The following is a 114439-nucleotide window of genomic DNA, read 5'->3' as shown; positions in this document are numbered from 1 at the left end:
TTAGTGCTTGGCGACCGCCGTGTTGAGTTTCAAGTAATCCAGCAGAATCCGCCCGGTCTCGCTCAGGTAGGCATCGTCTTCCGGTTTGGTCTTGTCCGGCTCGGCGGCGATCGCGTCTTCGTCTTCTTTCTTCAGCTCTTTGAGCGGCTCTTCGCCCTTGGCCTTGCGACGGATGTTTTCCATCGCCAGTTGCTTGGCTTCGATATCGGCGTGTTGAGCACGGCGATCGGCTTCATTGAGGCTGACGGTTTTTTCGGCCATCAGCTTCTGGGCCAGGGCCAGCTTGTCGCGGATGAACACGAACTCCGCGTCCTTGGCCGTGCGCACGTCATGCTCGGACTTGAGCTGCGTGATGTACGGTTTGAACGGGTCGACCGCTGGCTTGATCGCGGCTTTGATGGTGTCCCACGGCATGGCTTCCGGCAGGGCACTTTCACCGATTTCCTTGGTGTCGATGATCGACGGGTAATCGATGTCCGGCAGGACGCCCTGATGCTGGGTGCTCTGGCCGGAAACCCGGTAGAACTTGGCCAGGGTCAGTTTCAGTTCGCCATGGTTCAGCGGCTGAATGGTCTGCACGGTGCCTTTGCCGAAGGTCTGGCCGCCGATGATCAGTGCGCGGTGGTAGTCCTGCATGGCGCCAGCAAAAATCTCCGAAGCCGAGGCGGACAAACGGTTGACCAGCAACGCCATCGGGCCTTTGTAGAAGGCGCCCGGGTTTTCATCTTCCAGCACATCGACCCGGCCATCGGCGTTACGCACCAGTACGGTCGGACCTTTGTCGATGAACAGGCTGGTCAGCTCGGTGGCTTCCTGCAAGGAACCGCCGCCGTTGTTGCGCAGGTCGATGACCACGCCGTCGACTTTGTCTTTTTGCAACTCGGTCAGCAGTTTCTTGACGTCGCGGGTGGTGCTCTTGTAATCCGGATCGCCAGCACGGAACGCCTTGAAGTCGAGGTAGAAGGCCGGAATCTCGATGATGCCGAGCTTGTAGTCCTTGCCATCCTGTTTCAGGTTGAGGACCGATTTCTTCACAGCCTGGTCTTCAAGCTTCACCGCTTCGCGGGTGATCGGCACGATCTTGCTGGTCTGGTCGTTTGGCGCATTGCTGGCCGGAATGACTTCCAGGCGCACCACGGTGCCTTTCGGACCACGGATCAGCTTGACCACTTCGTCCAGACGCCAGCCGACCACATCGACCATCTCTTTGTTGCCTTGGGCAACGCCGATGATCTTGTCAGCCGGTGCGACTTGCTTGGTCTTGTCCGCCGGGCCTGCAGGCACCAGGCGCACGACCTTCACTTGATCGTTATCGCTCTGCAACACGGCACCGATGCCCTCGAGGGACAGGCTCATGTTGATGTCGAAGTTTTCCGCGTTATCCGGCGACAGATAGTTGGTGTGCGGGTCGTAGGACATGGCGAAGGTGTTGATGTACGCCTGGAAGATGTCTTCCGCGCGGGTCTGGTCCAGGCGCGTCAACTGATTCTTGTAGCGCTTGGTCAGGGTCTCCTGGATCTGCTTGGAGTCCTTGCCCGCGATCTTCTGCCGCAAGACTTCGTCCTTGACGCGTTTGCGCCACAGGTCGTCAAGTTCTGCGGTGGACTTGAGCCAAGGGGCGTCCTTGCGATCGATCAGCAAGGTCTCCTTGGTGGTGAAGTCCATCTTGTCGACGCCTTTGTCCAGCTCGGCAAGGGCAAAGTCCAGACGCGCCTTGACGCGGTCCAGATAGCGCTTGTAGATGGTGAACCCGGCGTTCAGGTCGCCGCTTTTGAGGAAGTCGTCGAACTGGGTTTTCCACTTGTCGAATTCGGCAATGTCGCTGGCCATGAAGTAGCTGCGCGACGGATCCAGCAGCTTGAGGTAGCTGTCATAGATAATCGCGGAGCGCGCGTCATCGAGCGGCGGCTTGCTGTAATGGTGACGCTTGAGCAACTCGACGACGTTCAGACTGGCGATTACTTCGTCACGATCAGGCTGAAGCTTGTCCCAGCTATTGGCGGCAAACGAATTGCTCGACATCGGCAACAGACCGATACCAATGAACAGGGCTAGGGCGGTGCTTGGGAAAAAGTGCTTCATGCTGATTCGACGCGGGGACAATTGATCACGCATATTAGGCCGTCTTTGAAGTCGCCGGTTCTACGAGAGCCGGTCGCATAATGCAAGAAAGCCCGGCGCTACAGCTACGGGCTCAGTCCAGACTCACTATGGAGGCACTGTGAAAGCATTGCAAGGCGTGGAAGATCAAGTGGTGTGGGTTGAAGAGCCCAGTCCTACATGTGATGTAGGACAAGTTCGGATTCGAGTGGCGGCTGCGGGACTCAATCGAGCCGATTTGTTACAGAAAGCCGGTCTTTATCCGCCACCGCCGGGAGCCAGTCAGGCACTGGGTCTTGAGTGTTCGGGCGTGATCAGCGAGGTCGGTGCGGGCTCGTCCTGGCAGGTCGGTGATCGGGTCTGCGCCTTGCTGGCCGGGGGCGGGATGGCTGAAGAGGTAGTTGTCGACGGACGGCATGTGCTGCCGGTTCCCGACGGAATGACCTTGGCCGAGGCCGCTGCGTTGCCAGAAGTGTACGCGACCGTATGGCTGAATTTGTTTCAACTGGCTGCGCTCAAACCGGGTGAGAAAGTTCTCCTGCATGCCGGAGCAAGTGGAATCGGTTCAGCCGCCATTCAGCTGTGCAAGGCATTTGGCAACCCGTGCTGGGTCAGCGTCGGTTCCGCCGAACGCTTGGTCTATTGCGAAGCATTGGGTGCGCAGGGCGGGGCAGTGCGTACCACGGATCTGGACAGCTTGAGGGATTTGGGACCGTTCAATGTGATCCTCGACCCGGTCGGCGGTGACTACGCAGCGCTTAATCTGAAAATGCTGGCCCTGGATGGCCGTTGGGTGCTGATCGGCCTGATGGGCGGCCGTGAGGCGAAGCTGGATCTGGCGCAGGTGCTGGCCAAGCGGGTGCAACTGCTGGGTTCGACGTTGCGCAGTCGCGATGATCAGTTCAAGGCGGATTTGTTCAGTGACCTCCGTCAGCATGTCTGGCCGCTGTTTGCCGAAGGGCGGTTGAGTGCGCAGTTGGCGAAGACGTATGCGATCAAGGATGCCGAGGCGGCGTTTGCGGAGTTGGCGAGCAACAAGGTGGCGGGGAAGTTGGTGCTGATAATCGACGCAAGCCTGACCTGACTATACAAAACCTGTGGGAGCTTGCCTGCTAGCGATGAACGATGACGCGGTTTTCCAGCTAAACCGCGTCGCTTCACTCGCGAGCAGGCTCGCTCCCACAGGGTTTTTGGGTTATTTCCAGAGATGGATCGGCCAACCGGCCTTTTCGGCGTGCTCAAGCAACACCGGATCCGGGTTCACCACGTGTGGGAAATCGACCTTTAGCAGCAGCGGTAAATCATTGCGCGAGTCGGAATAGAAGCTCGCGCCTTCAAGGTTTTCCTCTTCCGCATCCAGCCACTCCAGCAACCGAGTGATCTTGCCTTCGCGGTAGGTCAGGGTGCCGACGGTGTGGCCGCTATAAACCCCGTGCGCGACTTCCAGCTCGATGCCGAGAATCTCGTCGATGCCCAAGCGGTCGGCAATCGGCCGGACCAAGTGCGTACCCGACGCAGAAATCACCAGAATCCGGTCGCCAGCCTTACGGTGGGCGGCGATGGCCCTGGTGGCGTCGCTGAAGATGATCGGTTCGATGAAATCTTCCACCCAAGGCCCGACCAAATGGTCCACTTCTTCCGGTGTACGCCCGATCATCGGCTCCAGGCTGAAGGTCATGTAGTCCTCCATCCGCAGCTTGCCGTGGCTGTAGGCGTCCATCAGTTCGTTGTTCTGCCGCATGAACGACTCCGGGTCGACCCAGCCCAGGCGGCCCATTTGCTCGCTCCAGAGGGTGGCGCAGTCGCCGTGGATCAGGGTTTCGTCCAGATCAAAAATTGCCAAGGCCATTAGTGCGGTTCTCTCCGAGAACAGCTTCAAGCGGCAAGTTTCAAGCCGCAAGAAGTGATTAAGGTGGTCAGCAGTTTACAACTTGTAGCCAGCAGCTTGCAGCTTGCCGCTGCTTTCAAGCTACTTCACACAGGGCCGTCGGATCGATGGAAAGTGCCAGGCGTTGACCATCGGGATGCAAATCGGCCGCCGAGCGGTTCAGTACGTCCACCACCAATTCCACGCCCCGGGCTTCAATCCGGTAGCGAATCACGTTGCCCAGCAGGCTGTGGCTGCGCACTTGCGCATCAAGCTCGCCATTGAGGCTCAGTTCGATGGCTTCCGGGCGGATAGCAATGCGATGGCTGATCGGCCGCTGCAGCAGTTTCGAAGCGCTGGCAGGGTCCAGCAGGTTGTAGTTGCCGATGAAGCCGGCGGCAAAAACATCCACCGGGGCGGTGTATAGGGTTTCGGCGTCGCCGCTCTGTACGATTTTTCCCTGATTCATCAGGAAAATCCGGTCAGACATGGTCAGCGCTTCTTCCTGATCGTGTGTAACGAAGATCGTGGTCAGGCCCAGTTCGCGCTGAATCTGACGGATCTGTTCTCTCAAGTGTTTGCGAATCCGTGCATCCAGGGCTGACAACGGTTCATCCAGCAACAACAACCGAGGCCGCGTGACCAACGAGCGGGCGAGGGCCACACGTTGGCACTGGCCGCCTGACAGTTGGTGCGGATAGCGGGCGGCGAAGTCGTTGAGCTCCACGAGGCTCAGCACTTCGGTCACGCGTTTCTGGCTGTCGTCGGCGTTGACCTTTTGCATGCGCAAACCGAAGGCGACGTTCTGTTCCACGGTCATGTTGGGGAACAGCGCATAACTCTGGAACACCATGCCGATTCCGCGTTTTTGCGGACTCATTGGCACCAGATCGACCCCCTCCAGCAGAATCTTGCCGCCGTCCACCGAGGTCAGGCCGGCGATGCAACGCAGCAATGTGGATTTGCCGCAACCGGACGGGCCGAGCAGGGTGACGAATTCACCTTTCTGGATTTCGCAGTTGATGTCGCTGAACACCGTGGTGCCCGCATAGCTTTTCTGTAGGTGTTGGACGCTGACATAGCTCATTCGCTTTTGTCCTTGTTCAAGATATTGGCCGCCCAGGTCAGAACCAGCACGAAGAAGAAGTAGGAAATCACCAGCGCACTGGTGAAGTGGCCGCTGCTGTTACGCATGTTGTTGAGGTAGACCTGCAGGGTTTCGTAGCGGGTGCCGACCAGGATGTTGGCGAACACGAATTCACCGAACAGGAACGAGAACGACAGCAGCAACGCCACCATCAAACCCTTGCGCAGATTGGGCAGCACCACCAGGAACGCGGCTTGCCAGGTGCTGGCGCCGAGCAGTTGGGCGGCGTCCATCAGGTCGCGCAGGTTGATCGCTTGCAGGTTGTTGGTGATTGCCCGGTACATGAACGGCAGTGCGATGGTGAAGTAGCAACCGATCAGAATCCACGGCGTACCCACCATCGCAAACGGCCCGGAACCATAGAGCTGCAACAGCCCCACCGACGACACCACCGGCGGCACCGCGAAGGGCAGCAGGATCAGGATGTTCATCAGCGCGTCGAGTTTGGGGAAGTGGTAATGCACCACGAACAGCAGCGGCAGAATCAGCACCACCGACAGGATCAGCGCGCCGACGCACACCAGCAATGACTGCCCGAACGCATGCAGAAAACGTGGATCGCTCCACAGCTGGATGTACCACTTGAAGGTAAAGCCGCTGGGCAGAATCGTCGCCGACCAACTGCTGGCGATCGAGTAGATCAGCGTCCCGAGCAGCGGCAGCAACAAAATCGCAAACAGCAGATACACCACGACGCGGTGATAGACACCGGCAGGGCCCAGTTCAACGCGAGACATGGTAGCTCCTCTTCAACAGCAGCTGATGCACGATGGTTACCAGGGTCATCAACGCCACGAGCACCACAGCCAGGGCACTGGCCAGGTTCGGGTCCAGAGAAATGTCGCCGGAGACCATCGCCGCGATGCGGATTGGCATCACGTTGAAGTTGCCAGTGGTCAGCGCGTAGACCGTGGCGTAGGCGCCGAGGGCGTTGGCCAGCAGGATGACGAAAGTGCCAAGCAATGCCGGCGTCAGCACGGGCAAGCCGATATGCCGCCAGAACTGCCAGCTGTTGGCCCCGAGCAGTTCGGCGGACTCACGCCAGTCTTCGCGCAAGGCGTCGAAGGCCGGGTAGAGCAGCAATACGCCCAATGGAATCTGGAAGTAGGTGTAGAGAATGATCACCCCGGTTTTCGAGTACAGGTTGAAATCCTGAATGATCCCGGCCTGTTTGAGCATGATGGTGAAGCTGCCGTTGAAGCCCAGCAGAATGATGAACGCAAAGGCCAAAGGCACGCCGGCGAAGTTGCTGGTCATGTTGGCGAACGCATTCACGAAATTGCGCAGTTTAGAGTCGACCCGGCGCAGGGAATAAGCGCCCAGCACCGAGATGATGATGCCGAATACGCTGGACCAGAAACTGATCTCGAGGCTGTACTGGATCGCCTGCATATAGAACTTCGAATTGAAGATCTTGGTGAAGTTGGCGATTCCCCAGCCGAACTCTTCCGATTGCAGGCTGTTGATCATCACCCAGACCAGGGGCGCGATCTCGAACACGATAAAGAACAATACGAAGGGCACCAGGCATAACGCTGCCAGCCATTTGCCGCGAGTCATGGCATTCACTTGAGCAGCTCCCGGCACACAGGTTTGTCATGGGGCGCACCCAGCAGTTCACAGACGGTGCCGCATATTTCAGTCTGTTTCGGTGTGGCGCCGGCGTTGAAGCTGAAGGCGTCGCCGAGGACGAACAGCGGCACTTCGCGCTCTTCCGGCAACAGGCCGTTGTGGGAGCGGTCGTTGTTCATGCCGTGGTCGGCGGTCACCAGCACCTGATAGCCGCTGTCGAGCCAGCCTTGCAGGTAGTCGGCGAGGATGATGTCGGCCGAGCGGGCGCTGTTGCGGTATTGCGGGGTGTCGAGGCCGTGCTTGTGCCCGGCGTCGTCGATGTTCATGGGGTGAATCAATAAAAACGCCGGGTCATGACGCAGGCGCAGGTTTTCGGCGTCGGCGAACAGGTGTGAATCGGGGTAGTGATCGGTCCAGTAGAAGTGACCGTGTTGGATCGGCAGGTCCGGGTCGTCGGTGTGGCGATCCCGTGCAGCCACGAATGGCGAACGGTTATACAGCTCGCTGACCCAGTGATAGGCCGCGGCGGCTGTCTTCAGGCCGGCATCGCGGGCGTAGTGATAAATGCTGCGCTGGTTGGACAAGCGCGAGACGTTGTTATGGACAATGCCGCTCTCGATGGGCGCAACGCCGGTGAGGATGCATTCGTACAGGGGGCGGGACAGGGCCGGCAGTTCGCACTCCAGTTTGTAGAGCGCCGCGCGTCCTGCGCCGACATAAGCCTGCAGGTGCCCCATGGCGTGGCGCGCGACCTCGTAGTTGAGGCCGTCGAGCACGACAAGGATGACGTTGTGCTTCATAGGGGCGATGACTCCGTAAAACAGATATTCGGAATTCACTCGGTCCACTGTGGGAGCGAGCCTGCTCGCGATGGCGGCTGAACATTCGACATAGATGCTGAATGACACACCGCAATCGCGAGCAGGCTCGCTCCCACAGGGATCTCCATTAGTCCGTCAGATGGCGGGCTGCAGGATTACTTCATTTCGACGATGACTTCTTCGTTCCACTTTTGCGGCAGAGCCTTGGAGGTCTTCTCCCATGCATCCGCGTCCTTGATCGGCGTAACATTTTTATACTGCTCGTTAGGCAGCAGCTTGGCCTTGACGTCTTCCGGCAGAGTGATGTGCTCGGCGCGGATCGGACGGGCGTTGCCTTTCGCCAGGTTGATCTGACCGGCATCGCTGAAGATGAATTCGCGGGTCAGCTTGGCGGCGTTCGGGTTTTTCGCGTATTTGTTGATGATGGTGGTGTAGCCGGAAATCACCGAGCCATCGGAAGGGATCACCACCACGTAGTCATCCGGGTTGACCATCTTGGCCTTGTAGCTCAGGCCGTTGAAGTCCCAGACCACGCCGACTTCGATTTCACCCTTTTCCATGGTTGCAATCACTGGGTCGGTCATCGACAGGCGGCCCTGTTTGGCAATGTCTGCAAAGAACAGCAGCGCAGGTTGCAGGTTCTTCTCATCGCCACCATTGGCCAGTGCTGCGGACAGTACACCGTTGGCGGCCTGGGCGGAGGTGCTCACGTCACCAATGGACACCTTGTATTTACCGGTTTTCAGATCAGCCCATTTGGTCGGCGCGTCGGATTCGTGCAGCAGCTTTTTGTTGATGATGAAGGCGATGCTGCCGGTGTAGGCCAGTGCCCAGTTGCCGTCCTTGTCTTTAGCCCAGGTCGGAATCTGATCCCAAGTGCTTGGCTTGTAAGGTTGCACCACGCCCTGTTTGACCGCGATCGGGCCGAAAGCCGCGCCAACGTCACCGATGTCGGCACTGGCGTTGTCTTTTTCAGCGGCGAACTTGGCAATTTCCTGCGCCGAGCTCATGTCGGTGTCGATGTGTTTCAGGCCGTAATTCTTGGCCAGGTCTTCCCAGGTGCCTTTCCAGTTGGCCCAGTCATCGGGCATGCCGACGCTATTGACCGCGCCTTCCGCTTTCGCAGCGGCTTCCAGGGTTTTCAAATCATCAGCGGCCATTGCGGCGGTGCACAAGGCAATGGTCGAGCCTAACAGTGATGCCAGGAAAAGCTTTTTCATCCGAAGCTCCTTTGGGCGTTTTCAACGCTGCGATTGCGGTTGTGTTGGTCTAGGTCAGCAATACCTGAGCCAATTTAGGCGCCGCTGATGACATTTTGATGTCGACGATCGGTCTGCCACTTTTTTTCAAACAGTAGGACTCAGGCTTCGGACTAAGCGTAGACCATGGCTAAAGGGCTGATACAAAAGGACTTGGCTGTAATTTTGCAGGTGTCTGACTCAACCGTTCGGCGGCTTTGTCATCTGCCAGTCACAAGCAGTGCCTAGGCTTGCAGGGAGTTGATGGAGCCGGTTTGAGCGACGGTTCCGCCCCGAAACAGTGCTGGTCTAGTCCAGATAGGTAACGTTGATGCGCATCGAGACCACCAAAGCGGTGACAGCCATCGGTCAGGTTTTGCAGGAACAGCTCGACCACGGCCTGTTGGCGTCCGGTAGCAAGCTGCCGTCCGAGCGCAAACTAAGTGAGTTGTTCGGTACCACGCGAATCACCGTGCGTGAAGCATTGTTGCAACTGGAGGCCCAAGGTCAGATTTATCGCGAGGAGCGCCGCGGCTGGTTTGTGTCGCCGCCGCGCCTGGCTTACAACCTGATGCAGCGCAGTCACTTCCACGCGATGGTCAGCGCCCAGGGGCGTGTGCCGTCCACCGAGGTGATTTCGGCGCGCTTGCAGCCGGCGTCGGCGGCGGTGTGTGCGTGGTTGCAGTTGCCGGCGTTGTCGAGCGTGATCCAGATCTGCCGGGCGCGGCGTATCGATGAGCGGCTGGTGTTGTACGTGGAGCACTACCTCAATCCGCAGTATTTTCCGGGGATTCTGGAGTTTGATTTGAATCAGTCGATTACCGAGCTGTACGCCAGGCACTACGACTTGCACTACGGGCGAGTACGTTTCGAGATCGTGCCAACGGCGTTGTCGGTGGATGCGGCGGCGGCCTTACGGGTTTCGGTGGGAAGTCCGGGCTTGCGGATTGCCCGGGTCAATTATGACCAGCATGAGCGGTTGATCGACTGTGACCTGGAGTTCTGGCGGCATGACGCGATTCATGTCGGCGTTGATGTGGTTTGACTGGCGGGTTGTCTGGAAGACGGAGGCGCCCCCTATCGCGAGCAAGCCCGCTCCCACATTTGAAATGCATTCCAATGTGGGAGCGGGCTTGCTCGCGAAGGGGTCATGACAGCCACCCTATCAATCAAGTAGCGGGCACATCCTTCTGCGGCCCACCGCCCGCGGTGATCACCTGCACACTCATCCGCGGTGTCGCCAGATCCATCCCCGCTTCATCCAGATGCCGCTTCAGCGACAAATTGAACGCCCGTGAAACTTCCCACTGCTTGATCGGCGCGGTCTTGAACCGGGCGCGAAGAATCGCGTTGCCGGACTCGAAACTCTCGACACCCTGGATCTCCAGTGGCGACCAGATGTTGCGGCGTTGCAGCGGGTCGGTGCGCATTTTCTGACCGACTTCGCGCATCAGCTTGATCGCCTCGTCGATGTCCATGCTGGAAGGCACCGCTACCCGGAAGATCGCGTAGCCGAATTCCCGCGAGTAGTTCTGGATGCTTTTGATTTCGCTGAACGGAATGGTATGGACGATGCCGTCGATGTCCCGCAGCCGCACGGTGCGGATGGTCAGGCCTTCGACGGTGCCCAGGTGACCGCCGACGTCCACGTAGTCGTCGATGGCCAGGGAGTCTTCGATGATGATGAACAGGCCAGTGATCAAGTCCGCGACCAGCGACTGCGCACCGAAACCGATGGCCAGGCCGATCACACCGGCACCGGCCAGCAGCGGCGTGACGTTCATACCCATGTTCGCCAGCGCGACAATCAGCGCGATGATAAAAATCGCCACGAACAGCACGTTGCGGATCAGCGGCATCATCGTCTGCGCGCGCGCGTTTGCCAGGCCTTTGCGTGAGCGGGTCAGGGCGTGGTGCACGGCGGTGTCGCTGAGGATCCAGACCAGGTAGGCAAAAATCAGCGTGCCCGCGAGGCTGAACAGTTTGACGCTGATTTCATGGCCTTCACCCTCGGTGAAGCCGATCAGCGACATGCCCCAGACACGCAGGCCCAACTCGATGAACGCCAGCCACACCAAGAGATGGGCGAGGTTGTAGAAGAAGCTTTTCAGACGCTCCGAATACAGCGCATGACGTTTCACCCCGCGTTGCGGTTTCAGCGAATGGCGCCGCACCAGGCCGTTGATGACCATGCACAGCACCAGCAGCACGGTGCAGATCAGCGACTGACGCAATGCGGTGCTGGTGTCGCCGGCCGACACGAATGTGGCGAACAGCGAGATGGCCACCAACACCAGGGCCGGCACGTACCAGAAGGTCCCCAGAATATCGATGGTGTCGCTGAGCGCGCGGCGGGTCAGGCGGCGGGACAAAGGTTGGTTGCGGATCAGGTGCGCGATGGGGCGGCGGAAACGCAGGATGAACAGCCCCGTGGACAGCGCCGCCAGGACGTTGGCCACGGTGGCTGCGGTATGCGCCAAATGAGTGCCGAGGCTGGTGACCAGGCGCGGATCGCTCAGCGCTTCACCGAAGGCCGCGAAACTGCCGATCAGCCACAACGGCCGGAACGCTTGATGCCGCAGGATGTACAAGGCGCGATGGCGGTGCGGGCCGTCGAGCACGGAAAAGGCGATGACACAGATGGCCGAGAAACAGGTGCCGACCACCAGCGCATACGCCAGCACCATGGCCAGGCTTTTGCCCAGTGACGACGGCAGGGCGTAACTCATGTAGACCGTGATGACCAAGGCAATCAGCCACGGCCCGAGTTTGCGCAGGGCAAAACGCAACATGTCCAGGGCCTTGGGGTGTTGCGGCAGCTCTTCGGTCAGGCCAAAGCGCATGCGCACCCGGTGACCGACCCAGATCAGCGCAGCAGCCAGCAGACTCCAGACCATCAGGATCATGGCGAACGCGAAGATGATCGGCAGCCATTCATTGGCCGGCAGCATCAAGGCCATCAGCTCGTCCTCGGCCAGGGAAAACTCCTCGGACCAGCGCGTGAGCGGGCTATCGGCCCCGGAAAACTGCTTTTCGAAAGAGGCCAGCGTGCCGCCGATCAGGCCGAGAACGCCTTCCTCGGCAGCCGGCTGGGCTTTCTTGGTGACATCGCGCAGTTTCTTCAGGTCGGCCAGCAACTTTGCCCGTTGCTGATCGTTCTCCAGCGACTTGATGACTTCGTCCAGCGATTGTCCCAGCGGGGCCTGTGCCTCTGGCTGGGCCTTGGTTGAGCCGCTGAGCAGGCTCGGCAAACCAACCGCCTGCGCAGGCGCCATCGGCAGCAGCGTCATCAGGCAGACAAGGAAAAGATATGGCAGGGCGAAAAGACGAGCGAGCACTAGGCAGTCAACCTCGGATGAACGGATCGACCGAGTGTACGAGCCCGTCAAAATCAATGCGAGTCAGGGGGAGGATTTATTCGTTGAGTTTGGCGAGGATCTTGAACACCACCGTCGCGAGGATCGTCAGCATGCCGATCCACATGGCGAAGACACCGGCGTTTTTATCGCGAAAGTTGAAGCCGATTGCCAACAGGATCATCCCGGCAAGGATGGGGATCAGCATGGCGTGGAACGAGGACAACGTGATCATGGGTGACTGCCTTGTCGGACGGGTATTTAAAGTCTAGGTGGCTTTTGGGCGGCCGTTGGTGAGGTGTGCTGGATCTTTAAATCAGCGGGGTCTGAGCCGGCGCCATCGCGGGCAAGCCCGCTCCCACATTTGAAATGCATTCCAATGTGGGAGCGGGCTTGCCCGCGATGGCGTCAGTGATTACGGCAGCTCTTGGCAGGCGTAGAACGCGCTCAGCACTTTGACCAGGTGTGCCAGGTCGTGGCTGCCGCACAGTTCGCGGATCGAGTGCATGGCGAACGTCGGCAGGCCGATGTCCACGGTGCGCACGCCCAGGTGGCTGGCGGTGATCGGGCCGATGGTCGAGCCGCAGCCCATGTCGCTGCGCACCACGAAGCTCTGCACCGGCACTTCTTCGGCCATGCACAGATGGCGGAAGAACCCGGCGGTTTCGCTGTTGGTGGCATAGCGCTGGTTGCTGTTGACCTTGATCACCGGGCCGGCGTTGAGTTTCGGGCCGTGGTTGGCGTCGTGTTTGTCGGCGTAGTTGGGGTGTACGCCGTGGGCATTGTCGGCCGAGACCAGCAGGGATTTCTGAATGGTGCGTACGAACTCGTCACCTTCGGGCAGCAGGCGACGCAGGGTTTGCTCAAGCATCGGGCCATCGGCGCCGCACGCCGAGCAGGAGCCGACTTCTTCGTGATCGTTGCACACCAGCACGCAGGTTTCATCGGTTTCGGCGGTCAGCAAGGCTTGCAGGCCGGCATAGCACGACAGCAGGTTGTCCAGGCGCGCGCCGGCGATAAAGTCGCCATGCAGGCCGATGACGGCCGCGCTTTGGGTGTCGTAGAAGCTCAGCTCGTAGTCGAGCACCACGTCGGCATTCAAACCGTGCTCCAGCGCCAGCTGATTGGTCAGCACGGCGCGGAAGTCCACGCGCTCGTCGCCGGCAAATTGCGCGAGGATCGGCGGCAGTTCGTTCTGTGCGTTGATCGCCCAGCCCATGTTGGCTTCACGGTTGAGGTGGATCGCCAGGTTGGGGATCGTGGCGATCGGCGCCTTGAAATCGATCAGCTGGCTTTCGACCTTGCCATCGCGGCGGAACGTCACGCGGCCGGCCAGAGACAGGTCGCGGTCAAACCACGGCGCCAGCAGCGCACCGCCGTAGACTTCGACACCCAGCTGCCAGAAACCCTGGCGCTGCAGCTCCGGCTGGGGTTTGACCCGCAGGCACGGACTGTCGGTGTGGGCGCCGACCAGGCGAATCCCGCCATGCAGCGGCGAATGGCGTCCCCTCTTGAACGCGACGATCGAGGAATCATTGCGGGTGACGTAGTAACGGCCGTTGGCTTCGGTGGTCCACGGCTCACGCTCGTCCAGACGCACAAAACCCGCCGCTTCCAGGCGCTGGGCAAGGCTGGCGGTGGCGTGGAATGGGGTAGGGGAGGCCTTGAGGAAGTCGATCAGGCCTTGGTTCAACTCTTCGCGCATAAGAAGCTCCAGACAGCAATGGCGCAAGTTTACCGTATTGAAAGCGCAAAGTGCGGCGGCGCAGAACTTGTGGGAGTGGGCGAGCCCGCTCCCACAGGCTTTTTGCTAGCGCTTAAAACGGTGCCGGGCACTCGAAGCGCAAGCGTTCGCCGGTCTGGGGATGGGTGAAGCTGAGCATGCTGGCGTGCAGGCACAATCGTGGCCAGGCAGCCAGGGCTTGCTCATGGGCATAGAGGCCGTCGCCCAGCAGCGGGTGACCGATGGAGAGCATGTGCACGCGCAACTGGTGCGACCGGCCGGTGATCGGCGTTAACTCGACCCGGCACCAGTCACCACAACGCTCCAGCACGCGCCAGAACGTCAGGGCGTGTTTGCCGAATTCGTGGTCGACCACGTGGCGCGGCTTGGTCGGCGGATCGTAGCGCAAGGGCAGGTCGATGCTGCCGCTGTCCAGTTCCGGCTGGCCCCAGCACAGAGCGGTGTAGGCCTTTTCGGTTTCGCGGTCGTGAAATTGTCGAGACAGCTCGCGATGAGTGTCCGGGTCACGGGCTAGCAGAATGATGCCCGACGTTTCCCAGTCCAGACGATGGACGATTCGTGCTTCCGGGTAGCCGTTTTCTTGCAGGCGGGTAATCAGGCAATCCTTGTTGTCATCGGCCCGGCCAGGCACGGAGAGCAACAGGGTCGGTTTATCCACCACCAGCACGGCGGCGTCCTGATGGATGATGCGGATGTTGGACAACGGCATTAAAACAGCCTCGTAACAAACGCCAACGGCGACTCAGGCCCCTTCCTGTCACAGAAGGGCCCTGAGCCGCCGTGGCTCCCGCTGGATCGACTAGCGATCAGGCAGGGTGATATTGAGTTCCAGGATCGAGCAGCTGCCCTGGTTTTCCAGAGCGACGTGCACGTCATCGGACCCGATATTGACGTACTTGCGGATCACTTCCACCAGTTCCTTCTGCAAGGCTGGAAGATAGTCCGGCGTACTGCGTTGGCCGCGTTCATGCGCCACGATGATCTGTAGACGCTCTTTCGCTACCGACGCGGTGCTGACCTTTTTGCTGGCACGAAAGAAGTCAAAAAGATTCATTATCTACCTCCAAACAGGCGCTCGAAGAAGCCCTTCTTCGTCACATCGAGGAAACGATGCTCCACGGTTTTGCCCAGCAGACGATCGACCGCATCGCTGTACGCCTGACCGGCGTCGCTCTGGTCGTCGAGAATCACGGGCACGCCCGAGTTGGAAGCCTTGAGTACCGCCTGGGACTCCGGAATGACACCCAGCAGGGCAACCGCCAGGATTTCCTTGACGTCTTCCACGCCCAGCATTTCGCCATCGCTGACGCGTTGCGGGTTGTAGCGAGTCAGCAGCAAGTGTTCCTTGATCGGCTCTTCGCCTTTTTCGGCGCGACGGGACTTGCTGGCCAGCAGGCCCAGCATGCGGTCCGAGTCACGTACCGAGGACACTTCCGGGTTGGTCACGATAATCGCTTCATCAGCGAAGTACATGGCCAGGTGGGCGCCTTTCTCGATACCTGCCGGGGAGTCGCAGACCACGTATTCGAAGTCTTCCTTGAGCGCCATCAGGACTTTTTCCACGCCTTCGACGGTCAGTGCGTCTTTGTCGCGGGTCTGGCTGGCGGCCAGCACGTAGAGGTTTTCGAGGCGTTTGTCTTTGATCAGCGCTTGCTGCAGGTTGGCTTCGCCGTTGACCACGTTGACGAAGTCATACACCACGCGACGCTCGCAACCCATGATCAGGTCGAGGTTACGCAGACCAACGTCGAAGTCGACGATAACTGTTTTGTGACCGCGCAGAGCGAGGCCGGTACCGATAGCGGCGCTGGTGGTGGTCTTACCCACACCACCCTTGCCGGATGTAACCACTAGAATCTTGGCCAAGGTGTTTCACCCCTAAGGAAAAAGGACATTTAGCCCCTGAAAAACATCTCTTGAAAAACTACTGCAGTCGGACAGCCTTGGCTGGAATCCGGTCCGGAACAGCGATAAACACTGCTTTTGGCCTTTTTCCTACTTCGTTTGAGCCGTTTTCGCTACGTTTTAGAGATGCTTGGAAAATGCGGCAGTATCCGTTAAAGCCGAATGATGTTCAACACGTCGCCTGACAGGCTGACTTGCACACCCGAACCCCATAAAGGGTCGCGGCGCAAATCTTCGGACACCTTGTAATGGCCGGCGATGGAGACCAGTTCAGCGCTCATTTGCTGACAGAAAATCCTGGCCTTGGTGTCGCCTTTGACTCCGGCCAACACGCGACCGCGCATCGGGCCGTATACATGGATGTTGCCATCGGCGAGAAGTTCCGCACCCGGGCTGACCGACGAAATCACTACCAGATCGCAACCCTGAGCATATATTTGCTGGCCACCACGTACTGGCGACGTGATGACTTTTGTCGGTTTGATCGTCGGCTCGGGCGGCTTTTCCGGTTTTTTCTTCACCTGGCCTTCCAGCGGGTCCAGCGGACGCTCTCGGGCACCGGACGGCGGCAGCACCGGCAAATCGACGGCAATGGCGGCCGCGATGTCTTCGATGCGGCTGGCGCGGATCGCCAGGGTGCGCAGGCCATGCTGGCGGCAAACGCGCATCAGCCCCGGCAGATCGACCGCGCCTTCGCTGGCCGGGAGTTTGTCCAGGGCCAGCACCAACGGCGCGTTGCTGAAGAAATTCGGCGCTTGCGCAACCTTGGCGGCCAGTTGCCGATCAAGGTTCTCAAGGTCGTTGCGGGCCAGTTCCAGCACCGTAATGGCGAGCATGCTGCCCTTCAACTGGAACACGGGATCTTGGTCTAGCGGTTCGGTTTGGCTCATGGTCGGCATACAACGGCTTGTCACTAAAAGTGCCGAGACTTATAACGAGAACGCCCGCAAGCCGCAAGCCGGGTCGAACGATGTAGAATGCGCGGCCATTGTCTTTCCGGAACATTTAATGGATCGCCCGCGTTTTCGAAAAACATTTCTTATGCCGCGTTTCTGGCCGCTGTGGTGTGGCTTGGGGCTGTTGTGGCTGATTGTTCAGTTGCCGTATCCGGTGTTGCTGTTTATCGGTCGCCTGCTGGGCGCATTGATGTATCGGGTGGCGGGCGACCGACGGCGCATTGCCAAACGCAATCTGGAACTGTGTTTTCCTGAAAAGTCCGCTGCCGAACGCAAGCGCCTGCTCAAGGAAAACTTTGCCTCCACCGGCATCGCCTTCTTTGAGATGGCCATGAGCTGGTGGTGGTCGCGCCAGCGTCTGGCAAAGCTGGCCCATGTCGAAGGGCTGGAGCATCTGACAAAGGCGCACAGTGAAGGCAAGGGCGTGATCCTGATGGCGGTGCATTTCACCACGCTGGAAATCGGCGCGGCGCTGCTGGGGCAGCAGCACACCATCGACGGCATGTACCGCGAACACAAGAATCCGCTGTTCGACTACATCCAGCGCCGTGGCCGCGAGCGCCACAACCTTGATTCGCTGGCGGTGGAGCGCGACGACGTGCGTGGCATGCTCAAGCTGCTGCGATCCGGTCGGGCGATCTGGTACGCGCCGGACCAGGACTATGGCGCCAAGCAAAGCATTTTCGTGCCGTTTTTCGGGATCCAGGCGGCGACCGTCACCGCCACCAGCAAATTTGCGCGATTGGGCAAGGCACTTGTCGTGCCGTTCACCCAGCGCCGCCTGGCCGATGGCAGCGGTTATCGACTGGTGATCCATGCACCGCTCGAAGGGTTTCCCGGCGAGACTGAAGAGGCCGATTGCATTCGTATCAACCAGTGGGTCGAAGGTGCGTTGCGCGAATGTCCGGAGCAATATCTCTGGGCCCATCGGCGCTTCAAGAGCCGTCCGCCGGGCGAGCCGAAGCTGTATAAAAAGCGCGGTTGAGTCACCGATTCCCTTAAGCGCCATGGAGTGTTGCGATGAGTCCTGCTGAACCGGTTACAGGGTTGATTCTTTCCGGCGGCGGGGCTCGGGCGGCTTATCAGGTGGGCGTGCTGGCGGCGATTGCCGAGATACTGCCGATGGGCGCGGCGAATCCGTTTCCGGTGATCGTCGGCACTTCGGCGGGGGCGATCAATGCGGTCAGCCTGGCCAGCGGGGCGATGGATTTTCGCGGGGCGATCGAGCGCCTGACCGCTTTCTGGCAGGGCTTTCGCAGTCATCTGGTGTTGCGCAGTGACTGGCCCGGCGTGATCAGCCAGGCCACCCGGTTTGTCAGCCACAGTTTGCTGGGGCTCGGGGCGCCGGTGCCGGTGGCGTTGCTCAACAGTTCACCGCTGCGTGGTTTGCTCAACGACAAACTGCACATGAGCGGCATCGCCGAGGCCATCGCGCAAAAGCAGTTGCACGCGGTTGCCGTCACGGCGTTCGGTTACGAGTCCGGACAGGCCGTCACGTTCTATCAAGGCGGCGGGACTATCGACGCCTGGTTGCGTCATCGACGCATCGGCATTCCCACCCAACTCAGCGTCGAGCACTTGCTGGCCAGCTCAGCGATTCCGCTGTTGTTCGCCCCCGTGAAAATCGGCGAGGAGTATTTCGGCGATGGCGCGGTTCGCCAATCCGCACCGATCAGTCCAGCGCTGCACCTGGGCGCGAGCCGAGTGCTGGTGGTGGGCGTCAGCGGTAACCCGCGCGGTGTCGACCCGGAGCAGCCGCTGCAACGCGCCTATACGGGGCAGCAACCGTCCCTGGCGCAGATCGGTGCGCACATGCTCAACAGTACGTTCATTGACAGCCTGGAAAGTGACATCGAGTTGCTGCAGCGTCTGAATCAGTTCAGTCACCTGCTGCCCGATGGCACGCCGACCCGTGCGCTGGGTGTGGCGCCGGTAGACGTGTTGGTGATTTCGCCAAGTCAGCCAATCGACGAGATTGCGGCGCGGCATCGGCAGGAGTTGCCGGCGGCGTTGCGCCTGTTTCTGCGTGGGCCGGGTGCAACCAAAACCAGCGGGGCGGGGGTGTTGAGCTATTTGCTGTTCGAGGCGGGATATTGCAGCGAATTGATTGACCTGGGGCGCCGGGATGCGTTGGCCAAGACGACAGAGCTATGCCGGTTTCTCGGGTTGGCGGAGCCTGTGGCTTTGGCTTGAGATTGGCGGTGCGGCCATCGCTAGCAGGCTAACTCCCACAGTGGATCTTCAGTGTCACTCAGATCACCTGTGGGAGCGAGCCTGCTCGCGATGGCGTCCTTGCAGACGCCGCCGGATCAGAAGTGGAACTTCACCAGGAAGCTCGTCACGTTCTGATTGGTGGTGAATGCACGGGTATCGTCGATCCCGTACTTGTCTTTCCAGTAGTCGTACTCAACGCCGACATACAGCTGCTTCGCGCCGATATTCAGCGCTTTGCCCAAGTCGTATTTGACCTGTGGGTTGAAGTGCAGGTTGGCGTGGTATTCGCCTTTGTTATTGACGTCGTTGTCCATCACCCAGTCCATGTAACCATCGATCAGGATGCTCGAGTCGCCGACCGGAATGGTGTAGGACCACACGGGTGTGACCTGCCAGACGTTGTCACCCGGGCGCGAACCGTCGGTGTGGCGCTGGTAGAAGTTCAGCTGGAAGTAGTCGAACCCGGGAATCGCCAGGTCGAAACCCGGACCGATCAGGTAAGACTCGACATCGCCTTCACCAAACTCGTACGTCATGGCCAGCAATACGTCTTTGATCGGGCCGAATTCGATCTTCTGGTCGAGTACTTTGCCCATGGAAATACGTGGCTGGAATTCACCGTAGTAGGTGTTCGAGCCGACGTTATGGTCCGCGGCACCGTTGTAGAAGATCTTGTCGACGAAGAAGAAGTTATCCCCGTATTTCCAGGCGTCGGCATGCTCGAAGGTGACCGTTTGCTGGATGGCCGGGTTGACCTTGAAGTCCTTGCCATACAAGTAGGTCAGGCTGTTGTTCTGCCATTGCAGCAAGTCGCCAGCCATTGCCTGGCCCCCGGCCAGTAACGAACCCGCGAGCATCAGGCTGGTGCACGTACGTTTCATTCGGTTGCTCCCAAAAAGAAGGTGGTTCCACGTTATTTTTCTAAGGTCGGCGCTCTGGTGTGGCGCCTTTTTCTTTAGCTGTAAAAAATTATCCATCCGGTCAGCTTTAGTGCTGTTAGCAAGAGCTGCGCCAAGGCTTTCGATAAGCAAAAAAACTCCCGCTCGGCTGCTCAAGAACAGTCGATTGAGAGGGGTTTTGGAGGGCCTTGGTACCGTCCAGAGCCTGGGTAAGTTGGCTTTCTGGTCAGGAATTAAATCCGGGCTTTTTTTTAACGCGGATTCAGGCGGCCGCGGAGAATACTGACTCCTTGGCCAGGTCTCAAGTGCCCCGCAACAGCGCACCGACGACAGGTTTGGAGCACGGTTGCGGGCCATCTTAAAAGTGCACCTTCACCAGCAGGCTGGTGGTGTTCTCATTGGTGTCGAGGCGGGCGCTGTTTTCGATGCCGTATTTGTCTTTCCAGTAGCTGTACTCGACGCCGACGTACACCTGTTTCTCTCGCCAGCCCAGGGCTTTGCCCAGGTCGTACTTGATCTGCGGATTGAAGTGCAGGTTGGCGTGGTAGGTGCCCTGTGAGTTCTGGTCGTTATCCACGACCCAGTCGATGTAACCGTCGATCAACAGGTTCGAGTTGCCCAATGGCAGGGTGTAGGACCAGGCCGGCGTGATCTGCCAGACATCGTCGCCGGGACGCGAGCCTTCGGTCTGGCGATAGTAGAAGTTCAAGGTGAAAAAGTTGAAGCCCGGTACCGCGAGGTCGAAACCGGGGCCGATCAGATAGGCCTCGGTGTCGTCTTCGCCATTTTCGTAGGTCATGGCCAGCAGCACGTCCTTGATCGGGCCGAATTCGAAACGGCGGTCGAGGATTTTGCCGAAAGACAGGCGCGGACTGAACTCGCCATAATAGGCGTGAACGCCTTTGTTCCGGTCTTTCTCGCCGTTGTAGTAAGTGCTGTCGAGGAACAGGAAGTTGTCGCCGTACTTCCAGCGGTCGGCGTGTTCAAAGGTGATCGTCTGCTGGATCGACGGGTTGACCGCAAAGTCCTTGCCATACAGATAGCTCAGGCTGTTGGTCTGCCACAGCAGCAAATCGCCGGCCATGGCCTGACTGGCGGCCAATAGACCGCCGCCTAACAGCATGTTTGTCTGTGTTCGAATCATCTGTTGCTCCCTCTTGTTTTTATTGTTTGAGGCACAGGCAGCCCTGACCTGTGGGAGCGGGCTTGCTCGCGAAAGCGGTGTGTCAGTCAACAAAGATGTTGAGGCTGATGGCCCCTTCGCGGGCAAGCCCGCTCCCACAGGTTTCTGTGGCGCTGGTGGGTTAGTGCGGGTGAGCGGGGCAGTCGTTGATGGCCGCGCGTTCTTTACCGCCGAGGATGTTGAACAGCAGGTTCAGCGACAGCGCACTCAAGGTCGCCATGGCGATGCCGCTGTGTGTGATCGGACTCATCCACAACGGCAAGTGGGCGAAGAATTCCGGTCGCACCACCGGAATCAGTCCCATGCCGATGCTCACCGCCACCAGCAACTGGTTGCGACGGTCACCGATGTCGGCTTCCTGAAGGATCTTGATGCCGGTGGCAGCGACCATGCCGAACATCGCAATCGCTGCGCCGCCCAGCACCGCTGGCGGAATCGACGCCACCAGAAACGCCGCTTTGGGCAGCAGGCTCAATACCACCAGCAAACCACCGGCAACGATGGTCACCGAGCGGCAGCGCACGCCGGTCATCTGCACCAGGCCAATGTTCTGGGCGAAAGAGGAGTGGGTGAAGGTGTTGAAGAAACCGGCGACAAACGAGGCGCCGGCATCGCACAGCAAGCCGCGACGCAGCATCCGTGGGCAGACTTCCTGACCGGTGATTTTGCCCAGGGCAAGGAACATCCCGGTGGACTCGACGAAGATGATCACCACCACCAGGCACATGGACAGGATCGGTGCGAGTTCGAATTTTGGCATGCCGAAGTGCAACGGGGTGACGATCTGCAGCCATGGCGCCTGGGCCATGCCGCTCAGGTCGACCATGCCGATCAGCCCGCAGACCACGTAGCCCAGGCACATGCCGATCAGCACGGAAATGTTGACCCAGAAACCGCGCATGAAACGGTGTACCAACAGAATGGTGGCCAGCACCAACGCGGCGATGGCCAGGTAAACCGGTGAACCGAATTGAGCCGCGCCAGCGCCACCACCGGCCCAGTTGACGGCCACGGGGAACAGCGACAAACCGATCGAGGTGATTACGGTGCCTGTCACCAGGGGCGGGAAGAAGCGTACGACTTTGGACATGAAGGGCGCGATGATCATGCCGAAGAAACCGGCGTCGATGGTCGCCCCGAAGATCCCTTGCAGACCGATACCCGGCATGCCGGCCATGGCGACCATGCTGCCCACCGCGGCGAAACTGGCGCCCATCATCACCGGCATGCGAATGCCCATCGGGCCGATGCCCAGCGACTGCACGATGGTGGCGATCCCGGCTACCAGCAGGTCGGCATTGATCAGAAAGGCGATTTCTTCGCGGTTCAGGCCGGCGGCCTGTCCGATGATCAGAGGCACTGCGATGGCGCCGCCGTACATCAGCAGAACGTGTTGCAGGCCAACCAGAATCAGTTGCAAAAGGGGCAATCGCTGAATAGCGGGTGCGTCGGGGATGCGCGCTTCGGATAGCTCGGACATGCAACACCTCGGATCTTTTTTATTCTTGTGATTTTGTGCGTCAGGTTGACCGCGGCGCGGCCAATCGCGGGCAAGCCCGCTCCCACAGGGAAAACCTGAATCCTGTGGGAGCTGGCTTGCCTGCGATGCTTTTCAACGGTTAGTTGGTTTGAGCTCCCTGAACAATCCAGGCACCGATCAGGTCACGTTCCTGCTGGGTCATCTGGGTGATGTTGCCCAGTGGCATGATCTGGCTGGTAACGGCTTGCGCCTGGATGCGTGGTGCGTTCTGGCGGATCTGCTCGGGGGTGTCGAACATCACGCCGGCCGGTGCGGCACTGAACAGCGGGCTGGTCGGTTTGGCCGAGTGACACACTGCGCAACGTTCCTGAATCACGCTGTGCACCTTGTCGAACGCCGGACCCTGGTTCGACGCCTGGGCCGGTGCGGCAGCCTGAGCTGCAGGTTTTGCGGCTTCAGGTTTGGCGCCACCACCGAGAGCGGTTTCCGGCAGCGGCTGGTACTCGATGGCGCCAGGCGCCTTGGCCACTTCAGGTGCGCTGGACATCGGCGCCGGACCTGTCACGTAAGCCAGGCAGATCATGCCGACCGCTGCCACCGGCAACGTCCAGGCAAACTTGTGGCTGTCATGACGGGTGTTGAAGTAGTGACGCACCAACACCGCCAGCACCGCGATCCCGGCCAGGATCAGCCAGTTGTATTGGCTGCCGTAAGTGCTCGGGAAGTGGTTGCTGATCATGATGAACAGCACGGGCAAGGTGAAGTAGTTGTTGTGCCGCGAACGCAACAGTCCTTTGGCCGGCAGCGCCGGATCGGGCGTGCGGTTCTCGGCAATCGCTGCCACCAGTGCGCGCTGCGCCGGCATGATGATGCGGAACACGTTACCGACCATGATGGTGCCGATGATCGCGCCGACGTGCAGGTACGCACCGCGACCGCTGAACACTTTGCTGAAGCCGTAAGCGGCGCCAATGGTCAGCACGAACAGGATTGCACCGAGAAGGGCAGGGCGTTTGCCCAGGGCCGAGTCGCAGAGGAAGGAGTAGATGAACCAGCCGATGAACAACGAGCCGATACCGATGGCCACGCCTTCAGGACCGCTCAGGGTGCTGCCGGGTGCCAGCAGATACAGCGTCGGGTTGGAGTAAAACACCACGCACAGCAGCGCAATGCCTGACATCCAGGTGAAGTAGGCTTCCCATTTGAACCAGTGCAGGTTGTCCGGCATGGTCGGTGGGGCCAGTTTGTATTTTTCCAGGTGGTAGATACCGCCGCCGTGGATCGCCCACAAATCGCCGGCCAGACCGCTTTTCGGGTTGACCCGATTGAGGTTGTTTTCCAGCCAGACGAAATAGAACGACGCACCGATCCAGGCCACGCCAGTAATCATGTGAACCCAGCGCACGCTCAGGTTCAGCCATTCCAACAGATGTGCTTCCACAGTCTTTACCTCTCGCCTGTCACTCTGTTGTCGAGTGATCAGACCTTCTCTTATTGGTGGGGGGCGAGGATCAAACGCTCATCCTCTTTGAAAAAATGCTCATCGCAGTTGTTGCCTGTGCCACTGCGATCAACCACCAGGAAGTCATCCCGCTTTTCGATCGTCAGCACCGGATGGTGCCAAACGCCGCGATGGTAATTAATGCCCTGCCTGCCGTTGGTGACGAAGGCGCGGACCAAGCCTGATACAGGTTCATCGCCAAGTGGCGCGACCACGATCAGAAAGGGGTTGCCGAGCAGCGGAATGAAGGCCTGGCTGCCCAGCGGGTGACGCTCCAGCATGCTGACGGTCAGCGGCATGTCCTGCGCATCGGCGCGGAAGATGCTGATGATCGCCTTGTCTTCTGGCGTGGCGGTTTCCACCGTCGCCAGTTTGTGAAAGCGCATGGTCGAACCGTTGTTGATCATGAAGTGATCGCTGCCGTCGGTTTCGATCACGTCACCGAAAGGGGCGAAGGCTTCTTTGGTCAGCGGTTCAATCGTCAGTGTGCGCATGCTGTTCTTTTCCGAATTCTGTGTTGTTGATCGTTCCCACGCTCTGCGTGGGAATGCAGCCCGTGACGCTCCGCGTCACATCCAAAGCGGACGCAGAGCGTCCAGTGATGCATTCCCACGCGGAGCGTGGGAACGATCGGATGTTACTTCGCGACCTTGCCAAGAACGCGCAGGCGACTCACACCTCCGTCCGGGAACACGTTCAGGCGGATGTGGGTGATCGGGCCCAGGGCTTTGATCTGCTCGGCGAAGGTGTGTTCGGCGTGCATTTCCAGTTTCTGCGCCGGCAGCAATTCGCGCCAGAACAGCGATTGGGTTTCGATCTGGCTGTCGGTGCCGCCCTTCACGAAGGCGCCCTGGATCGAGCAGGTATCCGGGTAGTTGCCTTTGAAGTGCAGGGTGTCGACGATGACTTTTTCGATCTCGCCAGCATGACCCAGCGCGACGATTACCCAGTCATTGCCCGGGGTACGACGACGTGCAGTTTCCCAGCCGTCGCCCATGTTGATGCCGCGGCCCGGGTTGAGGATGTTGCTCATGCGACCGAAGTGTTCGTCGGAGCAGGCGAGGGCGCGGCCACCGTTGAGGGCGGCGGCCAGGTCGACTTGCTCGTTGTCACCGACAGCGGACCAGTCGCGGAACGGAATGCCGTAGACGCGCAGACGGGCCACGCCACCATCCGGGTAGATGTTGAAGCGCAAGTGGCTGAAGGCCTGGTCATTGCTGATTTCGTGGTAGTGGTGGCTGTTGCCTTGCAGCTCGACAGCGGACAGCACCTCAGTCCACTGGGTGTTGTCGTCCGGTTCGCCCGAGGCCAGGAAGCACGCTTCCAGGGAGGCCGACGGCGGGAAGTTGCCGGTGAAGAATGAAGTGTCGATGTCCACGCCTTTGATAGAACCTGGTACGCCCAGGCGGATCACGGCGCTGTCGTAGCCTTCAAAGCGCTTGCGGCGCGATTCCCAGCCGTCCATCCACTTGCCGTTGTCATCGAACACGCCTTCTTTCCACACAGCCGGAGTCGGCTGGAACAGGCGGTTGGCATCAGCGAACCAGTCATCGGTGACCGAAATGATCTTGGTGCCCAGGCGGGCGTCGGCCAGGTTGACGAACTTCTCGAAAGGTACGGCGTAAGCTTTCATTCTTCTTGTCTGCCTTTAATAAGTTGGCTTGGGATGCTTGCCAGGCCCTGGGTGTTTCTTCGCGTTTAAGAACACTCGGGCGAGGCTTGCTTATAGGGTCAGTAATCGGAACAGGGCGATCTTGTTGATCTGCGCCAGCGCACATTTGAATTCGGTATCTGCCGAGTTGTGAATGCGCGTTTCGAACGCCGCGAGGATCTGATGCCGGTTGCTGCCTTTTACCGCCATGATGAAGGGAAACTTGAACTTGGCCTTGTAGGCATCGTTCAGCTCGGTGAAGCGAGAAAACTCTTCGGCCGTGCATTGGTGAATACCGGCGCCAGCTTGTTCATTGGTGCTGGCTTCGGTCAGTTGGCCCTGGACGGCGGCTTTGCCGGCCAGGTCCGGGTGAGCGTTGATCAGGGCCAGTTGGCTTTCGTGATCAGCGCTCAACAGGATGTCGCTCATGCGCTGGTGCAAGGTTTCGATCTCGTCGATCGAGGCGTCCTGGCCCAGGTCGAAAGCCTTTTCGGCTACCCATGGCGAATGTTCGTAGATGTCGGCGAAGGCTTTGACGAACGCGTCGCGGCTCAGGGTCGAGGGTTTCAGTGTTTGAAAGGTGCTCATTGGGCAGCCCCTTGGTACGGGTGGGTTTCGTGCCAGTGGCGCGCGATGTCGACACGGCGGCTGAACCACACCTGTTCATGACTTTTAGCGTATTCGATAAAGCGCTTGAGCGAGGCCAGGCGCGCCGGACGGCCGATCAGGCGGCAGTGCAGGCCGATCGACAACATCTTCGGCGCTTCGGCGCCTTCGGCGTACAGCACGTCGAAGGCGTCTTTGAGGTATTCGAAGAAATCGTCGCCCTTGTTGAAACCCTGGACCTGGGTGAAGCGCATGTCGTTGGTGTCCAGGGTGTACGGGATCACCAGGTGCGGTTTGCCGGTCGGGTTGTTGGGTTCCCAGTAGGGCAGGTCGTCGTCGTAGGTGTCGCAGTCATAGAGGAAACCGCCTTCTTCCATCACCAGTCGACGAGTGTTCGGACCGGTGCGGCCGGTGTACCAGCCCAGCGGGCGTTCGCCGGTGAGTTCGGTGAGGATGCGGATCGCTTCGAGCATGTGCTCGCGTTCCTGCGCCTCGTCCATGTACTGGTAATCGATCCAGCGATAGCCGTGGCTGCAGATCTCGTGGCCGGCCTCGACCATTGCGCGGATCACATCCGGGTGGCGCTGGGCGGCCATGGCCACGGCGAAGATGGTCAGCGGAATGTCGAATTCCTTGAACAGTTTCAGAATCCGCCAAACGCCGGCACGGCTGCCATACTCGTACAAGGATTCCATGCTCATGTTGCGCGCGCCTTGCAGCGGCTGCGCCGAAACCATTTCCGAGAGGAAGGCTTCAGACTCTTTATCGCCGTGCAGGATGTTGCGCTCGCCGCCTTCCTCGTAATTGAGTACGAACGACAAGGCGATGCGGGCATTGCCCGGCCAGTGGGGGTGAGGAGGGTTACTGCCGTAACCGATCAGGTCGCGTGGGTAGTCAGCGCTCACTGCAGTCTTCCTTCTTATTCGTTGACAGGTTGTGTGGCGGCCTGGCGATGAGATGACAGGCTGGTGTCACAGCGATGGGCTGATTGTATACAACTTTATATTCACTTTGTAAGCCTGAATTTTTGCATTTTTGATGAACTGTCATCTCTTCATGCTATTGCAAGAAACTTGCCCAGTTGGTCAGGTAATGGATAGGAGGTCCGCTGAGGGTATGGTTTTGCGTCAGATTCACCTTGAAATCGTGGATGGCGGGACTGGCTGCAAAAATGTCGTTTTTATTGTGTACAATTTTTTTGAAAAGTGTCTTAATCAGTCGCTCGCCGCAGCGTTTCGTGCTCCGAATCGGTGCGGTCTCCTTTCAACTGACTTCGGGAGGCGCGAGGCCTGACTGCTCTTTGCAGGCGGGCGCGCAGAATCAATGGGACGTTTGACTACACACGTTTTGGACGCTGCACACGGTTGCCCGGGCAGCTCGATCAAGGTCGAGTTGTACCGCGTTGAAGGCTCGCAGCTGGAATTGGTCGCCAGCGCGATCACCAACAGCGACGGCCGTGTCGATGCGCCGCTGCTGCAGGGCGATGACTACCGTTCCGGGGTCTATCAGGTTCAGTTTCATGCGGGCGATTACTACCGCGCCCGTGGCGTTCAGCTCCCGGAGCCGGCGTTCCTGGATGTGGTGGTGCTGCGTTTTGGCATCTCTGCCGAGCAGGATCACTACCATGTACCGCTGCTGATTTCGCCATACAGCTATTCCACGTACCGCGGCAGCTGATCCCCCAAGCAGCTGCCTCAACCTGGAAGCGACTGCGCATATAGCTTCTTTGGTCTTTCGCCCGCTCACACTGCGGGCTTTTTTTTGCCTGCTGGAAAGTCAAAGGATCGCAGCCTCGTTTCACTCGACAGCTCCTACAGGGGAATGCGTCTCCATGTAGGAGCTGTCGAGTGAAACGAGGCTGCGATCTTTTGCTCTTTAACGGCTCAACAGCGACGCAGCGCCGGCACCACTGAACAACCCGGCACTCACCCGGTTAAACCAGCTCTGGCCCTTGCCGCTGCGCAAATACCGCGCCGCACCATGAGCCCCCAGCCCATAAGCCAATTTGCACAGCAGATCGAGCACGGTCCAGGTCGCAATCATCACCAGCAATTGCGGCAGGAACGGCTGCCCTGCATTCAAAAACTGTGGCAGGAAAGCGGCGAAGAACAGGATGTCTTTCGGGTTGCTCGCACCCAGCACGAACGCGCGCCCGAACAGTGCGCGAAAGCGTGGCACTGGCGCAGCCTGGGGCACTTGAGCGCCCACCGATGGCTGGCGCGATTGCTGCCAGCTCTGCCAGGCGAGGTAGAACAGGTACAACGCGCCGACGATTTTCAGGGCGCTGAACAACTGTTCCGACGCCAACAACAGCGCGCCCAGCCCTAACGCCGAGGCACTGAGCAAGCAGATCGAGGCAATCACGCCCCCCAGAAACGCCGGATATGAACGACGCAAGCCGTAATTCAGGCTGTTGCTGATCATCAGCAGGGACAGCGGCCCCGGGATCAGGATCACCACCAGCGCAGCGCCGCTGAACAGCAGCCAGGTTTCCAGACTCATCTCTTTCCTCCATTTGTGCAAAAGCCCCACCCGACGGGGTGAGGCTGTTTTGAATCCTGTTTTTGAAGCGTATGCGGCTTACAAGAAAACGAACTTGGCGATGAAGATCGCGCACAGCACCCACAGACTGACGGAAATTTCCTTGTGCTTACCGGTGAACGCCTTGAGCACCACATAAGTGATAAAGCCCAGTGCGATACCGTCGGCTACCGAGAAGGTCAGCGGCATCATGATCGCGGTCACGATCGCCGGAATGCTGTCCGTCGCTTCGTCCCATTCGATGTGCTTCATGCCGCCCATCATCAGCATCGCCACATAAATCAGCGCACCGGCGGTTGCGTAAGCGGGGATCATGCCAGCCAGCGGTGCGAAAAACATCGCCGCAATAAATAGCACACCTACGGTCACTGCGGTAAGACCAGTCCGACCACCCGCTGCCACACCGGCAGCACTTTCCACGTAGCTGGTGACTGGCGGCACACCGACCATTGCCCCGAAAACGCTGGACGCGCTGTCGGCTTTCATGGCGCGAGAAAGGTTTTCGATCCGGCCGTCAGCGTTCACCAGGTTGGCGCGCTGGGCGACGCCCATCAAGGTGCCGGCGGTGTCGAACATGTGCACGAAGAGGAACGCGAGCACCACGCTGATCATGCTGACGTTGAACACGCCGGCAATGTTCATGGCCATCCAGGTGGGCGCCAGGCTCGGCGGTGCCGACATGATGCCTTCGTAGTGGACAAGGCCCAGGCCCCAGCCCGCGAGGGTCACGGTGATGATGCTGATGAGGATCGCACCGAACACCTTGTGGTAGCTGAGCACGGCAATCATCAGGAAGCAGATGGCGGCGAGCAGCGGGCCGGGTTCGCGCAGGGAGCCGAGCTTGATCAAGGTCGCCGGGCTATCGACGACGATACCGGCGGTTTTCAGGCCGATCAGCCCGAGAAACAGACCCACGCCGGCGCCCATGGCGAAGCGCAAGCTCACCGGGATGCTGTTGAGCAACCATTCGCGAATCCGCGAAAAGGTCAGGATCATGAACAACACCCCGGAAACAAACACCGCGCCGAGGGCGGTTTCCCAGTTGTAGCCCATGGTGCCGACCACGGTGTAGGTGAAGAAAGCGTTCAAGCCCATGCCTGGCGCCAGGCCGACTGGCCAGTTGGCGTAGAGGCCCATCAGCAGGCAGCCCAATGCCGCGGCGATGCAGGTCGCGACGAACGCGGCACCGTGATCGATCCCCGCGTCAGCCATGATGTTGGGGTTGACGAAAATGATGTAGGCCATGGTGATGAAGGTTGTCAGACCGGCAATCAGCTCGGTCTTCACCGTGGTGCCATGCAAGGTGAGTTTGAAGATGCGCTCCAGCCAGCCATTGCGTAACGGCGGCGAGAGTTCCAGCGTCGGGGCTTCGGATTTGCGGCTTTCCACAGCGAGTACTCCTCAAGAGTTTTATTGTTATTTCCAGGGCCGGACCCATGAGGGTGGCGGCGGCCCTTTGAGGCACTTGCGAATTTGTTGACCGGTTGGTCAGGAACTCGCACGAAGTGGATTATGCTTTTGTATACAAATAAAGCAAATAATGTTTTTGATCTTGTAGACGAAAAGTTTGGCGATAGGGATATATCGCCTGGAAGGGGGCCTTCGGGAGCAGATCGTTCCCACGCTCTGCGTGGGAATGCCGCCAGGGACGCTCTGCGTTCCGCCCGGATGTGACGCAGAGCGTCACGGGATGCATTCCCACGCAGAGCGTGGGAACGATCGGTTAAGGCTCAGTCCGCGAGCGCTTGGGTTTGCCCCAGCGCAAGATTCACCGCCAACCACCCATTCACCGCCGACTCCCCAGCCTCGGCAAACACCCGCTCGAGCAATTTCACCTGCTCGCGTCGCAGCGACTGTTCGAACCGCGCGCCATCCTCGGTCAATTCGAGCAGCCGCTTACGCTTGTCGGTCTCGGACGAGACGCTGTTCACCAGATGCATTTCCACCAACTGACGCAGCGGCATGTTCAGCGCCTGCTTGGTCACGCCGAGCAAGGCCAGCAGCTCCTTGACGCTCAGGTTCGGGTAGCGGGCGATAAAAAACACAATGCGTTGGTGCACCCGACTCAAGCCGCGGCGCTCAAGCATTTCGTCAGCCTTTGCGGTGAACGCCTGGTAGCCGAAGAAGAACGCTTCCATGGCTTGTTGCTGGGTGCCAGGGTTTTTAAGGTCAAGCATGTTGACGTTTCCGTTGGAGTTGTCGTAATTTCGGTCAACTAGTTTGACTCATTTTCCTCAGGCCTCGCTACCGGTGACCCCCATGGCTTTTTCCGAACGTGTCTCGCGCCTTAAAAGTTCTTTGATCCGAGAAATCCTCGCGGCCGCCCAGCGCCCGGAAGTGATGTCGTTCGCTGGCGGCTTGCCGGCCGAAGCCATGCTGCCGAAAGTCGAGTGGGCCGACATGCCGCTGTCGATGGGTCAATACGGCATGAGTGAGGGCGAGCCGGCGCTGCGTGAAGCCCTGGCGGCCGAGGCACGAGCGCTGGGCGTTCCGTGCGAAGCGAGTCAGGTCCTGGTGGTCAGCGGCTCTCAACAAACTCTCGATCTGGCGGCCAAGCTGTACATCGACAAAGGCACCGAGATCTTACTGGAAGCGCCGACCTACCTGGCGGCGTTGCAGATTTTCCAGTTGTTCGGGGCGGACTGCATCACCGTGCCGCTGGAGGCGGATGGCCCCGACCTGGAGCAATTGCGTGCACGTCTGGAAAAACATCGTCCGGCGTTTATCTACCTGATCCCGACGTTCCAGAATCCCTCGGCGGTGCGCTACAGCGAAGCCAAGCGTGATGCGGTGGCGGCGTTGCTGGATGAATTCGGCGTGACCTTGATCGAAGACGAGCCGTACCGTGAGTTGACCTTCGATGGCGGCAGTGCGATGCCGATTGTCAGTCGCCTGAAAAAGAGCAGCTGGATCTACACCGGCACGGTATCGAAAACCTTATTGCCAGGCTTGCGGGTCGGTTATCTGATTGCCAGCCCGGACCTGTTCCCGCACTTGTTGAAACTCAAGCAGTCGGCGGACCTGCACACCAATCGCGTGGGGCAGTGGCAAGCGTTGCAATGGATTGGCACTGAGAAGTTCGACCATCATTTGCGCGAGTTACGAGATTTCTATCGGGGGCGCCGGGATGCTTTCCAGTGTTCGCTGCAAACGCATTTCTCCGATCTGGCGGACTGGAACGTGCCGCAGGGCGGGCTGTTTTTCTGGCTGACGCTCAAACAACCGATGGACACCCGGACATTGCTCAAGCCTGCGCTGGCGGCGGATGTTGCGTTCATGCCGGGTGAACCGTTCTTTCCCGATCCGGACAACAATCCCGGGCACCTGCGGCTCAACTTCAGCCACATCGACCCGGCGCGGCTGGACGAAGGGCTCAGTCGATTGGCGGCGGTGATACGCCAGGCCTACGCGGCGAAAGCGGCTTGAGGGGAGGGTATAAACCAATAAACCGGCTCATGGGCCGGTTTATTTTTGTCTGGAATTTGCGGTGTCCTCATCGCGAGCAGGCTCACTCCCACAGGTTTGTGAGCGACACAAATCCACTGTGGGAGCCAGCCTGCTGGCGATGGCGTCAGTCAGCGCACCACAAAACCATCAGGCTGCAGCAAATCGCTTATCCAGATAATCAATAATCACCTTGGACTCATACATCCAGGTGGTCTGCCCATTCTCTTCAATGCGCAGGCACGGCACTTTGATTTTGCCGCCTTGCTGCAGCAGGGTCTGGCGATCCTGTTCATTGTTTTTCGCATCGCGCAACGCCACCGGCACGTTCAGACGGCGCAAGGTGCGGCGGGTTTTCACGCAGAACGGGCAGGCGTGAAACTGATACAACGTCAGGCTCTTGGCCGCCGTGTTGACCTGGGCCTGAACCTCGGCGGGACGTTGTTTCTTGCCGGGACGGGTGATGAAGTCGATGAAGATGATCAGTTGGCCAAGGCCGACACGAAGCGCTTTTACGAACACGGTATAAGCCTCACAGGGGCAAGCAGAAGGCGCGCAGCTTACCTGATTTTCACAGGCGAAAAAAAACCGGCGATGAATGCCGGTTTTCTTCGTGCTGCGGGTTACTTGATCAGACTGAGAAACTCGCTGCGGGTCGCCGCGTTTTCGCGGAACTCACCCAGCATCACCGAGGTGATCATCGACGAGTTCTGTTTCTCCACACCGCGCATCATCATGCACATGTGCTTGGCCTCGATTACCACCGCAACGCCCAGGGCGCCGGTGACTTGCTGGACCGCATCGGCGATCTGGCGGCTGAGGTTTTCCTGGATCTGCAGGCGGCGGGCATACATATCGACGATCCGCGCGACTTTCGACAGGCCCAGCACTTTGCCGCTCGGAATGTAGGCGACGTGAGCCTTGCCGATGAACGGCAGCAGGTGGTGTTCGCACAACGAGTAGAGCTCGATGTCCTTGACCAGCACCATTTCGCTGTTATCGGAGCTGAACAAGGCACCGTTGGTGACTTCTTCCAGTGTCTGTTCATAGCCGCGGCAGAGGTACTGCATGGCTTTGGCGGCACGCTTTGGCGTGTCGAGCAGGCCCTCGCGGGAGACGTCCTCGCCCAATTGGCCGAGAATCGCGGTGTAATTCTGTTCCAGTGTCACAGAGGCTGATTCCATAAGGGTTTCAGGAGGGTACTTATTCTGTCTGTACCAATTTTGTATCAATCGAGCTGTTTCGTTTGCCTAGGTCATCCGGTTGGTGCTGGAGGTCCACAGGGCATAGGTCGACAGCATCTGACGCTTTGACCGAGCTTAAAGGCAGTGATTGCAGGGTTTCATACCCGTCGTGCTGCACATGGTAGCTTAAGTGTGTCGGCAGTTGTATGGCCGGCGGGCGTGAACCTTCAATCCGGTCGGTGCTGACCTGAGGTATCTGTAGACCACACCGGCCTGCTTGGGTTGAAGAGACAAATCTGATCCAGGGCTGATAGCATTGCGCTATCCCTTGCCCTCTATCCTAGGAATGGAATCCATGTTTAAAAAAACCTGTGCGCTGGCCCTGTCCATGGTAGCCATTATCTCGGGTGCGCAGAATGCAGTTGCAACTGACTACCTGTTTAAGAAATACGCTTATGACTCACCTATCTCAAATTACACTGAGACTAACGGTTATTATGATTGTTCGTCGCAGGTAGGTACGACGGCTAAATGTACTGAATTAGTTTTTATTGAAAATAAATTCACAGCGTCGCTAGTTTTCAAAAATGACAAGCTTTCGATGGTTTCGCTACGCTCCCCGTTTGAGCGTGAGTTGTACCTGCGCGCCATGGCGGCCATTAGGAAGAGCTTTGGCATGGTAGTGATTGGCAATGGGCAAGATACTTTCGATGTACTTTCGATGGCGAGCAAAGTGTCAAAACCCGAGTTTGTAAAAATCGGAGCTTCTAATTATGAAAGGATGGCCTTGGCTGGAGGGCATGTTACTTATACTTTCATAGATAATAGAGTTTCGATTGGATATGCTAAAAGTTTTCGTCGATTATTGGAATTTGCGCCTGACAATGCGAGGACTGTAGATCTGATCGCCGATAGCGTAGGTAAAGATGCTTATTTGATTTTAAAGTTTTCCTTTCCAAAGCTTGACCAAAAAAAGCTGGATCAGCAGGCAAATAAGCCAGTCGAGTCGTTTTAAGGAAAATTGCCATAAGGCACGGCGCCGCAAGCGTGAAGCGGCAGCTTTACTCGTCGCGGCCTTCCATCATGGTTCGTTTGAGCATCACATAAACGGCGCCGGCGCCACCGTGCCTGGGTTGGCACGAGGTGAAGCCGAGCACCTGCGAATGCTGGCGCAGCCAGGTGTTGACGTGACTTTTGATCATCGGCCGCTTGCCGTCCAGGCGCACGGCTTTACCGTGGGTGACGCGCACGCAGCGGATTTCGAATTTGGTCGCTTCGGCCAGAAACGCCCAGAGGGTTTCCCGGGCCTTTTCAACGGTCATGCCATGCAGGTCCAGGCTGCCTTCGAACGGAATCTGTCCGATCTTGAGCTTGCGCATCTGGCTTTCCTGAACGCCGTCACGCGCCCACATCAACTCGTCTTCCGGGCCGACGTCGATGACGAACTGATCGGACAAGCCATCAACCGTGGTGGCGTCGGTGCGAACGGTCGCGGCCTGTCGCAACTTGGCGATTTGCGCGCGGTCGGCCTTGGGTTTGCCGGTGTCGGCGCGATCGTGCTTGATCGGCTTGACGCCTTGGATTGCACTTTTGAACAGGGAAAAATCGTCGTCTTGCATGTCAGCCTCCGCGAAGGGCGGCCAGTTTACCCAAGTCGGGGCGCTATCCATAACAATTGAGGCCCGCCAAAGGGCGGGCCTGGATTCAGTCGTGTTTTTTCATCAGGTGCGGGGATATGTTCAGCTCTCGCGACTGGCGCGAGCGGCGACGGCAGCGGCGCCACAACCACACGCCGATATAGAGCACCAACAGGCCGACGGCCAGAATGATCGCCGAGCCCAGCCGGCTGGCATTCAACTCGCCCAGGGCCGGTGGACGACCCAGCAGGCTGGCGGCGCCCGCCATGGCCAGCAACACACCGCAGGTTGCCAGCAAGGCCGCAAACGCGGCGCCGAATCGAAAGCGCCAATTGCGTTGCCCTTTGGGCCGCAGGCGGCGTGCATCAAAACCATCGGATAACTTCATTCCGACCTTCCTCAATGGGTATCGGCCCTTCGACCGGGAGTTGTCCGGGTTGTTCCTGAGGCTAAGTCAATTGCAGCAAATGAGAGGCTTTTGTGGATGAGCGGCGGTATTGACCGCTCACCTAGGCCGATCAGATCAGATCGTGAGTCAGCGCGAGGGTGGCGAAGTTATCCGCCATGATCGCCATTTCAGTTTGCTGCACATGCTCGGCCGTGAGTACGCCACCCTTGTAGGGCAAATCGCGGGTCGCGCAGGCGTCCTCCACCAAGGTGCAGCGAAAGCCCAGGTTTTTCGCCGCGCGCACGGTGGTGCTAACGCTGGAATGACTCATGAAACCGCAAACGATCAGGTCCAGGGAGCCCAGTTCTTGCAGTCGATCGTACAATTGGGTGCCATGAAACGCGCTCGGCAACAGTTTGCCGATGATGGTTTCGTCGCCCTGTGGCTCAAGCCCCGGGATAAACTCACCGCGCTCGCCTTGTGGATCGAACAGGCCACCCACGGTACCCAGGTGACGCACATGCACAATCGGCCGACCCGCCGCGCGGGCAGCGGCGACCAGTTGCTTGATGTTCGCGACGGCAGCATCCATGCCGCTCAGGGCCAACGGACCACTGAGGTATTCTTTCTGGGCATCGATGATGACTAGGGTCGCATGACCCAGATTGGCTGCTGCGTAACCGCGGCCGCTGAGTTGAAACATCGTTTTTGGAACGGACATTCTGGGGCTCCTTGGAGTGGGGCTTTTGCGACATTGTCCTCTGGCTGAGCGGTTCTGTGAATCGCTACTATCGCAAACGCCGTCGTTGCTGGCGTGCAGCCTTGTCAAGATGCACATTTTGTTCAATAGCCACCGGTAAAAATGGATATGTCCTACATCTGATCCGGTGTTTTTCCTGCGTCGTCGCGGCGCGTTTTGGCTGTTAGAATCGCCAGTCGTTTTTTCTGGAGTCTACCCCGTGATCACTTCCCGCCTTCGTACCCTGCGTGACCATATCCGTTGGGCCGTCAGCCGCTTCCATGGGGAGGATCTGTTTTTCGGCCATGGGACCGACAACGCCTGGGACGAAGCCCGTCAACTGGTGCTCGGTGCCTTGCACTTGCCGTGGGAAATCGCCGACAGCTATCTGGACTGCAATCTGGAAGAGGACGAGGTGGTCAATCTGCAACGGTTGCTCAAGCGTCGCATCGAACAACGCATTCCCACCGCTTACTTGCTGGGCGAGGCCTGGTTCTGTGGCATGTCGTTCATTGTCGACGAGCGCGTCCTGATCCCGCGTTCACCGATTGGCGAACTGATCGAAAAACGTTTCGAGCCTTGGTTGGGCGCCGAACCTGCGCGGATTCTTGACCTGTGCACCGGTTCCGGTTGCATCGGCATTGCCTGTGCCTATGAATTCCAGAAGGCCGAAGTGGTACTGGCCGACCTGTCGTTCGAAGCGCTGGAGGTGGCCAACCAGAATATCGAGCGTCACGGCGTGGATGAGCGGGTGTACACCGTTCAGGGTGATGGTTTTGACGGTTTGCCGGGTCAGCGTTTCGACCTGATCGTGTCGAACCCGCCCTACGTCGATGCGGAAGATTTCGCCGACATGCCGGATGAATACCAGCATGAACCGGAATTGGGCCTGGCCTGTGGCGACGATGGTTTGAACCTGGTGCGACGGATGCTCGCCGAGGCGGCGGATCATTTGACCGAGAAGGGCTTGCTGATTGTTGAAGTGGGCAACAGCCAGGTGCACGTCGAGGCGCTGTACCCGGAAGTCGACTTCGCCTGGCTCGATTTCGAGCGCGGCGGGCATGGCGTGTTCATGTTGACCGCAGAGCAGTGCCGCGATCATCAAGCGCTGTTCGCTTCCCGCGTCTGACTGAACCAGCCTGATCGTTCCCACGCTCTGCGTGGGAATGCCTCAATGGACGCTCTGCGTCCACTTGGGATGCAGAGCGTCCCGGGCTGCATTCCCACGCAGAGCGTGGGAACGATCAGCGATCAGCGGTGCGTCGCAATCCAGATCAACAACCCCGCCTGAAACACCGCAAACGCCACCAGGCACGTAATGGTAAAGCGCAGCCCGGCGTCTTCACGCTTGTACTTGCTGACTTTTTCTTCGTGTTTCTTGAGCTTCACTTCCTGCTCGGCGAGATTCTGCTCCGCCTGCTGAAGCATCTGCGCCGCCTCGATGATTTCCACCACCTGAAGCTTTTCGCTGTTCCAGTCACCCTTCAGGTCGCCGACCTGAACCTCTTTGACGCTGCCTTTCAGATGCTGGGCGTCGGCGTACACCACCTCAAAGCCGTGCGCTTTGAGAAAGCTATCTCGCCGCAGGCGTGTGTCTTCGTTCAGCGCATCTTTATTGTTCAGGTCAGTGCCATCAACGGTGTAGCCGGGCCAGCGCTTCTTCGCCCAAGTGATGCCTTGGGCAGCCATGAAGCGGCCGATACCACGGTTGACCGGCTCGACCTGCAGGCCGCTGTCTGGCCCGAAGTGCACACATTTGGTCGTGTGATTGACCCACACATCCAGATGATTCTGCTCTTTGCGTACGCGCTGGCCGGGCAGCGTGATGCTCATGCGCATCAGGCTGTATTCCTTGCTGGTGCGCTCGGCGTAACCGAACTCGACAAAGCGCAATGGCCGCCCACCGGTGTTGCGGTCGGTTTGCAGCGGCGCCAGGCGGAGCATCTTGTGGTGCTCGACATGGACGTCCGCCCACGGCAGCTCGACCGCTGGCGGTACGTCTTTTTCAGCGGTGGTGTCGGGTGAAGTCTGGGTATCTGTCATCGCGGCGAGTCCTGTCCAAGCTCTGCTTGTCGCCCGCCATAGCGCTGGCGACAAAGGCTTATCGGCCGTTTTTTTCAGGACTGGAGGGTAGGTCGCTTAACGAGAGTGAAGTCCGTCAATAAACTCGATGATTCGCGTCCCGAGTTCGGCGGCCAGTGGCAATTGTGGATCCTTGTAGGACGCCAGTTGCCGCTTTACATCGTTGGGCACGATGCGCATGACGTGGTTCATGCCTTCGATCACCACCAGTTCGGCGTCCGGTTTGGCCGCCTTGAGCATTTTGGCGTCACCCACGCCAACCTGGATGTCGTTGCTGCCCTGAATGATCAATGCCGGCATCTTCAGCTTCGCGAACGCTGCGGCCGGATCCTGGCGGAACAGTGAAATCATGTACGGCTGCACACTCGGGCGGAAAATCGCCTCCAGTTGCGGCGGCACGTTATCGTCAGCGTGGCCCGCCTTGAGGCTGTCGAGCAACTCATTGCTGCGCTGCATCAACGGTGGCGGCAGGCGGTTGCTCAATTGCTGGCGTATGACCTGGTCGATTGGTCGGGCGCTGCCGGACAAGGAAATCACCGCAGCGGCATCGACGCTCGGAGCGGCGAGGGTGGCAATCAACGCCCCTTCGCTGTGGCCCAGCAAAATCAGTTGGCCGAAACGTGGATCGGTTTTGAGCTTGCGGGCCCAGGCCTCGGCGTCGGACACATAGGCTTCCACCGAGAGATTGCGCTCGTCTGGCGTCGCCGCGAGACTCGCCGCCACCCCGCGTTTGTCGAAACGCACACTGGCGATGTTGTGTTTGGCCAACACCCAGGCCAGCCGTTTGAGGCTGTCGTTGCGTCCGCCTTCGATGTTGTTTCCGTCACGATCCGTAGGACCGGAGCCGGAAATGATCAGCACAACCGGCACCGGAGTGTCGGACTTTGGCAGCAACAGCGAGCCGAAAAGCTCTCCGCTACCGGTATCAAGGGTGATCGGGCGTTGCAGGACAGTGGCCTGGGCAAAGCCGGTAAACAGGGTAAGAGTCAAGACTAGAACTCGCAGCATCATCACGCCATCATTCACAAAGGTGCCGGTTGGACTCGCAGGCACCCATAAGGTTCGAGGATGAACTACTTGGGTAGCCTGCGTATACTGGCGCGCATTACGTATTCAGGTTCATTTCACGGAGCGTCCTGCATGTCCGGCAATACCTACGGCAAGCTGTTCACTGTCACCACCGCGGGCGAAAGCCATGGTCCGGCGTTGGTCGCCATTGTCGACGGCTGCCCGCCGGGGCTGGAGATATCCCTTGAGGATTTGCAGCGCGATCTGGATCGCCGCAAGCCCGGCACCAGCCGCCACACCACTCAGCGCCAGGAAGCCGACGAGGTCGAAATCCTCTCGGGCGTATTCGAGGGGCGTACCACCGGTTGCTCCATCGGCCTGCTGATCCGCAACACCGACCAGAAGTCCAAGGACTACTCGGCGATCAAGGATCTGTTCCGCCCGGCCCACGCCGATTACACCTACCACCACAAATACGGCGAGCGCGATTACCGCGGCGGCGGTCGCAGCTCGGCGCGTGAAACCGCGATGCGCGTGGCAGCCGGTGCAATCGCCAAGAAATACCTGGCCACCCAAGGCATCGTCATTCGCGGCTACATGAGCCAGCTCGGTCCGATCGAAATCCCGTTCAAGACCTGGGATTCGGTAGAAGAAAACGCTTTCTTCTGCCCTGACCCGGACAAGGTGCCGGAGCTGGAAACCTACATGGACCAGTTGCGCCGCGACCAGGATTCGGTCGGCGCGAAGATTACCGTGGTCGCCGAAGGCGTGATGCCGGGCCTCGGCGAGCCGATCTTCGACCGTCTCGATGCCGAACTGGCCCATGCGCTGATGAGCATCAACGCAGTCAAAGGCGTGGAAATCGGCGCCGGTTTCGCCAGCGTGGCCCAGCGTGGCACCGAACACCGCGATGAAATGACTCCGCAAGGTTTTCTCAGCAACAACGCGGGCGGCATTTTGGGCGGGATCTCGTCGGGCCAGCCGATCGTTGCGCACCTGGCACTCAAGCCAACCTCAAGCATCACCACACCCGGCCGTTCCATCGACATCCACGGCAACCCGGTGGAAGTCATCACCAAAGGTCGCCACGACCCTTGCGTCGGTATCCGCGCAACGCCGATCGCCGAAGCGATGATGGCCATCGTGCTGATGGATCACCTGTTGCGTCATCGCGGGCAGAATGCCGACGTGCGTGTGAGCACGCCGGTGCTGGGTCAGCTTTAATGGCTGACCTTAATGCCGCTGCGGTCTGACGACGTGGCGGCGCTCCCGTACTGGCGGCTTTCCAGTTTCTATCTGTTCTATTTCGCCTTGCTCGGGTCGACGGCGCCGTTTCTGGCGCTGTACTTCGATCACCTGGGTTTTTCCAGCGCGCGCATCGGCGAACTGGTGGCGATCCCGATGCTGATGCGCTGCGTGGCGCCGAACATCTGGGGCTGGCTCGGCGACTACACCGGCCGACGCCTGGCCATCGTGCGCTTCGGCGCCGTGTGCACGCTGCTGACGTTCTCGCTGATTTTCGTCAGCAAGACCTACGCCTGGCTGGCGATGGTCATGGCCTTGCACGCGTTTTTCTGGCACGCGGTGTTGCCGCAGTTCGAAGTCATCACCCTGGCGCACTTGAAAGGCCAGACCTCGCGCTACAGTCAGATCCGCCTCTGGGGTTCCATCGGTTTCATCATCACCGTGGTCGCGCTCGGCCGGTTGTTCGAATGGCTGAGCCTGGACATTTATCCGGTGGCGCTGGTGCTGATCATGGCCGGGATCGTGGTGAGCAGCTTGTGGGTGCCCAACGCCCAACCCGTTCACGGTGAGCGGCCAGCGGCGGACGGCTTTCTCAAGCAACTGCGCAGCCCCGGGGTTCTGGCGTTTTACGGGTGTGTGGCGCTGATGCAGATGAGTCACGGTCCGTATTACACCTTTCTGACGTTGCACCTTGAACGACTCGGTTACAGCCGTGGCGTGATCGGGATGCTCTGGGCGGTCGGCGTGGTTGCCGAAGTCCTGATGTTTCTGGCCATGAGCAAGATCCTCGCGCGTTTCTCGGTGCGTCGGGTGCTGCTGGCGAGTTTTCTGCTGGCGGCGTTGCGCTGGTTGCTGCTGGGATCGTTCGCCGAGCTTCTGTGGGTGCTGCTGTTTGCCCAAGTGTTGCACGCGGCAACATTTGGCAGCTTTCACGCCGCTGCCATCCAGTTCGTGCAACGTAGCTTCGGCGCGCGCCAGCAAGGGCAGGGCCAGGCGTTGTACGCGGCGCTGGCCGGCACCGGTGGCGCACTGGGCGCGTTATATGCCGGCTACAGCTGGAACGCCCTTGGCGCCACATTGACCTTTAGTATTGCAAGCCTCGCAGCGCTGGCGGCTGCCGTTATCATTGCCACACGACTGCAAGAGGACAGGCCATGAGCCTTACCCGTGAACACCTCGCCCAGGAAATCATCGACGCCGGGCGTTTTCTGTATGGTCGCGGCTGGTCGCCAGCCACCAGCAGCAACTATTCGACCCGCCTGTCGACGACCGAAGCGCTGTTGACAGTGTCCGGCAAGCACAAAGGCCAGCTCGGTGTGGATGATGTGTTGGCCGCCGACCTGTCGGGCAATAGCCTGGAACCGGGCAAAAAACCGTCCGCCGAAACCTTGCTGCACACCCAGCTCTACAACTGGCGCCCGGAGATCGGCGCGGTGTTGCATACCCATTCGGTGAACGCCACGGTGCTGTCACGCCTGACGCCGGGCGAATTCATCGACTTCGAAGACTACGAATTGCAAAAAGCTTTCAGTGGTATCTCGACCCATGAATCCCGGGTGCGCGTGCCGATTTTCGACAACGATCAGGACATTGCGCGCCTCGCCACCAAGGTGCAGCCTTGGCTTGAAGCCCATCCGGATTGCGTCGGCTACCTGATTCGCGGCCATGGCCTCTACACCTGGGGCGCACGCATGAGCGATGCGCTGCGACAGATCGAGGCCTTTGAATTTTTGTTCGAGTGCGAGTTGAAGACGCGTTCGCTCTTTAACCGTAATGCATGAACCGTTAAGGAGTTGCCCTGATGAGCAGCCTGTCCGTTTACCACGTCTCAAGCCCTGACATTCCGAACAAGGTGTTGACCCATTTCGAAGACATCGCCTCGACCCTGGCCGAGCAGGGCGTGCGTTTCGACCGCTGGCAAGCCACGGCGAAAATCCAGCCCGGCGCCAGCCAGGAAGAAGTGATTGCCGCGTATCAGGAGCAGATCGACAAGCTGATGACCGAACGCGGTTACGTCACGGTCGATGTGATCAGCCTGAACAGCGATCACCCGCAAAAAGCCGAATTGCGCGCCAAGTTCCTCGACGAACATCGCCATGGTGAAGACGAAGTACGATTTTTCGTCGCTGGCCGTGGGCTGTTTACCCTGCACATCGACGATTACGTCTATGCGGTGCTCTGCGAGAAGAACGACCTGATCTCGGTGCCCGCCGGCACACCTCACTGGTTCGACATGGGCGAGCATCCGCATTTCGTGGCGATTCGCCTGTTCAACAACCCTGAAGGCTGGGTGGCCAACTTCACTGGCGAAGACATCGCCAGCCGCTTCCCGCGTCTTGAGGACTGAGCCAATGCCGATCAAGGCGATTCTCACCGACATTGAAGGCACCACCAGCGCGGTGAGTTTTGTGTTCGACGTGCTGTTTCCCTACGCGGCCAAACACTTGCCGGACTTCGTTCGCCAACACGCCGAACGCGCCGATGTGGCCGAGCAACTGACGGCCGTGCGCCGGGACAGCAATGAGCCTGAGGCGCACGTCGAGCGAGTCATCGACATTCTGTTGGGCTGGATTGCCGAAGACCGCAAGGCCACTCCGCTCAAGGCATTGCAGGGCATGGTCTGGGCCCAGGGTTATCAGGCCGGGCAGTTGAAAGGCCACGTTTATCCGGACGCCGTTGAAGCGCTCAAGCGCTGGCATCAGGAAGGTTTCAAACTGTTTGTGTATTCCTCGGGCTCGATTCAGGCGCAAAAGCTGATTTTCGGCTGCTCGGAGGCGGGGGATTTGTCGCCACTGTTCAGCGGCTATTTCGACACCACGTCGGGGCCCAAGCGTGAAGCGTCGTCTTATGCGCGCATCACCCAGGCCATCGGCGTCGAGCCGTCGCAGATTCTGTTTTTGTCCGACATCGTCGAAGAACTTGATGCGGCGCGCACGGCCGGCATGGCGACTTGCGGGCTGGCGCGAGAGGGCGGGGAGCTGGCGGGGCATACGACCGTCGACAGTTTCGCGCGGATCGACCCTTCCACTTTCTAAGCCTCGAAACACATAACCTGTGGGAGTGAGCCTGCTCGCGATAGCGGTTTGTCAGTCAACATAAGTGTTGAATGTTCAGACGCCATCGCGAGCAGGCTCACTCCCACAGGGATTGCAAAACATCAGAAACAAAACAGGCCGTGGAGCGAAAGCTCTCACGGCCTGTTTGTTTGCTGCGTACTGACTTATACAACCGCAGGTTTTACGCCGAGTGATACGTCGGCAGGGCAAACCGTTGCTGGCTTTGCAGCATGGAGATCTGCGGCAGTTCGCTGGCTTGTTCGGCCAGGTCACGACGGATCGCACTGATCACCCAGGACAACTGATCACCAGCATGCAATTGCTGGTAGGAAATCGAACGCTTGAACACTTTGCCTTCGTTGCTGCGCAAGGTCAGCAGAATGCCACCGTCAGGACGCGGCTGGGTGGTCACTTCGAAGTTGGAGAACAGGGAGGTAAATTTTTCTTGGATCAGGCTCATGTCTATCAGCTCCGTTAGCACTTGATTAGCAAGCATGGAGAGGTAGTTGCAGCGATTGTGCCAGCACCTGATTTTTTAAAAATCGTTATAAATCAACAAGTTAATTTTTAGGTGGTTTTTTGGATTCGTGCAAACTGCATGAAAGGCCATCGTGCATCCTGCATTTTGCGTGGTCGGGCACGATTCAATGGAACCATTTAGCCGCGTTGAGGTTCACGGTTTTCAGCCTGCTGGTGCAGATACAAAACATTTCAAAAACCGCGTGTACAGCTCAAGAACCGCTGACGTATTTTCGGTCTCATAGAACGCCGCCCGACAATAAAAAGATCTAACGGGAGCACGCATGAGCGACACGATTACCTGGGGCATGATGCTCCGCAAGCTGCCTTCCATTGCCAAAACCATTCCCCGAGTGGTGAAAGGCATGAAAGTCGCCAACGTCAAGGACCCGACCCAACCGTGTGGCCTCGGCTGGACGTTCGAGCAAGCCGCGTTGCGCAATCCCGATGGCCCCGCGTTGCTGCAGGGCGATGTGGTGCTGAGTTATGCACAGGTCAACCAGTGGGCCAATCGCATCGCCCATCACCTGATTGTCCAAGGCATCGGCAAGGGAGATGTGGTGGCGGTTTTCCTCGAGAACCGCCCGGAACTGCTGGTGACGATATTGGCCGTGGCCAAGGTCGGTGCGATCAGTGCCTTGCTCAACACCTCGCAAACCCGTGACACACTGGCCCACAGCCTGAACCTGGTGACGCCTGTGGCAATCATCGTCGGCGAAGAACTGGTCCCGGCCTTCAGCGCGGTCCGCGAACGGGTATCGATCGAGACGACGCGCACCTGGTTCGTTGCCGATCAAGACACCTACACTCGTCCCGGTGTCGCGCCTGCAGGTTTCATCAATCTGATGACTGACGCCGCCACCGCGTCCAGCGAGAACCCCGTCAGCAGCCGGCAGGTTTATTTCGACGATCCTTGTTTCTATATCTACACCTCGGGCACCACCGGGTTGCCCAAGGCAGGCGTCTTCAAGCACGGTCGCTGGATGCGCAGCTCGGTAAGCTTCGGCCTGATCGCCCTGAATATGCAGCCCCAGGATGTGGTCTATTGCACCTTGCCGCTGTATCACGCCACCGGGCTTTGCGTGTGTTGGGGCTCGGCGATCAACGGCGCATCAGGATTTGCCATCCGCCGCAAATTCAGCGCCAGCCAATTCTGGCATGACGTGCGCAAGTATCGGGCGACCACCCTGGGGTATGTCGGTGAATTGTGCCGCTATCTGGTGGATCAACCACCCAGCCCCGACGACAACCAGCATCCAGTGACCAAGATGATCGGTAATGGCTTGCGTCCCGGCGCCTGGCGCGAGTTCAAGACACGCTTTGGCGTCGGGCACATCTGTGAGCTGTATGCCGCCAGCGACGGCAACATCGGGTTCAGCAACATTCTCAACTTTGACAACACCGTCGGTTTCTCCCTGATGGCCTGGGAGCTGGTGGCCTACGACCATGACAGCGGCCAGCCGACGCGTAACGCCAAGGGCTTCATGCGCAAAGTCGGCAAAGGCGAGCAGGGCTTGTTGCTGGCGCGGATCGACGACAAGGCGCCACTGGACGGCTATACCGATCCGCAAAAGACCGAGAAAGTCATCCTTCACGACGTGTTCGTGAAAGGCGACCGTTACTTCAACACCGGCGATCTGCTGCGCAACATCGGTTTCGGTCACGCGCAATTTGTCGACCGGCTGGGCGACACCTACCGCTGGAAGGGTGAAAACGTTTCGACCACCGAGGTCGAGAACATCCTCCTGAAACACCCGAATATTTGCGAAGCCGTGGCCTACGGCGTCGAAATCCGCAACACCAACGGACGTGCCGGCATGGCCGCGATCACGCCAGCGGAGTCCTTGGCGACCCTGGATTTCAGCGAATTGCTGGCGTTTGCCCGCGAGCAAATGCCCGCGTATGCGGTGCCACTTTTCCTGCGGGTGAAAGTGAAAATGGAGACCACCGGCACCTTCAAATACCAGAAGACCCGGCTCAAGGACGAAGCCTTCGACCTCGCTAAAACCGGCGACGATCCGATCTACGCCTGGCTGCCCGGCACCCAGACTTATGTGCAAGTCACCGATCAGGTGTTGGCGGATATTCACGGCGGCGCTTTTCGTTATTGAAAGCAGCGCTATTGAAGGTGGCTATGGCGGCCCTTGAGAAAAAAGAAGTGACAGCTTCGGGGCTGCTCGGGAAACTGTCGGCTTTGCGAATAACCGAACGTGGAGTGCCCGATGTCAGACCAAAGCCGCCAGATGACCCCCGAAGAAGCCGCCGAATTTGCCGAGCAGGTCTTCAACAAAGCGCGCGAGGGCGATGCGGCGATGATGGCCGCGCTGCTGAGCAAAGGCCTGCCGCCGAACCTGCGCAACCATAAGGGCGACACCTTGTTGATGCTCGCCGCTTACCACGGTCATGTGGACACGGTAAAAGTGCTGCTGGAACACAAGGCCGACCCGGAAATCCGCAACGACAACGGCCAGAGCCCGATTGCCGGCGCTGCGTTCAAAGGCGATCTGGCGGTGGTCGAGGCGTTGGTGGAAGGTGGCGCACAAGTCGAAGGCTCGTCGTTTGACGGTCGTACCGCGCTGATGATGGCGGCGATGTTCAACCGCGTCAAAATCGTCGACTACCTGATCAGCAAAGGCGCCGACCCGAAAGCCAAGGACGCCAATGGCGTGTCGGCACTGGACGCTGCGAAAACGATGGGCGCCGTTGATACCACTGCGCAATTGCAGAAACTGCTCGGCTGATCGGCTACGGATTGGGGGGCGTAATGCGCTATCCTTCGCGCCCTCAAAATTCACTCGCTACAGGATCCGTCCCATGAAAGCCGCACTCGTCGAACTCATCAGCAAAATCAGCTCCGGGTGCATGAGCGATGACGAAATCCTGAAAGTCGCTGAGGAAGCGGCCCAGGCCTACGCCGATCCCGAAGCTTTTCTGGCGGCCAATCCGGATATCAACTACGACGACACCTTCCCGATTCCGCTGGGCGAGTGGGTGGTTGTCGGCAGTCTGCCGGAAACCGTGCTGTTCCAGGCCGATACCTACATGGATTTGTTCGCGCAGATCGTCGCCTCGTTCGGCCCGGGCGTGGATTTCAACATCAAGCCCAAGCAACTGGCCAAGACCGAAGCCCTGACCGCACTCAACCGCATTCAGGTGCAGATGGGCAGCATGAACAAGGAAAACGGCGGTTACACGCTGATGAACTTCAGTCAGTTGCTCGACGACGAGTTGCAAGTGGTGCTGGTCTTCGGCAACGACGTGCCTCGCGTGCTGGAGCTGTGCGCCGAAGTCGGCATCGCTGCCGCGCCTTCGCTCGAAGCCCTCAAAGTCGCGATTCACGTTTAAATAACGGAACCCTCGCAAGGCCCGGCTATCCTAAGAGTGCATACCACTCTTAGGAGCGACACCATGGGTTCCACGTTTAACGGTCTGGTTGGCCTGATCATTCTTGCCCTCGATATCTGGGCAATCATCAACGTGCTCAAAAGTGGCGCTGAAACAGGGATGAAAATCATCTGGGTGCTGCTGATCCTGCTGCTGCCGGTCCTGGGCCTGATCATCTGGGCCATCGCCGGGCCACGGGGCAATGTTCGGATCTGATCTCTCTCTGAAGGTCGACACCTTACCTGTGGGAGCGAGCCTGCTCGCGATAGCGGAATGTCGTTTACACCTTTACTGACTGACACTCCGCTATCGCGAGCAGGCTCACTCCTACAGGGTATTGGGTCGACTCATCAGCGAGGTTCGACCTGTCATATTCCGCGACGTAGAATGCGCGCCTTTCCCGGTCAATCGTGCCGATCGATTGGCCATCATGGGCGGGTAACCGTCCGTTGCCACCCGCATTCCTCGGAGCACTTCCCATGAGCACGACCCCGACCAGCGAATACCTGGAAACCCTCTACGAAGGCTACGGCCAGCGTTTTCGCATGGAAAAATTGCTGCATGAAGTGCGCACCGAACACCAGCACCTGGTGATCTTCGAAAACCCGCGCATGGGCCGGGTGATGGCGCTGGACGGGGTAATCCAGACCACCGAAGCCGACGAATTCATCTACCACGAAATGCTCACCCATGTGCCGATCCTGGCGCACGGCAGCGCCAAGCGCGTTCTGATCATCGGTGGCGGCGACGGCGGCATGTTGCGTGAAGTGGCCAAGCACGGCGGCGTCGAGCACATCACCATGGTCGAGATCGACGGCACTGTGGTCGACATGTGCAAGGAATTTCTGCCGAACCACTCCAAAGGTGCGTTCGATGATCCACGCCTGAACCTGGTGATCGACGACGGCATGCGTTTTGTCGCCACCACCACTGAAAAATTCGACGTGATCATTTCCGACTCCACCGACCCGATCGGTCCGGGTGAAGTGCTGTTCTCGGAAAATTTCTACCAGGCGTGCCGTCGCTGCCTCAACGAAGGCGGCATTCTGGTCACGCAGAACGGCACGCCGTTCATGCAGATCGAAGAAGTCAAAACCACCGCCGGCCGCTTGCGCAGCCTGTTCCCGGACTGGCACTTCTATCAGGCCGCGGTGCCGACCTACATCGGTGGCTCGATGACCTTTGCCTGGGGCGCGACCAATACGGCTTATCGCAAACTGTCTCGTGAAACCCTTCAACAGCGTTTCGCCGGCAGCGGCATCGTCACCCGCTACTACAACCCGGAAATCCACATTGGCGCCTTCGCCTTGCCGCAATACGTGCTTCAAGCCGTGAACAAGCCAAGCAACGATTAAAAGTTATCCACAGCGTCTGTGGAAGCGGGCTCGCTCGCTCCCACAGGTTATATATTTCATACCTTTACGGTGTAATCCGTTGAACGATCAGTCAGACCAAAAGTCCAGATAGAGGTAAGCCCATTTGCGGGTTTGTTCGAGGAGGCACTGATGCAAAAGTGGAAAATCACTTTCGTGGATGATCACGGTGAGACAGTCGACGAAGTCTTCGAGTGCGACGATTGCCCGGATAACGAGAAAGCCGCCGAACTCCTCAAGGAAAGACTTTTTCCTATCGCCGCCAAACTGGATCTGAATGATCTGGAAGGGCGAACGGCTGATGCGAGTGTCAAAAGTCTCAAAGCCCAAAACAGCATTGAAATCCTCGGTATTGCTCCCGTCTGATACAACTTCTGGCACATTCTTGAAACACCAGGCCTTGGCAGCAGCTCTGAGTTGGGGCTACTCTGCAATCGAGATCAGCGAACGGATCGCTAAGGTCTGGTCTTGTCAGCTACATGCTTGCTTCCCACCGGCAACATCGTTGCCGCATCGCTCGCACCCATCGGTTGCGAGTGCAGGGAATACGGAAAGTCTATCCATCAATTTGAGGGGGACGTTTCATGAGCACAGCCTATCAAGAAGACATCAGCAGCAGCGTGCTGCGCCGCATGAAAGAAGGCGGTTTTGACTTTTCACGATTCCATCCCATCGAGTTTTACGCCATTTTCCCTGATGAGGAGCGGGCACGCAGGGCGGCAGGGCATTACTGTGGTGAATCCTTGAATGCACAAATCAGCGTGCGCGATGACGGCGCATGGGCGCTGGAACTGAGCAAAGTGATGTACGCCACCTATGACGGGATTGGCGACTTTGAGCAGGATTTCGAGGCGGTGGTCGAGCCTCTGGGCGGCATCATCGAAGGGTGGGGCGTCAAGCAGGAGGTACGAGGGCTACTCGCATAACGCTATGAACAGTGACAACGCTCAGCAACGGCTGACCTTCGGGTTGGCCGTTTTCGTTTGTGTGACCGCAATCCCCTCGGCAAAACCCTGAAACAAGAATCCGGCGCAAAAAAAACCGCCTGAGCAGGCGGCCAAAGGGAAGTTTCGGTCAGGTTTTGCAGCGGATGCACGGATTATCGGTATCGACTCCCGGGCAGTGAAATCAACTCTGACTATGCTGGTGATAGGCGAGAACTTCGCCTTGCAATGAAGCGGGGGCGATCAGCTTGGGGCGTTTGCTGCACAGGATTGGTGCGGTGCTAACGGAGTCATTATCCAACTGATTGATATTAAAGCGTTTCTGCCGATGGCACGGGCCTTGCGAAGCCTAGATGTCCGGGTGACAAGGAGTACGGCATGATCCGCACCTATTTTGATGAGATGTACGATGCCGGCGGCCAGGTCCGCCCGCATTATCGGGAGTTTGCCCGTTGGCTGGCCGAGACGCCTGACGAGCTATTGGCACAACGGCGACGCGAGGCCGATCTGTTATTTCATCGTGCCGGGATTACGTTCACGCTTTACGGTGATGAGCAGGGGACGGAGCGCCTGATTCCCTTCGACACCATCCCCCGCAGCATCCCCGCCAGCGAATGGCGGATTGTCGAACGCGGCTGCATCCAGCGGGTCAAGGCGTTGAACATGTTCCTTGCCGACCTGTATCACGAGCAGCGCATCATCAAGGCCGGCATCATTCCGGCCGAACAAGTGCTGGCCAACGAGCAATACCAGTTGGCGATGCAAGGGCTGGACCTGCACCGCGATATTTATTCGCACATCTCCGGCGTCGACCTGGTGCGTGATGGCGACGGCACGTACTACGTGCTCGAAGACAACCTGCGCACACCGAGCGGCGTGAGCTACATGCTCGAAGACCGCAAGATGATGATGCGCCTGTTCCCCGAGTTGTTCGCGGCCCAGCGCATCGCGCCCATCGACCACTACCCGAATCTGTTGCTCGACACCCTGAAAAGCTCCAGCCCGATCGATAACCCGAGCGTGGTGGTGCTGACGCCGGGCCGCTTCAACAGCGCATTTTTCGAACATGCTTTCCTGGCGCGGGAGATGGGCGTTGAACTGGTGGAGGGCGCTGACCTGTTCGTGCGCGACGACAAGGTATTCATGCGCACCACGGACGGGCCGAAAGCCGTCGACGTGATTTACCGGCGCCTCGACGATGCGTTTCTCGATCCGCTGGCGTTCAACCCGGATTCGATGCTCGGCGTGCCGGGACTGTTGTCGTCCTACCGCTCCGGCAACGTGGTGCTGGCCAATGCGATCGGCACCGGGGTTGCGGACGACAAGTCGGTGTATCCGTTTGTCACGGACATGATCCGTTTCTACCTCGATGAGGAACCGATCCTGAAGAACGTGCCGACGTTCCAGTGCCGTAATCCCTCTGAATTGTCCCACGTGCTGGCCAATCTGCCAGACCTGGTGGTCAAGGAAACCCAGGGCTCCGGCGGTTACGGAATGCTGGTGGGGCCGGCGGCGACGGCGGCGGAGATCGAGTCGTTCCGTGCGCGGATCAAAGCCAAGCCCCATGCGTACATCGCGCAACCGACGTTGTCATTGTCGACGTGTCCGACCTTTGTCGAAAACGGCATCGCTCCACGCCACATCGACCTGCGGCCGTTCGTATTGTCTGGCCGCGAAACACGGGTTGTGCCCGGCGGTTTGACCCGTGTCGCCCTGCGCGAAGGCTCCCTGGTGGTGAATTCCTCCCAGGGCGGCGGAACCAAGGACACCTGGGTAGTCGAGGATTGAAGGAAGCTTGCCATGTTAAGTAGAACTGCCTCGGATTTGTATTGGATGTCGCGTTACCTGGAGCGGGCGGAAAACCTCGCACGGATGCTCGACATCAGTTATTCGCTGTCGCTGATGCCACAGGATGGTCGCGGAGACGGTCTGCACGAATTGGCCATGCCATTGCTGATCACCGGGACCCTGGACGATTACCTTGAGCGCCACGGCGATTTGCACGCCGAACGGCTGCTGCATTTTTTCGCCCTGGACGCCGCCAACCCGGCCAGCATCTACAGCTGTCTGGGCGCTGCGCGGGCCAGTGCCCATGCGGTGCGAGGGCGAATCACCGCTGACATGTGGGAAAACATCAACGCCACCTGGCTGGAAATTCGCGGGATCGCCGATCAGGGTTTGAGCCGTTACGGCATGAGCCGTTTCTGCGAGTGGATCAAGGAGCGTTCCCACCTGTTCCGCGGCGCGTCCTACGGCACGATCATGCGTAACGATGCATTCCGCTTCATTCGCCTGGGGACGTTTATCGAACGGGCCGACAACACGTTGCGCCTGCTCGACGCCCGTTATGAGATGGCCGGTGATCAGGCCGAGGCGGTCAGCGACGGCACCGCTCACGCCTATTACCAGTGGAGCGCGTTGCTGCGGGCGTTGTCCTCGTTCGAGGCATACACCGAGATCTATCGCGACGCGCCCGGCGCCCGCCATGTCGCCGAGCTTCTGTTGTTGCGAGCCGACGTTCCGCGTTCCTTGCGCGCCTGCACCGAAGAAATCGACCAGATCCTCGCCCAGTTGCCGGGGGCCAATGGCCGTCCCGCGCAACGTCTGGCGGCGGAGATGGACGCGCGCCTGCGCTACACCGGCATCACCGAAATTCTCGACGAAGGCCTGCACGCCTGGCTGACCGAGTTCATCCCGCTGGTGCGCCAGTTGGGTAACGCCATTCACAGTTCCTACCTGGAGGCTGCATGAGACTTTCCATTAGCCACGAGACCACCTATCACTACGAAGATCAGGTGCGGGCGAGCATCCAGTATTTGCGACTGACACCCCACGACAGTGAGCGCCAGCATGTTCTGAGCTGGCAACTCGACCTGCCGCGCCCTGTGCGTGCGCAACTGGACCCGTTCGGCAATATCCTGCACGTGCTGACCATGGACGAGCCGCATGAAGCGATCATCATCGGCGCCCGTGGCCAGGTCGACATCGACGAACTGCGGGAAGCCGAGCATGAAAGCCAGTCAGCGCTCCCGTTCCTGCGTTTCACCCGTCTGACCGAAGCGGACGAAGCGCTGCGGGCGTTTGCGGAAAAAGAATGCAAGAAACGTCGGGATCGTACGGCGCTGATTGATTTGATGCATGGCCTGAACTCGCACATGACCTACACGCCGGGCTCCACCGAAGTCGACACCAGCGCCGCCCAGGCTTTCGCCGGGCGTGCAGGCGTCTGTCAGGACCACACCCATGCGTTTCTCGCCTGCGCGCGCAGCCTGGGCATTCCATCGCGTTATGTGTCGGGTTATTTGTACAGCGAGAACAGCGAGCACTTGGCCAGTCACGCCTGGGCGGAAGCCTGGCTGGATGACGCCTGGTACAGCTTCGATGTGACCAACGAACTGGCTCGCCCGGAACGCCATTTGAAACTGGCCGTGGGCCTGGATTATCTGGATGCCTGCCCGGTGCGCGGTATGCGGCGCGGAGGTGGGTGTGAGCAGATGCACGCGAAGGTGTTTGTATCGCCAACGCCGATACCTGCGCCGGTTATCTCCGTTCAGCAACAATAATCCACAACACCACAAACCCCTGTGGGAGTGAGCCTGCTCCCACAGGGGTTAGGTGTCAGGGCTTGGCTTTGCGCCCCGCCATGTGTTTCAAATACCCCACCAACATCTCCAGATCGCCATCCGGCAACACCGACGGCGCAAATGCCGGCATCTTCGCCTGCGGCCACTGGCGCAAACTCTGCGGATCACGAATGTAGCGCTTGAGAAATTCCGCGCCGAAGTATTCGGTCGGGCTGAACGGAATATTCAGGTCCGGCCCAAACTGCGCGTCCCCCGCACCATTGAGTCGATGACAGGCCAGGCAATTTTTCTGAAACAGCGCAAAGCCTTTATTCACCGGATCATCCGCCTTCAACGCAGGATCAGGTAGCAGGGCAGGGAAGCGCTCGGCCACGGGCGCCATGCGCTTGAGGCTTGCCACCTCGTATGGCCATTGCTCGGGGCTGATATTGCCGGCTTGTGGATTGGTCCACACCAGATAAAACGGCCCGGCGCTGTGCTTGCCTTCGGACAATGGTGGCCACGGCTTGGCCGGGTCCTCAATCGCCAACCATGCGCGCGCGCCCTTGGTATTGAGTAACGGCGCCGCCGGCAACTCCGCGGCAAACCCGTCCAGCGCCACGGCTTGCAGATGGTCGTCCGGCTTTATACCGGTCAACAACGCGCTCAACGGAACGGCGCGATAGCTCATGTCCCGTTTGTAGGAAACGTCGTTACTGATGGTGATGGTCTGGGCTTGAGGGTGCTTGAGCAACTCCTCGGTCTGCCAGGTGCGACTGTTCGCGCCCAGCTCCAGATTCAGCTGTGCGGCATACAGGGGCGAGCCAAGCAGCAAGGCCCCGAATAAAATAAGCGTTTTCAAGATGATCGCCGTCCATGTCGTGAGAGTGCCTTAAAGGTTGGCACACCCACGCTGGCCCGGGTAGCGAGCCAGTCACATATTTTGGATGGCGATATAAAAACCTGGCACCGTTAAATGATCGACTAGCCGATCACCTTCGTCAGGTTCGGCAAAATCAACAACAGCGTAGTGGCGAATAAAATGAGCCCGGCTTGACGTACTTTCGAATGTTTGAACATGGCTTGACCGCCTTTTTTGTTATTTCCTGATGCTTGCCTGCATATCTCCATGACGGCGAGCGCTGCACTTCCTGTAAGACGAGTGCCTCGGCAAAACCCGACGACAACTTCGTACATGTTCACCTTAGAGCCCGCGTCACGCTTGGTTTAGATCCATTTCATATGGTTCGCTTGCTGCAGGCTATTAAAAAGGCATGAGGCCTATTGCCAGCTTCTTGGGCGCCCTTTTGCTAGACAGCTTGGTGACGTGAATCGGTTAATCGGCGGGTTGGCGACCGTCCGTCTGAGCGTGTCCGTCAACGCCAGTGAGCATTGCGGTCATTGAATCGGTGCGGGCTCGGAATAAGGTGGAGGCTCAGTGTTTACTCACCGCCAGGTTCGAGGACGTCATGACCCAAGCTTTGATTTTCGACGCGTTACGCACGCCCCGTGGCAAAGGGAAGCCTGAGGGCTCCCTGCACAGTGTCAAGCCGGTGAATCTGGTGGCCGGGTTGCTCACGGCATTGCAACAGCGCATGTCGCTGGACACCAGCCAAGTGGATGACGTGGTGCTCGGCTGTGTCACGCCAATCGGCGATCAAGGCTCTGATATCGCCAAGACCGCAGCGCAAGTGGCCGATTGGGACGTCAGCGTGTCAGGCGTGCAGATCAACCGCTTTTGCGCCTCGGGACTGGAAGCCGTGAACCTGGGCGCGATGAAAGTCCGTTCCGGTTTCGAAGACCTGGTGGTGGTCGGCGGCGTCGAGTCCATGTCTCGCGTGCCCATGGGCAGCGATGGCGGCCCTTGGGCGTTGGACCCGGAAACCAATCTGCACAGCCATTTCACCCCGCAAGGCGTGGGCGCCGACCTGATCGCCACCATCGAAGGTTTCAGCCGTCAGGACGTCGATGCCTACGCGCTGCACTCGCAGCAGAAAGCGGCGCGGGCGCGGGCCGATGGTTCGTTCAACAAGTCGCTGGTGCCGGTACAGGACCAGAACGGCATTATCCTGCTCGATCACGATGAGTTCATTCGCGCCGAATCGACCCTCGAAGGCCTGGCCAAACTCAAGCCGAGCTTCGAGATGATGGGGCAAATGGGCTTCGACGCTACCGCGTTGCGCGTGTACAGCCATATCGAGCGGATCAACCACGTGCACACGCCGGGCAACAGCTCCGGGATCGTCGACGGCGCGGCGCTGATGCTGATCGGCTCCGAGGCCAAAGGCCGGGCACTGGGGTTACAGCCGCGGGCGCGGATCGTTGCCACTGCGGTGACCAGTACCGATCCGACCATCATGCTCACCGGCCCCGCACCCGCTACGCGCAAGGCATTGGCCAAGGCCGGGCTGAGGGTCGAAGACATTGACTTGTTCGAGGTCAACGAAGCCTTCGCCTCGGTGGTGCTCAAATTCATCAAGGACATGGCCATCGACCCGGAGAAGGTCAACGTCAACGGCGGCTCCATTGCCATGGGGCACCCGCTGGGCGCCACTGGCTGCGCGATTCTCGGCACCTTGCTCGATGAACTGGAAACCCGGCGCCTGCGCTACGGCCTCGCGACCCTGTGTGTCGGCGGCGGCATGGGCATTGCCACCATCATCGAACGCCTCTGAGCCCCGACCTTAAGGAACAAATGACATGACAGAAGCCATTCGTTACGAAAAAGGTCAGGACCAGATCGTCGTCCTGACCATCGACATGCCGGGCCAGAGCGCCAACACCATGAACGCGGTCTATCGCGAGGCCATGGCCACCTGCGTTGCCCGACTGGTGGCCGAAAAGGACAGCCTTGCCGGCGTGATCATCACCTCGGCCAAGAAAACCTTTTTTGCCGGTGGCGACCTCAATGAATTGATCAAGGTCGGCAAACCCGAAGCCAAAGCCTTCTATGACATGGTGCTGACCCTCAAGGCTCAATTGCGTACGCTGGAAACACTCGGAAAACCGGTAGTCGCCGCGATCAATGGCGCTGCATTAGGTGGTGGTTGGGAAGTCTGCCTGGCGTGTCATCACCGCGTGGCACTGGACAATCCATCGGTGCAGCTAGGTTTGCCGGAAGTGACCCTTGGCTTGTTGCCGGGCGGCGGCGGGGTGGTGCGCATGGTGCGCATGCTGGGGATTGAAAAGGCTTTGCCTTACTTGCTCGAGGGTAAAAAAGTCCGGCCACAACAAGCGTTGCAGGCGGGGATGATTGACGAGTTGGCGAAGGATCACGATGAGTTGCTGAGCAAGGCGCGGGCCTGGATTGTGGCCAATCCGTCGGCTGTGCAGCGTTGGGACGTGAAGGGTTATCAGATTCCGGGTGGCACGCCGTCGAACCCGAAAGTCGCGCAAATGCTGGCCATCGCGCCGTCGATCCTGCGCAGTAAAACCCAAGGCTGCCTGCCCGCGCCGGAGAAGATCCTGTGTGCGGCGGTGGAAGGGGCCCAAGTGGATTTCGACACGGCGCACCTGATCGAAACCCGCTACTTCACCGAATTGACCACCGGCCAAATCGCGAAAAACCTGATCGGTACTTTCTGGTTTCAACTCAATGAGATCAACGCTGGCGGCTCGCGACCTCAAGGTTTTGCCCCTTACGTAACGCAGAAAGTCGGCGTGCTCGGTGCCGGGATGATGGGTGCCGGTATTGCGTTCGTCAGCGCATCAGCCGGTATTGATGTGGTGCTCAAGGACGTCACGCTCCTGGCTGCGGAGAAGGGCAAGGCGCACTCGGCGGCGCTGCTGGACAAGAAAGTTGCCCGTGGCCAGATGCTTGCCGAGCAGCGCGAAGCGATTCTGGCGCGGATTCACACCACGCAGAGCGATGCGGATCTTGCCGGTTGCGATCTGATCATCGAAGCGGTGTTCGAAGACCGTGAATTGAAAGGCAAAGTCTCGTCGGCCGCGCAGAAGGTCGTTGGCGCTGACGCAGTGATCGCCTCCAACACCTCGACCTTGCCGATCAGCGGCTTGGCCACCGCCGTACCGGACCCAACCAAGTTCATCGGCCTGCATTTCTTCAGCCCTGTGGAAAAAATGCCATTGGTGGAGATTATCAAGGGCACCCACACCAGCGACGAAACCCTGGCGCGTGGGTTCGATTTCGTCCTGCAAATCAAGAAAACCCCGATTGTGGTCAACGACAGTCGCGGTTTCTTCACTTCGCGGGTGTTCGGCACCTTCACCAACGAGGGGATCGCCATGCTCGGCGAAGGCGTTAGCGCGCCGATGATCGAGACCGAAGCGCGCAAGGCCGGCATGCCGGTCGGACCTTTGGCGATCTCCGACGAAGTGTCCCTCAGCCTGATGAACCATATCCGCCAGCAAACCGCCAAAGACCTGCAAGCGGAAGGGAAACCGCTGATTGAACACCCGGCGTTCGCGGTGATTGACCTGCTGCTCAAGGAATACAAACGGCCCGGTAAAGCGGCCGGAGGCGGTTTCTACGAATACCCGGCCGGTGGCCAGAAACATCTGTGGCCCGGACTGAAAACCCGTTTCGAGAAAGCCGATGGGCAGATTTCGCCCAAGGATGTGCGCGATCGCTTGCTGTTCGTACAAGCCATCGAAACCGTGCGTTGTGTGGAGGAGGGCGTGCTGACCTCGACGGCGGACGCCAACGTCGGCTCGATCTTCGGTATCGGCTTCGCGGCCTGGACCGGCGGCGCGCTGCAGTTCATCAACCAGTACGGCGTAAAAGATTTCGTCGCCCGTGCCCAGTACTTGGCCCGACAATATGGCGAGCGTTTCGCGCCACCTGCGCTGTTGCTGGAGAAAGCCGCCAAAGGGGAGGCCTTTTAAGGGACGTATGACGCACTCCGGGGCTTGCCTTGCCACCGTGTTTCAAGGCAGGCTCTGGGGTGTGCATTATTCCCATCACGTGTCAGGTATTTTTTATGTCGTTACGCATCTGCATTCTGGAAACCGACATCCTGCGTCCAGAACTGGTCGATCAATATCAGGGTTACGGGCAGATGTTCCAGCGTCTGTTTTCGCAGCAACCCATCGAGGCCGAGTTCAGCGTCTACAACGTGATGCAGGGCGAGTACCCAAGCGATGATCTGACGTTCGACGCCTACCTCATCACGGGCAGCAAGGCTGACTCCTTCGGCACCGACCCGTGGATTGAAACCCTGCGAGCCTACTTGCTCAAACGTTACGAGCGCGGCGACAAACTGCTGGGCGTGTGCTTCGGCCACCAGTTGCTGGCGCTGCTGTTGGGCGGCAAGAGCGAGCGCGCAACCCAGGGCTGGGGCGTCGGCACGCACAAATACAAAATGGCTGCGAAAGCGCCGTGGATGAGCCCGTTGCGCGAAGAGCTGACCTTGTTGATCAGCCACCAGGATCAGGTGACGTCGCTGCCGGAAAACGCCACGGTCATCGCCTCGAGCGATTTCTGTCCGTTCGCCGCGTACCACATCAACGACCAGGTGCTGTGTTTCCAGGGCCATCCGGAATTCATTCACGATTACTCGCGAGCGTTACTGGATATCCGTCAGGAAGCGCTGGGCGAGAAGGTTTATTCCCAGGGCATGGCGAGTCTTGAGCATGAGCATCACGGCACAACCGTGGCGGAATGGATGATGCGGTTTGTCGCGCACAAGCCCGAAGCTGTTTGACGCTAAAAGCGCCGACATTGGCTCTGCGGTATTGCGCAGATCCAATGTGGGAGTGAGCCTGCTCGCGATTATTCCAGGCGACTCGGAGTTGGCTACAACCACCCCGACTTCTTGAAACTCGCCCACAAACCCACGCATCCCAACGTAATAAACCCCAACACCGCAAAATACCCGTAATGCCACGCCAGCTCAGGCATGTTCTGGAAGTTCATCCCGTAAATCCCGGCCACTGCCGTCGGGAATGCCAGAATGGCCGCCCACGCCGCAAACTTGCGTTGCACCACGCTTTGGCGTGCCGCTTCCAGCAAAACCCCAACTTCAATCGTCTGGCTGGCAATGTCCGCCAGGGTCGTCAGATCCTCCAGTTGCCGCGTTACGTGAATCTGCACGTCGCGAAAGTAGGGGCGCATGTTCTTGTCGATGAAAGGGAAGCTCAGCTTTTGCAGTTCCTCACCGATTTCCACCATCGGCCCCGCGTAACGACGCAGGCGCAATACATCCCGGCGCAGGCTGTGAAGTTTCTGGATGTCACGTTCCTTCAACTCGCTACACAGCACGTTGCGCTCAAGTTCATCGATCTCGGCATGGATCGCTTCGCCCATCGGCTGGTAGTTTTCAATAACGAAATCGAGGATGGCATAGAGGACGAAATCTTCCCCGTGCTCCAACAGAATCGGACGTGCCTCACAACGTTGTCGGACGAGGGAGTAGGACGCCGAATGACCATTGCGTGCGGTAATGATGTAACCGTTGCCGGCAAAGATATGAGTCTCGATGAACTCCAGTTTGCCTTCATTGCGGATCGGCGAATACGTGACGATAAACAACGCATCGCCGAAGGTTTCGAGCTTCGGTCGGCTGTGTTTTTCCAGGGCGTCTTCAATGGCCAGTTCGTGCAGATTGAACTGGCGTTGCAGGTTGGCCAGCTCGTGCGCATTCGGCTCTTCGAGGCCGATCCAGACAAAGTGGCCAGGCTTTGCAGCCCAGGCAGCGCCTTCGTCGAGGGTGATATTGGAGACTTTCTTACCGGCGCTATACACCGCTGCAGCAACGACTCTACCCATGATGTTGATTCACTTCTTATTCAGCGTTTTTTATCAGCGAAAACTCAGTGGCAAGCACTATTAAGCTTAGCCGTGTCTGCTGCTTGAGAGTCAGCAAACACCGCAGAGTTCGTGGGCCAAAGCTCGCAGGCAAAAGAAAACCCGCACCAGGCGGGTTTTCCTTTTACGCGGCTTGCAGTTGCCGGTCCATCGACTCGATGCACTCGCGCATTTGTTCACGGCACTGGGCAATCAGCAGGGGCATGTCGTCCAGGCTCAATCCCGCGGTTGGAATCGCCGGCAGCGAGCGAATCAGAATTTTCCCACTGCGCCAGCGGTTCAATTGCATGTGTTTGACGTAGGTACTGACGCACACCGGCACGATGGGCACCCCGGCGGCAATCGCCATCTGGAACGCACCTTTCTTGAAGGGCAGCAGTTCTTCACCGAGGTTGCGCGTGCCTTCCGGAAAGACCCAGATCGAGGTGTCTTCATGCTGCAAGGTATGAGTGGTGGTCAGCATCGACTGGCGCGCCTTGTGCGCATTGCCGCGGTCGATCAACACATTGCCGGCCAGCCAGAACAACTGACCGAACAGCGGCACCCACTTCAGACTTTTCTTGCCGATGCACACGGTGCGGCGGGGCACCACGTTGCCGAACACAAACAGATCGTAATTGGACTGGTGGTTGGCGATGATCACGCAGCTCTCGGGTTTGTTCATCAACGGCCCGACGTCGGCCTTTACGCGCAAACGTAAAATACACATCGCCGGCCATGCATACAGGCGCGCGCACAGACGGCTGTTGTCCGGGTTGAACGGTCGGCACAGCCCGAGTATCACTCCCAGCACGCCCGCCAGAACAAAGTGCAGGCCCATCAATAACATACGCAACACAAACAGCATTTGCAGGCCCACCGGGACAAAAGGTGGCGCAGTGTACGGATGTGCACTGTTTTCGGCAATTGCCCCTATAGAGGAAGGAGATAGACGATGTTTGTGCGCATGTTTCCGACTTGTGGGTCAGACGCGTTCTAGAGCGGTTGTTGAGATTTCAACAATAGGTGTAAGAAAAAGCCCGACACGACGGTCGGGCTTTCGGTGTAGCGCGTTTGGACTTAACCCAAGTGTTCCTGATCCAGGATGATCGCGTTGTCCAGCGTCTCCAGCAGTGCCTTGCGCACTTTCAACTTGGTGTTCTTGTGCGCGGTCATGTTGATCTTCTTCAACTGACGGGCTGCCGCCAGCGCCGCGCCTTGCAGCTCCTCGGCCGACACCACCACGTCGAGGAAACCGGCATCCACAGCGCTTTGCGGATTAAACATCTCACCGTTGATGACCGAACGGTGGAACGCCGACTTGCGCAGACGATCACGTGCGATCTCGATACCGGCGTGGTGCATGGTCATGCCGATCTGCACTTCGTTCAGGCCAATGCTGAACGGGCCGTCGACACCGATGCGGTAGTCCGCCGACAACAGCAGGAAGGCGCCTTTGGCCACCGCATGCCCAGGGCACGCGACGATGACCGGGAACGGGTGCGACAACAGGCGACGGGACAGGGTCGAGCCGGCGGTGACCAATGCCACTGCTTCTTTAGGGCCGGACGTCATCACCTTCAAGTCATAACCGCCGGACAGAATCCCGGGCGTACCGGTAATAATCACCACCGCACGATCAGTCACTGCCTGATCCAGCGCAGCATTGAACGCCGCAATCACGTCTGGCGAGATGGCATTGACCTTGCCATTGCTCAAGGTCAGGGTCGCGATACCGTCTTCGAGATGGTAGGAAATCAACTCACTCATGACGCTATTCCTTATATGAAAGTTGGGGCAGACGTTACCCACCGCGACAGGCCAGGTAAAGCGCCGTGACTGACCCGCCAGTCACCCTTTCCCCGCCCGGCAAGCGTAGCCCGCCGTCCCCACAACGTATTCCCCCCTCTATAGAAGAGGGTGCGAAGCCGGAGATTGGCAGGTTTGCCATGGCCCGGAATCTGCTGGAACGACTGAAACGCTAAGCGCATGAAAATTCTGCAAAAAAAAGTTTGCCATCGCAAAAGCTTTCGACTACATTAGCGCGCCTCGACAGACAGAACATGTTTGACGAGATACGGTGAAGTGTCCGAGTGGCTTAAGGAGCACGCCTGGAAAGTGTGTATACAAGAAATTGTATCGAGAGTTCGAATCTCTCCTTCACCGCCAAATTCGATGTAACCAGAACCCCTGATTTCGAGAGAAATCAGGGGTTTTGTGGTTTCTGGGAGACTGAAAAATAGTCACGGCTCCGATTTGGAAGCAGCTCAATCGGTGGAGAAACGTCCTGAAGTAATGTAGGAACAGTCATTGGGGTGTCGGAAGTAATGCTGGAAAGCCAGTTGTTTCGGTGCTTCCATGGGGCTTGCACCTCTGATGAGCTGCTTTGGGTAGGGGTTTTTGTTTTGCTCTTCAAAGGTACAAAATGAATCAAAGAGCAGCGCAAGTGGCGCTCTCCCTTATCCGAGACGGACATACGCAAGAATGCAGGAAATGACCATGAAACAGGCCGAGCTGGAAAAGGTTCACGTAGAGATCGTCAAGTTGCTCTCTGAACAACGCAAACTGAATGCCGAAGCTGGCAAGATGACCCGTGAAACTTTTTGGTATCCGGTGGCTGTTGCGACGGGATTGATTGGAACGGTGGCAACCATTACGACGGTGTTGATCAAGCTTCTATGACCTTGTTGATGCAGTTGCCCAACGCCCGATACATTTCCTGATACTTGAGCGAAATATGAATTCAAAAGCCCAGCCGATGCTGGGCTTTTCTGTTTTCATCCGTTGGCTGTCGGCGAATAATGCCTGCCCCCGTGAAGAAGGAATTCCGATGATCATCACCACAACCCAAACCATTGAAGGCCGACAAATCACCGCCTACCTGGACATCGTCAGCGCTGAGTCGGTGCAGGGCGTCAACGTTATCCGCGACATGTTCGCTGGCATGCGGGATTTTTTCGGTGGTCGTTCTCAGACGTTGGAGCGGGCGTTGAAGGAAGCGCGGATTCAGGCGACCGACGAGATCAAGGAGAGGGCGCGGGCTCTTCAGGCGGATGCGGTGGTGGGACTCGATTTTGAGATCAGCATGCCGTCCGGCAACGGCGGGATGGTGGTGGTGTTTGTGACCGGGACGGCCGTCAAGTTGAGGTGAGTGGGGCGGCGATCTTGTTTATCCGCCGGGTTGATTTGTAGGAAGCGACGCGGTCCATTCGTCGGGCATGGCAAAATCTGAATTACAAGTCCGGTAATGACCGACTAGTCTTAAAAGCCTTGGTGGTCGGTATTTTTCAGGCAATAGGGCTTGCCGGTATCGATCCCGCTTTGAGAGGGGAAGAGCTATGGCTGATCCGTATATCGAAGACGACGGGGCAGAGTTACCAATCAACAATTGCGTGCAATGTGGCCAGACAGAGTATGTGGCGGGGTTTGGCGAAGACCCGGTCCAGACCCGAAAATTGAAATCCAAGGCGCCCCAAGGGGCCAGGACGAAATTCTTGCCTCGGGTGGCGGCGCCTCCCAGGAAGTAACATTCAACGGTTCAGACCCCGCCTATCAGAGCGGGGTTTTGATTTTTCCAGGACCGATTTTCCGCGAAATGGCCTACAGAAGAATGATCATTTTCCTGTTGATTTAATTTCACAAACTTTTCACACCTCGCTACGTAGTCTCAGCTCATCCGTTAGAAAGCAGTACCTGCCCGTTCCCCAGCGGGCTTTTTTTTGCCTGTCATAAAACCTTTTCCATAAAAACTGTCCAACCGTCGCTAATTGCGAGGTACGGTGGTTTTTGTGTGGACGTTACCTCCTCAAAAGCATTCAATCCCCGGCTTTTCGGTTTCCCCTATTTCTGAGGTTTTTCGTCATGCGTTTAACACTGCCTGCTCTGGTTCTGGGACTTCTGGTGACTCAAGGTGCAATGGCTGCCGGTGATGGCACTGCGGCGATCGGTGGCGGTCTGGGTGGTGCGTTGGGCAACGTGGTCGGCCAGAGCATGGGCGGCAGCACTGGCGCGGCGATTGGTGCTGGCGTTGCAGGCGCAGCCGGCAGCGCTGTTGCTGCACGTAAAGGCAGCCGCACCAAAGCAGCCATTGGTGGCGGTGTCGGCGCGGCGGGCGGTTCGGTGATCGGTAACAGCCTGGGCGGCAAGAACGGTTCTACCATCGGCGCGGGCTTGGGTGGTGCGTTGGGTGGCGGTGTAGGTAGCAACTTGGGTCACAAGCGCCACTGATTTTGGATTGATTTGCTGAATAGCCCGGCTTTATGCCGGGCTTTTCGTATCTGAATGTTTCTTTTTCGCTTACTTCGAATTAAAAGCTGTCCAACCTTCATCGCTGACCGGATTCAGTGAGTGCAGGTGTTAGACTCACGGCCATCCGCAGAGCGTACTCTTACCCCCGATGCGGAATTTGAGGTTCATATCATGCGTTTGACTTTGTCCACGTTGTTTCTGGGACTTTTGGTCGCTCAAGGTGCAATGGCTGCCGGTGACGGCACTGCGGCAGTTGGCGGTGGTTTAGGCGGTGTATTGGGCAACGTGGTCGGCCAGAGCATGGGCGGCAGCACAGGCGCGGCGATTGGCGCTGGTGTGGGTGGCGCGGCTGGCAGTGCCGTCGGCGCTCCAAAGGGAAGTCGCACAGAAGCAGCCATTGGCGGTGGTCTGGGCTCTGCCGGTGGTTCGCTGGTCGGTAATCGCCTTGGTGGATCTACCGGTTCGACCATTGGCGCAGGCCTTGGCGGTGCAGCAGGCGGCGCCCTAGGCAACAACCTGGGCACTGACAGCGGCGGTGGCGGTTCTCATTCCGGAAACGGCCACAAGCATAAGAACAAACACAGAAACAAAAATCACTGATTCGTCAGCGAGTGACAGAAAAAACCCGGCCTGGTGCCGGGTTTTTCGTGTCTGTTTGTTGAGTATCGGAACGTTTGGCTGTGGCCCGCCTCGAACTTCATAGATCCCTGAATCCTACGAGGCACGTCATGACACCTGAAACCGAAGGCAAAGAAGAAAAAGGCCCGAGCGGACTGCCATTCATCAATGATCCCGGCAACGAAGATCCAGGTTCATTAATGGATGACGCTACGGTGCCGCTCAACGATTCCGATGATGCCGGTGATGTGGGTAACGTCGAGTATGAAGAAGAGGACGAAGACGAAGAAAACGAAGAAGATTGACCTGCATTCGAGCGGATCGACCGATCGTCTCTTTGATCGAACACTCGCGGAGACTCGCCCTCGAAATTTCAGGGCCTGCTTTTCAGGCCCTTTGAGAGGTGCTGAATGAACGCTGATCCGAAAGACGCCGACATCGACGAAACCCCTGAATACCCGCTGCCTTCGCCCACCGATTCTTTGAGTCGCGATCAACGTCCACCGGATGACGACGCCGCAGAGGAGCAATTGCGCACGAATGATGTAAAACGTGGCGATGTAGAAGCCACCCCGGAAGACCCGGATATAGCGGGTAATGACGCTTCGGGTGAGCCGAGTTGAAAACTGCTTGTTCTGGGGGGGAGCAAGGCGAGGGCGCTAACGTTGAAGGAAAGTATTACTAGCCCGGGCATAGTCCGGGCTTTTGGTTTGTAAAGTATTTAGTGTTTTTCTGTTTCAATCCATTTTCTAAAGTATGTTTGCTGTTCCTTCGGGTCGTTAGTTAGGTTGTTTTCTTCATAATCAAATATGTAGACTACATCGCTGAGGTCCGGTGTTTGGCCTAAAGTCAGTTCATATGCTTTTAGTCCAAGGGACATTTGGGATGACATACTGGATGGATGTACGTTTACCTTTGCGCCTTTGCAAAGAAAGTTTATATCTGAGTTGTCTTCTCTAATGCGAGCAAAGCATCTATAAAAATCACTGTCTGAGTATGTTTTGCAAAATCCATTCTGCATTGTGAATTTAATTGTGACATTTTCGTTGTCGCAGTCTAATTGAGCAACCTCTTTTCTTCCGTTTCTCTCAATCGTAATTTCAACGGTCCGTATCATTTTTGCACCTTTCTATTCGGGTTTGGTATTGAGTAGCCGAATTCTTTCCCGTTATCAAGTATCAGTGTTGCTCCGAGTACATCTTCATTTCTTATATGTTTTTTTATGGCAATCTCTTTTTCTTTATCAAATAAATACAGTGCTCCTAACTCTTTCTTTAAGTCGTGGCCCGGAATTTTGTTGAGTGTATATAGGTAACCTATTTTTGTGTGATACCCAGTAGCGAATTGTTTTCCCGCCTCTCTAGATGTCGATGTGCTAATAAAATTGCTTGGCGGATGATCGCTATCTATAGAGTGAAGTAACAAGTCATTACTTTTCCCTTTGCTATTGAAACCAGTTTCAAACACATCATGAGGCTCTCTCTCATCGCCACGATATAGGTAATCTTCCTCTTCTTTTGGCTTTGGTAGTACTGGATCGGGATCGTTGGTCGCTGCCTTATTAGTCTCAACTTCATCCCCAAACGAAGGCTTGCGACACCCATCCCCCCCAGGACACTCACTCAACCCCAACGGATCAACCCACCCCGTCGGGTTCCTTGTGTACTGATACCCGTTTAACCCACCTGCCAATCCACTCGGATCCGGCGTCAGATACCGCCCCACATCCGGGTTGTAATAACGATGTCGGTTGTAATGCAGCCCCGTCTCGGCATCGAAATATTGCCCCTGAAACCGCAACGGCTGATCCAGCACCTGATGGGTATCGCGGTTGAGTCGGGTCAGGCGGCCATACGCGGTGTATTGCGCGGCCCAGATGATGTCGCCGCTGTAGTCGGTCAGTTCTTGGGGCGTGCCGAGGTGGTCGAGTTGGTAGTAGAACGGGCAGGCCTTGCGCGGGCCTTTGCCGTCTAGCATGGCCAGTGGGCGGAAGCTGCCGGGTTCGTAGACGTAGCTACGGTAGTGTTCGTGGCCGCTTTCGGCGACGAGGTGGTCGCCTTGCCAGAAGAACTCGGTGGTTTTGCCGTCGACGGTCTTGGCGATGCGGCGGCCGAAGGCGTCGTAGCGATAGCTGGAGCAACGACCGTCCGGTGTCGTGACACCGATGAGCCGGTGCTGGCAGTCGTAACGGTATTCGGTGACGAGTTTTTGCGCGGTGCCGCGGCGTTCGCGGATCAGGTTGCCGAAGGCGTCGTAGTCGTAATGGCGGTCGCCTTGCATGCGCAGGCGGTTACCAACAACCTTCGCGATACCGGGACGGTCCTGCATCAGCAGGTTGCCGGCCGGGTCGTGGGCGAAGCTTTCCGGCGGCTGGTCGCGCAAGTGACGGACGCGGATCAGGCGGTTGAGCGGGTCGTAGGTGTAGTTGCGTTGGCCGTGACGGGTGTCGGCGATGCTGTCGAGATTGCCGTTGGTGCTGTAGGCATAGTCGCGGCGGTACAACGCTTGGTGCTGCTGACTGACTGAGTGAGCCTTCAGGCGACCCTGATCGTCGTAGGCATAGTCGCTGAGCAACTGGCCTTGCTGGCGTTGTCGTTCGCGACCGAAGACGAACTGGTGGGTCGTGAGCCGCGCGCCGTTGAGGTCGATGGCGGTGAGTGCGCCGCCCTTGGCGTGGTGATAATCGAGTTTGCTGCCGTCGGGCAGACGCAGATGGTTGAGCTGGCCACAGGCGTCGTAGGCATAACGCAACGTGCCCCAGCCCTGATGCTCGGTGATCAGGCGATCCTGTTGGTCGTACGCGAATTCCAGCGGATGGTCGTGGCCATCGTCGACGCTGACCAATCGGCCGAGGCTGTCGTAGCGGTATTGGACCTTGACGCCATCGGGCAGTTTTTTGACCAACAGGCGTCCAGCGGCATCCCGTTGATAACTTGTAAAAAGCTGCGTGCCGTCATCGCCAAACTCGGTTTTCTCCAGCAGATGGCCGTTGAGGTCGTAGGCGTACGCCGTGCGTTGACCATCAAATCCGGTTTCCTGTCGGATCAAGCCGCCGGGGGTGTAGTCCAGCCGATATTGTTCGCCGGATTCGTTTTCGATTTCCGTGAGCAACAACTGCGCGTTGTCGTAGCGATACTTCAGCTCGGTGCCGTCCGCGTTGAGGCGGCAGCTGACCAGGTGCAGATCGTCGAGGTATTCGTAACGCGTGACGCGGCCCAGCTCGTCGCGTTCGGCGGTGATCTTGCCGTAGGCGTTGTAGCTGTAAGCACGACTTGCGCCGGTCGGCAGCGTCGTCTGGATCAGTCGGCCGACGGCGTCCCATTGGTATTTCGTAACAGCGCCATGCTCGTCCTGACGGGTAAGCTGCCGCCCCAGTGCATCGTAGGAAAAGCGCCGTTGACCACCGTCCGGCAAGGTCTCTTCGAGCAGTTGCCCTAAGGCGTTCCAGACGAACACATGCCGGCTGGTATCCGGGTAACGGATCGACAGCACCCGCCCTTGAGCGTCGTAGTGATAGTGGGTGACCTGCCCGTCAGGATCGATGGCTTCGGTAACGTCACCTTGGGCATTGCGCCGCCAGGTCCACACCGCTTCACCGCGATAACGCGCATGCAGGAAACCGTTGCGATACTCGTAGGACGTTGGCTCCTCTTCCGGTGGAATCAGCGCCACCAGCCGTCCGACTTCGTCGTAGCGGTATTCGGTCACCGCGCCCAGCGGACCCTGCTCGGCAATCAACCGCCCCTGGTCGTCGTAGGCCTTGAGCTGTTCGCCGCCGTCCAGCTCAACCCGCCGCACCAGCCGCGCCTTATCGTCATGGACATAAAACTCTTCGCTGCCATCGACGTTTTTAACCAACACCGCGCCGTCGTCATCCCAGGCATAACGCGTATCCATCTGCGCAAACGAAGCCCAATGCCGCACACATCGCGCCGCCTTGCCGGACCGTTCCCACTCCCAGAAGAAACTCGCCCCACCGGCCAGTTGCCGCTGCAGAATGACGTGGTGATCGTCGTAGTCGTAGCGCTCGCTTTCACCGGCGGCGTTGGTGGCTTCGATCAGTCGCTGACGGGCGTCGTAGCGATAAGTAGCCAGCGTTTGCTCGGTACGCCAGGCGTTTTCAGGTGCGTCGGAACTGAATGACTGATACTCGACCGCGACGATGTGCCGGCGCTCATAACGCAGCAGCAGTGACCGACCTGCACCGTTGTCGATCCGCTGAATGCGCCCCTGACCGTCGCGGGTGATGCGCAGTCGGTTGTTGTAGGCGTCACTGATCGCGGTCAGGCAACCGCTTTGAAAGTGGTAAAACCGCACGGCTTCGCCAGCCAGCGCGAGCACCCATTCTTCAGGCTGATCCCCCAGATAAATCGCCGCGCGCGACAGGCTGTTGTGAATGGCCGGGCGCTCGGCGCTTGGTAGCGGAAACCTCGTGCGACGATTTTCATGATCGATCCAGACGACGTGTTCTGCGCCCAGCTCCAGCCGATGCGCCAGCGAATGACTCCAGCCCCAGCCCAGCCCGCAATCAATTTCCACGGCGCTGGTACGGTAGAGGCGTGTAAACGCGAATGGCAGCAAACCGTTGAGCGAGCCGTCATCAAGGGTCAGCAACTCTTCGCCGGTGACCATCGACACCGGGCAGCCGTTGGTGCAGGTCAGCGGCCCACAATCGGCGCTGTCGCCATTGGGATTTTTCGCCTGCTCGGGGGCGTCATCCCGGTGTTCCTGCCGGGTCAATCGAGTCATGGCTGCGGACTTGTCGCGAGCAATGGCGACCGGGTTGTTCACCAGCAACACCGGCGTGCCGCCCGTGCTGATTTGCAACGGCACCGCGGGCGCGGGGTTCACCGATGCTTTTCGAGCGTGGACCGCGAGAGGTTTGAGAACGCCGGCGTGGTCAGTCAGGTCGGATCGGGTGCCGAGCGCCGCCAGTCTCAGGCTCGCGGCGGCCAGCCAGTTTCGCGCACGGTCCGATTTGACCTTGTCCAGGACCTTGGCGCTGATGCCGAGCGTCAGTCCTGCGTTACCGCTGAAGCGCGCCAGCAGCAATCCAATCAGTATTCCGGTACGAATTTCTGCCACGACTTCGGCGACGAACTGCGGCGGTAACATCCGCAACCAACTGGTGATGGCGGCGAGATGAATGAACATCAGCGGCTCGTCACTCAACACCAGCAACAGGTTGGCAATCGATTCAGCCGAAGCGTTCAGCAGTGTTTCAAGTTCGGTTTCGGTCAGGTACTCAAGGAGTTTTTGGCTGTTGGCTTGCAGGTCCGTGATCAGCGCGTAGATCTGCTTCACGTCATCCCACAAGCTGTTCAGCGAATTCTCGAAACCGCGCCAATCGGCCTGTTGCAGCTGACCGTAGCGTTTGATGAATCCGGCCTCAGCGAATTCGGCCCACGAGGATTCGAATTCGCTGGTCCACTCGTTACGCAACCAGCCTTCCAGATCGACGATGACGCTTTGATAGGAGGCATAGAGCGCTTTGACATGTGCCGCGGAAACGTTCGGAAAGAAGGTGATTCGATACCGCAGGCTGCGGTCGCACTCGGGGATTTCGAGGACGCCGCTGGGGCCGATCTGGTGATAGACCGGCTCGCCAAATGTACCGTCAGAGGCCAACGGCTCAAGCATCACCGGCGTATCGCCGATCGGCACAAAACGCGCCGCGTCGAACATGTGCACCAAGGTCAGGGGACCGGCGGCCGGGCACGCGGCGACGGTGGCGCTGACGGGAGTGGTGGCGGTTTTTGGCGCGACCAGGCGGACTTCGTTACCGACCTTTAACACCTGCTCGATATCCAGTGCCTTGCCGGTCCAGAAGCTTTGCGCCCAGGCATCGTAGTCATTGAGGCAGAGCCGAAAATCAGCGAGCAGCGCTTCGACATCCGGCTTCTCGGGGTCCATCGCGGCGACCACCAGAAGGCCGATGGCGTTATTCAAGGCCAGTACCTTGTCCGGTACGAACATTCGCAGTCCCTCGCGCAGATCAAATTTGAGCGCGAGACTTTGCTTGGGATCAGCGGCTAAAGAAGTCGGGAAAGGAGGCGTTTTATGTAGGGGAAATCGCTAAATGACGACGAGCGCTTTTTGTTTCCGTGAGGCATTGCCCGTTGCCCAATGCCAGCGACGCTCGTTATGCTGCTGAATCCTTTAATCGATCACGGACCCGGCCGTACCTGCGCCGCCTCTGGGATGTCAGTAAAAAACGGATCCGATGCGATGAATGCAACGCTCAATGAGTTCGGCCCGATCAAGGCCGTGATTTTCGACATGGATGGCTTGCTGCTGGACACCGAGGGCATTTATACCCAGGTGACCGCGCAAATTGCCGCGCGGTATGGCCGGGTCTTCGACTGGAGCATCAAGCAGAACATCATCGGTCGTGGCGCGGGTGATCTGGCGCGTTATGTGGTCGAGGCCCTGGACCTGCCGATTACTGCCGAAGAGTTTCTGGTGATCCGCGAGCCACTGATGCGCGAGCTTTTTCCGACCGCGTTGGCGATGCCCGGCGCCGAAGAACTGGTCCGGCACTTGAAGGCTCACAACATTCCCATTGCGGTCGGCACCAGTTCTTCGAGTCAGTCGTTTGGTCAGAAAACCACGTTGCACCGCGATTGGTTCGCGCTGTTCGATTTCGTCGTGACAGCTGACGACCCGGAAGTGGGCGCGGCCAAACCGGCGCCGGACATCTTCCTGACGGCAGCACGGCGCCTGGGCGTTGCGCCTGCAGATTGCCTGGTGTTTGAAGATTCACCCTTCGGTGTCACGGCGGCGAAAGCGGCGGGGATGACCGCGATTGCGATTCCGGACGCAGCGATGGCTGACGAAAAGTACGCACACGCCGATGGCATTCTTCGTACGCTGAAGGCGTTCATACCGAGCGCTTGCGGTTTGCCGGCGCTTGAGTGGGCATAAAGCAGCAGACACAAAAACGCCGGCAGATTTGCCGGCGTTTTTTTTTGCGGTTTAAAGCATCAGGCGCCAAAACCACCGTCGATGGTCAGGCTGGCGCCGGTGATGTAGCCGGCTTCCGGACCTACCAGGTAGGCAACAAAACTGGCGATTTCTTCAGCTTTACCATAGCGACCCACTGCCATCAACGGGATCAGGCTCTCGGCGAAGTCACCGCTGGCCGGGTTCATGTCGGTGTCGACCGGGCCCGGTTGTACGTTGTTGATGGTGATGCCGCGCGGGCCCAGGTCGCGCGCCAGGCCTTTGGTCAGACCGACCAGTGCCGATTTGCTCATGGCGTACGGGCCACCACCGGCGAAGGGCATGCGGTCGGCGTTGGTGCTGCCGATGTTGATGATGCGACCGCCTTCAGTCATGTGTTTTGCGGCGGCCTGGGTAGCGACGAACACGCTGCGCACGTTGATGGCCAGGGTTTGGTCGAAGTCTTCGAGTTTGAAATCTTCCAGCGGTGCAACGGCCAGCACGCCGGCGTTGTTGACCAGGATATCGAGGCGACCGAAGGCTTTGACGGTGGCGTTGACGGCATTACGAATGGCCTCGGCGTCGGCGCTGTCGGCCTTGATGGCCAGGGCTTTACCGCCATTGGCAATGAGGCTGTTTTGCAGTTCTTCGGCTTTGGCGGTGGAGCTGACGTAAGTGAAGGCAACGGTCGCGCCTTCAGCGGCCAGACGTTTGACGATGGCGGCGCCGATTCCGCGGGACCCGCCTTGAATCAAAGCCACTTTGCCGCTGAGGTTATGAGTAGTCATATCGATCTCCAGAGTCCCGAGGCGAGATTGTCTCGGTTGATGGAGCCTAGTATCGATTCAGGATTACCCGCTGAGTAGACGGTTATTGCGATAGTCTGTGTAAACCAAAAGTTTATAGTGGTGCTTATGGAAACCTTCAGCAGTATCGAATGCTTCGTGCGCAGCGCCGAAGTCGGAAGTTTTGCCGAAGCCGCGCGGCGCCTGAGCCTGACCCCGGCGGCGGTGGGCAAAAGTGTTGCAAAGCTTGAGGCTCGCCTCGGCGTGCGCCTGTTCCAGCGCAGCACGCGCAGCCTGACGCTGACCGAGGCCGGGCAGCTGTTTCTCGGCGAAGTCAGTTCCAGCCTGCTCACGATTCAGAATGCCGTGGCCAACCTGGCGAGCGCTGAAGGGCGCCCGGCGGGAACGCTGAAGGTCAGCATGGGCACGGTGTTCGGGCGTTTGTATGTGGTGCCGTTGCTGGGCGAATTTCTACGACGGTTTCCGGCAATCAGCCCGGACTGGCATTTCGATAACCGCCAGGTGGATTTGATTGCGCAGGGGTTCGACGCGGCGATTGGCGGCGGTTTTGAACTGCCGCAAGGCGTGGTTGCGCGCAAGCTGACGCCGGCGCATCGGGTGTTGGTGGCGTCGACTGATTATCTGGAGGGGCGGCAGGCGATCCTTGAGCCTGAAGATCTCACGGATCACGATGGCATCCTGATTCGGTCGCCGCAGACAGGGCGCGTGCGTTCCTGGCAGTTGACCAGTCGTACCCGGCAAAACAGCCCGCTGACGCTCAAGGCGCGAATGACCATGAGCGATTCGGAGGCCGCTTGTGCGACGGCGGCCCAGGGGTTGGGCATTGCATTAGTGAGCATGCCGTTTGCGTCCGTTTATCTGGAGGCCGGGACATTGCAGCGGGTGTTGCCGGACTGGTATGTCGACGATGGCAACATTTCCATCTATTACGCGGAACACAAACTGCTGCCCGGCAAGACCCGGGCGTTTGTGGATTTCATCATTGAGCAGTTTGCGCAACAGGGGTTGGTGCAGCGGTTCAGTGCGGTTTGAGCCTGGCTTGAGACCGCTCCATCGTTCATCGCGGTCTACCTGCCAAACCGTCCCGGCCAGCCAATGATGTTCTTGGGCCGCGGTGTCGCATACGTCCGCACTTTCGATGTCGACAATCCAAGGCGTACCAACGACTCGGCAATCGTCACCGCCGCCGTCACGCCATCCACCACTGGAACCCCGGTGCGCTGGCGGATCTGCTCGTCCAGCCCGGCCATCCCGCCACAACCCAGGCAGATCACCTCGGCCTTGTCCTCAAGCACGGCCAGTTCCGCCTGACGCACAATCGCTTCCAGTGCCCGCTGCGGATCGGACTCCAGCTCCAGCACCGCCAAACCACTGGCCCGTACCGATGCGCAACGGTCCCACAGCCCGGACAGTTTCAGTCGGTCCTCAATCAGCGGCACGGTGCGGTCCAGGGTGGTGACCACCGAATAGGCATGGCCCAGGAACATCGCGGTGCCGGCGGCGGCGTCGGTGATGTCCACCACCGGCACGTTGAGCAGTTCCTGCAAACCTTCGCGACCGTGTTCGCCGTATCCGGCTTGAATCACCGCGTCGAATGGCTGGTCGTAGGCCATCACCCGGTCCATCACGGCAATGGCGGCCAGGTAGCTTTCGAAATTGCCTTCGATGGAGTCGGCACCGAAGTAGGGCGTCAGGCCGATGATTTCCGTCCCCGGTGCCGCCACTGCTTGAGCTGACCGGGCGATGGCCTGGGTGATGGATTCGGTGGTGTTGACGTTGACCACGAGAATTCGCATGGAAAATCCTTATAGCGCAAAGGTTCTGCAGCCCGACATCGCCGGGCCGTCACGGGATTAATGGCTGACGTTATCGACCGCGATGCTTTCACCGCTGACGTCGGCGTAGTGCGGCTGCCGTTTGGCAATGATCAGGTAGAGCATCCCTGCAATCGCGGCGCCAATCAGCCAGGAAAATGGCGACACGTAGTGGAAACCAGGCACCAGTGCCAGGACGATGGCGATCAACGCTGCAGGAATAAACGCCGCCACCGCGCGTAAATTGACCCCGCGGCTGTAGTAATAGGCGCCATTGGGATCTTCGCTGTACAACTGCGGCACGTTGACCTGGCCTTTTCGTACAAGCCAGTAATCGACCATGATCACGCCGTACAACGGCCCGAGCAGGGCGCCGAGGCCGGACAGGAAATACACGATCACCAGCGGGCTGTTGTAGAGGTTCCACGGCAAGATCAGCACGGCGATGGTCGCGCTGATCAACCCGGCGCGGCGGAAGGTCAGGTATTTCGGTGCCAGGTTGCTCAGCACAAACGCCGGGGCGACGAAGTTGGCCATGATGTTCACAGCCACGGTGACGATCAGGAACGCCAGGCAACCGAGCACCAGGAAGAAGGTGTTGGGGATCGAGGCGATGATCTCGGTCGGGCTTTCGATGATCCGGCCATTGATCTGAAATTGCGCACCGCAGAGCAGGACGGTGATGGCCGCGAATACCAGAATATTTACCGGCAGGCCCCAGAAATTTCCGACCTTGATGGTTTTTCGGCACGGCGAAGAACGGGCGAAGTCGCAGAAATTGAGGATCAGCGTGCCGTAGATCGCCAGCCACAACGCACCACCGGCAAAGATGTTGCGCCACATCTCACCACCGGTCAGCGGTTCGCGAATCGACCAGGCGATGGTGGCGTTGGCCTGGGTGTACATCCACCCGGCGAGGGCGGCGACGGTCAGCAGAATCACCGGTCCGGCGAACGCTTCGTAGCGCCGGACCATTTCCATGCCATAGGCAAGGATGCCCAGTTGCACCAGCCAGATGGCCACGAAACATACCCAGCCGAGGGTCGATAGACCCAGGATTGAGTCGTGGTCGTACTCGGCGAAGCCGGGATGCACCGCCGTCAGCAACACGCGAAAGACCACCGACGCCAGGTACGTCTGAATGCCGAACCAGGCGATGGCGATAACGGCGCGGATCAATGCAGGAATTTGCGCGCCATGAATGCCGAAACTGATCCGGCTGATCACCGGAAACGGCACGCCGGTCTTTTGGCCCATGTAGCCCGAGAGGTTCATGAAGCAATACACCAGCGCCGCGCCAATCCCTAGCGACAGCAGAATCTGCCAACCACCCAGGCCCAGCGCATACAGGCCGATGGCAAAGGAGTAGTTGGCGATGTTGTGCACATCGTTGGTCCACAGGGCAAAGATGCTGTAGCGACCCCAGCGTCGACCTTCGGCTTTGGTCGGCGCCAGGTCTTTGTTGTGCAGGCGCGGGCTGAGTAACACGGGTTCTTGAAAGGTTTGATCCTGAGCAGTGGTTGGGAAGGAGGGCAGATCCAGCGCGATGTTGTTATTGGAGGGGCTAGTACGCATTCCGGCAGGCTCCGAGCTTGGCGTCGCGATGACTGTGCATGAGCGTGAGCTCGACAAATCTTCGTCGCTGGCGGCAAGCATCATTGGTTACGGGGCATCTGCAGCCTGTACGGGATAGGGCGCTTCAGGCTTGCGGATCTAAAGTGTGTGTATGTTTTTGTACGATTGTATACAAAACATGTATGCACTTAAGCCAGATCCATGCCAGCTCTGAATCTATCAATTGCAGCGCTCATTTCGAATTGTTATTGAGGGTGGATAAGTGGTTGAAAAAAAAGCGATATAAATTGACCGATTGAACAGCTATTTATTTTTCAGCGAAGTGGGCGGGAAAACGCGACTGGGGAAGTCAGGAAAGGGCGCTGTAACTTTTTGGGGCGCATAAACAAAAAGTGCACACATAAATGGCACCTATGGTGACATTCGTGTGTACACATTTCTGAGAGGATCACACTGACCCTGTGGGAGCGAGCTTGCTCGCGATAGCGGTGTATCAGTCGACAAGAATGTTGAATGTCAGTCCGCATTCGCGAGCAAGCTCGATCCCACAGGGGATCTCCATAAGGCTCGGGATCAGGCCTTGGATTTGCTGATGATGTTCCCCGCATGCAACCCGCATTCTTTCTGCGTCGCTTCTTCCCACCACCAGCGGCCTTCACGTTCGTGCTGGTTCGGCAGTACCGGGCGGGTGCAGGGCTCGCAGCCGATGCTGATGAAGCCGCGTTCATGCAGGCTGTTGTACGGCAGTTCAAGCATGCGGATGTAACCCCAGATCTCTTCGCTGGTCATTTGCGCCAGCGGATTGAATTTGTACAGGGTACGTTCCGGGGTGGAGAAAGCGGTGTCGATTTCCAGCACGGCGACTGCACTGCGGGTTCCAGGGCTCTGGTCGCGGCGTTGGCCGGTGGCCCAGGCGGTCACGCCAGACAGCTTGCGACGCAGCGGCTCGATCTTGCGGATGCCGCAGCATTCGCCATGGCCGTCCTTGTAGAAACTGAACAGGCCCTTTTCCTTCACGAATGGTTCCAGTTTCGTGTAGTCCGGGGACACCAGTTCGATGTCGATCTTGTAGTGCTCTCGCACCTGATCGATGAAGCGGTAGGTCTCGGGGTGCAAACGGCCAGTGTCGAGGCTGAACACTTTGACGTTCTTGTTCAGCTTCCAGGCCATGTCCACCAGCACCACGTCCTCGGCGCCGCTGAAAGATATCCACAGGTCATCGCCAAACTCGGCAAACGCGAGTTTCAGGATGTCCTGGGCGGATTTGTTGGCATAGGTCGTGGCGAGTTCCACAACATCGAACGATGGGCTCATCAGGGCGGCTTCCTACAGGTCGGTGGCGCTGGGCGCTCTATATGGATGCGATGGTAACAAAATCCTGCAACCGCTGGCGCGCCCTCTGCGTTGCGCGCGCTTGCTTGAGTCGCTAGAGTTCGGCAGTCCTTTTGCTCGCTCGACTCAATAATCAATACAAATGGGAGTGTCTTGTGGAAATTGCCTGTCTGGATCTTGAAGGTGTGCTGGTCCCGGAAATCTGGATCGCCTTTGCCGAAAAAACCGGAATCGAATCCCTCAGGGCCACCACCCGGGACATTCCCGACTATGACGTGTTGATGAAGCAGCGCCTGCGGATTCTCGATGAGCACGGCTTGAAACTCACCGACATTCAGGACGTGATCGCCACGCTCAAGCCGCTGGACGGCGCCATCGAGTTCGTCAACTGGCTGCGTGAGCGGTTTCAGGTGGTGATTCTGTCGGACACGTTCTACGAGTTCTCCCAGCCGCTGATGCGTCAACTGGGGTTCCCGACGTTACTGTGCCATCGCCTGATTACCGATGATTCGGGGCGGGTGACAAGCTATCAGCTGCGTCAGAAAGATCCCAAGCGCCAGTCGGTCCTGTCGTTCAAGAGCCTCTACTACCGCGTGATTGCAGCGGGAGACTCCTACAACGACATCACGATGCTCGGTGAGGCGGATGCGGGGATTCTGTTTCATGCGCCGGACAACGTGATTCGCGAGTTTCCGCAGTTCCCGGCGGTGCACACCTTTGCGGATTTGAAGCAGGAGTTCATCAAGGCTTCCAACCGCGCGCTGACCTTGTAGTCGTCTTAGAAGACGCCGCTGATCGTTCCCACGTCGAGGCGTCGAACGCGTCTGCGTGGGAATGCTTCAATGGACGCTCTGCGTCCGCTCTGGGACGCGGAGCGTCCCGGGCTGCATTCCCACGCAGAGCGTGGGAACGATCAAGCCCGGAATCAAAGGTTTTGCAGGGTGTCGAGCAGGACTTTCACCTTGGTAATCGATTCCTGATACTCGGCCTGCCACTGCGAATCCGCGACGATCCCGCCACCGCCCCAGCAGCACACCTGCCCATCCTTGACCAACAAACTGCGAATCGCGATGGAGCTGTCCATCTCGCCACGCACGTCCAGATACAACAACGAACCGCAGTACAACCCGCGTCGGGTCGGCTCCAGCTCATCAATAATCTGCATGGCGCGAATCTTCGGCGCGCCGGTAATCGAGCCGCCCGGGAAACTGCCGGCAATCAGGTCCAGCGCGTCGCGGTCCTCCGCCAGTTCGCCGGTTACGCTGCTCACCAGGTGATGCACGTTCGGATAGCTTTCCAGGCTGAACAACTCCGGCACCCGCACCGAGCCGATGCGGCAGGTACGGCCCAGATCGTTGCGCAGCAGGTCGACGATCATCAGGTTTTCCGCGCGATCCTTGGGACTGGCCAGCAGTTCGGCGGCGTTCGCCGCGTCTTCGGCTGCAGTCAGTCCGCGGGGCCGAGTGCCTTTGATCGGGCGGGTTTCGACGTGGCGTTCGCTGACTTTAACGAAGCGCTCCGGCGACAGGCTCAACACCGCGCCGCCATCGGGCAGGCTCTGGAAGCCCGAAAACGGTGTCGGGCACGCCGCCCGCAGCGCGACATACGCGGCCCATGGATCACCGTGGCACTGAGCCCGAAAGCGCTGGGCGAAGTTGACCTGATAGCAGTCGCCGGCCTGGATGTAATGCTGAATGCGCTCCAGCGCGCTTCGATACTCGTCCGCACTCAGGTCGGCTTGCATCGGGGCTTTCAACTTGAAAGGCTCGACCACCGTAACCGCAGGCTGGCTGAACAACGTGATCAGGCGCTGACGTTCGCTGTCGATCAGCGAGGGGTGGAACACCAACTGACTGGTGCTCAACTGGTGATCGCTGATCAGTGCCCAGTCGTACAGGCCGAACCGCGCGTCGGGCAATTGCAGGTCGTCCTGCGCCTGACTCGGCAAATGCTCCAGATGCCGGCCGAAATCGTAGCTCAAATAGCCGATCAGGCCGCCCGCGAAGGGCAGGTCAAACGGGACGTCCGCTTCGCCCAGTTGTGTCAGCTTGTCGCGAAGACGTTGCAGGAACGCGCTGCCTTGCTCAGAGGGCAGCACCGCCAGTTGCTCCAGCGGCCACGCGCTGAGCAGGTCATATCGCCCACGATCAGCAGTGGGCCGGCCGCTGTCGAGCAGCACGGCGCCGGGAGCATGACGAATCGCCGCGAAGTACTCGGCGGGGTTGGCACGATAAGGCAGCGGATGTACGGAACAGGTCAGCATGGGCGGGGCAGATCAGCCATCGAGGCGGGGTGGCGATTGTAGTCCTCTGCAGGAATTGCTCCTAGAGGGGATTGATCGTTCCCACGCTCTGCGTGGGAATGCATCCCGTGACGCTCCGCGTCACAGGCGGACGCAGAGCGTCCGTGGCGGCGTTACCACGCAGAGCGTGGGAACGATCAGTGTGAGGGGATCAACCCTCAACCGCCGGAATATGCCCGAACATCTCCTGCACAAACTCTACTCGCTCGCGCACTGTCTCGGTCATCCCGCGGGCCTTCAATTCTTCGAGCCGCGCTTCCACCGCATGGGTGCGCAATGTCAGGCCGCAATCATTGGCAATCTGAATGTTCAGGCCAGGCCGGGCATTGAGCTCCAGGATCAGCGGGCCTTTTTCCTGATCGAGCACCATGTCGACGCCGATGTAACCCAGTCCGCACAGTTCATAGCAGCCGGCGGCGAGTTTCATGAAACCGTCCCAATAGGGCAGTTGCACGCCATCCACCGCGTTGGTGGTGTCCGGGTGTTTGGTGATGATGTTGTTCAGCCAGGTGCCGCGCAAGGTCTGTCCGGTCGCGAGGTCGACGCCAACGCCGATTGCACCCTGGTGCAGGTTGGCCTTGCCGCCGGACTGGCGCGTCGGCAAGCGCAGCATCGCCATCACCGGGTAGCCCATCAGCACGATGATGCGGATGTCCGGCACGCCTTCGTAGCTGATGCTTTTGAAGATCTGGTCGGGGATCACCCGGTATTCGATCAGCGCACGGTCGCGGTGACCGCCCAGGGAATACAAACCGGTGAGGATGCTCGAGACATGGTGCTCGAGTTCCTCATGGCTGAGGATCTTGCCGGACACCGTGCGATAACGGCCCTCGAAGCGGTCGGCAATCACAATGATGCCGTCACCGCCAGCGCCCTGGGCCGGCTTGATCACGAAGTCGTTGCGCCCGCCGATGATCGCGTCGAGGTTATCGATCTCCTTTTCGGTGGAGATGATGCCGTACAGCTCGGGCACATGAATGCCGGCGGCGATTGCGCGTTCCTTGGTGATGATCTTGTCATCGACGATCGGGTACAGGCTGCGCTTGTTGTACTTGAGCACGTAGTCCGCGTTGCGCCGATTGATGCCCATGATGCCCTGGGCTTCCAGGGCCTTCCAGGTCTTCCAGAAGCCGAACATCAGGCGTCAGCCTTCTTCAGGAAAGCCTTGAAACGCACCAGTTCGGTCAGGCGGTAGCCGCGATAGCGACCCATTGCCAGCATGAAGCCCACCAGGATCAGCAACACGGCCGGGAAGGTGAACACGAAGTAGATCAGCTCCGGCACGCTCATGATCAAGTGAGCCAGGGACGCGGCGAACAGCGTGCCGATGGCCACTTTCATGGCGTGCCCGGAACCGCGCTCTTCCCAGGTGATCGACAGGCGTTCGATGGTCATGGTCAGAATCACCATCGGGAACAACGCCACCGACAGCCCGCGTTCCAGCCCGAGTTTGTGGCTGAACAGGCTGATCGCCGCGATCAGTACGACCACGAACGTCAGCACCACCGAGAGCCGGGGCAGCATTTGCAACTTCAGGTGTTCAAGGTAGGAGCGCAGCGACAGGCCCAGCGCCGTGATCACGGTAAACAACACGATACCGAAGCCGAGCTGGGTTTCGCGGAAGGCGAGGGCGATCAGCACCGGGGTGAACGTGCCGAGGGTCTGCAGGCCGATCAGGTTGCGCAGGATCAGGATCACCAGCACGCCAATCGGGATCATCACCATGATCATGAAGGTCTGCTGGGTTTGCAGCGGCAGCCCGTACAGCGAGTATTCGAGGAAGTTGGCGTCGGTGTTTTCGTCGGTCAGCTTGGCCAGGCGAATCGCGTTCATTTCGCTGTTGTTCAGGCTGAACGTCACGTTGGCTTTTTTGCCGCCATCGACGGTGATCAGGTTTTCGTCGCCGGTCCACCACAGCAGGCGGTCGGTCGGCAGGCCTTGTTCGCCGGTTTCCGGGTTGAAGTACAGCCAGTCGGTGCCGTTGAAGCTGCGCAGCCAGAGTTCAGGCACTTGCGGCTGATCGGCCACCAGGCGGATGGTGTGGACCTTTTCCACCGGCACGTGGGCGATGGACAGTACCAGCTCGACGATTTTGGCTTTGTTGGGGGTGGACGTATCGCCGCCCAGCAGCAGCTTGACGTTGTCGTCGCTGAGATTGTTGACACGCTTGATCGCTTCGCCAACGAAGGTTTCGACGTCAGCCGAATGTTGGCGGATTGGTGCGAGCAGGGCTTCGGCGGCGACTTTTTCCGCGCCTTCGACGGCAATGCTGTCGCGGAAGGTCGGACCTTTGACTTTTGCTTTTTCGCCGGTGTAGCGCTTGGTCAACACCAGCCGGTAATACAGGGTCTGGTTGCCCTTGGCCCGACGCGCCGACCAGGTGACCTTGCGGTTGCCATCGACACGGTTTACGGCCACGCCGTAGTTATTGGAAATGAAGCTCTCATTGAGGCTGACGTAATCACGGCTCAGCGGTGGCACGAACATCTGGATCTTGACCGGGTCTTTGGCACTGGCGACGAACTCGACCTTGGCGTCGATGTTCCACAAGTCGTCCGTGGCGTCTTCGGTCACGGGAATGCCGAGCACGAAGATCTGATAGGCCGTAACTGAAATGCCCAGGACCACCAGGATGGCGATCAGCAATTTCAGATGGAGGGTAAGAGAGCGCATTGGAATTACTCTGCGGTATGTGCGTCGGTGGCGCAGGCGGGTTTGCCAGCAGCGTATTTAAGACTGGGGTCGACCAGCGCATCGAAGCGCTTGAGTGCTTCGGAGCCGATCAGGAGCGGGTATTGGAAGGCGCTTCTGTCGGTCAAGTTCACTTCGATGCTGCGCAAAGCCGAACCCATGCAGATATCCAGCTCGATCACCGGACGGGCCGTGTACTTCTTGCCTTCTTCCGGGTCGTAGTCGCCGGCGCGGCGCTTGATTTTGCTGACCCGGGCCAATGGCCGTTCGATCGGGTGCGAATGGGCGGCGTCGATGGCCAGGTAGAAACGCACCCAGGATTCGCCGTTACGCTTGAAACGTTTGATATCGCGGGCACTCAGGGACGCGGTTTTCGCCCCGGTGTCGAGTTTGGCGGCGACTTCCAGGTCGATGCCATCGAGAGATGCGTACTCATTGAGACCGTACACGGTCTTTTCCCCCGCCGCGGCGAAACCGGGCAGGCAAAGAAGATAAAGGAATGTCGGGAAGGGCTTGAGTCTCATAAATCCTGGTGCGCAGCGGTCCGTGTATCGATCAAGGCCCTGGCATTGCTGCGCAAGCTCCCTCGTATGCCTATCAGCTATTTATGACAAGCAGTGCAGATGTCACCGACAAATGCGGCCGGCATTCTAGCACGGTCGTTTTATGGCGCCAGCGCTGGCGGACGGCTATAAACAGTGGTGCTGCTTCGTTATGGTGCAGTCGGTTATTAGACGATTGTCGACAATATCTATTTATCCTTTGACTGTGACGCCTGTTTTCGCTAGTTTTTGCGGCACTAGCTTTCAAGGTGTCGACAATATGCTGGATCAACTCGATCCCCCGGTCATTGCCCAAGACGATTCGGAGACGCTTTCCGAAAACGTCTTTCGCCGCATTCAGGCGGCTATCGTCAAAGGCGAGATTGCCCCGGGCAGCAAGATCTCCGAGCCGGAACTGGCGCGTACTTATGGCATCAGCCGTGGACCGCTGCGCGAGGCGATTCACCGTCTCGAAGGCCAGCGCCTGCTGGTGCGGGTGCCGCATGTCGGGGCGCGGGTGGTTTCGCTGAGCCATGCCGAGCTGCTGGAGCTGTACGAAATTCGCGAATCCCTCGAAGGCATGGCCTGTCGCCTTGCGGCCGAGCGCATGACCCTCGAAGAAATCGACGAGCTGCGCCGGGTCCTCGAAACCCACGAGCGCGATGAGGCGTTTCAGGCGGGGCGAGGCTATTACCAGCAGGAGGGCGACTTCGACTTCCATTACCGGATCATTCAGGGCAGCGGCAACCGCACCCTGACGCAAATGCTCTGCGGCGAGCTTTATCAACTGGTGCGCATGTACCGCATCCAGTTTTCCACCACGCCCAATCGCCCGCATCAGGCCTTTGCCGAGCACCATCGAATTCTCGACGCCATCGCCGACCGTGACGGTGAGCTGGCCGAGTTGTTGATGCGCCGTCACATCGGCGCCTCCAAACGCAATATCGCCCGTCATTACCAGGACGGCGCGCACCAGACAGCCACAGAACGAGGTGAGTCATGAGTTCCAACAAGAGCACTCCAGGCCAGCGTTTCCGCGATGCGGTCGCCAGCGAACATCCGCTGCAAGTGGTCGGCGCGATCAACGCCAACCACGCACTGCTGGCCAAGCGCGCCGGTTTCAAGGCGATTTACCTGTCGGGTGGCGGGGTGGCTGCCGGCTCCCTCGGCGTGCCGGACCTGGGCATCACCGGCCTGGATGATGTGCTGACCGACGTGCGTCGCATCACCGACGTCTGCGACCTGCCGCTGCTGGTGGATGTGGACACCGGCTTCGGTTCCTCGGCGTTCAACGTTGCGCGCACCGTCAAGTCGATGATCAAGTTCGGCGCGGCGGCGATTCACATCGAAGACCAGGTGGGCGCCAAGCGCTGCGGTCACCGTCCCAATAAAGAAATCGTGTCGCTGCAGGAAATGGTCGACCGCATCAAGGCGGCCGTCGATGCGCGTACCGATGACAGCTTCGTGATCATGGCCCGCACCGACGCCCTGGCGGTCGAAGGCCTGGAGTCCGCCCTGGATCGCGCCGCCGCGTGCATCGAGGCCGGCGCCGACATGATCTTCCCGGAAGCCATCACCGAGCTGGACATGTACAAGCTGTTCGCCAGCCGCGTGAAAGCGCCGATCCTGGCCAACATCACCGAATTCGGCGCGACGCCGCTGTACACCACCGAGCAACTCGCCGCTGCCGACGTGTCGCTGGTGCTGTACCCGCTGTCGGCCTTCCGTGCGATGAACAAAGCCGCGGAAAACGTCTACACCGCGATCCGCCGCGACGGCACGCAACAGAACGTCATCGACACCATGCAGACTCGCATGGAGCTTTACGATCGCATCGACTATCACACCTTCGAGCAGAAGCTCGATGCGTTGTTTGCGGCGAAGAAGTAAGGCACCACTCAACAACTTGCCGATTCCCTAACAAATTCAAAAACTGGAGACAGCAATGGCCGAAGCAAAAGTACTCAGTGGCGCCGGGCTCCGTGGCCAGGTTGCCGGGCAAACCGCCCTGTCCACCGTGGGCCAGTCGGGCGCAGGCCTGACCTATCGCGGTTACGACGTTCGCGAACTGGCGGCTGACGCGCAATTCGAAGAAGTGGCCTACCTGCTGCTGTACGGCGAACTGCCGACTAAAGCGCAACTCACCGCCTATATCAACAAACTGGGCAAGCTGCGCGACCTGCCGCAAGCGCTCAAGGAAGTGCTGGAGCGCATCCCTGCCGACGCCCACCCGATGGACGTGATGCGCACCGGTTGCTCGTTCCTGGGCAACATCGAGCCGGAGAAAGACTTCTCCGAGCAGCACGACGTGACCGACCGCCTGCTGGCCGCGTTCCCGGCGATCATGTGCTACTGGTATCGCTTCAGCCACGACGGCAAGCGCATCAGCTGCGTGAGCGACGAACAATCCATCGGCGGCCACTTCCTGCACTTGCTGCACGACAAGAAGCCGAGCGAGTTGCACGTGAAGGTGATGAACGTTTCGCTGATCCTCTACGCGGAACACGAATTCAACGCCTCGACCTTCACCGCGCGGGTGTGTGCTTCGACCCTGTCGGACATGTTCTCTTGCATCACCGCCGCCATCGGTTCGCTGCGCGGTCCGCTGCACGGCGGCGCCAACGAAGCGGCAATGGAAATGATCGAGCGCTTCAAGTCGCCGGAAGAGGCGATCAAAGGCACCCTCGGCATGCTCGAGCGCAAAGACAAGATCATGGGCTTCGGCCACGCGATCTATAAGGACAACGATCCGCGCAACGAGGTGATCAAGGGCTGGTCGAAAAAACTCGCTGAAGAAGTGGGCGACACCGTGTTGTTCCCCGTCTCCGAAGCCATCGACAAGACCATGTGGGAGCAGAAAAAACTGTTCCCGAACGCTGACTTCTACCATGCGTCGACGTACCACTTCATGGGCATTCCGACCAAGTTGTTCACGCCGATTTTCGTCTGCTCGCGCCTGACCGGCTGGGCGGCGCATGTGTTCGAACAACGTGCCAACAACCGCATCATCCGCCCGAGCGCCGAGTACGTTGGCGTCGAACAGCGCAAGTTCGTGCCAATCGAACAACGCTGAATGGTGGGGGCTCCCACACTGGTTGCTGAATGAACAGGGACCATTGTGGGAGCGGGCTTGCTCGCGAAGACGGACTGACATTCAACAGGGATGTCGACTGATACACCGCTTTCGCGAGCAAGCCCGCTCCCACATTTGACCGAGTTCACTTCAGGGCTAGTGCCAGACGCCCACCTTCTGTAATCACCGTGACCGAGTCCTGACGATGAACACTGAATTCCGTAAACCGCTGCCCGGCAGCCATCTGGATTACTTCGACGTCCGTGCGGCTGTCGAAGCCATCCAGCCCGGCGCCTACGACACTCTGCCGTACACCTCCCGCGTGCTGGCGGAAAACCTGGTGCGTCGCTGCGACCCGGCCACGCTCACCGAATCCCTGAAGCAATTCATCGAGCGCAAACGCGACCTCGACTTCCCGTGGTTCCCGGCGCGCGTGGTTTGCCACGACATTCTCGGCCAGACCGCGCTGGTCGACCTCGCCGGTCTGCGTGACGCCATTGCCCTGCAAGGTGGTGATCCGGCGCAAGTGAACCCGGTAGTGCCGACGCAACTGATCGTCGACCACTCCCTGGCCGTCGAGCGCGGTGGCTTCGATCCGGAAGCGTTCGAAAAGAACCGCGCCATCGAAGACCGTCGCAACGAAGACCGTTTCCACTTCATCAACTGGACCAAGAAGGCGTTCAAGAACGTTGACGTGATTCCGCCAGGCAACGGGATCATGCACCAGATCAACCTGGAGAAAATGTCCCCGGTGATCCAGGTGCGTGATGGCGTCGCATTCCCCGACACCTGCGTCGGCACTGACAGCCACACCCCGCATGTCGATGCGCTGGGCGTGATTGCCATCGGCGTCGGTGGTCTGGAAGCGGAAAGCGTGATGCTCGGCCGCGCCTCGTGGATGCGTCTGCCGGAAAGCGTCGGCGTCGAACTGACCGGCAAGCTGCAACCGGGCATCACCGCCACCGACATGGTGCTGGCGCTGACCGAATTCCTGCGGCAGCAGAAAGTCGTCGGTGCATGGCTGGAGTTCTTCGGCGAAGGCGCGTCTGCGCTGACCCTCGGCGACCGCGCGACCATTTCCAACATGGCCCCGGAATACGGCGCCACCGCGGCAATGTTCTACATCGACCAGCAGACCATCGACTACCTCAAACTCACCGGCCGTGAAGACGAGCAGGTGCAGTTGGTCGAGAATTACGCCAAGACCACCGGCCTGTGGGCCGACAGCCTGAAAGGCGCGCAATACGAGCGCGGCCTGACCTTCGACCTGTCCTCGGTAGTGCGCAACATGGCCGGCCCGAGCAACCCGCACGCTCGTGTTGCGGTTTCGGATCTGGCCGCCAAAGGCATTTCCGGCCAGTGGGAAGACGTGCCGGGCCAGATGCCGGACGGCGCGGTAATCATCGCTGCCATCACCAGTTGCACCAACACCAGCAACCCGCGCAACGTGATCGCCGCCGGCCTGCTGGCGCGCAATGCCAACAAGCTCGGGCTGACCCGCAAGCCGTGGGTCAAATCGTCCCTGGCACCGGGCTCGAAAACCGTCGCGCTGTACCTCGACGAAGCCGGCCTGACCACTGAACTCGAGCAATTGGGCTTCGGCGTCGTGGCTTTCGCCTGCACCACTTGCAACGGCATGTCCGGTGCGCTGGACCCGGTGATCCAGCAAGAAATCATCGACCGCGATCTGTACGCCACGGCTGTGCTGTCCGGTAACCGCAACTTCGACGGGCGGATTCACCCGTACGCCAAAAACGCATTCCTCGCGTCGCCGCCGCTGGTGGTCGCTTACGCCATCGCCGGGACCATCCGCTTTGACATCGAAAAAGACGTGCTGGGCCTGGACGCCAACGGCAAGGAAATCCGTCTGAAAGACATCTGGCCAAGCGACGAAGAAATCGACGCAGTGGTAAAAGCCTCGGTCAAGCCGGAGCAGTTCCGCCAGGTCTACATTCCGATGTTCGCCATCCACGAAGACACCGGCCCGAAAGTGACGCCGTTGTATGAGTGGCGCGAGATGAGCACCTACATCCGCCGTCCGCCGTATTGGGAAGGTGCGCTGGCCGGGGCGCGTCCGCTCAAGGGCATGCGCCCGCTGGCGGTGCTGCCGGACAACATCACCACCGATCACCTGTCGCCGTCGAACGCGATCATGCTCGACAGCGCCGCCGGTGAATACCTGGCGAAAATGGGCCTGCCGGAAGAGGACTTCAACTCTTACGCGACCCACCGCGGTGACCATTTGACCGCGCAGCGCGCCACCTTCGCCAACCCGAAACTGTTCAACGAAATGGTCAAGGAAAACGGCAAGGTCAAACAAGGTTCGCTGGCTCGCGTCGAGCCGGAAGGCCAAGTGATGCGCATGTGGGAAGCCATCGAAACCTACATGGAACGCAAGCAGCCGCTGATCATCATTGCCGGCGCCGATTACGGTCAGGGCTCGTCCCGCGACTGGGCGGCCAAGGGCGTACGCCTGGCCGGCGTGGAGGCGATTGCCGCTGAAGGTTTCGAGCGCATTCACCGCACCAACCTGGTGGGCATGGGCGTGTTGCCGCTGGAGTTCAAACCGGGCACCGACCGTCACACCCTGGCCATCGACGGCAGCGAAACCTACGACGTGATCGGTGAACGCACACCGCGCGCCGACCTGACGCTGGTGATCCATCGCAAGAACGGTGAGCGCGTTGATGTGCCGGTGACTTGCCGCCTCGATACCGCCGAAGAAGTGTCGATCTATGAGGCCGGCGGCGTGTTGCAACGCTTTGCCCAGGACTTCCTCGAAGAATCGGCGGTCGCCGTCTAAAACAGGCTGTGCGGGCAGGGGATTACACCTCTCTTGCCCGCTTTGAAGGAGCACAAATGGCTCACGCACCCCAGATCAAAATCCCCGCCACCTACATGCGTGGCGGCACCAGCAAAGGCGTGTTTTTCAGCCTCAAAGACCTGCCCGAAGCAGCACAGATTCCCGGCCCGGTCCGCGATGCGCTGCTGTTGCGCGTGATCGGCAGCCCCGACCCGTACGACAAGCAAATCGACGGCATGGGCGGCGCGACGTCCAGCACCAGCAAAACCGTGATCCTGTCGAAAAGCATCAAGGCCGATCATGACGTTGATTACCTGTTCGGTCAGGTCTCTATTGATAAACCTTTCGTCGACTGGAGCGGCAACTGCGGCAACCTGTCGGCGGCCGTCGGTTCGTTCGCCATCAGCAACGGTCTGGTGGACGCCAGTCGCATTCCACACAACGGCATTGCCGTGGTGCGCGTGTGGCAAGCCAACATCGGCAAGACCATCATTGCCCACGTGCCAATCACCAACGGTGAAGTGCAGGAAACCGGCGATTTCGAACTCGACGGCGTGACCTTTCCGGCCGCCGAAGTGCAAGTCGAATTCATGGACCCTGCGGCGGAAGAAGAGGGCGGCGGTGGTTCGATGTTCCCCACCGGCAACCTGGTGGATGACCTGGAAGTGCCCGGCGTCGGGACCTTCAAGGCGACCATGATCAACGCCGGCATTCCGACGATTTTCGTTAATGCCGAAGACATCGGTTACAAGGGCACCGAGTTGCAGGGCGCGATCAACAGCGATCCGAAAGCCTTGGCGATGTTCGAGACCATTCGCGCTTATGGCGCGTTGCGCATGGGTCTGATCAAGGACCTGGACGAAGCGGCCAAGCGTCAGCACACACCCAAGGTCGCCTTTGTGGCCAAGCCTGCGGATTACGTATCGTCGAGTGGCAAGGCAATTGCGGCGGGAGATGTCGACCTGCTGGTGCGCGCGCTGTCGATGGGCAAATTGCACCACGCAATGATGGGCACCGCTGCGGTGGCCATCGGCACGGCGGCAGCGATTCCCGGCACCTTGGTGAACCTCGCGGCGGGCGGCATCGAACGCAACGCGGTGCGCTTCGGGCATCCGTCCGGCACGTTGCGCGTCGGCGCCGAGGCCAGCCAGGTGAACGGCGAATGGACCGTGAACAAAGCCATCATGAGCCGCAGTGCGCGGGTGTTGATGGAAGGGTTTGTCCGTGTGCCGGGTGATTCTTTCTGATCCGGAACCTGAGATAAACAAAAAAACCTGTGGGAGCGGGCTTGCTCGCGATGAGGCCATAACATTCAACATCGATGGTGCCTGACACACCGCCATCGCGAGCAGGCTCGCTCCCACAGTGGATCGTATTCCAAATAAGAAAGTAGTAGCTGACAGAGATTGCCCTGAACCGAGGTCCCATTAACGAAGCACTAACCGAGTGAATCGAACATGAGCGCCAACGTCGACCTGAACAACCGCCCCGACTACGACAGCGTCCTGCAGGACATCGCGGACTACGTCCTCAGCTACAACATCGAATCCAGCGAAGCCCTGAACACCGCCCGCAACTGCCTGATGGACACCCTCGGCTGTGGCCTGCTGGCCCTGCGTTTTCCCGAATGCACCAAGCACCTGGGCCCGATCGTCGAAGGCACCGTCGTTCCGTTCGGCGCCCGGGTTCCTGGCACCAGTTTCCGTCTCGATCCTGTCAAAGCTGCGTGGGACATCGGCTGCATCGTCCGTTGGCTCGACTACAACGACACATGGCTCGCCGCCGAGTGGGGCCATCCGTCCGATAATCTTGGTGGCATTCTCGCGGTGGCGGATCACCTGTCGCAAAAACGCCTGGCCAATGGCGATGCGCCGCTGACGATGCGTGCAGTGCTCGAAGCGATGATCATGGCCCACGAGATTCAAGGCGTGATTGCCCTGGAAAATTCCTTCAATCGTGTAGGCCTTGATCACGTGTTGCTGGTGAAAGTCGCCTCGACGGCGGTCACCGCCAAACTCATGGGCGCCAATCGCGAGCAATTGCTGTCGGCGCTGTCCCACGCCTTTGCCGATGGCCAGGCGCTACGAACTTATCGCCATGCGCCGAATGCCGGGTCGCGCAAGTCCTGGGCCGCAGGCGATGCTTCCAGCCGTGGCGTGCGTCTGGCGGACATTGCCATGCGCGGTGAAATGGGTATCCCCGGTGTGCTGACCGCCAGGCAGTGGGGCTTCTACGACGTGCTGTTCAGCCACACCAACAACGATCTGGCGCTCAAGCCCGAGGACAAACGCGCGTTCAGCTTCTCCCGCCCGTACGGCAGCTACGTGATGGAAAACGTGTTGTTCAAGATCAGTTTTCCGGCTGAATTCCATGCGCAAACGGCGTGCGAAGCGGCAGTGACCTTGCATCCACAGGTTAGAAATCGTCTGCATGAAATCGACAAAATCGTCATCACCACCCACGAGTCGGCGATCCGCATCATTTCCAAGGTCGGTCCATTGGCGAATGCGGCGGACCGCGACCACTGCCTGCAATACATGACCGCCGTGCCGTTGGCCTTCGGTAATCTGGTGGCCGAACAGTACGAAGATGACTTCCACACCGCGCACCCGATCATCGATGTGCTGCGCGAGAAAATGGTCATCGTCGAAGACCCGCGCTTCACCCGCGAATATCTGGAAGCCGACAAGCGCTCCATCGCCAACGCGATTCAGGTGTTCTTCAAGGACGGCTCAAGCACCGAGAACGTGGTGGTCGAGTACCCGATCGGTCATCGCCGTCGCCGCGCCGAAGGTATTCCATTGCTGGAAGACAAGTTCAGGGCGAACCTGGCGACGCGGTTCACCGGCCAGCGCAGCGCCGAGATCCTGGCCTTGTGCAAGGATCAGCAAACGCTTGAAGCAATGCCGGTGAATCGCTTTGTCGATCTGTTCGTAATCTAAGGGCGACGCCTGAGATGTCGCGGGCTACTGGCTGCCCTCGACATCCTCCAGGCTAAAGGTTTCGGTGTGGTCGTCGTAGGAGAAAATCTCGGCGTAACGACCCCAGGCGATCACCACTTCCAGGGTTTTTTCCACGAACGCTTCGGTCAGCGAATCCTGCAGTTCCTGCTCGAAGCGCACACGCGGTGCCCGGTGGCCATTGCGTTCCAGCAACACCTGCCGGATGCGCGCCGCCAGCGGCACGTGGCGGATCAGGTGTTCGGCAAACAGGGTTTTGCGCTCCTGGGTGCCGTAGTCGGCGAACAGTTTGCCGGCGTCGGTCAGTGTGATGTCGGCGCCCTTGAGTTCGGCGAACCCAAGGTGTTCCAGCATCTCGGCCACCGGAAACAGATCATCGACTTCCAGCAAACGCCGCTCGGCGACGGTGGGCAGGCCGGCGTGGCCGTTGTACGGCTCGGCCGCCAGGGTTTCGATCAAACCGGCCATCAGGTTGGTGGACACTTCCGGCAGCGGGCTGCTCATTTTCAGTTCGGGCTTGCCGGTGATGGCATCGGCGGTTCGGCGATCGGTCATTTGCGCATAAATGTCATCGACCATCTGCCGGAAGGCCGGATCCAGACGATTGCGTGGGTGGGCGAACGGTACTTTGATTTCCGCCACGACCCGCCCGGGGTTGGACGACAACACCAGAATGCGGTCGCACATCAGCACCGCTTCTTCGATGTTGTGGGTCACGATCAGGATCGACTTGATCGGTAGCTGCTTGCCGCTCCACAGATCCAGCAGATCCGTCCTCAGGGTTTCGGCGGTCAACACGTCGAGCGCCGAGAAGGGTTCGTCCATCAACAACAGGGTCGGGTTGACCACCAGGGCACGAGCGAAGCCCACGCGCTGACGCATGCCACCGGACAGCTCGCGAGGGTAGGCGTTTTCGAAACCGTCGAGGCCGATCAGGTCGATTGCCGCCAAGGCACGCTTGCGTGCAGCCTTGCGTTCGACCTGCAAGGCTTGCAGGCCGGCCTCGACGTTTTCCAGCACCGTCAGCCAGGGAAACAGGGCGAAGGTCTGGAACACCATGGCCACCCCTTCGGCCGGGCCGTCGAGCGGTTTGCCGTTGTACAGGACTTCGCCCGACGAAGGTTCGATCAGGCCGGCAATGATCCGCAGCAACGTGGACTTGCCTGAGCCGGAGCGGCCAAGCATGCCGACGATCTCGCCTTCGCGCAGGGTCAGATCGACCCCGCTGAGCACTTGCAGCTCCTCCTTGCCCTTGCCAAACACCCGGTTGACGTCACTGAGCGAGTAGATTTCGGGGCGGGTGGACGCGTTTTCGGTATAGGTATTCATCACAGCGAATCCGGTCAGTTGAGGCGCAGTTTGTTTTCGGCCATGGCGTACATCGGCCGCCAGACCAAGCGATTGAAGGCCACGACAAAGAACGACATCACCACCACCCCCAAGGTGATTTTCGGAAAGTCGCCCGCTGCCGTCGTTTCGGCGATATAGGCGCCGAGGCCGTGGGCGACGACTTTTTCCTGCCCCCAGGATACGAATTCGGAAACGATGCTGGCGTTCCACGCGCCGCCCGACGCGGTGATGGCGCCGGTCACGTAGTAGGGGAAAATGCCCGGCAGCATGACCTTGCGCCACCACAGCCAGCCGCGAATGCGGAAGTTGGTGGCGGCTTCCTTGTAGTCATTGGGGAACGCGCTGGCTCCGGCGATCACGTTGAACAGGATGTACCACTGGGTGCCGAGCACGATCAGCGGGCTGAGCCAGATGTCCGGGTTCAACTGGTAGCGCAGGATCACGATGACAAACACCGGGAACAGCAGGTTCGCCGGGAAGGCGGCGAGGAACTGCGCCAGTGGCTGGATCTTTTCCGCCAGCGCCGGTCGCAGGCCGATCATCACGCCCAGGGGTACCCAGATCAGCGAGGCGATGAAGATCAGTCCGGCCACGCGCAGCAGGGTGAAGAACCCCATCAGAAATACATGGCCAACCTCGCCGAGTGTCACTTCGGTGCCGACATACAGCACGATGTGATACAGCGCATACGCCGTCAGCACTGCGATCAGCGAGCCCCAGATCCAGTCGATCGTCTTCGCCGTGGCCGGGCTTTCCGAGGCCATGGCTTTGCGCGCCGAGCGCGGCAGGTTCAGGCGCATGTTGCCCAGGCGGCTGATGATGCGGGCGAAGGGGCGCAATATCCGCTGGATCATCCGGGTACGCTGGATCAGCTTGAGCACCCATGACTCGGGCGCGGCGGTCTGCGAGGCGGTGTTCTCCATGCGGAACTTGTCGGCCCAGGCCACCAGCGGACGGAACAGGAACTGGTCGTAGATCAGGATGACCACGATCATGGTCAGGATGACGTAGCCCACCGCGTGCATGTCCTGTTGCGCGATGGCCAGGGCCAGGTATGAACCGATCCCTGGCAGGGTGATGGTCTGGTCGCCGACGGTGATCGCTTCGGACGCCACCACGAAGAACCAGCCGCCGGACATGCTCATCATCATGTTCCAGATCAATCCGGGCATGGCGAAGGGCACATCCAGCTTCCAGAACTTCTGCCAGCCGGACAGTTGCAGGTTGGTCGACACTTCCACCAGGTCCCGCGGCAGCATGCGCAGGGACTGGTAGAAACTGAAGGTCATGTTCCAGGCCTGGCTGGTGAAAATGGCAAAAATCGCCGCGAACTCCGCTCCCAGCACCCGACCGGGAAACAACAGCAGAAAGAAGGTGACGGTAAAGGAGATATAGCCCAGGACTGGCACCGATTGCAGGATGTCGAGCACGGGCACCAGCAGTTTTTCGGCCCGTCGGCTTTTTGCGGCCAATGTGCCATAGAGCAGGGTAAACAGCAGGGCCGCGACCATCGCCGCGAGCATGCGCAGGATGGTGCGCATGGCGTATTCGGGCAGATTGGCGGGGTCCAGGGAGACCACTGAACTCTGCAGGGTGGCGATCGGTGCCCATGTTTCCCGTGCACCGATCGAGAAAAACAGCAAAAAGCCGATCACCAGCGGCATGGCGATCAAGTCCCAGCGATTGGGGAGCAGGCGCCGCGTCGAGGCCGGGATGAAGTGACGGAACACTCTCTTCATAAACAGTGATTCCAGCGGTTCCAAGTAGGGGCGCGGCAGTCTGAGCGTAGCTTCTGTCTGCACGACCCACTGAGAATGAGTGGGTGCTCGTTCTATAGGTTCAAGGGGGCAGTGGCTGTTGCGGACCCGGTGAATTCATCAGGCCAGGAGGGCTGGCGCATAGGTTGTTGAACCCGATGCGCGGCTTGAGCGGATTGTATATTTCCAAATGTTACAAAGGCGTAAAGAGCGTGTCAGTTTTGGGTGAAGAAGATTTCATCTGAAATGCATTCGAAACGCAGGATCACCCGGCGCTTGTGCAGTGGGGTCGGCCGAGTGTGCTTAATTCTTCAGGAGATGACCGGTTGTTGCAGGCGGGATTTGAAGCGTTGATGCGGACATTGAGCGAGCAAGCCCGCTTCCACAATTCGATCAGATTTCAGCTGGACGAACTCGATCAAACTGTGGGAACGGGCTTGCTCGCGAAGGTGACCCTAAGGGCGCTGCAGAACTACTTGAACCGCCGCTCGACACCTTTCTCCACCAGGATCTTCGCGGAAATTTCTTCCACCGAAAAATGCGTGGAATTGATGTTCGGTATGTTTTCGCGGCGGAACAGGTTTTCCACCTCGCGCACTTCGAATTCGCACTGGGCGTAGCTCGAATAGCGGCTGTTGGGCTTGCGCTCGTTGCGGATCGCGGTGAGGCGGTCCGGATCGATGGTCAGGCCGAACAGCTTGTGCTGGTGGGCGCGCAGGGCGGCCGGCAGTTGCAGGCGTTCCATGTCGTCTTCGGTCAGCGGGTAGTTGGCCGCGCGGATGCCGAATTGCATGGCCATGTACAGGCACGTCGGCGTCTTACCACATCGCGACACGCCCACTAGTATCAAGTCGGCCTTGTCGTAATAGTGGGTGCGGGCGCCGTCATCGTTGTCGAGGGCGAAGTTCACCGCCTCGATACGCTCCATGTAATTGGAGTTGGTGCCAATGGAGTGGGATTTGCCGACGGTGTAAGAAGAATGCTCGGTCAATTCCTGTTCCAAAGGCGCCAGGAAGGTCGAGAAAATGTCGATCATGAAACCATTGGACGTCGCGAGGATCTCACGGATGTCCTGATTGACGATGGTGTCGAAGATGATCGGCCGGAAGCCGTCGGTTTCGGCGGCTTTGTTGATTTGTTGTACCATGGCCCGTGCTTTATCGACGTTGTCGATGTACGGACGCGTGAATTTGCTGAAGGTAATGTTTTCGAACTGCGCCAGGAGGCTTTGGCCGAGGGTTTCGGCTGTAATGCCAGTGCCGTCGGAAATAAAGAAAGCAGATCGTTTCATTTGCACCTTGGGCCTTAAGCTAATAACGAATCTTGGATATGATAGGCGCGATTTGCCGGCCGCCAGTGGCCCGCATTCTCACTTATTTTCCAGGTCCAGGCCATATAGCTGGCAAACGCTCCCCCGAGCAGCCGGCTTCTGAGCTTTTCCAACACAGTTAGTGGAGAGATCACCTTGGTAGAGTACGTAGTTTCCCTCGATAAGCTCGGCGTCCATGATGTAGAGCACGTAGGGGGCAAGAACGCATCCCTTGGCGAGATGATCAGTAACCTTGCAGGCGCCGGTGTATCGGTGCCCGGTGGCTTTGCCACGACAGCTCAGGCTTATCGTGATTTTCTGGAACTGAGCGGCCTGAACGATCAGATCCACGCCGCCCTCGACGCCCTGGACGTCGATGATGTCAATGCCCTGGCCAAGACCGGTGCCCAGATCCGTCAATGGATCATGGAAGCCGAATTCCCCGAGAAGCTCAACGCCGAGATCCGCACCGCGTTCGCCACGCTGTCGGCCGGTAACCCTGACATGGCCGTGGCCGTGCGCTCTTCCGCTACCGCCGAAGACCTGCCGGACGCTTCCTTCGCCGGTCAGCAGGAAACCTTCCTGAACATCCGTGGCGTCGAAAACGTCATTCGCGCCGCCAAAGAGGTGTTCGCCTCCCTGTTTAACGATCGCGCCATTTCCTACCGCGTGCATCAGGGCTTCGACCACAAGCTGGTTGCCCTGTCGGCCGGCGTGCAGCGCATGGTCCGCTCCGAAACCGGCACCGCCGGCGTGATGTTCACCCTCGACACCGAATCGGGCTTCCGTGACGTGGTGTTCATCACCGGCGCCTACGGCCTGGGTGAGACCGTCGTACAAGGCGCGGTGAACCCGGATGAGTTCTACGTCCACAAAGGCACGCTGGCAGCCGGTCGTCCGGCCATCCTGCGCCGCAACCTGGGCAGCAAAGCCATCAAGATGATCTACGGCGAAGTCGCCACGGCCGGTAAATCGGTCAAGACCATCGACGTGGACAAGGCTGATCGCGCACGTTTCTGCCTGACCGACGCCGAAGTCAGCGAGCTGGCCAAGCAAGCGATGATCATCGAGAAGCACTACAAGTGCCCGATGGACATCGAATGGGCCAAAGACGGCGACGACGGCAAGCTCTACATCGTTCAGGCGCGTCCTGAAACCGTTAAGAGCCGCACCCAGGCCAACGTCATGGAACGCTACCTGTTGAAAGAAACCGGCACCGTGCTGGTGGAAGGTCGCGCCATCGGCCAGCGCATCGGCGCCGGCAAGGTCCGCATCATCAAGGACGTGTCCGAGATGGACAAGGTCCAGCCAGGCGACGTACTGGTTTCCGACATGACCGACCCGGACTGGGAACCGGTCATGAAGCGCGCCAGCGCCATCGTCACCAACCGTGGCGGCCGTACCTGCCACGCGGCGATCATCGCTCGCGAACTGGGCATCCCGGCCGTGGTCGGTTGCGGCAACGCCACCCAGCTGTTGCAAGATGGACAGGGCGTGACCGTTTCCTGTGCAGAAGGCGACACCGGCTACATCTTCGAAGGCGAACTGGGCTTCGACATCAAGAAAAACTCCGTTGATGCCATGCCGGACCTGCCGTTCAAGATCATGATGAACGTCGGTAACCCGGACCGCGCCTTCGACTTCGCGCAGCTGCCGAACGCCGGTGTGGGCCTGGCCCGCCTGGAGTTCATCATCAACCGCATGATCGGTGTTCACCCTAAGGCGCTGTTGAACTACGACGGTTTGCCGCAGGACATCAAGGACAGCGTCGACAAGCGCATTGCCGGCTACGACGATCCGGTCGGCTTCTATGTCGAGAAGCTCGTTGAAGGCATCAGCACCCTGGCCGCTGCGTTTACCCCGAAAAAGGTCATCGTGCGTCTGTCGGACTTCAAGTCCAATGAATACGCGAACCTGATCGGCGGCAAGCTCTACGAGCCGGAAGAAGAAAACCCGATGCTGGGCTTCCGTGGCGCCTCGCGTTACATCAGCGAATCGTTCCGTGACTGCTTCGAACTCGAATGCCGCGCCCTCAAGCGCGTGCGCAACGAGATGGGCCTGACCAACGTTGAAATCATGGTGCCATTCGTCCGTACCCTGGGCGAAGCCAGCCAGGTCATCGACCTGTTGGCAGAGAATGGTCTGAAGCGTGGCGAAAACGGCCTGCGCATCATCATGATGTGCGAATTGCCGTCCAACGCGATCCTGGCGGAAGAATTCCTCGAGTTCTTCGACGGCTTCTCCATCGGTTCCAACGACCTGACTCAGCTGACGCTGGGCCTGGACCGTGACTCCGGGATCATTGCGCATCTGTTCGACGAGCGTAACCCGGCGGTCAAGAAGCTGCTGGCCAACGCGATTCAGGCCTGCAACAAGGCTGGCAAGTACATCGGCATTTGCGGTCAGGGTCCTTCGGACCACCCGGACCTGGCCAAATGGCTGATGGAACAAGGCATCGAAAGTGTTTCGCTGAACCCCGATTCCGTACTGGAAACCTGGTTCTTCCTGGCTGAAGGTCAAGCGTCGGCTTGATGGCGTAAGTGAAAGGGCTGCTCTCTTTGGGGCGGCCCTTTTAGAGTTTTAAGTAGGGCGGGCTCCTCTGGATGCCGCCCTTTTTTGTGCAAGAGCATTATGCAAAGCAGCAGCAACCTATTTCCTGTCGCCCTGATCAGCGCCGAGCGGCGCGGCGATCTGAGCGAAGACGTCTATCGTTTGAAACCGGGCAACAGCCCTGACGGCACCGTCGAGCTGGCGGTGACGCGTTTGGGCATGGCCGATGAGCCGGCGGTGCGTGGCGTGCCGGTCATCCTGTTGCACGGCAGCTTTTCCAATCGCCGGTTCTGGTTCTCGCCAAAGGGGCTAGGGCTGGGCGCCTATCTGACGCGTCTGGGATTCGATGTGTGGATTCCCGAAATGCGCGGCCACGGCTTGTCCCAGCGTAACCAGAACTACCGCAATAACCGTGTCAGCGACTACGCCCGTTACGATTTGCCGGCCATTGGCGCCTTCGTGCGCGAGCAAAGCGGCCAGGTGCCGCACTGGATCGGTCACTCGTTGGGTGGCATTACCCTGGCGGCAGCGCTGGGTGGCGAGTACATCGGCGAGCCTGTGGTCGCCTCGGCGGCGTTTTTCGGGACGCAGGTCAGTCGCACCTACTGGCCACTGAAAATTCCACCGGTGGAGTGGAGCGGGCGCTTTATTCTCAAGCGTTTTGCACAACTGTCAGGTTCACGGCTCAAGCGCGGCCCGGAGGACGAGCCCATTGGCCTGGCCCTGGAAAGCATGCGCTGGTATGGCCTGTTCGGGCGCTTTGGTGATGCCGACAAGGATTGGTGGGCAGGATTGGCCGGCGTTCGGTTGCCCGTACTGGCTGTCAGTGCTGCAAGCGACCATCAGGACCCGATGTGGGCGTGCCGCAAGCTGTTCGAACAAATCGGTTCCGAGCACAAGCAATTCATCAACCTGGGGCGCGAGCAGGGCTTTGGCGACAACTTCGGCCATGTCGAGATGCTCGTCAGCAAAGCCGCTCAGGTCGAAGTGTGGCCATTGGTGGCTCGCTGGCTGACCGATCAACAGACACCGTTGCTGGGTGAAAAGCCGCATCTGGCGACAGCGAGCTGAGCCCGAAGCTCTAACAAGGGCATTTCGCTCTGATCGGCTTGCGGCTAAGATATGACGCATTCAGCTGTTCCGGTCACTTTGCGACACTCTCGATTGTCTTCCTTTTTACAGGAGTTTCTCGATGAACCATTACCTCACGCCTGACCTGTGCGATGCCTATCCAGAGCTGGTGCAGGTGCTGGAACCGATGTTCAGCAATTTTGGCGGCCGCGATTCGTTCGGCGGCGAAATCGTGACCATCAAGTGCTTCGAAGATAACTCGCTGGTCAAGGCACAAGCCGAGCTCAAGGGCAATGGCAAGGTGCTGGTGGTGGATGGTGGCGGTTCGCTGCGCCGTGCGCTGCTGGGTGACATGATCGCCGAGAAAGCTGCGCAGAACGGTTGGGAAGGGCTGGTGATCTACGGCTGCATCCGCGACGTCGACGTCATCGCGCAAACCGACCTGGGGGTCCAGGCCCTGGCCAGCCATCCGATGAAAACCGACAAGCGCGGCATCGGCGATCTCAACGTGGCCGTCACCTTCGCTGGCGTGACATTTCATCCCGGCCACTACATTTATGCGGACAACAATGGCGTGATCATCTCGCCCAGTCCGCTGAAAATGCCTGAATAAAGCTTTCCAACCCAGGGGTGAGGATGTTCGAGGAAGAAAACGCGCAGTGGGGGCTGGTGCATGCCCTGGTGCTGGACGGTAAAGGCGGTGCGCGTGCGATAGCCCGGACTGAACTCGACGATTTGCAACTGCAGGCCCATGAAAGTCTGTGGTTGCACTGGGATCGAAGTCACCCGCAAACCCAGACGTGGCTACGCAAATCCAGCGGTTTGAGTGAATTCAGCTGTGACCTGCTGCTTGAAGAAAACACCCGGCCTCGTCTTTTGCCTCTGCCTGACTCCGAGCTGTTGCTGTTTCTGCGAGGGGTCAACCTGAACCCTGGCGCGGAACCGGAAGACATGGTGTCTGTGCGTATTTTCGCATCCGCCCAGCGGGTGATTTCCCTGCGCCTGCGTCCATTGCGCGCGACCGATGAACTGCTGGTTCAGCTCGCTGACGGCAAAGGGCCGAAAACCGCCTCTGAACTCATCCTTTATATGGCTCAGTACCTGACCAACAAGGTGCAGGATCTGGTCAGTTGCCTCTCGGAAGTGGTCGATGAGGAAGAAGAAAAACTGGATGCCGACGAACGGTATACGCCCGAGCACGGAGCCGTTTTGCAGATCCGCCGCAGGGCTGCCGGACTGAAACGTTTCCTTGCGCCGCAGCGCGATATTTTCGGGCAACTGACACGGATCAAATTGCCCTGGTTCGTCGATGATGATGGCGATTACTGGAACGAATTGAACAACAGCCTGACCCGCTATCTTGAGGAGCTGGAATTGACCCGGGAGCGGGTGGGGCTGGTCCTCGAGACTGAAGACCGGCGTTTGAGCGTGCGCATGAACCGCACGATGTATCGCTTCGGGATTATCACCGGGATCTTTTTGCCGATGAGTTTTCTGACCGGTCTGCTGGGCATAAACGTCGGTGGAATTCCGTTCTCGTCCAACCCTTATGGTTTCCTGATTGCCTGCCTGATGATGGTCACGGTGGCACTCGGACAGTGGTGGTTATTCCGACGTTTGCGCTGGGTCTGAGGATGAGTCATGTGACCCGGGCAAAATTGGCCGCGTCTTTCACAGACATCACGAGAGGTGCGTATGCACGATCCGTTTGAACAGTCTTTGCGTGACATGCTGAACGCTTCGCCGTCCACCCGTGACGACGATGCGTGTCTGGGGCGTGTCCTGAAAACCGCCAACCGGCAGGTCGGCGCTGGTGATCTGTTCAGCCTGCTGGGCCGCTGGTTGCCCGCGCTGATGATTGCCGTCAACAACGGCTCGGCGCACATCTCGCCGGTTTCCCGTCACCGTAAACCTACCGCTCGCACTGCTGATAAGGCTGATTGAATATGGAACTTGATCTCTGGACTCAGAGCCTCGTCACTGCAATGACTGCGTTATGGACCAAGGTTGCCAACTTCATTCCGAACCTGTTTGGCGCACTGGTAGTGCTGCTGCTGGGTTTCGTCGTGGCGAAGCTGCTGGACACGTTGCTGTCCAAGCTGCTTGCCAAGCTGGGCCTTGATCGCCTGATGGGCGGTACCGGTCTGACCAAGCTGCTGTCCCGGGCCGGCCTGCAAGTGCCGATCTCGACCCTGATTGGCAAGATCGTTTATTGGTTCGTTTTGCTTATTTTCCTGGTTTCTGCTGCAGAATCCCTTGGACTTGAGCGAGTTTCAGCTACGCTGGATATGCTTGCGCTGTATTTGCCGAAAGTATTCGGCGCCGCGCTCGTGCTGCTGGTAGGGGTCTTGCTGGCGCAACTGGCCAATGGGCTGGTTCGCGGCGCAGCGGAAGGCGTAGGGCTGGATTACGCTTCGGGCCTGGGACGAATTGCCCAGGGCCTTGTGATCATCATCAGCATTTCAGTTGCAATCAGCCAGTTGGAGGTCAAGACTGACCTGCTCAACCATGTGATTGTGATCGTATTGATTACCGTTGGTCTGGCCGTTGCGCTGGCCATGGGGTTGGGAAGCCGTGAAATTGCCGGTCAGATTCTTGCGGGAATCTATGTGCGTGAGTTGTATCAGGTTGGGCAACAAGTGCGTGTTGGCGAGGTCGAAGGTCAGATTGAGGAGATCGGCACGGTTAAAACCACGTTGCTGACCGATGAGGGCGAGCTGGTCTCTCTCTCCAATCGGATACTGCTGGAACAGCACGTGAGTAGCCGCTAACCCGGCAAACCCTGCTAATGTATGCCGCCGCAAAGTGCCCGGTAAGGGCTGCGGCGGACATTGACCTGACTGTCGGCCCGACTTGTTTTGAATAAAGCTCAATCGCTCTCTACGCGCTACGACCCCCGCGAGCTCTCTGATGAGGAGTTGGTCGCGCGCTCGCATACCGAGCTGTTTCACGTAACCCGCGCCTATGAAGAACTGATGCGGCGTTACCAACGAACATTATTTAACGTCTGTGCACGATATCTAGGGAACGATCGCGATGCAGACGATGTCTGTCAGGAAGTGATGTTGAAGGTGCTGTATGGCCTGAAGAACTTTGAGGGGAAATCGAAGTTCAAGACCTGGCTCTACAGCATCACGTACAACGAATGCATCACACAGTATCGGAAGGAAAGGCGAAAGCGTCGCTTGATGGACGCTTTGAGTCTGGACCCCCTCGAGGAAGCGTCTGAAGAGAAGGCGCCGAAACCTGAGGACAAGGGCGGACTTGATCGCTGGCTGGTGTATGTGAACCCGATTGATCGTGAAATTCTGGTGCTACGTTTTGTCGCAGAGCTGGAATTTCAAGAGATCGCGGATATCATGCATATGGGTTTGAGTGCGACAAAAATGCGTTACAAACGTGCTCTAGATAAATTGCGTGAGAAATTTGCAGGCATTGCTGAAACTTAGTTCAGCGCAAATATCTCTTACGTGTAGGCAAGTTCTGATAGACTTGCCGCCGAGTTGTCCCCCGGTTTGCGGGACTGCTTCACAATCACCAGATGGGGATTTAACGGATGAAACTGAAAAACACCTTGGGCTTGGCCATTGGTACTCTTATTGCCGCTACTTCGTTCGGCGCTCTGGCACAAGGCCAAGGCGCAGTTGAAGGCGAGCTCAACTACGGGAAAAAGTACAACGACAGCGTTAAGAACGTTGAAGATGGCTACACTCCTGGCGCTTCCATCGGTTACTTTTTGACCGACGACGTGTCGTTGAACGCTACCTACAACAACGATGACCACACCCGTTCGAACAACGGCACTGGCCATCAAAAAATCGAAGGCGACCAGTTCGGTCTGAACGCCCAATACCACTTCAACAACGCTGGCGACGCTCTGCGTCCTTACGTTCAAGGTGGTGTTAAGCACGGCAGCATGACCAACGTAGCCGCTGATGGCCACACCGGTCGTGACCAGTCGACTTTCCTGACTGCTGGCGCTGGCGTTAAGTATTACTTCCTCGAAAACTTCTTCGCCCGTGCTGGCGTAGAAGCTGACTACAAGCTGGACAACGGCAAGTGGGACTACATCCCGTCCGTTGGTGTTGGCATGAACTTCGGTGGCGGCAACAAGCCTGCTGCTGCTCCAGTTGCCGCTCCAGCTGAAGTCTGCACCGACAGCGACAACGACGGCGTGTGCGACAACGTTGACAAGTGCCCGAACACCCCAGCCAACGTAACTGTTGACGCTGATGGCTGCCCGGCAGTTGCTGAAGTTGTTCGTGTTGAGCTGGACGTGAAGTTCGACTTCAACAAGTCGGTAGTCAAGCCTAACAGCTACGGCGACATCAAAAACCTGGCTGACTTCATGAAGCAGTACCCATCGACCACTACTGTTGTTGAAGGTCACACTGACTCCGTCGGTCCTGACGCTTACAACCAGAAACTGTCCGAGCGTCGTGCAAACGCCGTTAAACAAGTTCTGACCAACCAGTACGGTGTTTCGCCGTCCCGCGTTCAGTCTGTTGGCTACGGCGAATCCCGCCCAGTTGCTGACAACGCCACTGAAGCTGGTCGCGCTGTAAACCGTCGCGTAGAAGCGAAGGTTGAAGCTCAAGCTAAGTAATTAGCTCGCAGCTCTGAGAAAAGCCCGGCTTAGGCCGGGCTTTTCTTTGTCTGCGATTTGGTGAAGGCGGGGTTGAATCAGGCGGATTGATCGGCGGTGATAGCCGGTAAACCGTGTTCCCACAGAGTCGACGTTGCACGGGCTGCCACTGCTCCGATCACCAGAATGGCGGGGCTCTTGAGTTGAAAGTCGCTGGCCGCCTGTTCCATGGCTGTCAGATCGCTGCGACATTCCCGTTGGTGTGGCAGGGACGCGTTTTCAATCATTGCCACCGGCGTATCCGTCGCCATGCCTCCCGCCAGCAATTGCTCGCGGATCTCGCTCAACTTCGCCACCCCCATGTAGATCACCAGCGTCGTGCCGCCTTGGGCCAGGGCTTGCCAGTTCAGGCTGCTGCCATCTTGGGTGTGGGCGGTGACGAGCGTCACACCACGCGCCACGCCGCGCAGGATCAATGAAATATCGCATTGCGTCGCTCCGGCCAGTCCGGCGGTGATGCCGTTGACCAGCTCAACGTCGACACCGTGCTCGCGCAACCACTGCGCTTCCTCTCCGCCGCGACCAAAGATGCACGGATCGCCGCCCTTGAGCCGCACCACGCACTTGCCCTGCCGGGCATAACGCAGCATCAGGCGATGAATGAACGCTTGGGGGGTGGAGCGACATCCGCCGCGTTTACCCACAGGAATAATCCGCGCACCAGGGCAATGTTCCAGCACCGCGTCATTGACCAGATCGTCGATCAGCACCACATCCGCTTCTCTCAATGCCCGAACAGCCTTGAGGGTCAGTAATTCAGGGTCGCCAGGACCCGCGCCCACCAGCCAGACTTTTGCGCTCATAGTGTTTTCCTCACGAGATGACGGCGATCGGCTGCGCAGTGGCAGCCAGCAGGCGCTTGATTTCCGGTACGCAGGAGCCGCATTGCGTGCCGCAGCCCAATGTTTGTTTCAGGCCCTGCAAGTCCAGGCCACGACTGATACCGGCGCAGATGGCGCTTTGGCTGACGTTTTTGCAGTTGCACAGGGTTTTTGTGCCGAGTGACGCGGCGCCAGCGTTGCCCGGTGGCGTGCTCAGCGGGGCCAGCAGCCAGCGCCGCAGTTGTTCGTCGGCGCGGCCTTCAAGCCAGAGGTTCTGAAGCCAGTGTTGGGCGAGTGTTTCGCCGGCCAGGCGCAGGGCAGTGATTCGACCGTTCTCGATTCGCACCCGTTTGCCAATGGCGCGCCGCGGATCGTCATAGGCCAGAACCGGGCCATCGTTGAGCGCCAGGCACTGATCGATATCACGCAGCAGTTGTGGATCGGGCGCTGCGGCGCTGGCAGCGCGTATAAGCAGCGCCGGACGCTCGCGGCCGATCAAGCTGAGGCTGGCGTAGGAAAACGCCTCACAGAGCGGTCGTAGCGTCTCAATATGCTGTTGAACATTGCCCTCGATGAGGGCGAATAGTTGCCACGGCAACTGCACCGGCTCAAGTCGCACGCCGCTGTGTTTGAGTTCCGGTTGTTTCGACAGCGGATCGAAAGCGGGAAGGGTGAGGGTGTTCACGCCGCCCTTGAGAAAGCGGTCACCAAAATGCATCGGCAGAAACGCCTGGCCAGGCCGCACGCTGTCATCGCTGCTGACCGGCACAATCACCGAGCCGCGACGGCTTTTGACGTTGATCAGGTCGCCCGGTTGCAGGCGATGCCGGCGCAGTTCATCCGGGTGCAGGCTCAGCACGGCCTCGCTGACATGACCGAAAAGCTGCGCGGCAGTGCCGGTGCGGCTCATGCCATGCCACTGGTCACGCAGACGGCCGGTGATCAGGGTTAGCGGGAAGCGTGCGTCGCGTTGTTCCTTGGCGGCGCGATACGGGTCGGCCACAAACTGCGCGCGCCCGGTGGCAGTCGGAAAAACGCCGTCGGGGTACAGACGAGCGGTGCCTTCGCTGGCGCCCGTGGGGAAAGGCCATTGTTGTGGGCCGAGACGGTCGATCAACGCATGGCTGATACCGGACAGGTCCAGGTCGCGTCCGCGAGTCAGTTGTTTGTATTCGTCGAACACCTGCGCAGGCGACTCAAAGGCAAACAGGCTGTTTTGCCCGGGTCGCAGGTGTTTTTCCAGGCGTTGTGCGAAATCTACCGTAATCGACCAGTCTGGACGGGCTTCACCCGGTGCGACGATGGCCCGGCGAACGTGGGAAATGCGCCGTTCAGAGTTGGTCACCGTACCGTCCTTTTCACCCCAGCTGGCGGCAGGCAACAGCAGGTCGGCGAAGGCGGCGGTTTCGGTGGTGCGAAAAGCCTCCTGCAATACTACGAACGGGCATGCCTCCAGTGCGGCGCGCACGGCGGTCTGGTCCGGCAGCGATTGCGCAGGGTTGGTGCAAGCGATCCACAGGGCTTTGATTTTTCCGCTACGGACTTGCTCAAACAATTCAATCGCGGTCAGCCCGGTGTTTGCTGGCAGCTGATCAACCCCCCAGTAGGACGCCACTTGCGCGCGATGTTCGGCATTGGCCGCTTCGCGGTGCCCCGGCAGCAGGTTCGACAGGCTGCCGGTTTCCCGTCCGCCCATGGCATTGGGCTGACCGGTCAGGGAGAACGGTCCTGCACCCGGACGGCCTATTTGCCCAGTGGCCAGGTGCAGGTTGATCAGCGCGCTGTTCTTCGCGCTGCCAGCGGTGGACTGGTTCAGCCCCATACACCACAACGATAGAAAGCTCTTCGAGGTGCCCACCCACTCAGCGCATTGCTGCAATTGCTCGACGCTGATCCCGCACAGTTGCGACACCATTTGCGGCGTGTAATCGCGCACCAGGCTTTTCAGCTCACCCAGGCCCTCGGTGTGCGCCTTGATGAAGTCGCGGTCGATCCAGTCTTCCCACAGCAGCAGGTGCAAAATCCCATGGAACAAAGCGACATCGGTCCCGGGAAGAATGGCCAGGTGCAGGTCAGCCAGATCGCAGGTGTCGGTGCGACGTGGGTCGATGACGATGACTTTCATCTGTGGGCGGCGGGACCTGGCTTCTTCCAGGCGACGAAACAGCACCGGGTGGGCGTAGGCCATGTTGCTGCCGACGATCATCACGCAGTCGCTCAACTCCAGGTCTTCGTAGCTGCAGGGCGGTGCATCGGCACCAAGACTGCGCTTGTAGCCAACCACTGCCGACGACATGCACAGGCGTGAATTGCTGTCGATGTTGTTGGTGCCGACCAGCGCTCGCGCCAGTTTGTTGAAGGCGTAGTAATCCTCCGTCAGCAACTGCCCGGAAATGTAGAAGGCCACGCTGTCCGGGCCGTGCTCGGCGATGGTTTGCGCGAAGACATTGGCGGCGTGATCGAGGGCGGTGTCCCAGTCGGTGCGGCTGCGGGCCAGGCCTTTGCCAAGGCGCAACTCGGGGTACAAGGCGCGTGCGGTCAGGTCGCCGGTCAGGTGCAAGGTCGAACCCTTGCTGCACAGTTTGCCGAAGTTGGCCGGGTGGGCCGGATCGCCGCTGACGCCGAGGATGCGCTCGCCGTCATGCTCGATCAGCACGCCGCAGCCAACCCCGCAGTAGCAGCAAGTGGAGGCGGTGATCTGGCTGTTCATCAGCGTGCTTCCCGCAGGGCCAGCAACACACGGCCGTTCTCGACCCGTGCCGAATGATGATGGGCGCAGCCAATGTCCGGGGCTTGGGCCTCACCGGTTTCCAGGTCGATTTGCCAGTTGTGCAGCGGGCAGGCAACGCGTTTGCCATAAATCAAGCCTTGGGACAGCGGTCCGCCCTTGTGCGGGCAGCGGTCGTCGAGGGCGAACACTTCGTCGTCGCTTGTACGAAAAATCGCGATGTCGCCTTTCGGGCCGGCGATGATCCGGGAGCCGAGGGCATTGATGTCTTCCAGTGCGCAGATATCCAGCCAGTTCATGCCTGCACCTCCAGGTTCTTCACGGGGATGACCTCGAACTCTTTCTTCAGCAGGGGTTGCTCCAGGCGTTCTTTCCACGGGTCCTGTTCGAACGACAGGGAAAATTGCAGGCGCTCATTCAACGATTTGCGGCGCTGTGGGTCTTCCAGCACGGCTTTCTTGATGTGTTCCATGCCGACCCGTTGCAAGTAGTGCACGGTGCGTTCGAGGTAGAAGGCTTCTTCGCGGTACAGCTGCAGGAATGCGCCGTTGTATTCGCGCACTTCTTCGGCGGTTTTGAGCTTGACGAAAAACTCCGCGACTTCGGTTTTGATCCCGCCGTTGCCGCCGATGTACATCTCCCAACCCGAATCCACGCCGATAATTCCCACGTCCTTGATGCCCGCTTCCGAACAGTTGCGTGGGCAGCCGGAGACGGCGAGTTTCACTTTGTGCGGCGACCACATGTTGAACAGGTCATGTTCCAGCTCGATCCCCAGTTGCGTGGAATTTTGCGTGCCGAAGCGGCAGAACTCGCTGCCGACGCAGGTTTTTACTGTGCGGATGGATTTGCCGTAGGCGTGGCCGGAGGGCATGTCCAGGTCTTTCCAGACGCCCGGCAGGTCCTGTTTCTTGATGCCCAGCAAGTCGATGCGCTGCCCGCCAGTGACCTTGACCATCGGCACGTTGTATTTGTCCGCCACATCGGCGATGCGTCGCAGTTCTGAAGGATTGGTCACACCGCCCCACATCCGCGGGACCACAGAGTAGGTGCCGTCTTTCTGAATATTGGCGTGGGCCCGTTCGTTGATCAGGCGCGATTGTGGATCGTCCTTGGCTTCGCCCGGCCAGGTCGAGATCAAGTAATAGTTGAGCGCGGGGCGGCAGGTGGCGCAGCCATTCGGGGTGCGCCAGTTCAGGTAGCTCAGGGTGCCGGCGATGGTCAGCAGGTGCTGTTCGCGGATGGCCTGGCGGATTTGCCCATGATTGAGGTCGCTGCACCCGCAGATGGCTTTTTCGCTTTTCGGTTTGACGTCGGCGGCACCGCCCACGGTGTTGATCAGGATCTGTTCGACCAGCCCCGCGCAGGAGCCGCAGGAGCTGGCGGCCTTGGTGTGTTTCTTCACGTCGTCGACGCTGAACAGACCGTGTTCCTGAATCGCCTTGACGATGGTGCCTTTGCACACGCCGTTGCAACCGCAGACTTCGGCGGTGTCGGCCATGCTCATGGCTTTGTCCTGGCCTTGGTGTCCTACATCGCCGAGGGCATGCTCCATAAAACTAGAGCCGCCGAACATCAGGTGATCGCGGATCTCGCTGACGTTATGAGTCCCTCGGATTTGCTGAAAATACCAACCGCCATCTGCCGTATCGCCGTACAGACAGGCGCCGACCAGCACGTCATCCTTGATCACCAGTTTTTTGTAGACCCCGCCGATCGGGTCGGAGAGCGTGATGGTCTCGGTGCCTTCGCCGCCCATGAAATCGCCGGCGGAAAACAGGTCGATGCCGGTGACTTTCAATTTGGTCGAGGTCACCGAGCCCTTGTAGGTGGCGAAGCCCAGTTGGGCGAGGTGATTGGCGCAGACCTTGGCTTGCTCGAACAACGGCGCGACCAGACCGTAGGCGATGCCCCGGTGACTGGCACACTCACCGATGGCGTAGACCCGAGGGTCGTAGGTTTGCAGGGTGTCGTTGACCAGAATCCCGCGGTTGCAGGGGATGCCGGATTTTTCCGCGAGTTCAGTGCTCGGGCGAATGCCGGCGGCCATGACCACCAGGTCGGCGGGGATGATGTCGCCGTTCTTGAACTGCACCGAGCCGACCCGGCCATTGCCGGCATCGTGCAGCGCCTGGGTCTGTTCGCACAGGCGAAAGTGCAGGCCGCGGCCTTCAAGCGCGGTTTGCAGGAGCTGGCCGCTGGTTTTGTCCAGTTGCCGCTCCAGCAGCCATTCGCCGATGTGCACCACGGTGACGTGCATGCCGCGCAGCATCAGGCCGTTGGCGGCTTCAAGGCCGAGCAGGCCGCCACCGATGACCACGGCGTGTTTGTGGGTCTTGGCGGTGTCGATCATCGCTTGGGTGTCGGCGATGTCGCGGTAGCCGATCACGCCCTGCAGGGTGTTGCCGGGGATCGGCAGGATGAACGGCGTCGATCCGGTCGCGATCAGCAAGCGATCGTATTCGGCCTCGGTGCCGTCTTCGGCGATGACCCGGCGCTTGACCCGGTCGATCTCCACCACCTTGCGGTTGAGCAGCAGCTTGATGTTGTTTTCCAGGTACCAGTCCAGCTCGTTGAGCACAATCTCTTCGAAGGTTTGTTCGCCGGCCAGGACGGGGGAGAGCAGGATACGGTTGTAATTGGTGTGGGGTTCGGCGCCGAAGACGGTGATGTCGTACAGCTCATTGCTCAGTTTGAGCAATTCTTCCAGGGTGCGAACCCCGGCCATGCCGTTGCCGATCATCACCAGTTTTAGTTTTTTCATTCAGGTTCTCCGGGAGCTCGGACCCGCCTTTTCAGGGCGTTCAGGTCGTGCTCGACAAATTTTGCGCAAACAAAAAAAGGCGTCCCGCTAGCTAACTAGCGAGGACGCCTTTGTCCTGGTCCCGTTCTCTCGGGAAGCGCATCCTTCGTCGTTGAAGGCTGGGCTTTATGTAAGTTGAGAAAGGTAATGCAGCGGTTGTGCCAAGTTGCCAGAGCCCGTATTTAAAGAGGGAAATAACAGTTTTGAGTCAAAGCGTCCGACTTATTGCACCGAATCAAAGCGCGTCGCCCATTAATGGAGCGGCCTTTATTTAGATTTTCGTGTCCGTAATAGCGCCTTCGCGAGCAAGCCCGCTCCCACATTGGAAAGGCGCTCACCCTGTGGGAGCGGGCTTGCTCGCGAAGGGCGCGACTGGGTATCAACCATGAAACACGAAAACCAGCAGCACCAGATTCACCAGCAACGACACCAGCGCCAACGTCCGCCAGACTTTCAGCGGCTCACGCTCCAGCAGCGGTCTGGGGCGCACGCTCAAGCTGCGACGTTCACCCTGTTCCAGTACCAGCAGCCATTCCTCTGCGGTTTCAAAGCGCTGGGCCGGCTGCACCGCAACCGCACGATCAAGGCTTTGCGCGATCCATTCCGGTACGTCGGGGCGGTAGCGACTGGCGCTGATCGGGACACCAAACCGTGGGCGCTGGAAGGCTTCGATCTCGCCGTAGGGATAATGCCCGGTCAGCAGGAAATACAAGGTCACACCGACCGCATACAGATCCTGTTGCTGGGACGGCGGGTCGCCGCGAAAGGCTTCCGGCGCGATATAGCTGGGTGTTCCGGGCAGGGCAGACGGTTGATCTTCAGACAGTCCCGGGCAGTAGGCGAGGCCGAAATCGAGCAGGCGCAACTCGCCGTCGTCCCCCAGCAACAGGTTTTCCGGTTTGATGTCGCGGTGCAGGATTTGCCGTCGATGGAGCATGCCGACGGCCCGCAGCAGGCGTTCAGCCAAGTCTTGCCACTGGGCCAACGGTAGCTGCTCCACGCGTTCGTGAAGGGCGGCGAGGGTAGATCCGGAATATTCACGCATCACGTAGTACAAATGCTGACGCTGACTGGCGGCATGCACTTCAGGAAAATGCCGTCCGGCGACGCGTTTGAGAAACCATTCTTCCGACAGCAAGGCTTGCCCGGCCAGATGATCATCGCGCAACGCAACGGGCAAGGTTTTCAGCAGCCAGGGTTGTTGCTGACTGTCGCGAACCCGATAGAGCAGCGATTGCTGGCTCTGGCCGAGAATCCCGTCGACCTGCCAACCCTCGAACATCTGGCCCGGTTTCAATGCCGGAGGCAGCGGCCATTGCTGCAAATGAATCAGCGCATCGCCAATGCTGGTCTCACCGAGGGCATCGACCCGCACCAACAGGGCGCTGGCATTGTCCTGGCTGCCGGCCAGGTGCGCGGCGCTGACCAGGGTCTGCGCCGCACTGTTAAGGTCTGGCTGATCTCGCAGAATCGCAGCGATGGCAGTGTCGCCGAGGACGGCCCAAACGCCATCGCTGAGCAGCACAAAGCTCTCATCGAGGCGCAGTTCACCGTCGAGAAAATCCAGCACCAGATGCTGATCGAGGCCCAGCGCACGCTTGAGTACGTGCTGCATGCCCGGCTGATCCCAGACGTGGTCTTCGCTGACCCGTTGCAAGGTGTCGGCGTGCCAGCGATAAACCCGGCAATCGCCGACGTGGGCCAGGGTAAAGCGCCGGCCACGCATGACCAGGGCGCTGACCGTGGTGAGCAGCGGTTGCCCGCCGCCATTGGCCTGCAACCAGCGATTTTGCGCCAACAGCAGGCGATCCAGCGCCTGCGCAACACCCCAGGTTTCCGGGGTGGCGTAATAGTCCAGCGCCAGGGCCTGCAAGGTCGAACGGGCGGCGAGACCGCCATCGGCGCACTGGCTGACCCCGTCGGCGATGGCGAACAAGAAACCCTTGCTCGCCGCCAGCGCCGGGGCCGGCGTGACCAGGCGCAGGGCGTCCTGGTTTTCCGCGCGTGGGCCGATGGCGCTCGCTTCGGCAAAGCTCAGTTGCAGGCTCATTAACGTCTCAGACCCGGGCAGCGGTCACTGCGGCCGAACCCCAAGTGGTTCTCCAGCGACGCTTCACGCCGTGCAGACCAAACCAGGCAAGAACACCGAGGCTGGCGAACAACCACAAGGCCAATTGATAACTGCCGGTGCTTTGCTTGATCGCGCCCATGCCCGCTGCCAGGGCAAAGCCGCCGATGCCGCCGGCCATGCCGATCAAACCGGTCATTACGCCGATCTCACGACGAAAACGCTGCGGCACCAGTTGGAAAACCGCGCCGTTACCCGCGCCCAGGCCAAGCATGGTGCAGACGAAAAGTGCCAGTGCCGCGTAGGAACTTGGCAGGTTGAAACCCACCGCTGCGATGCAGACCGCGGCGACCGTGTACATGCCCAGCAATGTGCGGATGCCACCAAAACGGTCGGCCAGTGCGCCGCCCAATGGACGCATCAGGCTGCCACCGAATACGCAGGCCGCGGTGTAGTAGCCGGCGGTCACAGGGCTCAGGCCATATTGGTCGTTGAAATAGCCGGGCAGTGCGCTGGCCAGGCCAATGAATCCACCGAAGGTCACGCTGTAGAAAAACATGAACCACCAGCTGTCGCGGTCGCCCAGGGCTTTAAAGTAGTCGGACACGGACTTGGCTTTCGGCCGTTCAGGCGCGTTTTTCGCCAGCCAGGCGAAGACGATGATGGTCAGGATCAACGGGATCAGGGCGAAACCGAACACATTGCTCCAGCCGAAGGCCGCCGCCAACACCGGGGCGATCAATGCTGCCAGCACAGTGCCCGAGTTACCGGCACCGGCGATGCCCATGGCTTTGCCTTGGTGCTGCGGTGGATACCATTGCGACGCCAACGGCAGGGCGACGGCGAAGGACGCACCGGCCATGCCGAGGAACAGGCCCAGCACCAGCGCTTGCTCGTAGCTGTGAATGCCGAGTTTCCAGGCACCGAACAAGGCACAGATGACAATCACCTGGCCGATCAGCCCGGCGGTTTTTGGCGACAGGCGATCAGCCAGCATGCCCATGATGAAGCGCAGCACGGCGCCGGCCAGAATCGGCGTGGCCACCACCATCCCTCGCTGTTGGGTGGTCAAGTGCAGGTCGGCGGCGATCTGCACCGCCAGCGGGCCGAGCAGGTACCAGACCATGAAGCTCAGGTCGAAATAGAGGAAGGCCGCGAACAATGTCGGGGTATGGCCGGATTTCCAGAAGCTTGAATTCATCGCGCACCTCAGCTGTAGGGAGTCTCGAGAAAGAGTCATGAGCTTGCAGGTGGGGCGCCGCATCGGCCGCACCACCGGCCCCGGTCTCTGGGGCCAAAAACTAAAAAACGCCGCCACCCGATTCGCCATGGGCAAATAAGGTGAGCGACGTCTTTGTCGTAGGTGGGGCAACCGCCGTTGGTTACCTGTAGTGATTACTTAGCGAGATTTGTGCCATGTTCAGCATGATCGTTTCCACGCGCAGCATCTGATCGTTCCCACGCTCCGCGTGGGAATGCATCTCGTGACGCTCTGCGTCACAGCTCGAAGCGGACGCAGAGCGTCCATGGCGGCATTCC

Annotated in this window: 106 protein-coding genes, 1 tRNA gene and 1 pseudogene; 51 read left to right on the top strand and 57 right to left on the bottom strand. The window is 59.1% G+C overall.

Annotated features, from left to right (window positions below):
* A complete protein-coding gene (locus HNR03_RS03750) occupies positions 1 to 2082 on the bottom strand; it encodes a carboxy terminal-processing peptidase (protein WP_222585340.1) in 2082 nt (693 codons plus the stop codon).
* Between the two features lie 139 nt (positions 2083 to 2221).
* Between HNR03_RS03750 and HNR03_RS03745 the strand changes: the two genes are divergently transcribed.
* A complete protein-coding gene (locus tag HNR03_RS03745) occupies positions 2222 to 3184 on the top strand; it encodes a zinc-binding dehydrogenase (protein ID WP_259150950.1) in 963 nt (320 codons plus the stop codon).
* A 111-nt stretch (positions 3185 to 3295) separates the two neighbouring features.
* Here the strand turns inward: HNR03_RS03745 and HNR03_RS03740 are convergent, their stop codons facing one another.
* From HNR03_RS03740 to HNR03_RS03715, 6 genes are all read right to left on the bottom strand, one after another.
* Positions 3296 to 3949, bottom strand: coding sequence for an HAD family phosphatase (locus HNR03_RS03740; RefSeq protein WP_259150949.1), 654 nt, complete (start codon positions 3947 to 3949; stop codon positions 3296 to 3298).
* A gap of 115 nt (positions 3950 to 4064) precedes the next feature.
* Complete coding sequence (locus HNR03_RS03735; RefSeq protein ID WP_259150948.1) at positions 4065 to 5054, bottom strand: ABC transporter ATP-binding protein; 990 nt, start codon at positions 5052 to 5054, stop codon at positions 4065 to 4067.
* Entirely contained in the window at positions 5051 to 5851 is an 801-nt protein-coding gene (locus HNR03_RS03730) for an ABC transporter permease (protein WP_222585343.1), read from the bottom strand. The genes HNR03_RS03735 and HNR03_RS03730 overlap by 4 nt, the downstream gene beginning before the upstream one ends.
* Positions 5838 to 6683 carry an ABC transporter permease subunit gene (locus tag HNR03_RS03725; protein WP_222585344.1) on the bottom strand — a complete coding sequence of 282 codons (846 nt, stop codon included), beginning with the start codon at positions 6681 to 6683 and terminating at the stop codon, positions 5838 to 5840. Before HNR03_RS03725 ends, HNR03_RS03730 begins: the two co-directional genes overlap by 14 nt.
* Positions 6680 to 7486 carry an alkaline phosphatase family protein gene (locus HNR03_RS03720; RefSeq protein ID WP_259150947.1) on the bottom strand — a complete coding sequence of 269 codons (807 nt, stop codon included), beginning with the start codon at positions 7484 to 7486 and terminating at the stop codon, positions 6680 to 6682. The genes HNR03_RS03725 and HNR03_RS03720 overlap by 4 nt, the downstream gene beginning before the upstream one ends.
* Before the next feature lie 176 nt (positions 7487 to 7662).
* Positions 7663 to 8727 carry an ABC transporter substrate-binding protein gene (locus HNR03_RS03715; RefSeq protein WP_259150946.1) on the bottom strand — a complete coding sequence of 355 codons (1065 nt, stop codon included), beginning with the start codon at positions 8725 to 8727 and terminating at the stop codon, positions 7663 to 7665.
* 349 nt (positions 8728 to 9076) lie between these two features.
* On the opposite strand from HNR03_RS03715, the gene HNR03_RS03710 reads away from it, so the two are divergent.
* Positions 9077 to 9790, top strand: a complete 714-nt coding sequence (locus HNR03_RS03710) for a UTRA domain-containing protein (RefSeq protein WP_090181765.1) — start codon at positions 9077 to 9079, stop codon at positions 9788 to 9790.
* A gap of 124 nt (positions 9791 to 9914) precedes the next feature.
* On the opposite strand, the gene HNR03_RS03705 is transcribed toward HNR03_RS03710, so the two are convergent.
* The 7 genes from HNR03_RS03705 to minC all read right to left on the bottom strand — a co-directional run bounded on the left by HNR03_RS03705 (position 9915) and on the right by minC (position 16640).
* Positions 9915 to 12083 (bottom strand): mechanosensitive ion channel domain-containing protein, encoded by a 2169-nt coding sequence (locus HNR03_RS03705; protein ID WP_259150945.1) that lies wholly within the window; start codon positions 12081 to 12083, stop codon positions 9915 to 9917.
* Positions 12084 to 12159: 76 nt separating this feature from the next.
* Positions 12160 to 12336 (bottom strand): hypothetical protein, encoded by a 177-nt coding sequence (locus HNR03_RS03700; RefSeq protein ID WP_167360485.1) that lies wholly within the window; start codon positions 12334 to 12336, stop codon positions 12160 to 12162.
* Between the two features lie 180 nt (positions 12337 to 12516).
* On the bottom strand, positions 12517 to 13806 hold the full coding sequence (locus tag HNR03_RS03695) for a M18 family aminopeptidase (RefSeq protein ID WP_259150944.1): 1290 nt from the start codon (positions 13804 to 13806) through the stop codon (positions 12517 to 12519).
* A gap of 112 nt (positions 13807 to 13918) precedes the next feature.
* Complete coding sequence (locus HNR03_RS03690; RefSeq protein ID WP_030131660.1) at positions 13919 to 14554, bottom strand: RluA family pseudouridine synthase; 636 nt, start codon at positions 14552 to 14554, stop codon at positions 13919 to 13921.
* Positions 14555 to 14644: 90 nt separating this feature from the next.
* On the bottom strand, positions 14645 to 14899 hold the full coding sequence (gene minE / locus HNR03_RS03685) for a cell division topological specificity factor MinE (protein ID WP_007898843.1): 255 nt from the start codon (positions 14897 to 14899) through the stop codon (positions 14645 to 14647).
* Complete coding sequence (gene minD, locus HNR03_RS03680) at positions 14899 to 15711, bottom strand: septum site-determining protein MinD (RefSeq protein ID WP_033057165.1); 813 nt, start codon at positions 15709 to 15711, stop codon at positions 14899 to 14901. Before minD ends, minE begins: the two co-directional genes overlap by 1 nt.
* Positions 15712 to 15902: 191 nt before the next feature.
* Positions 15903 to 16640: a septum site-determining protein MinC gene (gene minC, locus HNR03_RS03675; protein ID WP_090188538.1), complete on the bottom strand. Its 738-nt coding sequence runs from the start codon at positions 16638 to 16640 to the stop codon at positions 15903 to 15905.
* Between the two features lie 118 nt (positions 16641 to 16758).
* On the opposite strand from minC, the gene HNR03_RS03670 reads away from it, so the two are divergent.
* Together HNR03_RS03670 and HNR03_RS03665 are read left to right on the top strand one after the other, a co-directional pair.
* A complete protein-coding gene (locus HNR03_RS03670; RefSeq protein WP_259150936.1) occupies positions 16759 to 17691 on the top strand; it encodes a lipid A biosynthesis lauroyl acyltransferase in 933 nt (310 codons plus the stop codon).
* 35 nt (positions 17692 to 17726) lie between these two features.
* Positions 17727 to 18899 carry a patatin-like phospholipase family protein gene (locus HNR03_RS03665; protein WP_259150935.1) on the top strand — a complete coding sequence of 391 codons (1173 nt, stop codon included), beginning with the start codon at positions 17727 to 17729 and terminating at the stop codon, positions 18897 to 18899.
* Between the two features lie 116 nt (positions 18900 to 19015).
* Here the strand turns inward: HNR03_RS03665 and HNR03_RS03660 are convergent, their stop codons facing one another.
* The 8 genes from HNR03_RS03660 to puuE form a co-directional block, all read right to left on the bottom strand.
* Positions 19016 to 19801: an outer membrane protein OmpK gene (locus HNR03_RS03660; RefSeq protein WP_259150934.1), complete on the bottom strand. Its 786-nt coding sequence runs from the start codon at positions 19799 to 19801 to the stop codon at positions 19016 to 19018.
* A gap of 376 nt (positions 19802 to 20177) precedes the next feature.
* Positions 20178 to 20963: an outer membrane protein OmpK gene (locus tag HNR03_RS03655; protein WP_259150933.1), complete on the bottom strand. Its 786-nt coding sequence runs from the start codon at positions 20961 to 20963 to the stop codon at positions 20178 to 20180.
* A gap of 160 nt (positions 20964 to 21123) precedes the next feature.
* On the bottom strand, positions 21124 to 22482 hold the full coding sequence (locus HNR03_RS03650) for a nucleobase:cation symporter-2 family protein (RefSeq protein ID WP_259150932.1): 1359 nt from the start codon (positions 22480 to 22482) through the stop codon (positions 21124 to 21126).
* A gap of 139 nt (positions 22483 to 22621) precedes the next feature.
* Complete coding sequence (locus HNR03_RS03645) at positions 22622 to 23923, bottom strand: urate hydroxylase PuuD (RefSeq protein ID WP_259150931.1); 1302 nt, start codon at positions 23921 to 23923, stop codon at positions 22622 to 22624.
* A 50-nt stretch (positions 23924 to 23973) separates the two neighbouring features.
* A complete protein-coding gene (locus tag HNR03_RS03640; RefSeq protein WP_007988150.1) occupies positions 23974 to 24477 on the bottom strand; it encodes an ureidoglycolate lyase in 504 nt (167 codons plus the stop codon).
* Between the two features lie 143 nt (positions 24478 to 24620).
* Positions 24621 to 25616 (bottom strand): allantoicase, encoded by a 996-nt coding sequence (gene alc, locus HNR03_RS03635; protein ID WP_059404692.1) that lies wholly within the window; start codon positions 25614 to 25616, stop codon positions 24621 to 24623.
* Between the two features lie 90 nt (positions 25617 to 25706).
* A complete protein-coding gene (gene uraD / locus HNR03_RS03630) occupies positions 25707 to 26222 on the bottom strand; it encodes a 2-oxo-4-hydroxy-4-carboxy-5-ureidoimidazoline decarboxylase (RefSeq protein WP_222585355.1) in 516 nt (171 codons plus the stop codon).
* Positions 26219 to 27145 carry an allantoinase PuuE gene (gene puuE / locus HNR03_RS03625; RefSeq protein WP_259150928.1) on the bottom strand — a complete coding sequence of 309 codons (927 nt, stop codon included), beginning with the start codon at positions 27143 to 27145 and terminating at the stop codon, positions 26219 to 26221. The genes uraD and puuE overlap by 4 nt, the downstream gene beginning before the upstream one ends.
* A 418-nt stretch (positions 27146 to 27563) precedes the next feature.
* Here puuE and uraH point away from each other — a divergent pair, with 418 nt between their 5' ends.
* Entirely contained in the window at positions 27564 to 27917 is a 354-nt protein-coding gene (uraH, locus tag HNR03_RS03620) for a hydroxyisourate hydrolase (protein WP_010456673.1), read from the top strand.
* Positions 27918 to 28115: 198 nt separating this feature from the next.
* On the opposite strand, the gene HNR03_RS03615 is transcribed toward uraH, so the two are convergent.
* From HNR03_RS03615 to HNR03_RS03605, 3 genes are all read right to left on the bottom strand, one after another.
* Positions 28116 to 28742 (bottom strand): LysE family translocator, encoded by a 627-nt coding sequence (locus HNR03_RS03615; RefSeq protein WP_222585357.1) that lies wholly within the window; start codon positions 28740 to 28742, stop codon positions 28116 to 28118.
* Positions 28743 to 28820: 78 nt separating this feature from the next.
* Complete coding sequence (locus HNR03_RS03610) at positions 28821 to 30170, bottom strand: NCS2 family permease (RefSeq protein WP_222585358.1); 1350 nt, start codon at positions 30168 to 30170, stop codon at positions 28821 to 28823.
* 341 nt (positions 30171 to 30511) lie between these two features.
* Positions 30512 to 30958 (bottom strand): MarR family winged helix-turn-helix transcriptional regulator, encoded by a 447-nt coding sequence (locus HNR03_RS03605; RefSeq protein ID WP_259150924.1) that lies wholly within the window; start codon positions 30956 to 30958, stop codon positions 30512 to 30514.
* A gap of 82 nt (positions 30959 to 31040) precedes the next feature.
* Here HNR03_RS03605 and HNR03_RS03600 point away from each other — a divergent pair, with 82 nt between their 5' ends.
* Entirely contained in the window at positions 31041 to 32207 is a 1167-nt protein-coding gene (locus HNR03_RS03600; RefSeq protein ID WP_259150923.1) for a PLP-dependent aminotransferase family protein, read from the top strand.
* Positions 32208 to 32375: 168 nt separating this feature from the next.
* Here the strand turns inward: HNR03_RS03600 and HNR03_RS03595 are convergent, their stop codons facing one another.
* On the bottom strand, positions 32376 to 32747 hold the full coding sequence (locus HNR03_RS03595; RefSeq protein ID WP_222585361.1) for a glutathione S-transferase N-terminal domain-containing protein: 372 nt from the start codon (positions 32745 to 32747) through the stop codon (positions 32376 to 32378).
* Positions 32748 to 32848: 101 nt separating this feature from the next.
* Complete coding sequence (folE, locus tag HNR03_RS03590) at positions 32849 to 33394, bottom strand: GTP cyclohydrolase I FolE (RefSeq protein WP_010456659.1); 546 nt, start codon at positions 33392 to 33394, stop codon at positions 32849 to 32851.
* A 370-nt stretch (positions 33395 to 33764) separates the two neighbouring features.
* Between folE and HNR03_RS03585 the strand changes: the two genes are divergently transcribed.
* Complete coding sequence (locus tag HNR03_RS03585; RefSeq protein ID WP_259150921.1) at positions 33765 to 34424, top strand: hypothetical protein; 660 nt, start codon at positions 33765 to 33767, stop codon at positions 34422 to 34424.
* A gap of 46 nt (positions 34425 to 34470) precedes the next feature.
* Here the strand turns inward: HNR03_RS03585 and HNR03_RS03580 are convergent, their stop codons facing one another.
* The 3 genes from HNR03_RS03580 to HNR03_RS03570 all read right to left on the bottom strand — a co-directional run bounded on the left by HNR03_RS03580 (position 34471) and on the right by HNR03_RS03570 (position 36155).
* Entirely contained in the window at positions 34471 to 35028 is a 558-nt protein-coding gene (locus HNR03_RS03580) for a Smr/MutS family protein (RefSeq protein WP_222585362.1), read from the bottom strand.
* 85 nt (positions 35029 to 35113) lie between these two features.
* Positions 35114 to 35434 (bottom strand): hypothetical protein, encoded by a 321-nt coding sequence (locus tag HNR03_RS03575; protein ID WP_222585363.1) that lies wholly within the window; start codon positions 35432 to 35434, stop codon positions 35114 to 35116.
* Between the two features lie 130 nt (positions 35435 to 35564).
* On the bottom strand, positions 35565 to 36155 hold the full coding sequence (locus HNR03_RS03570; RefSeq protein WP_259150920.1) for a cysteine hydrolase family protein: 591 nt from the start codon (positions 36153 to 36155) through the stop codon (positions 35565 to 35567).
* A gap of 238 nt (positions 36156 to 36393) precedes the next feature.
* Between HNR03_RS03570 and prmB the strand changes: the two genes are divergently transcribed.
* Entirely contained in the window at positions 36394 to 37302 is a 909-nt protein-coding gene (gene prmB / locus HNR03_RS03565; protein ID WP_090181807.1) for a 50S ribosomal protein L3 N(5)-glutamine methyltransferase, read from the top strand.
* A gap of 122 nt (positions 37303 to 37424) precedes the next feature.
* Here prmB and HNR03_RS03560 read toward each other — a convergent pair whose 3' ends face one another.
* Positions 37425 to 38216: a hypothetical protein gene (locus HNR03_RS03560; protein WP_259150917.1), complete on the bottom strand. Its 792-nt coding sequence runs from the start codon at positions 38214 to 38216 to the stop codon at positions 37425 to 37427.
* A gap of 96 nt (positions 38217 to 38312) precedes the next feature.
* Complete coding sequence (locus HNR03_RS03555) at positions 38313 to 39266, bottom strand: alpha/beta hydrolase (protein WP_222585365.1); 954 nt, start codon at positions 39264 to 39266, stop codon at positions 38313 to 38315.
* A 129-nt stretch (positions 39267 to 39395) separates the two neighbouring features.
* Between HNR03_RS03555 and aroC the strand changes: the two genes are divergently transcribed.
* Genes aroC through mtnC form a run of 5 tightly spaced genes read left to right on the top strand, consistent with a single transcriptional unit; the run spans position 39396 to position 43543 of the window.
* Positions 39396 to 40487: a chorismate synthase gene (aroC, locus tag HNR03_RS03550; protein ID WP_222585366.1), complete on the top strand. Its 1092-nt coding sequence runs from the start codon at positions 39396 to 39398 to the stop codon at positions 40485 to 40487.
* A gap of 12 nt (positions 40488 to 40499) precedes the next feature.
* Positions 40500 to 41666 carry an MFS transporter gene (locus HNR03_RS03545; protein ID WP_222585367.1) on the top strand — a complete coding sequence of 389 codons (1167 nt, stop codon included), beginning with the start codon at positions 40500 to 40502 and terminating at the stop codon, positions 41664 to 41666.
* Positions 41663 to 42289 (top strand): methylthioribulose 1-phosphate dehydratase, encoded by a 627-nt coding sequence (locus HNR03_RS03540; protein ID WP_259150913.1) that lies wholly within the window; start codon positions 41663 to 41665, stop codon positions 42287 to 42289. Before HNR03_RS03545 ends, HNR03_RS03540 begins: the two co-directional genes overlap by 4 nt.
* A 20-nt stretch (positions 42290 to 42309) precedes the next feature.
* Entirely contained in the window at positions 42310 to 42855 is a 546-nt protein-coding gene (locus tag HNR03_RS03535; RefSeq protein ID WP_259150911.1) for an acireductone dioxygenase, read from the top strand.
* Positions 42856 to 42859: 4 nt separating this feature from the next.
* Entirely contained in the window at positions 42860 to 43543 is a 684-nt protein-coding gene (mtnC, locus tag HNR03_RS03530; RefSeq protein WP_259150910.1) for an acireductone synthase, read from the top strand.
* 202 nt (positions 43544 to 43745) lie between these two features.
* On the opposite strand, the gene HNR03_RS03525 is transcribed toward mtnC, so the two are convergent.
* Positions 43746 to 44024: a DUF3509 domain-containing protein gene (locus tag HNR03_RS03525; RefSeq protein ID WP_222585371.1), complete on the bottom strand. Its 279-nt coding sequence runs from the start codon at positions 44022 to 44024 to the stop codon at positions 43746 to 43748.
* A gap of 343 nt (positions 44025 to 44367) precedes the next feature.
* Between HNR03_RS03525 and HNR03_RS03520 the strand changes: the two genes are divergently transcribed.
* The 10 genes from HNR03_RS03520 to HNR03_RS03475 all read left to right on the top strand — a co-directional run bounded on the left by HNR03_RS03520 (position 44368) and on the right by HNR03_RS03475 (position 53347).
* A complete protein-coding gene (locus HNR03_RS03520; protein ID WP_259150907.1) occupies positions 44368 to 46194 on the top strand; it encodes a long-chain-acyl-CoA synthetase in 1827 nt (608 codons plus the stop codon).
* Positions 46195 to 46305: 111 nt separating this feature from the next.
* The gene (locus HNR03_RS03515; RefSeq protein WP_259150904.1) at positions 46306 to 46824 is read left to right on the top strand and encodes an ankyrin repeat domain-containing protein; all 519 of its coding nucleotides are present in this window, start codon (positions 46306 to 46308) and stop codon (positions 46822 to 46824) included.
* Positions 46825 to 46897: 73 nt separating this feature from the next.
* Positions 46898 to 47428 carry a hypothetical protein gene (locus HNR03_RS03510; protein WP_259150902.1) on the top strand — a complete coding sequence of 177 codons (531 nt, stop codon included), beginning with the start codon at positions 46898 to 46900 and terminating at the stop codon, positions 47426 to 47428.
* Between the two features lie 63 nt (positions 47429 to 47491).
* Positions 47492 to 47683: a PLDc N-terminal domain-containing protein gene (locus tag HNR03_RS03505; protein WP_054048570.1), complete on the top strand. Its 192-nt coding sequence runs from the start codon at positions 47492 to 47494 to the stop codon at positions 47681 to 47683.
* 263 nt (positions 47684 to 47946) lie between these two features.
* Complete coding sequence (gene speE / locus HNR03_RS03500; protein WP_222585375.1) at positions 47947 to 48822, top strand: polyamine aminopropyltransferase; 876 nt, start codon at positions 47947 to 47949, stop codon at positions 48820 to 48822.
* Between the two features lie 150 nt (positions 48823 to 48972).
* The gene (locus HNR03_RS03495; protein WP_259150896.1) at positions 48973 to 49206 is read left to right on the top strand and encodes a hypothetical protein; all 234 of its coding nucleotides are present in this window, start codon (positions 48973 to 48975) and stop codon (positions 49204 to 49206) included.
* A gap of 218 nt (positions 49207 to 49424) precedes the next feature.
* Positions 49425 to 49766, top strand: a complete 342-nt coding sequence (locus HNR03_RS03490; protein WP_090181832.1) for a ribonuclease E inhibitor RraB — start codon at positions 49425 to 49427, stop codon at positions 49764 to 49766.
* A 396-nt stretch (positions 49767 to 50162) separates the two neighbouring features.
* Positions 50163 to 51572 (top strand): circularly permuted type 2 ATP-grasp protein, encoded by a 1410-nt coding sequence (locus tag HNR03_RS03485; RefSeq protein WP_090181836.1) that lies wholly within the window; start codon positions 50163 to 50165, stop codon positions 51570 to 51572.
* Positions 51573 to 51584: 12 nt separating this feature from the next.
* A complete protein-coding gene (locus tag HNR03_RS03480) occupies positions 51585 to 52535 on the top strand; it encodes an alpha-E domain-containing protein (protein ID WP_033055742.1) in 951 nt (316 codons plus the stop codon).
* Complete coding sequence (locus HNR03_RS03475) at positions 52532 to 53347, top strand: transglutaminase family protein (protein WP_259150886.1); 816 nt, start codon at positions 52532 to 52534, stop codon at positions 53345 to 53347. Before HNR03_RS03480 ends, HNR03_RS03475 begins: the two co-directional genes overlap by 4 nt.
* A 55-nt stretch (positions 53348 to 53402) precedes the next feature.
* Here the strand turns inward: HNR03_RS03475 and HNR03_RS03470 are convergent.
* Positions 53403 to 54225, bottom strand: a pseudogene (locus HNR03_RS03470) (c-type cytochrome).
* Between the two features lie 106 nt (positions 54226 to 54331).
* A complete protein-coding gene (locus HNR03_RS03465) occupies positions 54332 to 54544 on the bottom strand; it encodes a hypothetical protein (RefSeq protein ID WP_222590499.1) in 213 nt (70 codons plus the stop codon).
* Positions 54545 to 54816: 272 nt separating this feature from the next.
* Between HNR03_RS03465 and HNR03_RS03460 the strand changes: the two genes are divergently transcribed.
* From HNR03_RS03460 to HNR03_RS03450, 3 genes are all read left to right on the top strand, one after another.
* On the top strand, positions 54817 to 56022 hold the full coding sequence (locus HNR03_RS03460) for an acetyl-CoA C-acetyltransferase (RefSeq protein ID WP_259150884.1): 1206 nt from the start codon (positions 54817 to 54819) through the stop codon (positions 56020 to 56022).
* Between the two features lie 25 nt (positions 56023 to 56047).
* Positions 56048 to 58192, top strand: coding sequence for a 3-hydroxyacyl-CoA dehydrogenase NAD-binding domain-containing protein (locus tag HNR03_RS03455; protein WP_259150883.1), 2145 nt, complete (start codon positions 56048 to 56050; stop codon positions 58190 to 58192).
* A gap of 95 nt (positions 58193 to 58287) precedes the next feature.
* The gene (locus tag HNR03_RS03450) at positions 58288 to 59010 is read left to right on the top strand and encodes an amidotransferase (RefSeq protein WP_222585380.1); all 723 of its coding nucleotides are present in this window, start codon (positions 58288 to 58290) and stop codon (positions 59008 to 59010) included.
* Between the two features lie 92 nt (positions 59011 to 59102).
* On the opposite strand, the gene HNR03_RS03445 is transcribed toward HNR03_RS03450, so the two are convergent.
* The 3 genes from HNR03_RS03445 to HNR03_RS03435 form a co-directional block, all read right to left on the bottom strand.
* Positions 59103 to 60074 (bottom strand): magnesium and cobalt transport protein CorA, encoded by a 972-nt coding sequence (locus HNR03_RS03445; RefSeq protein ID WP_259150882.1) that lies wholly within the window; start codon positions 60072 to 60074, stop codon positions 59103 to 59105.
* Positions 60075 to 60237: 163 nt separating this feature from the next.
* Complete coding sequence (locus HNR03_RS03440; protein WP_259150881.1) at positions 60238 to 60960, bottom strand: 1-acyl-sn-glycerol-3-phosphate acyltransferase; 723 nt, start codon at positions 60958 to 60960, stop codon at positions 60238 to 60240.
* Between the two features lie 212 nt (positions 60961 to 61172).
* On the bottom strand, positions 61173 to 61862 hold the full coding sequence (locus HNR03_RS03435) for a crotonase/enoyl-CoA hydratase family protein (RefSeq protein WP_259150880.1): 690 nt from the start codon (positions 61860 to 61862) through the stop codon (positions 61173 to 61175).
* A 309-nt stretch (positions 61863 to 62171) separates the two neighbouring features.
* Here HNR03_RS03435 and HNR03_RS03430 point away from each other — a divergent pair.
* The 8 genes from HNR03_RS03430 to HNR03_RS03395 all read left to right on the top strand — a co-directional run bounded on the left by HNR03_RS03430 (position 62172) and on the right by HNR03_RS03395 (position 65581).
* Positions 62172 to 62261: transfer RNA gene (locus HNR03_RS03430), tRNA-Ser, on the top strand.
* Positions 62262 to 62591: 330 nt separating this feature from the next.
* A complete protein-coding gene (locus tag HNR03_RS03425) occupies positions 62592 to 62774 on the top strand; it encodes a hypothetical protein (protein ID WP_208672255.1) in 183 nt (60 codons plus the stop codon).
* A 148-nt stretch (positions 62775 to 62922) separates the two neighbouring features.
* Complete coding sequence (locus HNR03_RS03420) at positions 62923 to 63243, top strand: YbjQ family protein (protein WP_208671989.1); 321 nt, start codon at positions 62923 to 62925, stop codon at positions 63241 to 63243.
* A gap of 187 nt (positions 63244 to 63430) precedes the next feature.
* Entirely contained in the window at positions 63431 to 63619 is a 189-nt protein-coding gene (locus HNR03_RS03415; protein WP_259150875.1) for a hypothetical protein, read from the top strand.
* Positions 63620 to 63953: 334 nt separating this feature from the next.
* Complete coding sequence (locus HNR03_RS03410) at positions 63954 to 64319, top strand: bacteriocin (RefSeq protein WP_259150873.1); 366 nt, start codon at positions 63954 to 63956, stop codon at positions 64317 to 64319.
* Between the two features lie 192 nt (positions 64320 to 64511).
* Positions 64512 to 64940 carry a hypothetical protein gene (locus HNR03_RS03405; RefSeq protein ID WP_090181859.1) on the top strand — a complete coding sequence of 143 codons (429 nt, stop codon included), beginning with the start codon at positions 64512 to 64514 and terminating at the stop codon, positions 64938 to 64940.
* A gap of 128 nt (positions 64941 to 65068) precedes the next feature.
* Entirely contained in the window at positions 65069 to 65263 is a 195-nt protein-coding gene (locus tag HNR03_RS03400) for a hypothetical protein (protein WP_259150869.1), read from the top strand.
* 105 nt (positions 65264 to 65368) lie between these two features.
* The gene (locus HNR03_RS03395; RefSeq protein WP_222585387.1) at positions 65369 to 65581 is read left to right on the top strand and encodes a hypothetical protein; all 213 of its coding nucleotides are present in this window, start codon (positions 65369 to 65371) and stop codon (positions 65579 to 65581) included.
* Between the two features lie 98 nt (positions 65582 to 65679).
* Here the strand turns inward: HNR03_RS03395 and HNR03_RS03390 are convergent, their stop codons facing one another.
* Positions 65680 to 66075: a hypothetical protein gene (locus tag HNR03_RS03390; RefSeq protein WP_259150867.1), complete on the bottom strand. Its 396-nt coding sequence runs from the start codon at positions 66073 to 66075 to the stop codon at positions 65680 to 65682.
* Positions 66072 to 70934 carry an RHS repeat-associated core domain-containing protein gene (locus HNR03_RS03385; protein WP_259150865.1) on the bottom strand — a complete coding sequence of 1621 codons (4863 nt, stop codon included), beginning with the start codon at positions 70932 to 70934 and terminating at the stop codon, positions 66072 to 66074. The genes HNR03_RS03390 and HNR03_RS03385 overlap by 4 nt, the downstream gene beginning before the upstream one ends.
* A gap of 252 nt (positions 70935 to 71186) precedes the next feature.
* On the opposite strand from HNR03_RS03385, the gene HNR03_RS03380 reads away from it, so the two are divergent.
* Positions 71187 to 71882 (top strand): HAD-IA family hydrolase, encoded by a 696-nt coding sequence (locus tag HNR03_RS03380; protein WP_259150863.1) that lies wholly within the window; start codon positions 71187 to 71189, stop codon positions 71880 to 71882.
* A gap of 59 nt (positions 71883 to 71941) precedes the next feature.
* On the opposite strand, the gene HNR03_RS03375 is transcribed toward HNR03_RS03380, so the two are convergent.
* Positions 71942 to 72688: a 3-oxoacyl-ACP reductase family protein gene (locus tag HNR03_RS03375; protein ID WP_222585391.1), complete on the bottom strand. Its 747-nt coding sequence runs from the start codon at positions 72686 to 72688 to the stop codon at positions 71942 to 71944.
* 126 nt (positions 72689 to 72814) lie between these two features.
* Between HNR03_RS03375 and HNR03_RS03370 the strand changes: the two genes are divergently transcribed.
* Entirely contained in the window at positions 72815 to 73738 is a 924-nt protein-coding gene (locus HNR03_RS03370) for a LysR family transcriptional regulator (RefSeq protein WP_222585392.1), read from the top strand.
* 35 nt (positions 73739 to 73773) lie between these two features.
* On the opposite strand, the gene HNR03_RS03365 is transcribed toward HNR03_RS03370, so the two are convergent.
* From HNR03_RS03365 to HNR03_RS03355, 3 genes are all read right to left on the bottom strand, one after another.
* On the bottom strand, positions 73774 to 74502 hold the full coding sequence (locus HNR03_RS03365) for an aspartate/glutamate racemase family protein (RefSeq protein ID WP_259150855.1): 729 nt from the start codon (positions 74500 to 74502) through the stop codon (positions 73774 to 73776).
* Between the two features lie 57 nt (positions 74503 to 74559).
* Entirely contained in the window at positions 74560 to 76095 is a 1536-nt protein-coding gene (locus tag HNR03_RS03360; RefSeq protein WP_259150853.1) for an NCS1 family nucleobase:cation symporter-1, read from the bottom strand.
* Positions 76096 to 76668: 573 nt separating this feature from the next.
* A complete protein-coding gene (locus HNR03_RS03355) occupies positions 76669 to 77409 on the bottom strand; it encodes a phosphoadenylyl-sulfate reductase (RefSeq protein WP_008042297.1) in 741 nt (246 codons plus the stop codon).
* Between the two features lie 173 nt (positions 77410 to 77582).
* Here HNR03_RS03355 and thrH point away from each other — a divergent pair, with 173 nt between their 5' ends.
* Complete coding sequence (gene thrH / locus HNR03_RS03350) at positions 77583 to 78200, top strand: bifunctional phosphoserine phosphatase/homoserine phosphotransferase ThrH (protein ID WP_259150847.1); 618 nt, start codon at positions 77583 to 77585, stop codon at positions 78198 to 78200.
* Positions 78201 to 78352: 152 nt separating this feature from the next.
* Here thrH and pabB read toward each other — a convergent pair whose 3' ends face one another.
* The 4 genes from pabB to HNR03_RS03330 form a co-directional block, all read right to left on the bottom strand.
* Entirely contained in the window at positions 78353 to 79690 is a 1338-nt protein-coding gene (gene pabB, locus HNR03_RS03345; RefSeq protein ID WP_259150845.1) for an aminodeoxychorismate synthase component I, read from the bottom strand.
* A gap of 190 nt (positions 79691 to 79880) precedes the next feature.
* A complete protein-coding gene (locus HNR03_RS03340; protein WP_259150844.1) occupies positions 79881 to 80867 on the bottom strand; it encodes an alpha-L-glutamate ligase-like protein in 987 nt (328 codons plus the stop codon).
* A complete protein-coding gene (locus HNR03_RS03335; RefSeq protein ID WP_259150841.1) occupies positions 80867 to 82402 on the bottom strand; it encodes an inactive transglutaminase family protein in 1536 nt (511 codons plus the stop codon). Before HNR03_RS03335 ends, HNR03_RS03340 begins: the two co-directional genes overlap by 1 nt.
* 5 nt (positions 82403 to 82407) lie before the next feature.
* Positions 82408 to 82944, bottom strand: a complete 537-nt coding sequence (locus HNR03_RS03330) for an ATP-dependent zinc protease (RefSeq protein ID WP_046047911.1) — start codon at positions 82942 to 82944, stop codon at positions 82408 to 82410.
* Positions 82945 to 83245: 301 nt separating this feature from the next.
* Here HNR03_RS03330 and HNR03_RS03325 point away from each other — a divergent pair, with 301 nt between their 5' ends.
* The 6 genes from HNR03_RS03325 (at position 83246) to prpD (ending at position 91780) form a co-directional block, all read left to right on the top strand.
* A complete protein-coding gene (locus tag HNR03_RS03325) occupies positions 83246 to 83965 on the top strand; it encodes a GntR family transcriptional regulator (protein WP_197678949.1) in 720 nt (239 codons plus the stop codon).
* The gene (gene prpB, locus HNR03_RS03320; protein WP_008146328.1) at positions 83962 to 84852 is read left to right on the top strand and encodes a methylisocitrate lyase; all 891 of its coding nucleotides are present in this window, start codon (positions 83962 to 83964) and stop codon (positions 84850 to 84852) included. Before HNR03_RS03325 ends, prpB begins: the two co-directional genes overlap by 4 nt.
* A gap of 55 nt (positions 84853 to 84907) precedes the next feature.
* The gene (gene prpC, locus HNR03_RS03315; protein WP_259150832.1) at positions 84908 to 86035 is read left to right on the top strand and encodes a 2-methylcitrate synthase; all 1128 of its coding nucleotides are present in this window, start codon (positions 84908 to 84910) and stop codon (positions 86033 to 86035) included.
* 205 nt (positions 86036 to 86240) lie between these two features.
* Entirely contained in the window at positions 86241 to 88838 is a 2598-nt protein-coding gene (acnD, locus tag HNR03_RS03310) for a Fe/S-dependent 2-methylisocitrate dehydratase AcnD (protein WP_259150831.1), read from the top strand.
* Positions 88839 to 88894: 56 nt separating this feature from the next.
* The gene (prpF, locus tag HNR03_RS03305) at positions 88895 to 90085 is read left to right on the top strand and encodes a 2-methylaconitate cis-trans isomerase PrpF (protein ID WP_259150830.1); all 1191 of its coding nucleotides are present in this window, start codon (positions 88895 to 88897) and stop codon (positions 90083 to 90085) included.
* A 210-nt stretch (positions 90086 to 90295) separates the two neighbouring features.
* Positions 90296 to 91780 (top strand): 2-methylcitrate dehydratase, encoded by a 1485-nt coding sequence (gene prpD / locus HNR03_RS03300; protein ID WP_259150828.1) that lies wholly within the window; start codon positions 90296 to 90298, stop codon positions 91778 to 91780.
* A 24-nt stretch (positions 91781 to 91804) separates the two neighbouring features.
* Here prpD and HNR03_RS03295 read toward each other — a convergent pair whose 3' ends face one another.
* From HNR03_RS03295 to HNR03_RS03285, 3 genes are all read right to left on the bottom strand, one after another.
* On the bottom strand, positions 91805 to 93127 hold the full coding sequence (locus tag HNR03_RS03295) for an AAA-associated domain-containing protein (RefSeq protein WP_259150827.1): 1323 nt from the start codon (positions 93125 to 93127) through the stop codon (positions 91805 to 91807).
* 14 nt (positions 93128 to 93141) lie between these two features.
* Positions 93142 to 94887 (bottom strand): ABC transporter permease subunit, encoded by a 1746-nt coding sequence (locus HNR03_RS03290; protein WP_259150825.1) that lies wholly within the window; start codon positions 94885 to 94887, stop codon positions 93142 to 93144.
* A gap of 490 nt (positions 94888 to 95377) precedes the next feature.
* A complete protein-coding gene (locus HNR03_RS03285) occupies positions 95378 to 96196 on the bottom strand; it encodes a pyruvate, water dikinase regulatory protein (protein ID WP_090181892.1) in 819 nt (272 codons plus the stop codon).
* Positions 96197 to 96370: 174 nt separating this feature from the next.
* On the opposite strand from HNR03_RS03285, the gene ppsA reads away from it, so the two are divergent.
* The 8 genes from ppsA (at position 96371) to HNR03_RS03245 (ending at position 104441) form a co-directional block, all read left to right on the top strand.
* A complete protein-coding gene (gene ppsA, locus HNR03_RS03280; protein ID WP_090181893.1) occupies positions 96371 to 98746 on the top strand; it encodes a phosphoenolpyruvate synthase in 2376 nt (791 codons plus the stop codon).
* A gap of 99 nt (positions 98747 to 98845) precedes the next feature.
* Entirely contained in the window at positions 98846 to 99835 is a 990-nt protein-coding gene (locus HNR03_RS03275; protein ID WP_259150821.1) for a lysophospholipase, read from the top strand.
* Positions 99836 to 99956: 121 nt separating this feature from the next.
* The gene (gene rraA, locus HNR03_RS03270) at positions 99957 to 100448 is read left to right on the top strand and encodes a ribonuclease E activity regulator RraA (protein ID WP_222585404.1); all 492 of its coding nucleotides are present in this window, start codon (positions 99957 to 99959) and stop codon (positions 100446 to 100448) included.
* Positions 100449 to 100471: 23 nt separating this feature from the next.
* On the top strand, positions 100472 to 101467 hold the full coding sequence (locus HNR03_RS03265; protein WP_259150818.1) for a zinc transporter ZntB: 996 nt from the start codon (positions 100472 to 100474) through the stop codon (positions 101465 to 101467).
* A 63-nt stretch (positions 101468 to 101530) separates the two neighbouring features.
* Positions 101531 to 101779, top strand: a complete 249-nt coding sequence (locus HNR03_RS03260) for a CrfX protein (protein ID WP_259150817.1) — start codon at positions 101531 to 101533, stop codon at positions 101777 to 101779.
* 2 nt (positions 101780 to 101781) lie between these two features.
* Positions 101782 to 102606, top strand: coding sequence for a mechanosensitive ion channel family protein (locus HNR03_RS03255; RefSeq protein ID WP_008048604.1), 825 nt, complete (start codon positions 101782 to 101784; stop codon positions 102604 to 102606).
* 87 nt (positions 102607 to 102693) lie between these two features.
* Entirely contained in the window at positions 102694 to 103284 is a 591-nt protein-coding gene (gene sigX / locus HNR03_RS03250; protein WP_008146300.1) for an RNA polymerase sigma factor SigX, read from the top strand.
* A gap of 107 nt (positions 103285 to 103391) precedes the next feature.
* The gene (locus tag HNR03_RS03245; protein WP_259150806.1) at positions 103392 to 104441 is read left to right on the top strand and encodes an OmpA family protein; all 1050 of its coding nucleotides are present in this window, start codon (positions 103392 to 103394) and stop codon (positions 104439 to 104441) included.
* Between the two features lie 77 nt (positions 104442 to 104518).
* Here HNR03_RS03245 and cobA read toward each other — a convergent pair whose 3' ends face one another.
* From cobA to HNR03_RS03215, 6 genes are all read right to left on the bottom strand, one after another.
* Complete coding sequence (cobA, locus tag HNR03_RS03240) at positions 104519 to 105283, bottom strand: uroporphyrinogen-III C-methyltransferase (RefSeq protein WP_259150804.1); 765 nt, start codon at positions 105281 to 105283, stop codon at positions 104519 to 104521.
* Positions 105284 to 105293: 10 nt separating this feature from the next.
* The gene (locus HNR03_RS03235) at positions 105294 to 108011 is read right to left on the bottom strand and encodes a nitrate reductase (RefSeq protein ID WP_259150802.1); all 2718 of its coding nucleotides are present in this window, start codon (positions 108009 to 108011) and stop codon (positions 105294 to 105296) included.
* A complete protein-coding gene (nirD, locus tag HNR03_RS03230; protein WP_259150801.1) occupies positions 108011 to 108328 on the bottom strand; it encodes a nitrite reductase small subunit NirD in 318 nt (105 codons plus the stop codon). Before nirD ends, HNR03_RS03235 begins: the two co-directional genes overlap by 1 nt.
* Positions 108325 to 110793, bottom strand: coding sequence for a nitrite reductase large subunit NirB (gene nirB / locus HNR03_RS03225; RefSeq protein WP_259150800.1), 2469 nt, complete (start codon positions 110791 to 110793; stop codon positions 108325 to 108327). Before nirB ends, nirD begins: the two co-directional genes overlap by 4 nt.
* 418 nt (positions 110794 to 111211) lie before the next feature.
* Entirely contained in the window at positions 111212 to 112882 is a 1671-nt protein-coding gene (locus tag HNR03_RS03220) for a bifunctional protein-serine/threonine kinase/phosphatase (protein WP_259150799.1), read from the bottom strand.
* Between the two features lie 7 nt (positions 112883 to 112889).
* Positions 112890 to 114101: a NarK/NasA family nitrate transporter gene (locus HNR03_RS03215; protein WP_208672018.1), complete on the bottom strand. Its 1212-nt coding sequence runs from the start codon at positions 114099 to 114101 to the stop codon at positions 112890 to 112892.
* Positions 114102 to 114439 lie beyond the last annotated feature (338 nt).

Source organism: Pseudomonas sp. JAI111, assembly GCF_024809425.1.
In the GTDB taxonomy this organism is placed as follows: Bacteria; Pseudomonadota; Gammaproteobacteria; order Pseudomonadales; family Pseudomonadaceae; genus Aquipseudomonas.
Note: the sequence above shows the minus strand (reverse complement) of the source record. Positions and strands in the feature narration are given on the sequence as shown.

What these genes read in the sequence shown, in the direction of transcription:
- HNR03_RS03750 (WP_222585340.1), bottom strand. Translation starts at nt 2,082, where the DNA reads ATGAAGCACTTTTTCCCAAGCACCGCCCTAGCCCTGTTCATTGGTATC.
- HNR03_RS03740 (WP_259150949.1), bottom strand. Translation starts at nt 3,949, where the DNA reads ATGGCCTTGGCAATTTTTGATCTGGACGAAACCCTGATCCACGGCGAC.
- HNR03_RS03735 (WP_259150948.1), bottom strand. Translation starts at nt 5,054, where the DNA reads ATGAGCTATGTCAGCGTCCAACACCTACAGAAAAGCTATGCGGGCACC.
- HNR03_RS03730 (WP_222585343.1), bottom strand. Translation starts at nt 5,851, where the DNA reads ATGTCTCGCGTTGAACTGGGCCCTGCCGGTGTCTATCACCGCGTCGTG.
- HNR03_RS03720 (WP_259150947.1), bottom strand. Translation starts at nt 7,486, where the DNA reads ATGAAGCACAACGTCATCCTTGTCGTGCTCGACGGCCTCAACTACGAG.
- HNR03_RS03715 (WP_259150946.1), bottom strand. Translation starts at nt 8,727, where the DNA reads ATGAAAAAGCTTTTCCTGGCATCACTGTTAGGCTCGACCATTGCCTTG.
- HNR03_RS03710 (WP_090181765.1), top strand. Translation starts at nt 9,077, where the DNA reads ATGCGCATCGAGACCACCAAAGCGGTGACAGCCATCGGTCAGGTTTTG.
- HNR03_RS03700 (WP_167360485.1), bottom strand. Translation starts at nt 12,336, where the DNA reads ATGATCACGTTGTCCTCGTTCCACGCCATGCTGATCCCCATCCTTGCC.
- HNR03_RS03695 (WP_259150944.1), bottom strand. Translation starts at nt 13,806, where the DNA reads ATGCGCGAAGAGTTGAACCAAGGCCTGATCGACTTCCTCAAGGCCTCC.
- HNR03_RS03690 (WP_030131660.1), bottom strand. Translation starts at nt 14,554, where the DNA reads ATGCCGTTGTCCAACATCCGCATCATCCATCAGGACGCCGCCGTGCTG.
- minE (WP_007898843.1), bottom strand. Translation starts at nt 14,899, where the DNA reads ATGAATCTTTTTGACTTCTTTCGTGCCAGCAAAAAGGTCAGCACCGCG.
- minC (WP_090188538.1), bottom strand. Translation starts at nt 16,640, where the DNA reads ATGAGCCAAACCGAACCGCTAGACCAAGATCCCGTGTTCCAGTTGAAG.
- HNR03_RS03670 (WP_259150936.1), top strand. Translation starts at nt 16,759, where the DNA reads ATGGATCGCCCGCGTTTTCGAAAAACATTTCTTATGCCGCGTTTCTGG.
- HNR03_RS03665 (WP_259150935.1), top strand. Translation starts at nt 17,727, where the DNA reads ATGAGTCCTGCTGAACCGGTTACAGGGTTGATTCTTTCCGGCGGCGGG.
- HNR03_RS03660 (WP_259150934.1), bottom strand. Translation starts at nt 19,801, where the DNA reads ATGAAACGTACGTGCACCAGCCTGATGCTCGCGGGTTCGTTACTGGCC.
- HNR03_RS03655 (WP_259150933.1), bottom strand. Translation starts at nt 20,963, where the DNA reads ATGATTCGAACACAGACAAACATGCTGTTAGGCGGCGGTCTATTGGCC.
- HNR03_RS03650 (WP_259150932.1), bottom strand. Translation starts at nt 22,482, where the DNA reads ATGTCCGAGCTATCCGAAGCGCGCATCCCCGACGCACCCGCTATTCAG.
- HNR03_RS03640 (WP_007988150.1), bottom strand. Translation starts at nt 24,477, where the DNA reads ATGCGCACACTGACGATTGAACCGCTGACCAAAGAAGCCTTCGCCCCT.
- alc (WP_059404692.1), bottom strand. Translation starts at nt 25,616, where the DNA reads ATGAAAGCTTACGCCGTACCTTTCGAGAAGTTCGTCAACCTGGCCGAC.
- uraD (WP_222585355.1), bottom strand. Translation starts at nt 26,222, where the DNA reads ATGAGCACCTTTCAAACACTGAAACCCTCGACCCTGAGCCGCGACGCG.
- uraH (WP_010456673.1), top strand. Translation starts at nt 27,564, where the DNA reads ATGGGACGTTTGACTACACACGTTTTGGACGCTGCACACGGTTGCCCG.
- HNR03_RS03615 (WP_222585357.1), bottom strand. Translation starts at nt 28,742, where the DNA reads ATGAGTCTGGAAACCTGGCTGCTGTTCAGCGGCGCTGCGCTGGTGGTG.
- HNR03_RS03605 (WP_259150924.1), bottom strand. Translation starts at nt 30,958, where the DNA reads ATGCTTGACCTTAAAAACCCTGGCACCCAGCAACAAGCCATGGAAGCG.
- HNR03_RS03600 (WP_259150923.1), top strand. Translation starts at nt 31,041, where the DNA reads ATGGCTTTTTCCGAACGTGTCTCGCGCCTTAAAAGTTCTTTGATCCGA.
- HNR03_RS03585 (WP_259150921.1), top strand. Translation starts at nt 33,765, where the DNA reads ATGTTTAAAAAAACCTGTGCGCTGGCCCTGTCCATGGTAGCCATTATC.
- HNR03_RS03580 (WP_222585362.1), bottom strand. Translation starts at nt 35,028, where the DNA reads ATGCAAGACGACGATTTTTCCCTGTTCAAAAGTGCAATCCAAGGCGTC.
- HNR03_RS03575 (WP_222585363.1), bottom strand. Translation starts at nt 35,434, where the DNA reads ATGAAGTTATCCGATGGTTTTGATGCACGCCGCCTGCGGCCCAAAGGG.
- HNR03_RS03570 (WP_259150920.1), bottom strand. Translation starts at nt 36,155, where the DNA reads ATGTCCGTTCCAAAAACGATGTTTCAACTCAGCGGCCGCGGTTACGCA.
- HNR03_RS03560 (WP_259150917.1), bottom strand. Translation starts at nt 38,216, where the DNA reads ATGACAGATACCCAGACTTCACCCGACACCACCGCTGAAAAAGACGTA.
- HNR03_RS03555 (WP_222585365.1), bottom strand. Translation starts at nt 39,266, where the DNA reads ATGATGCTGCGAGTTCTAGTCTTGACTCTTACCCTGTTTACCGGCTTT.
- aroC (WP_222585366.1), top strand. Translation starts at nt 39,396, where the DNA reads ATGTCCGGCAATACCTACGGCAAGCTGTTCACTGTCACCACCGCGGGC.
- HNR03_RS03545 (WP_222585367.1), top strand. Translation starts at nt 40,500, where the DNA reads ATGCCGCTGCGGTCTGACGACGTGGCGGCGCTCCCGTACTGGCGGCTT.
- HNR03_RS03540 (WP_259150913.1), top strand. Translation starts at nt 41,663, where the DNA reads ATGAGCCTTACCCGTGAACACCTCGCCCAGGAAATCATCGACGCCGGG.
- HNR03_RS03535 (WP_259150911.1), top strand. Translation starts at nt 42,310, where the DNA reads ATGAGCAGCCTGTCCGTTTACCACGTCTCAAGCCCTGACATTCCGAAC.
- mtnC (WP_259150910.1), top strand. Translation starts at nt 42,860, where the DNA reads ATGCCGATCAAGGCGATTCTCACCGACATTGAAGGCACCACCAGCGCG.
- HNR03_RS03525 (WP_222585371.1), bottom strand. Translation starts at nt 44,024, where the DNA reads ATGAGCCTGATCCAAGAAAAATTTACCTCCCTGTTCTCCAACTTCGAA.
- HNR03_RS03520 (WP_259150907.1), top strand. Translation starts at nt 44,368, where the DNA reads ATGAGCGACACGATTACCTGGGGCATGATGCTCCGCAAGCTGCCTTCC.
- HNR03_RS03515 (WP_259150904.1), top strand. Translation starts at nt 46,306, where the DNA reads ATGTCAGACCAAAGCCGCCAGATGACCCCCGAAGAAGCCGCCGAATTT.
- HNR03_RS03510 (WP_259150902.1), top strand. Translation starts at nt 46,898, where the DNA reads ATGAAAGCCGCACTCGTCGAACTCATCAGCAAAATCAGCTCCGGGTGC.
- HNR03_RS03505 (WP_054048570.1), top strand. Translation starts at nt 47,492, where the DNA reads ATGGGTTCCACGTTTAACGGTCTGGTTGGCCTGATCATTCTTGCCCTC.
- speE (WP_222585375.1), top strand. Translation starts at nt 47,947, where the DNA reads ATGAGCACGACCCCGACCAGCGAATACCTGGAAACCCTCTACGAAGGC.
- HNR03_RS03495 (WP_259150896.1), top strand. Translation starts at nt 48,973, where the DNA reads ATGCAAAAGTGGAAAATCACTTTCGTGGATGATCACGGTGAGACAGTC.
- HNR03_RS03490 (WP_090181832.1), top strand. Translation starts at nt 49,425, where the DNA reads ATGAGCACAGCCTATCAAGAAGACATCAGCAGCAGCGTGCTGCGCCGC.
- HNR03_RS03485 (WP_090181836.1), top strand. Translation starts at nt 50,163, where the DNA reads ATGATCCGCACCTATTTTGATGAGATGTACGATGCCGGCGGCCAGGTC.
- HNR03_RS03480 (WP_033055742.1), top strand. Translation starts at nt 51,585, where the DNA reads ATGTTAAGTAGAACTGCCTCGGATTTGTATTGGATGTCGCGTTACCTG.
- HNR03_RS03475 (WP_259150886.1), top strand. Translation starts at nt 52,532, where the DNA reads ATGAGACTTTCCATTAGCCACGAGACCACCTATCACTACGAAGATCAG.
- HNR03_RS03465 (WP_222590499.1), bottom strand. Translation starts at nt 54,544, where the DNA reads ATGTACGAAGTTGTCGTCGGGTTTTGCCGAGGCACTCGTCTTACAGGA.
- HNR03_RS03460 (WP_259150884.1), top strand. Translation starts at nt 54,817, where the DNA reads ATGACCCAAGCTTTGATTTTCGACGCGTTACGCACGCCCCGTGGCAAA.
- HNR03_RS03455 (WP_259150883.1), top strand. Translation starts at nt 56,048, where the DNA reads ATGACAGAAGCCATTCGTTACGAAAAAGGTCAGGACCAGATCGTCGTC.
- HNR03_RS03450 (WP_222585380.1), top strand. Translation starts at nt 58,288, where the DNA reads ATGTCGTTACGCATCTGCATTCTGGAAACCGACATCCTGCGTCCAGAA.
- HNR03_RS03445 (WP_259150882.1), bottom strand. Translation starts at nt 60,074, where the DNA reads ATGGGTAGAGTCGTTGCTGCAGCGGTGTATAGCGCCGGTAAGAAAGTC.
- HNR03_RS03440 (WP_259150881.1), bottom strand. Translation starts at nt 60,960, where the DNA reads ATGCTGTTTGTGTTGCGTATGTTATTGATGGGCCTGCACTTTGTTCTG.
- HNR03_RS03435 (WP_259150880.1), bottom strand. Translation starts at nt 61,862, where the DNA reads ATGAGTGAGTTGATTTCCTACCATCTCGAAGACGGTATCGCGACCCTG.
- HNR03_RS03425 (WP_208672255.1), top strand. Translation starts at nt 62,592, where the DNA reads ATGAAACAGGCCGAGCTGGAAAAGGTTCACGTAGAGATCGTCAAGTTG.
- HNR03_RS03420 (WP_208671989.1), top strand. Translation starts at nt 62,923, where the DNA reads ATGATCATCACCACAACCCAAACCATTGAAGGCCGACAAATCACCGCC.
- HNR03_RS03415 (WP_259150875.1), top strand. Translation starts at nt 63,431, where the DNA reads ATGGCTGATCCGTATATCGAAGACGACGGGGCAGAGTTACCAATCAAC.
- HNR03_RS03410 (WP_259150873.1), top strand. Translation starts at nt 63,954, where the DNA reads ATGCGTTTAACACTGCCTGCTCTGGTTCTGGGACTTCTGGTGACTCAA.
- HNR03_RS03405 (WP_090181859.1), top strand. Translation starts at nt 64,512, where the DNA reads ATGCGTTTGACTTTGTCCACGTTGTTTCTGGGACTTTTGGTCGCTCAA.
- HNR03_RS03400 (WP_259150869.1), top strand. Translation starts at nt 65,069, where the DNA reads ATGACACCTGAAACCGAAGGCAAAGAAGAAAAAGGCCCGAGCGGACTG.
- HNR03_RS03395 (WP_222585387.1), top strand. Translation starts at nt 65,369, where the DNA reads ATGAACGCTGATCCGAAAGACGCCGACATCGACGAAACCCCTGAATAC.
- HNR03_RS03390 (WP_259150867.1), bottom strand. Translation starts at nt 66,075, where the DNA reads ATGATACGGACCGTTGAAATTACGATTGAGAGAAACGGAAGAAAAGAG.
- HNR03_RS03385 (WP_259150865.1), bottom strand. Translation starts at nt 70,934, where the DNA reads ATGTTCGTACCGGACAAGGTACTGGCCTTGAATAACGCCATCGGCCTT.
- HNR03_RS03380 (WP_259150863.1), top strand. Translation starts at nt 71,187, where the DNA reads ATGAATGCAACGCTCAATGAGTTCGGCCCGATCAAGGCCGTGATTTTC.
- HNR03_RS03375 (WP_222585391.1), bottom strand. Translation starts at nt 72,688, where the DNA reads ATGACTACTCATAACCTCAGCGGCAAAGTGGCTTTGATTCAAGGCGGG.
- HNR03_RS03370 (WP_222585392.1), top strand. Translation starts at nt 72,815, where the DNA reads ATGGAAACCTTCAGCAGTATCGAATGCTTCGTGCGCAGCGCCGAAGTC.
- HNR03_RS03365 (WP_259150855.1), bottom strand. Translation starts at nt 74,502, where the DNA reads ATGCGAATTCTCGTGGTCAACGTCAACACCACCGAATCCATCACCCAG.
- HNR03_RS03360 (WP_259150853.1), bottom strand. Translation starts at nt 76,095, where the DNA reads ATGCGTACTAGCCCCTCCAATAACAACATCGCGCTGGATCTGCCCTCC.
- HNR03_RS03355 (WP_008042297.1), bottom strand. Translation starts at nt 77,409, where the DNA reads ATGAGCCCATCGTTCGATGTTGTGGAACTCGCCACGACCTATGCCAAC.
- pabB (WP_259150845.1), bottom strand. Translation starts at nt 79,690, where the DNA reads ATGCTGACCTGTTCCGTACATCCGCTGCCTTATCGTGCCAACCCCGCC.
- HNR03_RS03340 (WP_259150844.1), bottom strand. Translation starts at nt 80,867, where the DNA reads ATGTTCGGCTTCTGGAAGACCTGGAAGGCCCTGGAAGCCCAGGGCATC.
- HNR03_RS03335 (WP_259150841.1), bottom strand. Translation starts at nt 82,402, where the DNA reads ATGCGCTCTCTTACCCTCCATCTGAAATTGCTGATCGCCATCCTGGTG.
- HNR03_RS03330 (WP_046047911.1), bottom strand. Translation starts at nt 82,944, where the DNA reads ATGAGACTCAAGCCCTTCCCGACATTCCTTTATCTTCTTTGCCTGCCC.
- prpB (WP_008146328.1), top strand. Translation starts at nt 83,962, where the DNA reads ATGAGTTCCAACAAGAGCACTCCAGGCCAGCGTTTCCGCGATGCGGTC.
- prpC (WP_259150832.1), top strand. Translation starts at nt 84,908, where the DNA reads ATGGCCGAAGCAAAAGTACTCAGTGGCGCCGGGCTCCGTGGCCAGGTT.
- acnD (WP_259150831.1), top strand. Translation starts at nt 86,241, where the DNA reads ATGAACACTGAATTCCGTAAACCGCTGCCCGGCAGCCATCTGGATTAC.
- prpF (WP_259150830.1), top strand. Translation starts at nt 88,895, where the DNA reads ATGGCTCACGCACCCCAGATCAAAATCCCCGCCACCTACATGCGTGGC.
- prpD (WP_259150828.1), top strand. Translation starts at nt 90,296, where the DNA reads ATGAGCGCCAACGTCGACCTGAACAACCGCCCCGACTACGACAGCGTC.
- HNR03_RS03295 (WP_259150827.1), bottom strand. Translation starts at nt 93,127, where the DNA reads ATGAATACCTATACCGAAAACGCGTCCACCCGCCCCGAAATCTACTCG.
- HNR03_RS03290 (WP_259150825.1), bottom strand. Translation starts at nt 94,887, where the DNA reads ATGAAGAGAGTGTTCCGTCACTTCATCCCGGCCTCGACGCGGCGCCTG.
- HNR03_RS03285 (WP_090181892.1), bottom strand. Translation starts at nt 96,196, where the DNA reads ATGAAACGATCTGCTTTCTTTATTTCCGACGGCACTGGCATTACAGCC.
- HNR03_RS03275 (WP_259150821.1), top strand. Translation starts at nt 98,846, where the DNA reads ATGCAAAGCAGCAGCAACCTATTTCCTGTCGCCCTGATCAGCGCCGAG.
- rraA (WP_222585404.1), top strand. Translation starts at nt 99,957, where the DNA reads ATGAACCATTACCTCACGCCTGACCTGTGCGATGCCTATCCAGAGCTG.
- HNR03_RS03265 (WP_259150818.1), top strand. Translation starts at nt 100,472, where the DNA reads ATGTTCGAGGAAGAAAACGCGCAGTGGGGGCTGGTGCATGCCCTGGTG.
- HNR03_RS03260 (WP_259150817.1), top strand. Translation starts at nt 101,531, where the DNA reads ATGCACGATCCGTTTGAACAGTCTTTGCGTGACATGCTGAACGCTTCG.
- HNR03_RS03255 (WP_008048604.1), top strand. Translation starts at nt 101,782, where the DNA reads ATGGAACTTGATCTCTGGACTCAGAGCCTCGTCACTGCAATGACTGCG.
- HNR03_RS03245 (WP_259150806.1), top strand. Translation starts at nt 103,392, where the DNA reads ATGAAACTGAAAAACACCTTGGGCTTGGCCATTGGTACTCTTATTGCC.
- cobA (WP_259150804.1), bottom strand. Translation starts at nt 105,283, where the DNA reads ATGAGCGCAAAAGTCTGGCTGGTGGGCGCGGGTCCTGGCGACCCTGAA.
- HNR03_RS03235 (WP_259150802.1), bottom strand. Translation starts at nt 108,011, where the DNA reads ATGAACAGCCAGATCACCGCCTCCACTTGCTGCTACTGCGGGGTTGGC.
- nirD (WP_259150801.1), bottom strand. Translation starts at nt 108,328, where the DNA reads ATGAACTGGCTGGATATCTGCGCACTGGAAGACATCAATGCCCTCGGC.
- nirB (WP_259150800.1), bottom strand. Translation starts at nt 110,793, where the DNA reads ATGAAAAAACTAAAACTGGTGATGATCGGCAACGGCATGGCCGGGGTT.
- HNR03_RS03220 (WP_259150799.1), bottom strand. Translation starts at nt 112,882, where the DNA reads ATGAGCCTGCAACTGAGCTTTGCCGAAGCGAGCGCCATCGGCCCACGC.
- HNR03_RS03215 (WP_208672018.1), bottom strand. Translation starts at nt 114,101, where the DNA reads ATGAATTCAAGCTTCTGGAAATCCGGCCATACCCCGACATTGTTCGCG.